The sequence below is a fragment of the Mesorhizobium argentiipisi (SeqCode) genome (assembly GCF_037179585.1).
In the GTDB taxonomy this organism is placed as follows: domain Bacteria; phylum Pseudomonadota; class Alphaproteobacteria; order Rhizobiales; family Rhizobiaceae; genus Mesorhizobium; species Mesorhizobium argentiipisi.
The window spans coordinates 170253-263925 of record NZ_JAPYKO010000006.1 but is presented as its reverse complement, the minus strand read 5'-3'; the positions used below and the strand labels follow the sequence as shown (position 1 = coordinate 263925).

General features: G+C 64.1%; 89 protein-coding genes, 1 tRNA gene and 1 pseudogene (1 of these 91 running past the window's edge). 51 read left to right on the top strand and 40 right to left on the bottom strand.

Going from position 1 to position 93673, the window contains the following annotated elements; genetic code table 11:
* The 10 genes from O7A05_RS12305 to O7A05_RS12260 all read left to right on the top strand — a co-directional run.
* Positions 1–1262, top strand: a 1262-nt coding sequence (locus tag O7A05_RS12305; RefSeq protein ID WP_337093367.1) for a VCBS domain-containing protein, incomplete at its 5' end; no start/stop codon positions are given.
* 35 nt (positions 1263–1297) lie between these two features.
* Positions 1298–3025: a type I secretion system permease/ATPase gene (locus O7A05_RS12300; protein ID WP_337093366.1), complete on the top strand. Its 1728-nt coding sequence runs from the start codon at positions 1298–1300 to the stop codon at positions 3023–3025.
* Positions 3022–4353, top strand: a complete 1332-nt coding sequence (locus O7A05_RS12295) for an HlyD family type I secretion periplasmic adaptor subunit (RefSeq protein ID WP_337093365.1) — start codon at positions 3022–3024, stop codon at positions 4351–4353. Before O7A05_RS12300 ends, O7A05_RS12295 begins: the two co-directional genes overlap by 4 nt.
* 130 nt (positions 4354–4483) lie before the next feature.
* A complete protein-coding gene (locus tag O7A05_RS12290) occupies positions 4484–5086 on the top strand; it encodes an ANTAR domain-containing response regulator (RefSeq protein WP_337093364.1) in 603 nt (200 codons plus the stop codon).
* Positions 5083–6309 carry a CmpA/NrtA family ABC transporter substrate-binding protein gene (locus O7A05_RS12285; protein ID WP_337093363.1) on the top strand — a complete coding sequence of 409 codons (1227 nt, stop codon included), beginning with the start codon at positions 5083–5085 and terminating at the stop codon, positions 6307–6309. The genes O7A05_RS12290 and O7A05_RS12285 overlap by 4 nt, the downstream gene beginning before the upstream one ends.
* A 319-nt stretch (positions 6310–6628) precedes the next feature.
* Positions 6629–6805 carry a twin-arginine translocation signal domain-containing protein gene (locus O7A05_RS12280; protein ID WP_224585511.1) on the top strand — a complete coding sequence of 59 codons (177 nt, stop codon included), beginning with the start codon at positions 6629–6631 and terminating at the stop codon, positions 6803–6805.
* A gap of 64 nt (positions 6806–6869) precedes the next feature.
* Positions 6870–8171: an MFS transporter gene (locus O7A05_RS12275; protein WP_337093362.1), complete on the top strand. Its 1302-nt coding sequence runs from the start codon at positions 6870–6872 to the stop codon at positions 8169–8171.
* Positions 8172–8188: 17 nt separating this feature from the next.
* On the top strand, positions 8189–10639 hold the full coding sequence (gene nirB, locus O7A05_RS12270; RefSeq protein WP_337093361.1) for a nitrite reductase large subunit NirB: 2451 nt from the start codon (positions 8189–8191) through the stop codon (positions 10637–10639).
* Between the two features lie 5 nt (positions 10640–10644).
* Complete coding sequence (gene nirD / locus O7A05_RS12265; RefSeq protein WP_337093372.1) at positions 10645–10974, top strand: nitrite reductase small subunit NirD; 330 nt, start codon at positions 10645–10647, stop codon at positions 10972–10974.
* A gap of 3 nt (positions 10975–10977) precedes the next feature.
* The gene (locus tag O7A05_RS12260; protein WP_337093360.1) at positions 10978–13647 is read left to right on the top strand and encodes a nitrate reductase; all 2670 of its coding nucleotides are present in this window, start codon (positions 10978–10980) and stop codon (positions 13645–13647) included.
* Between the two features lie 22 nt (positions 13648–13669).
* On the opposite strand, the gene O7A05_RS12255 is transcribed toward O7A05_RS12260, so the two are convergent.
* The 8 genes from O7A05_RS12255 to O7A05_RS12220 all read right to left on the bottom strand — a co-directional run bounded on the left by O7A05_RS12255 (position 13670) and on the right by O7A05_RS12220 (position 22810).
* On the bottom strand, positions 13670–14656 hold the full coding sequence (locus O7A05_RS12255; protein ID WP_337093359.1) for an ABC transporter permease: 987 nt from the start codon (positions 14654–14656) through the stop codon (positions 13670–13672).
* Entirely contained in the window at positions 14653–15639 is a 987-nt protein-coding gene (locus tag O7A05_RS12250) for an ABC transporter permease (protein WP_337093358.1), read from the bottom strand. The genes O7A05_RS12255 and O7A05_RS12250 overlap by 4 nt, the downstream gene beginning before the upstream one ends.
* The gene (locus tag O7A05_RS12245; RefSeq protein ID WP_337093371.1) at positions 15636–17180 is read right to left on the bottom strand and encodes a sugar ABC transporter ATP-binding protein; all 1545 of its coding nucleotides are present in this window, start codon (positions 17178–17180) and stop codon (positions 15636–15638) included. The genes O7A05_RS12250 and O7A05_RS12245 overlap by 4 nt, the downstream gene beginning before the upstream one ends.
* Positions 17181–17408: 228 nt before the next feature.
* On the bottom strand, positions 17409–18461 hold the full coding sequence (locus tag O7A05_RS12240) for an ABC transporter substrate-binding protein (RefSeq protein ID WP_415926995.1): 1053 nt from the start codon (positions 18459–18461) through the stop codon (positions 17409–17411).
* 53 nt (positions 18462–18514) lie between these two features.
* A complete protein-coding gene (locus O7A05_RS12235) occupies positions 18515–19426 on the bottom strand; it encodes a sugar phosphate isomerase/epimerase family protein (protein WP_337093355.1) in 912 nt (303 codons plus the stop codon).
* A 19-nt stretch (positions 19427–19445) separates the two neighbouring features.
* The gene (locus O7A05_RS12230) at positions 19446–20993 is read right to left on the bottom strand and encodes a mannitol dehydrogenase family protein (protein WP_337093354.1); all 1548 of its coding nucleotides are present in this window, start codon (positions 20991–20993) and stop codon (positions 19446–19448) included.
* Positions 20969–21751: an SDR family oxidoreductase gene (locus O7A05_RS12225; RefSeq protein ID WP_337093353.1), complete on the bottom strand. Its 783-nt coding sequence runs from the start codon at positions 21749–21751 to the stop codon at positions 20969–20971. The genes O7A05_RS12230 and O7A05_RS12225 overlap by 25 nt, the downstream gene beginning before the upstream one ends.
* A gap of 171 nt (positions 21752–21922) precedes the next feature.
* Positions 21923–22810: a MurR/RpiR family transcriptional regulator gene (locus O7A05_RS12220; protein WP_337093351.1), complete on the bottom strand. Its 888-nt coding sequence runs from the start codon at positions 22808–22810 to the stop codon at positions 21923–21925.
* Between the two features lie 422 nt (positions 22811–23232).
* Between O7A05_RS12220 and O7A05_RS12215 the strand changes: the two genes are divergently transcribed.
* The gene (locus O7A05_RS12215; RefSeq protein WP_337093350.1) at positions 23233–24420 is read left to right on the top strand and encodes a Gfo/Idh/MocA family protein; all 1188 of its coding nucleotides are present in this window, start codon (positions 23233–23235) and stop codon (positions 24418–24420) included.
* 87 nt (positions 24421–24507) lie between these two features.
* On the opposite strand, the gene O7A05_RS12210 is transcribed toward O7A05_RS12215, so the two are convergent.
* Complete coding sequence (locus tag O7A05_RS12210) at positions 24508–24690, bottom strand: hypothetical protein (RefSeq protein WP_337093349.1); 183 nt, start codon at positions 24688–24690, stop codon at positions 24508–24510.
* On the opposite strand from O7A05_RS12210, the gene O7A05_RS12205 reads away from it, so the two are divergent.
* Together O7A05_RS12205 and O7A05_RS12200 are read left to right on the top strand one after the other, a co-directional pair.
* A complete protein-coding gene (locus O7A05_RS12205) occupies positions 24683–24877 on the top strand; it encodes a hypothetical protein (RefSeq protein WP_337093348.1) in 195 nt (64 codons plus the stop codon). The genes O7A05_RS12210 and O7A05_RS12205 overlap by 8 nt on opposite strands.
* Positions 24878–24990: 113 nt before the next feature.
* Positions 24991–25425 carry a hypothetical protein gene (locus tag O7A05_RS12200; RefSeq protein ID WP_337093347.1) on the top strand — a complete coding sequence of 145 codons (435 nt, stop codon included), beginning with the start codon at positions 24991–24993 and terminating at the stop codon, positions 25423–25425.
* Positions 25426–25501: 76 nt separating this feature from the next.
* On the opposite strand, the gene O7A05_RS12195 is transcribed toward O7A05_RS12200, so the two are convergent.
* The 3 genes from O7A05_RS12195 to O7A05_RS12185 all read right to left on the bottom strand — a co-directional run bounded on the left by O7A05_RS12195 (position 25502) and on the right by O7A05_RS12185 (position 27851).
* On the bottom strand, positions 25502–26692 hold the full coding sequence (locus tag O7A05_RS12195; RefSeq protein WP_337093346.1) for an NADH-quinone oxidoreductase subunit D: 1191 nt from the start codon (positions 26690–26692) through the stop codon (positions 25502–25504).
* Between the two features lie 64 nt (positions 26693–26756).
* Positions 26757–27149, bottom strand: coding sequence for a hypothetical protein (locus O7A05_RS12190; protein ID WP_337093345.1), 393 nt, complete (start codon positions 27147–27149; stop codon positions 26757–26759).
* Positions 27150–27233: 84 nt separating this feature from the next.
* Complete coding sequence (locus O7A05_RS12185) at positions 27234–27851, bottom strand: alpha-ketoglutarate-dependent dioxygenase AlkB (protein WP_337093344.1); 618 nt, start codon at positions 27849–27851, stop codon at positions 27234–27236.
* A 102-nt stretch (positions 27852–27953) separates the two neighbouring features.
* Here O7A05_RS12185 and O7A05_RS12180 point away from each other — a divergent pair, with 102 nt between their 5' ends.
* Both O7A05_RS12180 and O7A05_RS12175 read left to right on the top strand, forming a co-directional pair.
* A complete protein-coding gene (locus O7A05_RS12180; protein ID WP_337093343.1) occupies positions 27954–28169 on the top strand; it encodes a KTSC domain-containing protein in 216 nt (71 codons plus the stop codon).
* Positions 28170–28926: 757 nt separating this feature from the next.
* Positions 28927–29574 carry a peroxiredoxin-like family protein gene (locus O7A05_RS12175; RefSeq protein ID WP_337093342.1) on the top strand — a complete coding sequence of 216 codons (648 nt, stop codon included), beginning with the start codon at positions 28927–28929 and terminating at the stop codon, positions 29572–29574.
* Positions 29575–30115: 541 nt separating this feature from the next.
* Here O7A05_RS12175 and O7A05_RS12170 read toward each other — a convergent pair.
* Positions 30116–30205, bottom strand: a tRNA-Ser gene (locus tag O7A05_RS12170).
* Between the two features lie 456 nt (positions 30206–30661).
* On the opposite strand from O7A05_RS12170, the gene O7A05_RS12165 reads away from it, so the two are divergent.
* The 4 genes from O7A05_RS12165 (at position 30662) to O7A05_RS12150 (ending at position 33522) form a co-directional block, all read left to right on the top strand.
* Positions 30662–31357, top strand: coding sequence for a hypothetical protein (locus O7A05_RS12165; protein WP_337093341.1), 696 nt, complete (start codon positions 30662–30664; stop codon positions 31355–31357).
* Between the two features lie 84 nt (positions 31358–31441).
* On the top strand, positions 31442–31768 hold the full coding sequence (locus O7A05_RS12160; RefSeq protein ID WP_337093340.1) for a hypothetical protein: 327 nt from the start codon (positions 31442–31444) through the stop codon (positions 31766–31768).
* A gap of 239 nt (positions 31769–32007) precedes the next feature.
* Positions 32008–32997, top strand: a complete 990-nt coding sequence (locus tag O7A05_RS12155; RefSeq protein ID WP_337093338.1) for a BMP family lipoprotein — start codon at positions 32008–32010, stop codon at positions 32995–32997.
* A 66-nt stretch (positions 32998–33063) separates the two neighbouring features.
* Positions 33064–33522: a GNAT family N-acetyltransferase gene (locus O7A05_RS12150; RefSeq protein ID WP_337093337.1), complete on the top strand. Its 459-nt coding sequence runs from the start codon at positions 33064–33066 to the stop codon at positions 33520–33522.
* Between the two features lie 70 nt (positions 33523–33592).
* On the opposite strand, the gene O7A05_RS12145 is transcribed toward O7A05_RS12150, so the two are convergent.
* Positions 33593–33997, bottom strand: a complete 405-nt coding sequence (locus O7A05_RS12145) for a hypothetical protein (protein WP_337093336.1) — start codon at positions 33995–33997, stop codon at positions 33593–33595.
* A 22-nt stretch (positions 33998–34019) separates the two neighbouring features.
* Positions 34020–34229 (bottom strand): SlyX family protein, encoded by a 210-nt coding sequence (locus O7A05_RS12140; protein ID WP_140901446.1) that lies wholly within the window; start codon positions 34227–34229, stop codon positions 34020–34022.
* Between the two features lie 265 nt (positions 34230–34494).
* Here O7A05_RS12140 and O7A05_RS12135 point away from each other — a divergent pair, with 265 nt between their 5' ends.
* The 6 genes from O7A05_RS12135 to deoA all read left to right on the top strand — a co-directional run bounded on the left by O7A05_RS12135 (position 34495) and on the right by deoA (position 40737).
* Positions 34495–36027 (top strand): ABC transporter ATP-binding protein, encoded by a 1533-nt coding sequence (locus O7A05_RS12135; RefSeq protein WP_224513930.1) that lies wholly within the window; start codon positions 34495–34497, stop codon positions 36025–36027.
* Positions 36024–37163 (top strand): ABC transporter permease, encoded by a 1140-nt coding sequence (locus tag O7A05_RS12130; RefSeq protein ID WP_337093333.1) that lies wholly within the window; start codon positions 36024–36026, stop codon positions 37161–37163. The genes O7A05_RS12135 and O7A05_RS12130 overlap by 4 nt, the downstream gene beginning before the upstream one ends.
* 1 nt (position 37164) lies before the next feature.
* Positions 37165–38136, top strand: a complete 972-nt coding sequence (locus O7A05_RS12125; protein WP_337093332.1) for an ABC transporter permease — start codon at positions 37165–37167, stop codon at positions 38134–38136.
* 75 nt (positions 38137–38211) lie between these two features.
* Entirely contained in the window at positions 38212–38604 is a 393-nt protein-coding gene (gene cdd, locus O7A05_RS12120) for a cytidine deaminase (RefSeq protein WP_337093331.1), read from the top strand.
* A 13-nt stretch (positions 38605–38617) separates the two neighbouring features.
* Positions 38618–39421, top strand: a complete 804-nt coding sequence (locus tag O7A05_RS12115; RefSeq protein WP_337093329.1) for a purine-nucleoside phosphorylase — start codon at positions 38618–38620, stop codon at positions 39419–39421.
* Positions 39421–40737, top strand: coding sequence for a thymidine phosphorylase (gene deoA / locus O7A05_RS12110; RefSeq protein ID WP_337093327.1), 1317 nt, complete (start codon positions 39421–39423; stop codon positions 40735–40737). The genes O7A05_RS12115 and deoA overlap by 1 nt, the downstream gene beginning before the upstream one ends.
* A gap of 6 nt (positions 40738–40743) precedes the next feature.
* On the opposite strand, the gene O7A05_RS12105 is transcribed toward deoA, so the two are convergent.
* The 3 genes from O7A05_RS12105 to O7A05_RS12095 all read right to left on the bottom strand — a co-directional run bounded on the left by O7A05_RS12105 (position 40744) and on the right by O7A05_RS12095 (position 43286).
* The gene (locus O7A05_RS12105; protein WP_337093326.1) at positions 40744–41310 is read right to left on the bottom strand and encodes a TIGR02281 family clan AA aspartic protease; all 567 of its coding nucleotides are present in this window, start codon (positions 41308–41310) and stop codon (positions 40744–40746) included.
* A 214-nt stretch (positions 41311–41524) separates the two neighbouring features.
* Positions 41525–42154: a uracil phosphoribosyltransferase gene (upp, locus tag O7A05_RS12100; protein ID WP_224513943.1), complete on the bottom strand. Its 630-nt coding sequence runs from the start codon at positions 42152–42154 to the stop codon at positions 41525–41527.
* Between the two features lie 157 nt (positions 42155–42311).
* Positions 42312–43286, bottom strand: a complete 975-nt coding sequence (locus O7A05_RS12095) for an adenosine deaminase (protein ID WP_337093325.1) — start codon at positions 43284–43286, stop codon at positions 42312–42314.
* 168 nt (positions 43287–43454) lie between these two features.
* Between O7A05_RS12095 and ubiE the strand changes: the two genes are divergently transcribed.
* From ubiE to coaBC, 3 genes are all read left to right on the top strand, one after another.
* Positions 43455–44231 (top strand): bifunctional demethylmenaquinone methyltransferase/2-methoxy-6-polyprenyl-1,4-benzoquinol methylase UbiE, encoded by a 777-nt coding sequence (ubiE, locus tag O7A05_RS12090; protein WP_337093324.1) that lies wholly within the window; start codon positions 43455–43457, stop codon positions 44229–44231.
* Positions 44232–44289: 58 nt separating this feature from the next.
* On the top strand, positions 44290–45864 hold the full coding sequence (gene ubiB / locus O7A05_RS12085; protein ID WP_337093322.1) for a 2-polyprenylphenol 6-hydroxylase: 1575 nt from the start codon (positions 44290–44292) through the stop codon (positions 45862–45864).
* Between the two features lie 72 nt (positions 45865–45936).
* Entirely contained in the window at positions 45937–47412 is a 1476-nt protein-coding gene (coaBC, locus tag O7A05_RS12080; protein ID WP_337093320.1) for a bifunctional phosphopantothenoylcysteine decarboxylase/phosphopantothenate--cysteine ligase CoaBC, read from the top strand.
* A gap of 48 nt (positions 47413–47460) precedes the next feature.
* Here coaBC and O7A05_RS12075 read toward each other — a convergent pair whose 3' ends face one another.
* The 6 genes from O7A05_RS12075 to O7A05_RS12050 form a co-directional block, all read right to left on the bottom strand.
* Positions 47461–48912, bottom strand: a complete 1452-nt coding sequence (locus O7A05_RS12075; RefSeq protein ID WP_337093319.1) for an MFS transporter — start codon at positions 48910–48912, stop codon at positions 47461–47463.
* A gap of 228 nt (positions 48913–49140) precedes the next feature.
* Positions 49141–49617: a DUF992 domain-containing protein gene (locus tag O7A05_RS12070; RefSeq protein ID WP_337093318.1), complete on the bottom strand. Its 477-nt coding sequence runs from the start codon at positions 49615–49617 to the stop codon at positions 49141–49143.
* A gap of 210 nt (positions 49618–49827) precedes the next feature.
* Positions 49828–50679 carry a tetratricopeptide repeat protein gene (locus O7A05_RS12065; protein WP_337093317.1) on the bottom strand — a complete coding sequence of 284 codons (852 nt, stop codon included), beginning with the start codon at positions 50677–50679 and terminating at the stop codon, positions 49828–49830.
* Between the two features lie 132 nt (positions 50680–50811).
* On the bottom strand, positions 50812–51078 hold the full coding sequence (gene rpsU, locus O7A05_RS12060; RefSeq protein ID WP_027165252.1) for a 30S ribosomal protein S21: 267 nt from the start codon (positions 51076–51078) through the stop codon (positions 50812–50814).
* Positions 51079–51257: 179 nt separating this feature from the next.
* Positions 51258–51644 (bottom strand): SET domain-containing protein, encoded by a 387-nt coding sequence (locus O7A05_RS12055; protein WP_337093316.1) that lies wholly within the window; start codon positions 51642–51644, stop codon positions 51258–51260.
* A gap of 109 nt (positions 51645–51753) precedes the next feature.
* On the bottom strand, positions 51754–52512 hold the full coding sequence (locus O7A05_RS12050) for an SDR family oxidoreductase (RefSeq protein ID WP_337093315.1): 759 nt from the start codon (positions 52510–52512) through the stop codon (positions 51754–51756).
* Between the two features lie 246 nt (positions 52513–52758).
* Here O7A05_RS12050 and O7A05_RS12045 point away from each other — a divergent pair, with 246 nt between their 5' ends.
* The 5 genes from O7A05_RS12045 (at position 52759) to O7A05_RS12025 (ending at position 58358) form a co-directional block, all read left to right on the top strand.
* Entirely contained in the window at positions 52759–54012 is a 1254-nt protein-coding gene (locus O7A05_RS12045) for a sarcosine oxidase subunit beta (protein ID WP_337093314.1), read from the top strand.
* A gap of 72 nt (positions 54013–54084) precedes the next feature.
* Positions 54085–54381, top strand: coding sequence for a sarcosine oxidase subunit delta (locus O7A05_RS12040; protein ID WP_337093313.1), 297 nt, complete (start codon positions 54085–54087; stop codon positions 54379–54381).
* On the top strand, positions 54378–57371 hold the full coding sequence (locus O7A05_RS12035; RefSeq protein ID WP_337093312.1) for a sarcosine oxidase subunit alpha: 2994 nt from the start codon (positions 54378–54380) through the stop codon (positions 57369–57371). The genes O7A05_RS12040 and O7A05_RS12035 overlap by 4 nt, the downstream gene beginning before the upstream one ends.
* Positions 57364–57948: a sarcosine oxidase subunit gamma gene (locus tag O7A05_RS12030; RefSeq protein ID WP_337093311.1), complete on the top strand. Its 585-nt coding sequence runs from the start codon at positions 57364–57366 to the stop codon at positions 57946–57948. The genes O7A05_RS12035 and O7A05_RS12030 overlap by 8 nt, the downstream gene beginning before the upstream one ends.
* A 185-nt stretch (positions 57949–58133) precedes the next feature.
* Positions 58134–58358 (top strand): hypothetical protein, encoded by a 225-nt coding sequence (locus O7A05_RS12025; RefSeq protein WP_337093310.1) that lies wholly within the window; start codon positions 58134–58136, stop codon positions 58356–58358.
* A 119-nt stretch (positions 58359–58477) separates the two neighbouring features.
* On the opposite strand, the gene O7A05_RS12020 is transcribed toward O7A05_RS12025, so the two are convergent.
* From O7A05_RS12020 to O7A05_RS11995, 6 genes are all read right to left on the bottom strand, one after another.
* The gene (locus O7A05_RS12020) at positions 58478–58717 is read right to left on the bottom strand and encodes a DUF680 domain-containing protein (RefSeq protein WP_337093309.1); all 240 of its coding nucleotides are present in this window, start codon (positions 58715–58717) and stop codon (positions 58478–58480) included.
* Between the two features lie 163 nt (positions 58718–58880).
* Entirely contained in the window at positions 58881–59525 is a 645-nt protein-coding gene (locus tag O7A05_RS12015; RefSeq protein ID WP_337093308.1) for a TetR/AcrR family transcriptional regulator, read from the bottom strand.
* Between the two features lie 155 nt (positions 59526–59680).
* Positions 59681–60457 (bottom strand): SDR family NAD(P)-dependent oxidoreductase, encoded by a 777-nt coding sequence (locus tag O7A05_RS12010; protein WP_337093307.1) that lies wholly within the window; start codon positions 60455–60457, stop codon positions 59681–59683.
* An 18-nt stretch (positions 60458–60475) separates the two neighbouring features.
* Positions 60476–61513, bottom strand: a complete 1038-nt coding sequence (locus O7A05_RS12005; RefSeq protein WP_337093306.1) for a phosphotransferase — start codon at positions 61511–61513, stop codon at positions 60476–60478.
* Positions 61510–61989 (bottom strand): MaoC family dehydratase, encoded by a 480-nt coding sequence (locus tag O7A05_RS12000; RefSeq protein WP_095766281.1) that lies wholly within the window; start codon positions 61987–61989, stop codon positions 61510–61512. The genes O7A05_RS12005 and O7A05_RS12000 overlap by 4 nt, the downstream gene beginning before the upstream one ends.
* A 52-nt stretch (positions 61990–62041) precedes the next feature.
* Entirely contained in the window at positions 62042–62857 is an 816-nt protein-coding gene (locus tag O7A05_RS11995) for an SDR family oxidoreductase (RefSeq protein ID WP_337093304.1), read from the bottom strand.
* Between the two features lie 121 nt (positions 62858–62978).
* On the opposite strand from O7A05_RS11995, the gene O7A05_RS11990 reads away from it, so the two are divergent.
* The 6 genes and pseudogenes from O7A05_RS11990 to O7A05_RS11965 all read left to right on the top strand — a co-directional run bounded on the left by O7A05_RS11990 (position 62979) and on the right by O7A05_RS11965 (position 68830).
* The gene (locus O7A05_RS11990; RefSeq protein WP_337093303.1) at positions 62979–64220 is read left to right on the top strand and encodes an acyl-CoA dehydrogenase family protein; all 1242 of its coding nucleotides are present in this window, start codon (positions 62979–62981) and stop codon (positions 64218–64220) included.
* A 5-nt stretch (positions 64221–64225) separates the two neighbouring features.
* Positions 64226–65262 (top strand): annotated as a pseudogene (locus O7A05_RS11985) (zinc-binding dehydrogenase).
* 224 nt (positions 65263–65486) lie between these two features.
* Positions 65487–66650, top strand: a complete 1164-nt coding sequence (locus O7A05_RS11980; RefSeq protein ID WP_337093302.1) for a glycosyltransferase 87 family protein — start codon at positions 65487–65489, stop codon at positions 66648–66650.
* Positions 66643–67611, top strand: coding sequence for a glycosyltransferase family 2 protein (locus tag O7A05_RS11975; RefSeq protein ID WP_337093301.1), 969 nt, complete (start codon positions 66643–66645; stop codon positions 67609–67611). Before O7A05_RS11980 ends, O7A05_RS11975 begins: the two co-directional genes overlap by 8 nt.
* The gene (locus tag O7A05_RS11970) at positions 67608–68426 is read left to right on the top strand and encodes a ChbG/HpnK family deacetylase (RefSeq protein WP_337093300.1); all 819 of its coding nucleotides are present in this window, start codon (positions 67608–67610) and stop codon (positions 68424–68426) included. The genes O7A05_RS11975 and O7A05_RS11970 overlap by 4 nt, the downstream gene beginning before the upstream one ends.
* A complete protein-coding gene (locus O7A05_RS11965; protein WP_337093299.1) occupies positions 68423–68830 on the top strand; it encodes a GtrA family protein in 408 nt (135 codons plus the stop codon). The genes O7A05_RS11970 and O7A05_RS11965 overlap by 4 nt, the downstream gene beginning before the upstream one ends.
* Before the next feature lie 84 nt (positions 68831–68914).
* On the opposite strand, the gene O7A05_RS11960 is transcribed toward O7A05_RS11965, so the two are convergent.
* Complete coding sequence (locus tag O7A05_RS11960; RefSeq protein ID WP_337093298.1) at positions 68915–69739, bottom strand: MurR/RpiR family transcriptional regulator; 825 nt, start codon at positions 69737–69739, stop codon at positions 68915–68917.
* 142 nt (positions 69740–69881) lie between these two features.
* Between O7A05_RS11960 and O7A05_RS11955 the strand changes: the two genes are divergently transcribed.
* The 12 genes from O7A05_RS11955 (at position 69882) to O7A05_RS11900 (ending at position 84247) form a co-directional block, all read left to right on the top strand.
* Positions 69882–70697, top strand: a complete 816-nt coding sequence (locus tag O7A05_RS11955; RefSeq protein ID WP_337093296.1) for an N-formylglutamate amidohydrolase — start codon at positions 69882–69884, stop codon at positions 70695–70697.
* Positions 70698–70718: 21 nt separating this feature from the next.
* The gene (locus O7A05_RS11950) at positions 70719–72275 is read left to right on the top strand and encodes an amino acid permease (RefSeq protein WP_337093294.1); all 1557 of its coding nucleotides are present in this window, start codon (positions 70719–70721) and stop codon (positions 72273–72275) included.
* An 87-nt stretch (positions 72276–72362) separates the two neighbouring features.
* Complete coding sequence (locus tag O7A05_RS11945) at positions 72363–73733, top strand: glutamine synthetase family protein (RefSeq protein ID WP_337093293.1); 1371 nt, start codon at positions 72363–72365, stop codon at positions 73731–73733.
* A 189-nt stretch (positions 73734–73922) separates the two neighbouring features.
* Entirely contained in the window at positions 73923–75311 is a 1389-nt protein-coding gene (locus tag O7A05_RS11940; RefSeq protein WP_337093292.1) for an aldehyde dehydrogenase family protein, read from the top strand.
* 17 nt (positions 75312–75328) lie between these two features.
* The gene (locus tag O7A05_RS11935; protein WP_337093291.1) at positions 75329–76501 is read left to right on the top strand and encodes an iron-containing alcohol dehydrogenase; all 1173 of its coding nucleotides are present in this window, start codon (positions 75329–75331) and stop codon (positions 76499–76501) included.
* Between the two features lie 244 nt (positions 76502–76745).
* The gene (locus O7A05_RS11930; RefSeq protein WP_337093290.1) at positions 76746–77852 is read left to right on the top strand and encodes an ABC transporter substrate-binding protein; all 1107 of its coding nucleotides are present in this window, start codon (positions 76746–76748) and stop codon (positions 77850–77852) included.
* Between the two features lie 62 nt (positions 77853–77914).
* Entirely contained in the window at positions 77915–78829 is a 915-nt protein-coding gene (locus O7A05_RS11925; protein WP_224589325.1) for an ABC transporter permease, read from the top strand.
* Positions 78826–79617, top strand: a complete 792-nt coding sequence (locus O7A05_RS11920; protein ID WP_224603595.1) for an ABC transporter permease — start codon at positions 78826–78828, stop codon at positions 79615–79617. Before O7A05_RS11925 ends, O7A05_RS11920 begins: the two co-directional genes overlap by 4 nt.
* Before the next feature lie 27 nt (positions 79618–79644).
* Entirely contained in the window at positions 79645–80709 is a 1065-nt protein-coding gene (locus tag O7A05_RS11915) for an ABC transporter ATP-binding protein (RefSeq protein WP_337093289.1), read from the top strand.
* 136 nt (positions 80710–80845) lie between these two features.
* Positions 80846–82399, top strand: a complete 1554-nt coding sequence (locus tag O7A05_RS11910; protein ID WP_337093288.1) for a cation:proton antiporter — start codon at positions 80846–80848, stop codon at positions 82397–82399.
* A gap of 77 nt (positions 82400–82476) precedes the next feature.
* Positions 82477–83394 (top strand): endonuclease/exonuclease/phosphatase family protein, encoded by a 918-nt coding sequence (locus O7A05_RS11905; RefSeq protein WP_337093287.1) that lies wholly within the window; start codon positions 82477–82479, stop codon positions 83392–83394.
* 7 nt (positions 83395–83401) lie between these two features.
* Positions 83402–84247 carry an EamA family transporter gene (locus tag O7A05_RS11900; RefSeq protein ID WP_337093286.1) on the top strand — a complete coding sequence of 282 codons (846 nt, stop codon included), beginning with the start codon at positions 83402–83404 and terminating at the stop codon, positions 84245–84247.
* A 110-nt stretch (positions 84248–84357) separates the two neighbouring features.
* Here O7A05_RS11900 and O7A05_RS11895 read toward each other — a convergent pair whose 3' ends face one another.
* From O7A05_RS11895 to O7A05_RS11855, 9 genes are all read right to left on the bottom strand, one after another.
* The gene (locus tag O7A05_RS11895; RefSeq protein ID WP_337093285.1) at positions 84358–85575 is read right to left on the bottom strand and encodes an MFS transporter; all 1218 of its coding nucleotides are present in this window, start codon (positions 85573–85575) and stop codon (positions 84358–84360) included.
* Positions 85576–85669: 94 nt separating this feature from the next.
* Positions 85670–85987: a Dabb family protein gene (locus O7A05_RS11890; protein ID WP_337093284.1), complete on the bottom strand. Its 318-nt coding sequence runs from the start codon at positions 85985–85987 to the stop codon at positions 85670–85672.
* 10 nt (positions 85988–85997) lie between these two features.
* The gene (locus O7A05_RS11885; protein ID WP_337093283.1) at positions 85998–87626 is read right to left on the bottom strand and encodes a GMC family oxidoreductase; all 1629 of its coding nucleotides are present in this window, start codon (positions 87624–87626) and stop codon (positions 85998–86000) included.
* A gap of 6 nt (positions 87627–87632) precedes the next feature.
* Positions 87633–88394 carry a 3-ketoacyl-ACP reductase gene (locus tag O7A05_RS11880; RefSeq protein WP_337093282.1) on the bottom strand — a complete coding sequence of 254 codons (762 nt, stop codon included), beginning with the start codon at positions 88392–88394 and terminating at the stop codon, positions 87633–87635.
* Entirely contained in the window at positions 88391–89893 is a 1503-nt protein-coding gene (locus tag O7A05_RS11875) for a GMC family oxidoreductase (RefSeq protein WP_337093281.1), read from the bottom strand. Before O7A05_RS11875 ends, O7A05_RS11880 begins: the two co-directional genes overlap by 4 nt.
* A gap of 6 nt (positions 89894–89899) precedes the next feature.
* Complete coding sequence (locus tag O7A05_RS11870) at positions 89900–91015, bottom strand: ABC transporter ATP-binding protein (RefSeq protein WP_224589314.1); 1116 nt, start codon at positions 91013–91015, stop codon at positions 89900–89902.
* A 20-nt stretch (positions 91016–91035) separates the two neighbouring features.
* A complete protein-coding gene (locus O7A05_RS11865; protein ID WP_337093280.1) occupies positions 91036–91980 on the bottom strand; it encodes a carbohydrate ABC transporter permease in 945 nt (314 codons plus the stop codon).
* The gene (locus tag O7A05_RS11860; protein ID WP_337093279.1) at positions 91977–92936 is read right to left on the bottom strand and encodes a carbohydrate ABC transporter permease; all 960 of its coding nucleotides are present in this window, start codon (positions 92934–92936) and stop codon (positions 91977–91979) included. Before O7A05_RS11860 ends, O7A05_RS11865 begins: the two co-directional genes overlap by 4 nt.
* A 125-nt stretch (positions 92937–93061) precedes the next feature.
* Positions 93062–93673 carry the end of an ABC transporter substrate-binding protein gene (locus O7A05_RS11855; protein ID WP_140632473.1) on the bottom strand. It continues 642 nt past the right edge of the window, so only the last 612 of its 1254 coding nucleotides appear in the window; the start codon falls outside the window, past its right edge — the gene reads right to left on this strand; it ends in the stop codon at positions 93062–93064.

The following is a 93673-nucleotide window of genomic DNA, read 5'->3' as shown; positions in this document are numbered from 1 at the left end:
ATCCGAACGCCTATGACGCGCTCAAGCAGGGCGAGAACGCGGTGCTCAACCTGAGCTACAACGTGGTCGACGAGCACGGCGCGTCGGTGGCGCAGACCGCCCAGGTCACCATCACCGGCGCCAACGACGCGGCGGTGATCACCGGCACGAGCAGCGGTTCGGTGACCGAGGACGCCGTGCTGACCGTAAACGGTGCTCTGACCGTCAACGACCCTGACGCAGGCCAGAGTTCGTTCCAGGTGCACAATGGCAGCAATCCGATCGCGGGCACATACGGGTCATTGACCATCGATGCCGCCGGCAACTGGGTTTATACGCTCAACAATGGCGCCGCCAACGTTCAGGCTCTGAACTCCGCGGACCATCCGCATGATCAGATCCATGTAACGTCGGCAGATGGCACGGACCACGTCATCGACATCACCGTGAACGGTGCCGACGAACCCGTGACCAACCATGCGCCGAGCGCCCCGGTTTTCGTCCCAAGCTCGGCGCCATCGGCGGATGGACAGGCTCCGAGCCTAGGCTCGTTTGTTTCGACCGATCCCGATGCCCAGGACACCGTCACATTCACGAGCACTTTCACGCCCGGCCTCAACAGCAACGGCTCGGTCTCCGTTGCCAGCAACGGCTCGCTGATTGTCAACGTGCCTACGGGGCAGACACTGACCGGGACGCTCACAGTCATCGCGACCGACAACCATGCCGCTTCCTCGTCGCCGCAAACCTTCAATGTCTGGATCGGCAACGGCAGCAGCGGCGGAAGCGGAGACGACGGAATCGTTCTCAGCAGCACGAATCCCAACATCGCGGACGGTCGTGCCGGCGCCGACGGGCTGACAGGCTCCAGCGGCGTCGACTACATCTTCGGCGGAAGCGGCAGCGATACGATCAAGGGCCTTGGCGGCGCCGACTGGTTGAGCGGCGGAGCCGGGGACGATCATTTCCGGTTCGAGGCGGTGGGCGATGCAACCCATGCGGCCTTCGACACCATTCTCGATTTCCAGCATGGGACGGGCGCGTCGGGTCACGACTTCATCGACTTTGCGAATGCCCTTGGCCTGACCACAACCGGCACGGTCTCAAGCGGAAGCCTAGCCGCTCATACCGTCGCATGGCAGAGCGATGGGAGCGGCAACATGATCGTCTATGCCAATACCGGAAGCTCAGCCGAGAGCGTGACGGGTGGAGCCCACATCATCGAAATCCATTTGATGGGGGTCCCCACGCTCAGTGCCAGCGATTTCAACCTGCACGCCTGACAGGCACGAAAAAATGACAGAGGGCGGCAGATAACATGATGCAGGGCCTCTCTCCCCTAAAGCTTGCACTCCAACGCTGCCGCGGCGGTTTCGCCGCGGTGGCGGGGTTCAGCTTCGTCATCAACCTGCTCGTGCTCTCGACCTCGATCTACATGCTGCAGGTTTATGATCGCGTGCTGACGGGACGCAGCGTCGAGACGCTCGTCTATCTGACGCTGATTACGACGGCGGCGCTCGCTGCGATGGGCGCGCTCGAATTCTTCCGCTCGCGGCTGCTGGTTCAGCTCGGCACCTGGATCGACCGCGTGCTGTCGCCGCAGGTACTGGGCCGCGGGCTTGAGAACGCGTTGCGCGGCTCCTCCTACCGCACCGAGGCGCTGCGCGACCTCGCCACGTTGCGCGGCTATCTTGGCGGCGGCGGCATCATGGCGTTGTTCGACGCGCCATGGATGCCGCTCTATCTCGGCTTCATCTTCTTGTTGCATCCTCTGCTCGGACTTCTGGCGCTGGGCGGCGCGATCGTTCTGATCGGCCTAGCCCTCGCCAACAACGCACTGACGGCCAACACGCTCAAACAGGCCAATGCTGCTTCTGCGCGCGCCTACCAGGCGGCGGATGCCGGTTTCCGCAACGCCGAAGTCATTGACGGGATGGGTATGGGCGGGGTGCTCGCCCGGCGTTGGGATGCGGCTAATGCGTCCGTGCTCGCGCTGCAGACGACCGCCAGCGACTGGGCAGGCCTGATCAATGCATTCACCAAGCCGTTCCGGATGTTCCTGCAGGTCGCGGTGCTGGGGCTCGGCGCCTGGCTGTCGCTGCGCCACGAAGTCTCGCCCGGCGCCATGATCGCGGCCTCGATCATCATGTCGCGCGCGCTCGCACCGGTCGAGCAGGCTATCGCCACCTGGAAGCAGACCACCGCCGCGCGCGAGGCCTGGCGCCGGCTAGACCGGCTGTTCGAGGCTCCGTCGCTCCGCCCGCCGGGGATGGAATTGCCGCGCCCGCAGGGGCGACTTTCGGTCGAGGCTGTCGCTTACACGCCAGCCGGCGCCAAGGAGCCCGTGCTCAGGAGCCTCTCCTTCGTCGTGCCGCCGGGCCAGGTGCTTGCTGTGATCGGGCCGTCTGCGGCCGGCAAGTCGACGCTTGCCCGCCTGATCGTCGGCATGCTTTCGCCGCAGCAAGGCCGGGTTCGGCTCGACGGTGTCGACGTGTTTTCGTGGAACCGAACCGACTTCGGCTCATATGTCGGCTACCTCCCCCAGGACGTCGAACTCTTTCCCGGCACCATCCGCGAGAACATCGCCCGCATGGAACAAGGCGATCCGGCCGAGATCGTGGCCGCCGCCCAGATGGCCGGCGTGCATGAGATGATCCTCAGGCTCCCGAACGGCTATGATACCGAGATCGGCGAACAGGGTTCCGTGCTCTCCGGTGGGCAGCGCCAGCGCATTGGCCTTGCCAGGGCGCTCTACCGCCGTCCGGCGCTGGTGGTGCTGGACGAGCCGAACTCCAATCTCGATGCCGTCGGCGAGGAAGCCCTGAACCAGGCGATTGCCGCGATGAAGGAGGCAGGTTCGACCGTGGTAATCGTCGCCCACCGCCCGTCACTGATGGTGAACGTCGATTGCGTCCTGGTGCTGAACGATGGCCAGCCGCAAATGTTCGGCCCGCGCGACGGCGTGCTTGCGCAATTGCGCCGTCCCGAGCAGCAGTCGGCGGCACCGCAGGTCCGGGTCGTCAGTTCCGAAAGGACCGGGTCGTGACCGAAGCCGCGCTGTCGTTGAAAATACCCCCGCAACCGCCCGCCCGGCCGGCAGTGAGCGCCCATGTCTTCGGCGGCCTGATCGTCATCGGCCTGCTGTTCGGCGGCTTCGGCCTCTGGGCAGCCACCGCGCCGTTGACGAGCGCGGCAGTCGCGCCCGGGGTGGTGAAGGTCGACAGCAATCGCAAGACCATACAGCACCTGGAGGGCGGCATCATCCGGGAAATCCTGGTTCGGGAGGGAGACCTGGTCAAGAAGGGCCAGATACTGGTCCGTCTCGACGGGCTAGACGCGGAATCCGATCGCGATGCCGTGCGTGGCGAACTCGATTCCGCGCTCGCCGGCGAAGCCCGCCTGCTCGCGCAGCGCGACGGCCTGAGCACGATTCCATTCCCGGCAGACCTGTCTGCCCGGCGCAGCGAACCGGCCGTCGTCGAGGCCATGGCCGGACAGGAGCGCATTTTCCGGGACCAGGCCAAGGTGCAGGCCTCGGAGGTCGAGGTCTGGCAGCAGCGGATCGCCCAGTACCAGGCCCAGATGTCGGCGCTCGCCGCGCGCGTCGCGGCGTTCGAGATCCAGTTGCCGTCTCTGCGGGAAGAGCTGGCGGACGCCCGCACACTGCTCAATAAAGGCTATGGGGTGAAGTCTCGCGTGCTCCAGCTGGAACGGCAGATCATTGCCGCGCAAGGAGAGGGTGACTCGAACCGCGGGAGTATAGAAAGCCTGCGACAGCAGATCGCCGAGGCGAATGCGCAGATCGACAATGGCCGGCTTTCGTACATCAAGAAGGCGGCTGAGGACCTTCGTGACGTCCAGACTAAACGCTCCGAGCTCGAAAAGGCGCTTCAGAAGACCGACGCGCGCGCGGCGCGCCGCGATGTCGTTGCGCCGGAAGATGGGGCGGTGATGAACCTTCGATACTTCACGCCGGGCGGAGTTGTGCCCCCCGGCGGCATTATTCTCGATCTCGTTCCCGACCAGGGCAAGATGGTGCTGGACGTCAAGCTTCAGCCGCTGGATATCGATGTCGTTCGCCCCGGTCTGACGGCGACGGTACGGCTCGTCGCCTACAAGCAGAGAACCACGCCCACGGTGGAGGGTGCTCTCACCCGTGTTTCGGCTGACGCAGAGGTTGACGAGCGCAGCGGCGCGACTTTCTTCCGGGGGACGGTCGAGGTGGGCGCCGATGAGCTTAAGAAGCTTCCGCAGGTGAAGCTGTATCCGGGAATGCCGGTGGACGTCTCCGTTGTCACCGGCAAGCGAACCATGCTCGAATATCTCTTCCAGCCGGTCGCCGACAGTTTCGCTCGCGCTTTCAAGGAGGAGTGAAAGGCCGCCAGCCTCCCGTAACGCAACGCAGGGTTGGGCGCGTCTTCGCAGCCCACGCCCTGAAGCGGCCGGGAACCATCCCTGTGGATTACTGCATTGCACAATTTCGATCCGGCTGCACAATAGACGCATGTCCGCCGGTTCGTTGACCATCCTTGTTATCGACGAGAACCGCATCCGCGCCTCGATCATCGAGGCCGGATTGCGGGACGCCGGCCATCGCGAAGTCACGGTGGTCCATGACGTGGCCGGCATTGCCAAGCGCATCGCCGAGATCGAACCGGACGTCATCGTCATCGATCTGGAAAATCCCAACCGCGACATGCTGGAGAACATGTTCCAGCTGTCGCGCGCCGTGAAACGTCCGATCGCCATGTTCGTCGATCGCTCCGACCAGGCTTCGATCGAGGCGGCCGTGGATGCCGGCGTGTCTGCCTATGTGGTCGACGGGCTGAAGAAGGAACGCATCAAGCCGATCCTCGACATGGCGATCAGCCGCTTCAACGCCTTCTCGCGCATGGCGCGCGAGTTGGAGGAGGCGCGCAGCGAGCTCGAGAACCGTAAGGTCATCGACCGGGCCAAGGGCATATTGATGAAGTCGCGCGGTTTGAGCGAAGAGGCGGCTTATGCGCTGCTGCGCAAGACCGCCATGAACCAGAACCGCAAGATCGCCGATATCGCTCAGAGCCTGGTGACGGCGGCGGGATTGCTGGGACCGCTGGAGGGCGAATGAGCATGGCGCACGAAATCACCGCCGGCTTCATGCCGCTCTTCGACAGCGCGGTCCTGGTCGCGGCCGGTGAGATGGGCTTTGCCGCGCGTGAGGGTATCGAGCTCAAGCTGCAGCGCGAGACCTCCTGGGCCAATATCCGCGACCGAATCGCCATCGGCCATTTTGACGTAGCGCATATGCTGGGCCCGATGCCGCTCGCCTGCAGCCTCGGCCTCACGCCGCTTGCCTCGGAGACCATCGTGCCCTTCTCGCTTGGCCTCGGCGGCAATTGCGTCACCGTCTCCAACGCCGTGTGGGACGGCATGGCGGCGCATGGCGCGTCGCCCGACCTCGATCCGGCGCGCGCCGGGGCGGCGCTCGGCGCTTTGATCCACGAGCGAGCGAGTGCTGGCCGCGAGCCTTTGCGCTTCGCCGTCGTGCATCCGCATTCCGGGCACAATTACGAGCTGCGCTATTGGCTTGCCGCCTGCGGCATCGATCCCGACCGCGACATCGAGATCGTCATCGTGCCGCCGCCCTTCATGGCCGACGCATTGGCCACCGGCCGCATCGACGGCTATTGCGTCGGCGAGCCCTGGAACAGCGCCGCCGTCGCGGCAGGCACCGGCCAGATCGTCACCGTCAAGGCGCTGTTGTGGCGCAACAGTCCGGAAAAGGTGATCGGCGTGCGCAAGACCTGGGCGGAAGAAAACCCGGACGCGCTAGCGGCGCTGCTGAGGGCACTGCATCACTCCGCCCGCTGGTGCCAGGATCCGGCAAACCGTGGCGACCTGGCGGCGCTGATGGCGAGGCCCGCTTTCCTTGGCCAGCCGGAGGCCATCCAGCTGCCGGCCCTGACCGGGCAGCTTCAACTTGGCGGGGGCGCAGCACGGCGTGTCGAGGATTTCTTCCTGCCCTTCGACAAGGCGGCCAACTTTCCCTGGAAGAGCCATGCGCTCTGGTTCTACACGCAGATGGTGCGCTGGGGGCAATTGCCGCATACGCCGCAAAACCTCGCCATCGCCCGCGACTGCTATCGGCCTGATCTCTACCGCGCGGCGTTGAGGCCGCTTGGCGTCGCCTTGCCCGGCGCCAATGCCAAGGTGGAGGGCGCGCTGAGGATGGCAACGCCAGTCGGCTCGGCCGGCGCGAGTCTTGTCCTTGGTCCTGACGGATTTTTCGACGGCCAGATCTTCGATCCGGACCGGATCGACGCCTACATCGCCGGCCAGAAACGCGCCTGATTATTTGCGCGCCAATCTTGTGCATTGCACAAAATTTATGCTGCATGTTTGTGCCATTGATCAATGTTTGACCGCGCCGCCGCTCGGCCCGGTCGAAGGGCAAACCTCCCATTGCGTTGATTTTCCTTGAAATTCGGCTTCCGAACGAAACTGGCACGCTTCCTGCTTTGAAATAATCGAGCCCGTTCGCGGGCAATGGAACAGGCGTCCAATGGCGGGCGCCACAGGCAAAGCTGCCGCTCAGGTCAATGCGCGATCCCGGATGTACGGACGCGAGAGCCTGGACGGCAGCTTTTTTCGTTTTGGACCGGAGACGACGATGACCAAGCGGATCGCAACAACATTGCTCAAGGATTTCTCCCGCCGCGATTTCCTGGCGAGCAGCGCGCTGACGGCGGCGCTGTTCATCGCAGCGCTCCTGCTGTTTCCAGCCAATCACGAAACCGAGGCCAAGGGGCCGCAAGTGACCGCGCAAGTCCCGGTCTCGCCGCGCTGACCGATGCCACGCCTCTGATCAACACAACACGCGGTGCCTCCCACGCCGCAAACCGGAGCCCAAGATGACCGCAAACCTCCCAGCCGCGCCCAGCCAGGATAATGCTTCCCGGCAGGCGCTCGTGATGTCCACCATCGCCTTCACCGTCTGTTTCGCTGTGTGGACGATCTTTTCCATCATCGGCGTGCGCATCAAGCAGGAGCTTGGGCTGAACGAGACCGAGTTCGGCCTGCTCGTCGGCACGCCGATCCTCACCGGCTCACTCGTGCGCATGGTGCTCGGTGTCTGGACAGACCGCTATGGCGGCCGCCTGGTTTATACCATGACGATGCTCGCGGCGGCGATCGCGACCTTCCTGCTCGCTTTCGCGCATACCTATGAGCAGATGCTGCTGGCCGCACTTGGCGTCGGGCTCGCGGGCGGCTCCTTTGCCGTCGGCGTCGCCTATGTCTCGCGCTTCTTCCCCGCCGGAAAGCAGGGCACGGCGCTCGGCATTTTCGGTGTCGGCAATGTCGGTGCCGCGGTCACCAAGTTCCTGGCGCCACTCGTGCTGCTTGCCTGGGGCTGGCAGTCGGTGGCGCTGGTCTGGGCCGCCGCGCTCGTCGTCATGGCAGTCATCTTCTGGTTCACCACCGGCGACGATCCGGTCATCCGCGAACGCCGCGCCGGCAAGGCGATGCCCGCAAGAAGCTTCTGGCAGGAATTCGCGCCGTTGAAGAACCTGCAGGTCTGGCGCTTCGCCTTCTACTATTTCTTCTCCTTCGGGGCGTTTGTGGCGCTGTCGCTCTGGCTGCCGCGCTACCTCATCGGCGTCTACGGCTTCGGTATCGCCACCGCCGGCATGATCGGGGCCGCCTATTCGATCCCCGCGAGCATCTTCCGCGCCTATGGCGGCGTGCTTTCCGACCGCATCGGCGCCCGCACCGTGCTCTACTGGACCTTCAGCGTCTGTGCCGTCGCGACACTCACTCTGTCTCTCCCCTCGGCAGACTATGTCGTGCGCGGCATCAGCGGGCCGATCCCGTTCCATGTCGAGATCGGCCCGCTCGCCTTCATCGCCGTCGCCTGCGTGCTCGGCTTCTTCATGAGCCTCGGCAAGGCCGCCGTCTACAAGCACATCCCCGTCTATTATCCGCAGAGCGTCGGCGCGGTCGGCGGCGTAGTCGGCATGATCGGCGGGCTCGGCGGCTTCATCCTGCCGATCGCCTTCGGCGCGCTGAACGACCTCACCGGCGTCTGGTCGAGCTGCTTCATGCTGCTCTTCCTCATTGTCGTCTCGTGCCTGGTCTGGATGCACGTCACCATCCGCCGGATGGAGCGCGCGGCCGAGGTCAAGAGCCCGTCCCTATCCTACGCCGCCGAATAGATCGGAGCCGACCGGACATGACCGAGAAACTTGTCATCATCGGCAACGGCATGGCGCCAGGCAGGATGCTGGAGCACCTGCTGGAAGCCGCGCCCGACCGCTACGCCGTGACCATCTTCAACGCCGAGCCGCGCGTGAACTACGACCGCATCATGCTGTCGCCGGTGCTTTCGGGCGAGAAGGAGTTCGAGGAAATCGTCATCCATGGCGACGGCTGGTACATCAAGCACGGCATCACCCTCTACAAGGGCCACCGGATCGTCGCCATCGACAGGGACGCCAAGACCGTCACCTCGGACCACGGCGTGACCGAGAGCTACGACAGGCTGGTCATCGCCACCGGCTCGGTGCCCTTCATTATTCCGGTGCCGGGCAAGGACTTGCCCGGCGTGCTCAGCTACCGCGACCTCGACGACGTCAACGCCATGCTGCTTGCCGCGCAGTCGCGCGCCAAGGCTATCGTCATCGGCGGCGGCCTGCTCGGACTCGAAGCCGCGGCCGGGCTGAAGGAGCGCGGAATGGACGTCACCGTGCTGCACGTCATGCCGACGCTGATGGAACGTCAACTCGATCCCGCCGCCGGCTACCTCTTGCAGAAGGCTGTCGAGGCGCGCGGAATCAGGGTCATGACCAAGGCCAACACCAAGGCCATTGTCGGCAACGGCAAGGTCGAGGGCGTCGAGCTGATGGACGGCACGATCATCCCGGCAACACTGGTGGTGATGGCGGTCGGCATCCGCCCGAACAGCGCCTTGGCCAAGGACGCAGGGCTCGAGGTCAATCGCGGCATCGTCGTCGACGACCGCATGCAGACGTCCGACCCCGCGATCATGGCGCTCGGCGAATGCGCCGAGGTCGGCGGCCATGTCTATGGGCTCGTCGCGCCTCTCTACGAGATGGCCCGCGTCGCGGCTGCCAGTCTGGCGGATGGCGAGGACAAGCGCTTCGTCCACTCCGACACGCCGACCAAGCTCAAGGTCACCGGCATCGACCTTTATTCGCTGGGCGACTTTGCCGACGGCGACGACCGCGAGGAGATCATCCTGCGCGACGCCTCCGCCGGCATCTACAAGCGCGTTGTGCTGCAGGACAACCGCATCATCGGCACGGTGCTGTTCGGCGAGACCGCAGACGGCGCCTGGTTCAACGACCTCAAGAAGAAGGCGACCGACATATCGGAGATGCGCGACACGCTGATCTTCGGCCAGGCGTTCCAGGGAGGCGTTTCTTCGGACCCTTTGGCGGCCGTTGCGGCACTGGCGGATGATGCGGAAATCTGCGGCTGCAACGGCGTCTGCAAGGGCAAGATCACCGGCGCGATCACGGCGAAGGGGCTGACCGGCCTCGATGATGTGCGCGCCCACACCAAGGCCTCGGCCTCCTGCGGCTCGTGCACGGGTCTCGTCGAGCAGCTGCTGAAGCTCACGCTGGGCGAGGCCTACAATCCGGCGGCGGTGCAGCCCATGTGCGGCTGCACGAGCCTTGGCCATGACGACGTGCGGCGACTGATCAAGGTGAAGGGCCTGAAGACGATCCCCGCCATCATGCAGGAACTCGAATGGAAGACCTCCTGCGGCTGCGCCAAATGCCGGCCGGCGCTCAACTACTATCTCGTCTGCGATTGGCCGGACCAATATGCCGACGACTACCAGTCGCGCTTCATCAACGAACGCGTGCACGCCAACATCCAGAAGGACGGCACCTATTCGGTGGTGCCGCGCATGTGGGGCGGGGTAACCAGCGCCGGCGAATTGCGCGCCATCGCCGACGTGGTCGACAAGTTCGATATCCCGATGGTCAAGGTGACGGGCGGCCAGCGCATCGACATGCTTGGCATCCGCAAGGAAGACCTGCCGGCGGTATGGGCCGATCTCGGCAAGGCGGGCTTCGTCTCCGGCCATGCCTATGCCAAGGGCCTGCGCACGGTGAAGACCTGTGTCGGCTCCGACTGGTGCCGTTTCGGCACGCAGGATTCGACGGGGCTCGGCATCCGCATCGAGAAGTTCATGTGGGGCTCATGGACGCCGGCCAAGGTGAAGATGGCGGTGTCGGGATGCCCGCGCAACTGTGCGGAGGCGACCTGCAAGGATGTCGGCGTGGTGTGCGTCGATTCTGGCTACGAAATTCACTTCGCTGGCGCCGCCGGCCTCGACATCAAGGGCACGGAAGTGCTGGGCCTGGTGAAGACCGAGGACGAGGCGCTGGAGGTGATCGTGGCGCTCGTCCAGATGTATCGCGAGCAGGCCCGCTATCTGGAGCGCATCTACAAATGGGCAAAGCGCGTCGGCACGGCCGAGATCAAGAAGCAGATCCTGGACGATGCCGAGAAGCGCAGAACCTATTTCGAGCGCTTCGTCTTCAGCCAGAAATTCGCGCAGGTCGATCCGTGGTCGGAGCGCGTCTCCGGCAAGGACAAGCACGAGTTCAGGCCGATGGCGTCGGTCGGGTTCGCGGAGGCGGCGGAATGACCAATATGAACTGGATCGCCATCGGCTCCATCGCCGACATCCCGCCGCGCGGCGCGCGCTGCGTCGCCACCCCGCAAGGCAAGATCGCCGTCTTCCGCACTGCGGACGACCAGGTCTTTGCCATCGACGACGACTGCCCACACAAGGGCGGACCGCTCAGCCAGGGGATCGTCCATGGCGCCGCAGTGACCTGCCCGTTGCACAATTGGGTGATCTCGCTGGAGACAGGCAAGGCGCTTGGCGCCGACGAAGGCTCGGTCCGGACGATCCCGGTCAAGGTCGAGGGCGAACGGTTGTTCATCGCGCTCGAAGCGCTGGCCTCGAAAGCGGCCTGAGGCATGCAAGAAGCACGCGAGGTGAGGACCGCCTGCCCCTATTGCGGGGTGGGCTGCGGCGTGCTCGCCGAGGTCGCCGCGGACGGTATGACGACCGTCCGCGGCGACCCCGATCATCCGGCCAATTTCGGCCGGCTCTGCTCGAAAGGTTCCGCCCTTGGCGAGACGCTCGGCCTCGAAGGCCGTTTGCTGCGGCCGGAAATTCTCGGCAAGCCGGCGAGCTGGGACGAAGCGCTCGACCTCGTGGCCGCGAAATTCTCGCAGGCTGCCGCCGAGCACGGCCCGGACTCTGTCGCCTTCTATGTCTCCGGCCAGTTGCTCACCGAGGACTATTACGTCGCCAATAAGCTGATGAAGGGCTTCATCGGCTCGGCCAATATCGACACCAATTCGCGGCTCTGCATGGCCTCGTCCGTCGCCGGCCATCGCCGCGCTTTCGGCGAGGACCTCGTTCCCGGTGTCTATGAGGATTTCGAGTGCGCCGATCTCATCGTGCTCACCGGCTCCAACACCGCATGGTGCCATCCCGTTCTCTATCAGCGCATGCTCGCGGCGCGAAAGGAACGCGGAACCAGGATCGTCGTCATCGACCCGCGCCGCACCGCAACCGCCGACGAATGCGACCTGCACCTGGCGCTCGAGCCGGGCACGGATGTGCTGCTGTTCAACGGGCTGCTTGCGCATCTCATGCAGGCCGGGAAGATCGATCCTGATTTTATCCGCGAGAGTACCTCGGGCTTTGATGCCGCAGCGTCCTTGGCCGGTGCCGATGCGCCGTCGGTCGCGCGCGTGGCAAAGGGCTGCGGGCTGGCGGCAGCGGATGTCCAGGCCTTCTACGATCTCTTCGCCGAGACCGAGCGGACGGTCACCGTCTACAGCCAGGGCGTCAACCAGTCGGCGCATGGAACCGACAAGGTCAACGCCATCATCAACTGCCATCTCGCCACCGGCCGCATCGGCAAGCCCGGCACGGGGCCGTTCTCGGTCACGGGGCAGCCGAATGCCATGGGCGGCCGCGAGGTCGGCGGTCTGGCCAACCAGCTTGCCGCGCATATGGATTTCGCGGACGAGGCCAGTGTCGACCGGGTCTCCCGCTTCTGGAATGCGCCGAACATCGCCCGGCGCGGCGGCCTAAAGGCTGTGGACATGTTCCAGGCGGTCGCCGACGGCCGCATCAAGGCCTTGTGGATCATGGGCACCAATCCCGCCGTCTCGATGCCCGACGCTTCGCGTGTGCGCACTGCATTGTCCAAATGCGATTTCCTCGCGGTCTCGGATGTGACCCGCACCGACACCACGCGCTATGCCGACGTGCTGCTGCCGGCGGCCGCCTGGGGCGAGAAGGATGGCACCGTCACCAATTCGGAACGGCGCCTCTCGCGCCAGCGGCCGTTCCTGCCGCCGCCCGGCGAAGCGAAAGCCGACTGGCGCATCATCTGCGAGGTCGCCGCGCGCATGGGCTTTGGCGACGCCTTCGCCTACCAGACGCCAGCCGCGATTTTCCGCGAGCATGCAGCGCTGTCCGCCTTCGAGAACGACGGCAAGCGCCTGTTCGACCTTGGCGGCGTGGCTGATCTCAGCGATGAAGATTATTCCGCCTTCGCGCCGCGCCATTGGCCCGCGTCGGAGCGATGCGAGCAGCAGACGAGACTTTTCTCCGACGGTCGTTTCCCAACACAAGACGGCCGCGCGCGTTTCGTGCCGGTGCGGCAGGAGGCGACGGCCTTCACGGTCGACGCGGACTATCCGCTTGCCTTGAACACCGGCCGGCTGCGCGACCAGTGGCACACGATGACGCGCACCGGAAACGTGCCGCGTTTGATGGCGAACGCGCCGGAGCCCGCAGTCGACCTTAATCCGGCGGACGCGGCGGCGCATCAGCTCAAGGATGGCGACCTCGCTCATCTTTCAACCCGCTTCGGCTTCGCTCGCGCGAGGGTGCGTGTGGCCGACGCACAGCGGCGCGGCCAAGCCTTCATGCCCATGCATTGGAGCGGCCAGTTCGCGGCCAGGGCAGCAGCCGGCCTGTTGTCCTCGCCGGTCACCGATCCGCATTCCGGCCAGCCGGAGCTCAAGCATGTCCCCGTCAGGATCGTGCGGGAAGACACCGGCTGGGCCGGCGTGCTCATCACACGGCGCGATCTCAGGCCAACGGGTTTCGTCCATTGGAGCCGGCATGCAGTCGAGGGCGGATGGGTCTACGAACTCACCGGGACCGAGCCGCCGGACCAAGGCATTCTGCTGGCGCGCAAGCTGCTCGGCGCCCAGCGACGGGATCAGCTCCTGGAATACACCGACCGTCGCGGGCTCGCCTATCGTGCCGCTGCGATCGACGAAGGCGGGGCCATGGCCGAAGCCTTGCTGGTCGCCGCCCCGGACCAGCTGCCCATGCGGGACTGGCTGGTGTCGTTGCTCGCCACGCGCCAGCCGCTGTCGGCTGCAGACCGGCACGCGCTGTTGTCAGGCCGCTCGTCGGTGCCGATGCCGGCCATCGGGCGCGTCGTGTGCGCCTGCTTCCACGTCGGCGCCAATCAGCTTGCGTCGGCCGTGGCCGCCGGATGCGACAGCCTCGAAGCGATCGGCTTGACACTGCGCGCGGGCACCAATTGCGGCTCATGCCGCTCGGAGATCAGGGCGATCATCGAAGCCCGCCAGGTGCAAGCGGCTGAGTGAGCTGTGCCCGTCGCGGCCCGTTTTATCGATCCTCGATGATCCTCAAATACGCCGCCGTCACGAACAGCACGATGAAGCCGAACAGGATGCGGCGGCCGCCTTCGGGCATCTGCAGGATGGTGAGCAGCGTCGTCAGCACGGTCAGGATCAGCGCGCCGATGATGGTGCCCGTATAGCCGCCGCGGCCGCCGAAGATCGAGGTGCCGCCGATGACGGCGGCAGCCACCGAAGGCAGCACCAGCGGTTCGGCGAGCGAGAGCGAGGGCGCCTTGATCAGGCCGATATAGAGCAAGCCGGTGATGCCGGCGAGCAGGCTGGAGAGGACGTAGAGCGCGGTGATCACCTGCCAGTAGCGGACGCCTGACAGGCGCGCGGCGCGTTCATTGTCGCCGACGGCATAGAGCAGACGGCCGAAGCCGGTGCGGTTCAGCATGAAGACGATCAGCACCGCCACCGGCACGAACAGGAGAAGCGCGTTGGGAACGCCGTAGGTGAGGCCGGTGCCCAGCCAGTTGAGGAAATCGGGAATCCTGGCGCCGGACGCGATCACGGTGCGCTGGTAGACCTGCAGGAAGCCGGTGCCGATCAGGCTGGTGCCGAGCGTCATGATCAGCGGATGCACCCGAAACACGCCGACGCCGATGCCGTTGACGAGGCCGATCAGCACGGCGGGCAGCATGGCCAGCAGGAAAGCCACCGTCGGATCCTGGTTGACGATCTGCGTCGCCATGATGAAGGCGCTCATCGTCGCCACCGTGCCGACGGAGAGATCGATGCCGCCGGTCAGCATCGTCATGGTCTGGCAGCCGGCGAGGATCGCCAGCGGGATGGCGAATTTCGCCGTGTTGGCGATCCAGCGCTCGTTGACGATGCCGGGGCGCAGGATCTGCAGGATCACCACGAGAACGATCAAAAGGATGATCAGCGGAATGAGCGGCCGGTCCGCCATAAAGCGCTTCAGGCGGCGGCCGAATGAAACAGGCCGAGGCATGGTCGCGATGTCGGTCATGGCGTTGCTCCTGCCGGGCGGCTCCGCATGGTGATGAAGGCGCCGAACATGACGACCGCGACCATGATCGCGCCTTCTATGATCGCGGTGACGTTCGGATCGATGGCCAGAAGCGTCAGGTCGGTGCGCACCAGCCTCAGCACGAAGACGGCGATGATCGGCCCGAGCAGGCCGCCCTTGCCGCCGCCGAGCGCAACGCCGCCCAGCACCACGGCGGCGACGCTGGCGAGCAGATAAGGCCCGGGGATGGGCGCGCCGATGCCGGTGCTGATGGTGAGCGAAAGGCCGCCGAGCGCGGCGAACAGGCCGGAGAGCGCATAGGCGACGATCCTGGTGCGCGCCACCGGCACGCCGCTGCGGAAGGCGGCGAGCTCGTCGCTGCCGATGGCGTAGATGGAGAGGCCAAGCCGCGAGCGCCTGAGCGGAATCCACACGATGCAGAGGCAGACGACGAGCAGCGCCAGCGCCTTTGGAACCCAGGCGTCGGCCCAATCCGGCAGGCCGGGGATCGGCGCGGTGCCGATGACGCTTGCCTTCAGCCACTCGGCGGCGGCGCCGCCGGGAGCACCAAGCACCAGCAGCGCCGCGCCTTGAAGCACGAACAGCATGGCCAAGGTGACGACGATGTCGGGCACCCGCGTGACGACGATGAGGACGCCGTTCAGAGCGCCGAGCACCAGCCCCATGGCCAGCACGAAGGGCACGACGAACAAGGCATATTCCTCGCTGGCGCCGTTCATCATCGAGGCGGCGGTCACGCTGGTCAGCGCCATCATGGCGGCGACCGACAGGTCTATGCCGCCGGCGATGACAACGACTGTCTGGGCCGCGACCGCGAAGCCGTAAGGCAGAACCGCCCGCGCCAACGAACCAAAGTCGCCGCTGCCATAGCCCGGCTGGATGAGCTTGGTGACGACGAAGAGGAAGATCAGCAGGGCGAAGAGGCCTGCGACCCAGCCCTGGTTGCGGAGAAAGCGGCTCATGACGCGGCCTCCGCGCTGGAACCGGGTTTGATCTCGGCAAGGATGCCGACATCCGCCTTGGCTCCGCGCGGCAGGCCGTAGGCGGCCCGCATCAACGCCGCTTCGTCGGCTTCTTCCACCGGGAAAGTGTCGACGACGCGGCCGCCGAAGATGACGATGACGCGGTCGCAGACACGCTGCACCTCTTCTATCTCGGATGTGTAGAACAGCACCGACTTGCCCTGGCCGGCAAGCTCGCGCAGCAGCTTGTAGATCTCCTGCTTGGTGCCGACATCGATGCCGCGCGTCGGGTCGAAGCAAAGGATGGTGCGGGCGTTGGCCGCGATCCAGCGGGCGATGGTCACCTTTTGCTGGTTGCCGCCGGACAGGCGCTGCACTTCGCCCTGCGCGCGGGTATCGATCTGCAACCTGCCGATGGCGCTGGAAACCACCACCTGCTCCCGGCGCATGCGGATCGGCCCCCATTTGCGCGGCGCCGCGCTGAAGGGCAGCGCGATGTTCTCACGCACCGAACGCTGCATGGCCAAAGCCTCGGCGCGGTCGCCCGGCACATAGGCGATGCCGGCCTGGATGGCGTCGCCCGGATGCGAGAATTTGACCGGCGCGCCATCGACGTCGATGGTGCCGCCTGTCGGACGGATCGACCCGGCAAGCGCGGCGAAGAGCTCGTCCTGCCCCTGTCCCTCGAGCGCAAAGACGCCGACGACCTCGCCATTGGCGAGATCGAAGGAGACGTCGTTGAGCTTGGTGCCAAGCTGCAGGTTACGGACCGACAATCGCGGACGACCGCCGCGGGCAACCGCCACCTCATTCGCCGCGCGCGCGGCGACGCGCGTCTTTTCGATGCGTGTGCCGAGCATCATTTCGACTATTCTTTCCTCAACGCCCGGTTCGATGTCGACGACACCGACGGTTGCGCCGTCGCGCAGCACGGTCGCGCGATCGCAGAGCGCGGAGATCTCGACGAAACGGTGCGAGATGAAGATGACGGAGCGGCCGGCGTCGCCCTGGCGGCGCACGACTTCCAGCACCTTCTCGGCAAGGTTCGCCGGCAGAGCCGCGGTCATCTCGTCGAGCAGAAGCACGTCGGGTTCGACGGCGAGCGCGCGGGCGAGATCGAGCACGCGCAGGGTGGCCAAAGGGATATGGCGGGCCGTCTCGCGGATATCGAGGTCGGGAATACCGAGCTCGCGCACCCAGGCGCGGAAGGGCTCGACCGGCGTGCCGGTGAGCCGCAGGTTGGACAGGACATCGAGATCGGGGATCAGCGCCGGTTCCTGGTAGACCGGCAGCATTCCGGCACGACGGGCGTCGGCGGGCGAGCGGACATCGAGCTGCTGGCGGCGGATCAGGATGCGTCCGGCATCCGCCTTGATCGCACCGGTCAGGATCTTCACCAGCGTGGACTTGCCGGCGCCGTTGGCGCCCATCAGCGCATGCACTTCACCCGGCAATACGGACAGCGAAGCGTTGCGCAGCGCGGCAACCGCGCCGTAGTTCTTCGTCACGCCTGTGGCGTCGAGGAGGGGGCTTTGCGGCAATGGGTTTGTTGTCAAATCGTGGGGTTCTCGTTCCAAAAACTGATGCAGGCCGCGGCTGACCTCATCTTCTCCCCTTGTGGGAGAAGGTGTCGCCGAAGGCGACGGATGAGGGGTGCTCCAGCGGAGGGAGACATTGGCGTTCCCTGGAACACCCCTCATCCGTCTCGGCGCTATCGCGCCGATCCACCTTCTCCCACGAGGGGAGAAGGCAGAAGGGCGTCTCGTCTCCTATTCGCCGGGGCCCTTGCAGGCGATGATCTGGTCCTTGGTGTAGGTCGTCCAGTCCGGGATCGAGATCGAGACCGGCCATTCGGGGCTGAGCGAGGGATCGACGACGCTCTTCAGCTTGGCCTTGCCTTCCTCCGTGGCGTTTTCCCAAAGCTGCGGTTCGACCCGAACGGTCTGCTGCGCCGGTTTCTTGCCGTCGAGGATCTGGAGCGCCAGCGTCACGCCGGCGCCGCCGATCGAGCCGGGATTGGTGACGGCCGCACCCACCAGGCCCTTGACCGAGCTCAACTGACCGACGAAGCCGGCATTGTCGGCGCCCACGACCGGCACCATCGGCGCTTGCTGCTCGACCAGCGCATCGACGATGACGTTGTCGATGCCGGAGGTCCAGATGCCGTTGATCGGCGTGCCGGTGGCGAGGAAGGACAGTATCTGCTGCTTGGCCTGGTCCTGCTGCCAGCCGGTGAAAACTTCCTGAGCGACCTTGACGTCGGGGAATTCGGCCAGCGCCTTCTTGAAGCCTTTGTCGCGGTCAGAGTCGGCCGAAGCGCCGGCGGCGCCGCGCATGTAGAGCACCTCGCCCTTGCCGCCCATCTGCTGGAACAGCCACTTGGCGCCGAGATAGGCGTACTGCTCCTGGTTGTTGGAGATGATGTAGGCGGACGGCTCGGTCACCGCCTGGTCGACGGCGACGACGACGATGCCGGCCTTGGTGGCTTCCTCGAGGCCGGCCTTGATGCCGGCAGGATCGGCCGGGTTGACGACGATGGCGTCGACCTTGGCGCTGATCAGGTTGCGGATGTCCTCGAGCTGGCCGGCGGCATCGGTGTTGCGATGGGCGATATTGAGCTTCCCCACCTCGCCGGATGCGAGCGCCTGCGCCTTCATCGCGCAGATCATTTCCTCGCGCCAGCCATTGCCCTGTACGGTGTTGGAAATGCCGATCGTGTACTTGCCGGCGGCGGCCGAGCCGCCCGCCGAGGCAAGCAGCGCGGCGCCGGCAAGGAGCGAGGCCACGGTCAGATGTCTTTTCATTTCAGTACTCCTCCACATTGATCTTTTCAGTTCGGTTCTAGGCTCTGATTCAGTCGGAGCCAAGCTTTTCGTCATTTGATGAAGGGACGCAGCACGTCGCGGGCCAGCAGGAAACCGCGCTTGACCTTTTCGTCCGTCCCCTCGAAGCGCCGGTCCTCATGCTCGATGATGACCGGCCCGTCATAGCCGGCCCGGTAGAGGCCCGAAAAAATCCTGCTCCAGTCGATGTCCCCAAGCCCCGGCATGCGCGGCACCTGCCAGCCTATGCCAGCCGAAAGGATTCCGCGCTCGTACAAACCATCATGATCAATCATCAGGTCCTTGGCATGCACATGCAGCATGTTCTTGCCGAACTCGCGGATGAAGCGCTCCTTGTCGATCATCTGCCAGACGAGATGCGAGGGATCGAAGTTCATGCCGACATCGCCGCCCCAGGCCTCGAGGATGCGGCGCCAGACATAGGGCGAGTAGGCGATGTTGTGTCCGCCCGGCCATTCGTCATAGCTGAAGATCATCGGGCAGTTCTCGAAAGCGAGCTTCACGCCATGCTCGCGGGCATGGGCGATGATCGCCGGCCAGATTTTCTGCGCATCCTCCCAGTTGGTGTCGACGTTCTTCGAAGCGTCGCCGCCGCAGAAAGTGTTGACGAGCGGCACGCCCATGCGGCTCGCCAGCACAATCACCTTCTTCAGATGGTCGATCACCGCTTCGCGATGCGCCCGGTCGGGATGGAGCGGATTGGGATAGAAGCCGAGACCCGAGATAGCCAGGCCCTTGCCGGCAAGCTCGGTGGCGATGTCCTTGGCCTCAGCGGCCGAGACGTCCACGTCGATATGGCTGGTGCCGGCATAGCGACGGCTGGCGCCGGAGGTCTTCGGCCAGCAGGCGATTTCCAGCGCCTCGAAGCCGGCCGAGCGCGCCCAATCGGCGACTTCGCCGAGCGGCGTATCCGGAAACGGTGCTGTCAGCAGTCCAAGCTTCATGATCCCTCCCGGTTGCTAACTATGCAGATCGCGCCGACTGCTTCAACCGCGCATCGGTTGGCCCAGCGCAGACCTGTCCGACAAAGCCCATAGGATCGTTCGAGAGCAAACCATCGAGCGCGGCGATGATATGCGCCCGGAACGTCGCGTTTGCGGCCAAGGACGGGTCGAAGATAGCGTCGACGGCGAGGATCGAATCGACGAGCGCTTTGCTGTCCGTACCGATGCGGTCGGCGATGGCGGCGATCTTGTCGGCAAACGGATCGGACACCTGCCAGGCGCGGCCGAAGCGGGCGGAAGCTTTGATCAGATAGGCCATCCAGCCGGCGACCGGCACTGACAGGAGCGCAATGCCCTCGCCCTTCGCCAGCCGATCGCGGATCGGGTTGAGCAGGCGCTGCACGATCTTCTGCGACCCGTCGGTGGCGATCTGGTGGTTGCGATGGCGGATCGCCGTGTTGGTGAGGCGCGACAGGCTCCGCTCGACATAGGCGGCCGGCGCTATGCCGGGCACGGGCATCAGCGTCGGCAGCGTTTCCTCCGTCAGCATGCGTCGAACGAAACGGGCCAGAAGCGGGTCGGCCATCGTCTCGAACGTGTGTTCGAAGCCGCCCAAAACCCCGAGATAACTGAGCGTCGTCTGGGCACCGTTCAGCACCCGCATCTTGAGGTGCTCGAATGGCGTGACATCGTCGACGAAGGTCGCGCCAACGAGATCCCAGCGCGGGACGCGGCCGGCGAAGCGGTTCTCGATCACCCATTGGCGGAAGCGCTCGCCGACGACGACGGCGCCGTCGCGATAGCCGAAGCGCCGCTCGACGGTGTCGATATCGACCTTGGTCGTCGCCGGCGCGATGCGGTCGACCATGGCCGAAGGGAAGGCGACATTGGCTTCGATCCAGTCCGCCAGCTTCCTGCCGCGCCGTTCGGCGAATGCGCGTACGACATTGCCGAGGATGATGCCGTTGGTCTGGATGTTGTCGCAGGACAACAGCGTCACCGGCCGGCTATGCGTGGCCATGCGCAGTTCCAGCGCGCGCGCCAGGACACCGGGCACACTGCGCGGCGTCTCGGGGTTGGCGAGATCGTAGACGATATCGGGATGGTCGAGGTCGAGCGCGCCGCTCGACGGAATGTGGCAATAGCCTTTCTCCGTCACCGTCATGGTGACCGTCTCGATGTCGGGCGAGGCGAGTACATCCAGCGCCGGCGCCGCGCTGTCCTGGCTGTCGACGACGCGAACGATACTGCCGATGACGCGCGCTTCGACTTCATCGTTCTGGCGGATCAGCCGTGTGTAGAGGCCGTCCTGGCGTCCCAACGTGTCGACCAGCAGGGGAGGGCGGATATTGATGCCGACCAGTCCCCAGCGGTCGAAATCCTTCGCCAGGAGGTCGTCGGTGTATTCAGCCTGGTGGCAGCGGTGGAAGGCGCCGAGGCCGATATGGGCGATCCCAGGCTTCAGCGCGGCGCGATCGTAAGCCGGCTTGCGGACCTCCGACGGCAATCGGCCGAGCAGGGCAGGACCGAGGTTCTCGGCGCTCACCGATTGGCTCCGATCACCCATTGCTCCTGGTCGATCAGCGCCCCCGTCATGGGGCCTGCCGCGTCGGAAAGCAGGAAGACGGCGAGATTGGCTATGTCGGTCACGGAGAAAAGCCGGCCGAAGGGCTGCGTCGCATTGGCCGCATCGAGCCAGCCCGGACCCTGGCCGAGCGTCTCGGCCTGCATGACGCGCTCGGCCGGCGTGTCGGTCCAGCCGACATTGATGCCGTTGACGCGGATACGGTCGAAGCGATGAGCATTGGCGGCGTTCCTGGTCAGCGTCGCCAGCGCACCCTTGGTGGCGGAATAGACTGCGAGTTCCGGCGAGCCGCAATGCGCGTTGATCGACAGGATGTTGACGATCGAGCCGCCCTGTCCGCGTTTCTTCATATCGGCGATTGCCGCCTGCATCAGGAAGAAGGGCGCGCGGGCGTTGACGGCAAACAGCGATGCCCAATCGTCGAGGCTGGCGTCCACGAAGGAAGCGCGATCGGTCAGGCCGGCGGCGTTGACCAGGCTGTCGATGCGACCAAAACGTTCGATGCAGGCTTGCGCCAGTCGCGCCGGGGTTTCCGGATCACCAAGGTCGGCGGAAGCGAAGGCAGCAGCGGTGCCCATGGCCGAGAGTTCTGCCGCGGCAGCGTTGCCGCGCTTCTGGTCCCGCCCGGTGATCAGCAGGCCGGCGGCGCCGGAACGCGCGGCTATCTCGGCGATCGCCCGGCCGATGCCTTGCGTTGCGCCGGTGACCAGCACCACCTTGCCGTCGAGACGAACCTCCATTCCTCCTCCGGAACAAAGTTTCCATTTTTTCAAATATGGAACGACGGTTCTCTTTAGTCAATCGTGCTAGAGCGGTTCACCGTTTTCATGGAACCGGTGAACCGCTCTATCTCCTTGTGTTTCGCGATTCCGGACGGAAAACCGCTCACACCTTTCCTGGAATTGCTCTTATCAGCCTGTCCGCTGCGCGACGACGCCGTGGACCAAGGCCATGCCCACCGCAAGCGAGGCGGCAAGCGAGCGGAAACCGCCAAAGTCCTGCTCGACCACTTCAAGCCAGGTGTCGGAGAGTTTTGCCAGCGGCGAAAAGGTGCTGTCGGTGATGGTGAGAATGCGCGCCTTGCGCTCATGCGCGACGGCGACGAGGTCGGGCGTGATCGAGTTGTAGGGGCTGAAGGAGACGGCAAGCACTGCGTCGCGCGGCGTGATGCAGCCGACCTGATCGAGCGCAGTCGAGCCGACGTTGTCGACCAGGACGTTGCGCACGCCCTGCTGCGACAGCGTGAGTGACAGATAGGTGGTGACGGGGAAGGCGCGCTTGCTGCCGATGACATAGATCAGTTCGGCCGCCGCCAGATGATCGACCATCGTCTCGAACGCGGCGATATCGAAATCATTGCCGATGCGGCCGAGCGAGGCCTGGCAGGCAGCGACCATGCCATTTAGAAAATGCAGGTTCGCGTTCGGCTCCGCGGCCTTGTCCTGGCTGCCTTGCGTATCCGGCCAGGAGCCCTTCATGCGGTCCTTGAACAGGAGCTGGAAATCGGAAAAGCCCGAATAGCCGAAGATCTGCGCGAAACGCACCAGTGTCGAGGGCTGCACGCCGGCCTGGTCCGCCACCTGCGCGATCGTGCCAAGCGCCACCTCGCTCGGATGCTGCCAGAGGAAGATCGCCACCTGGCGAAGCCGTTTCGGGAAATGCACGGTTCCCGACGCAAGCACCGCCCGCAATTCCTCGTAGGTTTGGGGCTTGGTGTAGCCAAGTGCTGCTAGCGACCGGCCTTGTTTGCGGGGAGCGCTGTCACCGGCCTGGCCGAGTGAGGTTCGCCGCCCGCTCATGGTATGGGCCGGGTTTGAAGTACCGCGCAGGAAGGTGAAGACCGCCAATTTTCTAAGTTGGCGCCGCCCCTCATCCGCCTATCGGCACCTTCTCCCCGTATAGTGACGGGGAGAAGGGGAGCGGCCGCAGCCTTGGCGCCCTTTCCGCAACGCTGGCGATTGGCGAAACCGGTGATGAGAGCGCCCCTCTCCCCGTCACTATACGGGGAGAGGATGCCGGCAGGCAGGTGAGGGGCGGCTCCAGCGCCCGGAAAAAGGGCAGCCATCCGACGCTTCATCACCCAGACCCTCCGTCTTTCCTACAAGCCTAGTGCGGCACGATCGTTTTACAAAACAAAATCTGGAAAAACTGTTCGAAATTGGTGGGAAGCCCCCGTATAGTCGCACGTTGCCAATGACAGTTATCCGCGAGGAATCGAAACATGGTCTATGCAACCGCTGACGGAACCTCGCGACAATGTCTTCGGGTCGGCATGGTCGGAGGCGGCCGCAACGCTTTCATTGGCGCCGTGCACCGGCTGGCCATGCGGCTCGACGACCAGATCGCGCTGGTCGCCGGCGCATTGTCCTCCGATCCAGAGAACGCTGCGGCCTCCGCCGCGGAGATCGGCATCGCGCCTGAGCGCAGCTACGCCGACTACCGCGCCATGGCGAAGGCCGAAGCGGCGCGGGCCGATGGCATCGAGGCGGTCGTCATCGTCACGCCCAACCATCTGCACGCCCCGATCGCCACCGCCTTCCTCGAAGCCGGCATCGATGTCATCTGCGACAAGCCGCTGTCGACGAAGCTCGCCGAGGCCGAGGCGCTGGTGGCGCTGACCAAAGCGAAGCAGCGCCGCTTCGTCGTCACGCTCAACAACACCGGCTACGCCATGGTGCGTCAGGCGCGCGAAATGGTGGCAGCGGGCGAGCTCGGCCGCATCGTGTCGGTGCATGGCGCCTATATCCAGGACTGGCTGACCAAGCCGATCGATGCCGAGGGCCAGAAGCAGGCGGAATGGCGCACCGATCCGGCGCGCGCCGGACAATCGGCCGTGCTCGCCGATATCGGCGTGCACGCCTTCAACCTGGCAAGCTTCGTCTCCGGCTTCGAGGCCGACGCGGTCTCGGCCGACCTCTTCACCGCCGTGCCGGGACGGCGGCTCGACGACAACGCGCATGTGCTCGTGCGCTGGACGGGCGGGGCGCGCGGCACGATCCTCGCCAGCCAGACCTCGCCCGGTCACTACAACGACCTTTCGGTGCGCATCTATGGCGAAAAGGCCGGACTCGAATGGTCGGGATCGCGGCCAGAGGAACTGCGCTTCTCGCCCTATGGCGAGGAAACCCGCACGCTGGTGCGTGGCGGCCACGGCTCGACGGCGGAAGCTCGGCGCGTCTCGCGCATGCCGGCTGCGCATCCCGAGGGCTATATCGAGGCCTTCGCCAATTTCTACCGCGACGCCGCCGACATTATTCGCGCGCATCGCGAAGGTGGCACGGCCGATCCGGCGCGCGTGGCGCAAGTGCCGGATGTCGTCGACGGCGCGCGCGGCGTGAAGTTTGTCGCCGCGGCGGTGGAGTCGAATGCGGCGGGAGGGGCTTGGACGGCGGCGCGGTTCGGCGGCTAACACTGTGGCGGCAGCACGGCGAGCGTCGCGATCACCAGGCCGGTGTTGACGGCGGAAGGCGCGTTCGGCGCGCCTCCCGCAAGGCTGTCAACGCCGGCGCCGCCTGGTTGCGGAATGCTTGGGCGGCGCGTCATTCTCGTCGGGATTTGGGATCGGCTCCTCGTCGGGCAGCCGGTCGGGATCCGGCTCGCGGACCGGCTTCGGCTCCGGGATCGGCGGCGGGGTGGGCACCGGCGTGGGGGATGGGTCCGGATTGGGGAGAATGGCCATCGCGTTTTCCTTCCGCTCTGTGCCCGACAAACTTCGCTGCGAACCAAAAACCGGGATCGCCTGCCCGACCTTAAACGACGGTGTGATCGCCGCCGCATTCAAACGCTTCGTCGGTGAGATCGGCAGCGCAAGCTGCCAGAACGGCCACGCCCGCGGATGGTTCCCACACGATCGCGCCGCGCGATGACGGCAAGTGGCGATCAAATGATTCTGCGCGCCTGTTCCGGCTCTTGCCGGCGACTGGCCGTGCCTTAGTTCCATTGCCAGCGGGTGGCCAATTTGCCGATACAGGAGACGGCCGTGAAGCACCAAACCCTTGAACAAATCAACGCCGTTGCCGACGTTCATGCCGAAGCACCGGCTCTCATCGCCAATCGTGGCCAGCGCCTTGAGCGCTGGGCGCAACTTCTCGAACAAGACCCCGGCCGCCGCCTGACGGCGCTGACCGGCACCGAATACGCTTCGCCTGATGTGCGTCAAAGAATGCGCACCGACGGATCGGCGATCACCGTCGCTTTCGAGGATCCGATCTTTCGAGCGCAAGGCTTGCGGGACGACACCTATGGTGAAGCCAGGCGCTTCTTCGAAATGAGCGACTGGCAGCTGCATGAGGTCGTCTGCCATTGCCACGTCGGCGCCAACATGCCGGCCCGCTGGGCGGCATCGCGCGTGCGCGCAGCGATCTCTCCGGGCGCGGGCATTTTTGCCTGGCTGAGAGCGGTGTTCATGCATTAGAGCGGTTGCGTCGGCGGGATCGCGCGCGCTCGACGGTTGACGGAAACGAAGGAGAGGCGCCGGGCTCTCCTCCGCGTCAGCGGTCGATCTCGCCGAAGACGATGTCGAGCGAACCGATGATCGCCGCGACATCCGCCACCATATGCCCGCGCGACAGGAAATCCATCGCCTGGAGATGGGCGAAGGAGGGCGCGCGTATCTTGCAGCGATAGGGAACGTTGCTGCCGTCCGAGACCAGATAGACGCCGAACTCGCCCTTCGGCGCCTCGACGGCCGCATAGACTTCGCCAGGCGGCACGCGGTGGCCTTCGGTATAGAGCTTGAAGTGATGGATGGTCGCCTCCATCGAGCGCTTCATGATGGCGCGCGGCGGCGGCGTGATCTTCTGGTTGGGCACCGCGACCGGGCCCCGGCCTTCGGCCGAGCGGAGCTTTTCCAGGCACTGCCGCATGATCCGCACCGACTGGCGCATCTCTTCCATGCGTACCAGATAGCGATCGTAGCAGTCGCCGTGCTTGCCGATGGGGATGTCGAAATCCATTTCGGGATAGCATTCATAGGGCTGCGCCTTGCGCAGGTCCCAGGCGGCGCCCGAGCCGCGCACCATGGGGCCGGAGAAGCCCATCCCCCAGGCGTCGTCGAGCGACATCACGCCGACGTCGACATTGCGCTGCTTGAAGATGCGGTTGTCGGTGAGCAGGCCCTCGAGATTGTCGCAGGTCTTCAGGAACGGATCGCAGAAATTCCAGATGTCGTCGAGCAGCTTTTCCGGCAGATCCTGATGCACGCCGCCGACGCGGAAATAATTCGCGTGCATACGGGCGCCGGAGGCTCGTTCATAAAACACCATCAGCTTCTCGCGTTCAGCGAAACCCCATAGCGGCGGCGTCAGCGCGCCGATATCCATGGCCTGCGTGGTGACGTTGAGAAGATGCGACAAGAGCCGGCCGATCTCGCAAAACAGCACGCGGATCAACTGGCCGCGCCGGGGGACGGACAGTTCGAGCAGCTTTTCGGCGGCGAGGCAGAAGGCATGCTCCTGGTTCATCGGCGCGACGTAATCGAGCCGGTCGAAATAGGGCAGGGCCTGGAGGTAGGTCTTGTATTCGATGAGCTTCTCGGTGCCGCGATGCAGGAGCCCGATATGCGGATCGGCGCGGTCGACGATCTCGCCGTCCAGTTCCAGCACCAGCCTGAGCACGCCATGCGCCGAAGGGTGTTGCGGCCCGAAGTTGAGCGTGAAGTTGCGGACCGCGGCTTCGCTCATGACAGCCTCCGCAAGAATGGGGGATCGAATGCGGACCGCGGCCCGTCAGCCGCCGTCCGCCACATCATGCCGTCGTCTGGATGATCAGCGTCAGCGTACCGTCACCGTCGATGTTGGCGGCGACGACCTGCGAGGAGTTCAGCCCGTTCGCATGCAGAACCGACGTCGCCTCGGGTGAGGCGTCGACCGAGCTCTGCAACTTGGCCAACTCCTTGGCCGTCGTCCTGGTGACTACGGCTTCGGCCTGCGCCTTCACTTCCGACGGCAAGTCCTCCATCGCCACCACGACGATATTGGTGACATTCTGGGCGGCAGCGTCCTGGCCGGGCTGCGGCTGGCCAGGGACGGCCTGGGCAGGGGGCGGCGCTTGCGGCGGCTGCGGATCGGCGCGTTGAGCGGAAGCGGGCTGCGCCAATGCCATTGCCGACAGCGTCAGGACCATCGTCAACATACGCATCGTCTTTCCTTTCGATCTCGAAATTCTGACGACACAACCCCGGGGGTCCGGCGATGGTTCCCGGATAGTCGCCGGCGCGGCTGCTTAAAGAGCCCGCATAGTCCGCAAGGTCACCGAGTAGCGATGGTGTTCGACCGGCGGGATGGAGTGTTCCCACTCGTTCCGCGCCGGGCCGGCCATGAGATAGATGGATCTGGGCTCGACCTCGATCGTTTCACGGTCCCATGCCGCGCCGTTCTTGCGGCGCAGCCGCAAGCTGCAGGGCGCGAGCAGGGAAACGCCGGCGACGAGCTCGAAATGCGGTTTGTCTCGGTGCCAGCCTATGCCGGCGCCGGGGCGATACTCGTTGATCAGCACCTGCGCGAATTCGGCTGCCGGGACGCCCGCGAAGGCGGCGACCTTGGCGCGAAGCGGCAGCAGGAAGTCCGGAATCGGCGGCGCTTCGAGCACCTGGCGGCGCTCATAATCATAGCGCAGGCCGAAGCCGACGACCTGTCTGTTGGCAAGATGGCCGTGAAAATCGAACGGCTTGAGAGGCAGGTGCTGGATGTGACCAACGAGTTCATCTTCCTCGTCGGGGGCAATCAGGTCCGGCTGGTAGGAGAAGCCTTCAGGCACGCTTGCGGGCGGCAGGCCGGCGGGCGCACCGAAGAGATCGCTCTGGAAAGCGCCCCCGCCGGTTCGGTTCCTGATTGATGACATGGGGCTCAGATAGGCAATGAGAGCGCTTCTGCAAGGCCGGTCCAGACATGGTGGAACCGAGGGGCCTACGAAGGATTAAGGGGTGGAAGTAGGAGGCGGCACATGCCCTCCACCGCGATCCGGAATATCCATTACGATCGGTCGAGGCGGGTCCTCTCCGTATGGTTCGTCCCGACCGGCAAGCGCTATGACTATGAGGATGTCGGACCCGAGGTCTACACGGCTTTCAAGACGGCTTTCTCGAAAGGGCAATTCTTCAACGAATTCGTGCGCGATCGTTTCAGATATCACCTGGTCGAGCATGAAGATCGTCATTGAGCACTATGGCCGGCGCGAGCAGAGGACGTTGGCCGACGGCTGCAGCGGCTGGCCTGCTAAATGTCTGAAAATATTGCATATTGTGAAAATTACTGGCGGAGAGAGCGTCTTTCGGTTTCGTGCCTATTGTACGAAACATTGAGTTTTTCATGCCATTTGTTACACAGTTTTTTACGCAACCTAGGATGGCCGCTTTGCGCCCCCTGTCTGCCGTAGAGCTCAGATTTGAAGATCGTTGAAAGCGGACATCGCCGGCGACCGCGTTGGAAGTCGTCGTTGCGCCAATCTTCTGACAATTGTACTCAGCTTCGCGAGTGTGGCGATCCGACCCCGTTGACGACCTTGGTCGTTGCAGACTGAACGTCCGGGGTCGGGAACCTGACCTTCAGCGCAAGAGCATTCGGGAGTGCTCTCGTCTGGGTCATTCACCACCGGTCATATCGAGGCCGCCCAAGTCTCAAGCCGTTGAACCCCGCAACGACGTGCATATGTGGAAGCTACAAAATCGGTCTCGCCTCTGTATCGGCCGATGGTACGGATGAGACGACCCACAGTTTACCACGGCGCTCGAGACGGCTAGCGGGCGACCCGCAGATGCCTTTTTCGTGTTATGATGGGCTTACAGCGCATAATCTCGACCTCGGCAATATGGCAGAGGCCGAACGCTATTTTTGCTCTGGCGCACCCCAGCATAGGCTCAACCCCGACGCTGGGTGTGCTGCCTTTTCCTGACTGATCCAGGGCAAGGAGGTAGTCCATGTCCACGAGTAGTGTCGACCGCCCGCTGCAGCCGGGCGACAAGGCCCCGAATATAGTGCTCGATGCGATATCGCGCGACGGCAAGATCGCGCTCGATGATTTTCGAGACCGTAACCCGTTATTGATCGGTATGTTTCGAGGCCTACACTGCCCGTTCTGCCGGCGCCATGTCGCGGCGATGGCGCGACTCAAGCCAGCCCTGCGTGAGAAAGGCGTCGAATGCCTGGCGGTGGTCATTACGCCGGTCGAGCGGGCGCGGCTCTATTTCCGTTACCACCCGGCCCCCGATCTTCTGGCAGCGTCCGACCCGGAGCGGGCCTCGCACCGTGCTTTCGGCTTGCGCGAGGTCGGGATGGACACGGTCATGGCGATACGGGTCGATCTCCCGGGCGAGTTGCCCGAGCCTATGCATGTCATGGCAATGAACGATTTTCTCAACAAGAAGGAAGGATATGAGATTACGGAAGCCGATCAGCAGGCGATGGCTTCCAGCCTGAGGGGGCAGGTTGTCGGTCAGTTCCTGATCGACCGAGGGGGCATCGTACGCTGGAACTTCACTGAAGCTCTGGAGGATGGCCTCAACACGTTCAGGGCACCGAATCCTGAGGAATTGATGTCGGCAGCTTCCCAAGTTGCACATTACTAGGCGGCGGAAATAGGCTGCTGAAAACTCGCTCGACGACCACCGTCCTGTGGTGATTCTGTGAATTTAACCATCATCGATGATGCGATGATGCTCAGGCGCGGAGGGCTAAGTCTGCCCGTGGGCTTCGTAGCGATTTCCATTCAAGGCCCGCGGAGCGACCCGACGCTAGAGTGAGCAGGCCTCGCGCATAGGCGGGGCGACGTCCCCTTCTTGCCGCAATCACACCGTTCCGACACAGGCGCGCCATATGGCAAGTTTCCACACCCTTTCCTGATTTTCTCTGGCGAAGTTGGAAGGTCCGGATCGGGTCACGGCGATGTTCGCACCGACCCGAACGTCCGCTATGTGAAGTTCCGAGGCCCGAAGCTGCCAATCCGCTTTCGGCCCAAACAGGACGCTGACCACCTCCACGTTGAGCGACGTCATGGCGGACTAAGCGGATTGCTGACAGTTTGTTACACAGATTAAGGACGCTTCGACCTTGAAGCGTTCCTATGAGTTAACTAAGTTCTTGAAATAATTCGTTTATCAGGAAAATTACTGGCGGAGAGAGCGGGATTCGAACCCGCGTTACGGTTTCCCGTAAACACACTTTCCAGGCGTGCGCCTTCAACCACTCGGCCACCTCTCCGTCCTTGACATCTCGCGCCGGCCGGTTTCGCCGCGCGGGTTGGGGAGATGCTCCCATGGGAAGTCCTCAACGGATATGTGGTGCCTTCAACCGGCAGGCAACCCTTCCCTGCGCCGATAGCCGTCTAGGCAAACGGGCGCGGGGCTCATCTAGTCGATCCGAAAGCGAATGCCAAGCCATAATGGCATTGCCGCGGCTTTTGCTGCGGAGAGAGCCGAGGCATGGGTCAAGAGGGGCGATCCGTTCGAATGATGTGCACAGGCCCATCGTGCCGCGCCGGTGATGCTTGACTTCACCTCCGCCCGGCTGTCGACTGCGCCAAATCTCTGTTTTCATGCAATCCCGGCGAACGGTTGCGAGCTTTCCTGGAATTGCCAGTTCGGTTTTTGCAATTTCCGACGAAAAGCCGCCAGGCGGCCTTCCCGGAATTGCTTGGGCGAGGGGCATCGTCCTGGCATGGCGTCGATCGACCAGCAACCCGCGGGGCGGCCGGACAGCGGGCTTTCCTTCATCCCGGTGGCGTGGCTCGTCATCGTCATGGGCTTGTCGGCCTACGGCCTGATTGCGAACTGGCGGCTGATCGGCGACTTCAGCCTGCCGGAAAATGCATTCCTGCTCGTCTACGGCGGCTTGACCGGCGGCGTGATCACCATCCTGTGGGGATTGTACCTGCTTGGCCTTGCCTTCAACCGCTCGGCCCGCTTCCCGCGCCATTACACGATCTGGCAGATCGCCATCATCGTCTGGCTGGTCCTGCGCCAGGCCTATGTGTCCTACGCCTTCGTGTTCTCGGTCGAGGCGCTGGGCTTCACCGTGGCCGAGATCGCCATCGGCCTGCTCTGCATCTATCTCCTGCGCAACGGCTCGGGCTCCGAGACCGTCTATGCCAATCCGGAGACCGAGCGGCCGCCGGTCTTGGTCTCGATTCTTGCCGCGCTGCTCGGCATCCTCGTTGGCGGCGCGATCGGCGCCTGCGGCGGGTTCTTCGCCGGCTCGCTGATCGCGGACCTGACGCATATGAGCTGTTTCGAGGGCGCCTGCGGATTTTTCGCGGCTTTTGTCGGACTGGGCGGCCTGATCGTCGGCGCGATCGCCGGCGGCATTTTCGCCATCTGGCGGGTGAACCGGCGCAAGCCTGCGCGGGCTCGCTAATTTCACGGCCCGCGATTGCGCGGAAACCAGGCACGCTCTATGTCGATTGCGGGGCAGACGGGAGCGTTCCCGGGGAGAGCGTCGATGTTGCGTTTCATCTTTCGGCTGGCAGCCATGATTGCGCTGTCGATCTCCGTCATCATGGCGGTGATCGATACGACACGCTCTGTCGCGGCATCGGCGCTGGTGATGACGCCGCTCAACACAAGCTGGCTGGCGGCCTCGCCGGATACCCGCGCGGCCTTCGAGACTTTCGTGCGCGCCAAGACAAGCCCGCTGGTCTGGGACGGCGCCGTCGCCTGGGTCATCGCGCAGCCCGGTTTTGCGGTGTTCGCGGTGCTTGCCTTCCTGCTCTACGCCATCGGCCACCGGCGCAAGCGCCGCGGCGCGGAATTCGCGCCAAGTCCCTGAAGGCCCTTGTTTTGACGCTGTTGCGGACGGGTCGGCTACGGCGAAACCGCTGAGCCCAACCGCCGGTAACCGCTTTTTCCAACAGGTCAAAATTCCACGTGAATTTTGTTTCGCGCCGTGCCAGATTGACCGCGAGCGGGAGGGGAAAAACACTTCCTGCCTGGCGCCGCAAGCCCGCCAGAGAACCGGGCGGGCAGGCGATGCAAAAACGGAAAAATAACCGACAGGGTGTGGATCACATGAAACGTATCGTTCTCGGCCTTCTGGCCGCAACCGCAATGGTTCTTCCGGCTTTCGCCGCGGATGTCCAGCCGGCCATCCTTTATGATCTGGGCGGCAAGTTCGACAAATCCTTCAACGAGGCAGCCTATCATGGCGCGGAGAAGTTCAAGGCCGAGACCGGCATCGCCTATGTCGAATTCGAGGTCTCCAACGCCTCGCAGCGCGAGCAGGCGCTGCGCCGCTTCGCCGAGGACGGCCGCAACCCGATCGTCATGGCCGGCTTTGCCTGGGAGGACGCGCTGAAGAAGGTCGCGGCGGAATATACCGATCTCAACTTCGCCATCATCGACGATGCCGTCGACCTGCCCAATGTCCGCTCGCTGGTGTTCAAGGAGAATGAAGGCTCCTACCTGGTCGGCATCCTGGCGGCGATGGCGTCGAAGTCGAAGAAGGTCGGCTTCGTCGGCGGCATGGACATCCCGCTGATCCGCAAGTTCGAATGCGGCTATGTCGGCGGCGCCAAGTCGGCCGGCGCGACGGACGTCATCCAGAACATGACCGGCGACACGCCGGCCGCCTGGAACGACCCGGCCAAGGGCGGCGAGATCGCCAAGACGCAGATCGACCAGGGCGCCGACGTGGTCTACGCGGCCGCCGGCGGCACCGGCGTCGGCGTGCTCCAGGCGGCGGCGGATGCGGGCAAGCTCGGCATCGGCGTCGATTCCAACCAGAACGGCCTGCAGCCCGGCAAGGTGCTGACCTCGATGCTGAAGCGCGTCGACGTTGCCGTCTACAACGCCTTCATGGACGGCAAGAACGGCACCTTCAAAGGCGGCCTCGAAAATCTCGGCCTCAAGGAAGGCGGCGTCGATTACGCTATGGACGACAACAACAAGGCGCTGGTGACCGATGAGATGAAGGCCGCCGTCGAAAAGGCCAAGGCCGACATCATCTCGGGCAAGGTCCAGGTGCACGACTACACCACCGACAACGCCTGCCCCTATTGATCTGTAGCTGAACCAAGCTTCGAACCGCCGGGCCAACGCCCGGCGGTTTCGTTTGGAGACGGTATGATGTGGCCGACAATCGAAGCGATGGCCGAGGACGACGTCGAACCAATGGCGCGGCTTCGGCTCAAAGCTTTCTTCGAGAGCGCGGATCGGACACTCGACGAGGACATGGCCGGCCTGCGCGGGCTGATCGCCGGCGATGGCTTCGAGGCCGCCTTTGTCGCCCGCGACCGTGGCCGGCCGGTCGGGAGCTGCCTGCTCGTCCGCGACGAGATCAGTTCGCCACACGATCTGACGCCATGGCTGGCCGGACTGGTCGTTGAGGAAGCCTATCGAAGCGGCGGTGTCGGCACGGCGCTGGTCGGAACCGTCGAGGCCCATGCAGCGACGGCCGGTGTCGGAACGCTCTATCTCTACACCTGGCAGGCGCGCGGCTTTTACGAAGCGCTCGGATGGTCGGCAGTCGAGACTTTCGATCAGGACGGCGCGCCGATGCTTCTGATGTCGAAGTCTCTGCTTTGATGCAATTCCGGACCGAAGGCTACGACGAAGGCGCCGAGCCCAACCGCCCGCACTTTTCCTGGAATTGCCTTTATAGCGTGCCGGCGAGATAGCCGAGCGCAAAGGCCGCCACCAGGGCAAGCGCGATGACAAAGCCCAGCCTGCCGCCGAGCGAATGCAGGCCGACGCCGTAGGGCTTGCGCTCGAGCCGGTGGATCATCGGTGGCGGTTCCGTGTCGCGGGCGGCGACGCCGGCCGGCCGCGGCTGCATCTGCGGCAGTTCGGCAAGGCGTTGCGTGACCAGCTCCCAGCGGTTGCCGCGCTCGTCAAGCTCGGCGGGATCGAAGGCGCGCAAGCGCTCGGCCAGCCGCAGCACCATGTCGCGAAAGGCGGGATCGATCTCGAGGTCGCGCTCGGCGCGGGCGCGTTCCCTGTCGTTCATCAGGCCAAAGACATAATCGCCGGCTCTTGCGACACGGTCGCTTTCACTCGACATGGCCGTCTTTCTCCATGGCTTCTCACCAATGCGGCGGCTTGGTCACCGGCACGTCGGAGGCGGTCTGCTCCTCCAATTCCAGGAAACGGTCGGCGAGGGCTGCGAGCTTGCGCTCCATGCGCTCGATCACCTTCCATTGTTCGGCGATCTGGCCGGACAATTCCTCGATGGTCTTTTCCTGCTCGGCGGCGCGGATTTCCAGCGTCGTCAACCGATCGTCAGGCATGGCCATGCAAAACCGACCCTTCGAATGTGAAGCCTCCACCCAAGCAGATATTCATGGGATGCCCACGAAATATCTGCTTGTGCTCTGTTGGTTCTCGCAGATTCTGATCGCAAACCGTGGGACACTTTTGCGGAACCTGCTCAGGTTCGAAATTGACAAGGGCGCGGGGATTTGTCGAGAGTGAATGGCGTTCCGGCCAATTGGCACGGGCGGGGCATCATGCTAGGCATTTTGACCAAGCGATAAAAAAATAACGAGTGGGACAGGCTGCATGGCGCAAGCCGCAATTGAGCTCATAGGCATCAACAAGAGTTTTGGCGCCGTACGCGCCAACCGCGACATCAACCTGGAGGTCGCGCGCGGCACGATCCACGGCATTGTCGGGGAGAACGGCGCCGGCAAGTCGACGCTGATGTCGATCCTCTACGGTTTCTACCAGGCCGACAGCGGCGAGATCCGCGTCGGCGGCAAGCCGGTGTCGATCAACACCTCGAACGACGCCATCGCGCTCGGCATCGGCATGGTGCACCAGCATTTCATGCTGGTCGACAATTTCACGGTGCTGGAGAACGTCATCCTTGGCGCCGAAAACGATGTGCTGCTGAAGAGCAGCATCGCCAAAGCGCGCTCGGAACTCGACCGGCTGGAGCGCGAATACGGGCTCGAGGTCGATCCCGACGCCATCATCGAAGAGCTGCCGGTTGGCCTGCAGCAGCGTGTCGAAATCCTCAAGGCGCTCTATCGCGGCGCCGAGATCCTGATCCTCGACGAGCCGACGGGCGTGTTGACGCCGGCCGAGGCCGACCACCTCTTCCGCATCCTCAAACAATTGAAGGATCAAGGAAAAACCATCGTGCTCATCACGCACAAGCTGCGCGAGATCATGGCGATCACCGACACGGTTTCGGTGATGCGCCAGGGCACGATGGTGGCGACCCGGGTGACGAAGGAGACCACGGTCGGCGAACTGGCCGAGCTGATGGTCGGCCGGCGCGTGCTTCTGCGGGTCGAGAAGGGCCAGTCGGAAGCTGGTGCCGTAAAACTCTCGGTCAAGAACCTGACGGTCAAGGATTCGCGCGGCGTCACCATGGTCGACAATGTCTCCTTCGACGTGCGCGGCGGCGAGATCGTCGGCATCGCCGGCGTTGCCGGCAACGGCCAGTCTGAGCTGCTGGAGGCAATCTCCGGCATCCGGCATGCGGTTTCCGGCGAGGTGATGCTGGAAGGCAAGCCGATCGATCTCACCGGCAAGGCCGATCCCGGCGAATTGCGCGACCGGGGGCTCGCCCATGTACCGGAGGACCGCCACCATGTCGGACTGGTGCTCGCCTTCGAGGAGAACGAGAATTCTATCCTCGGCTATCATGACGACGAGCGCTATCTGAAGGGGCCGTTCCTCGACGTCGATGCCATCATGGCCGACGCGAAGGACAAGATCGAGAAATACGACATCCGCCCCGGCAATCCGCGGCTGAAGACGGCCAATTTCTCCGGCGGCAATCAGCAGAAGATCGTGCTGGCCAGGGAGATGGAGCAGGATCCGGGCGTGCTGATCGTGGGCCAGCCGACGCGCGGCGTCGATGTCGGCGCCATCGAATTCATCCACAAGCGGCTGATCGCCATGCGCGACCAGGGCAAGGCGGTGCTGGTGGTCTCGGTCGAGCTCGACGAGATCCGCTCGCTGTCCGACCGCATCCTGGTGATGTTCGCCGGCCGTGTCGTCGGCGAGCGCGGCCCTGATGCGACCGAAGGCGAGCTCGGCCTGCTCATGGCCGGCGTCGAGCACCAGGAGGCCGCCGAATGAGCACGCCTTACGCCAAGCTGCCTGCCTGGGCCGATTATGGGTTGATTCCGGTGATCAACCTGGCGGTTGCTTTCATCCTTGCCGGCTTCGTCGTCATGCTGGTCGGCGAAAATCCGTTCCGTGCCGCCGTCATCCTGGTCGAAGGCGCCTTCGGCAAGGGCACAGGCATCGCCTTCACGCTCTTCTACGCCACGACCTTTATCTTCACCGGGCTGTCGGTGGCGGTGGCGGCGCATTGCAGCCTATTCAATATCGGCACCGAGGGCCAGGCCTATATAGGCGGCCTGGGCATCGCGCTGGTTTGCCTGAGCTTCGACAGCGTGCTGCCCTGGTGGGTGATCTTTCCCATAGCGATCGTGGCCGCGGCGGCGTTCGGCGCGCTGTGGGGCCTGATCCCGGCCTATCTGCAGGCCAAGCGCGGCTCGCACATCGTCATCACCACCATCATGTTCAACTTCATCGCCGCCTCGGTGATGGTCTATCTGCTGGTCGGCCCGCTGAAGCCGGCCGGCTCGCAGGCGCCGCAGACGCGCAATTTCCTCGCCGGTGCCGAACTGCCGAAGCTCAACTGGATCATCGAATTGTTCGGCGCCAAGATCCGTTCCGCACCGCTCAACATCTGCTTCCTCCTGGCGCTGGTCATGGCCTTCCTGGTCTGGCTTTTGATCTGGCGCACCCGGCTGGGCTATGAGATGCGCACCTATGGCCACAGCCCGAAGGCGGCGCGCTATGCCGGCATATCGGAAACCCGCATCATCATCACCGCGATGATGATCTCTGGCGCTTTGGCCGGCATGATGGCACTCAACCCGGTGATGGGCGATCAGCATAATGTCGCGATCGATTTCGTGTCCGGCGCCGGCTATGTCGGCATCGCGGTGGCATTGATGGGCCGGCTGCATCCGGTCGGCATCGTGCTGGCGGCTATCCTGTTCGGCATGCTCTACCAGGGCGGCGCCGAGCTTGCCTTCGAGATGCCGGCGATCAGCCGCGACATGATCGTCATCATCCAGGGCTTGGTCATCCTCTTTGCCGGCGCGCTGGAACACATGTTCAGGCCTTACATCCAGGCGCTGTTCGCCTCGGTCAGTCCGAAGTCGGTCGGCATGCAGGCAGTGAACGGGAAGGGGGCCTGAGATGGACATGTTCAACGCCATCATCCAGGTGCTTGATTCGACGATCCGCCTTTCGGTGCCGCTGCTGCTCGCCTGCCTGGCGGGCCTCTATTCGGAACGGGCCGGCATCTTCGACATCGGGCTCGAAGGCAAGATGCTGGTCGGCGCCTTTGCCGGGGCTTCGGCCGCCGCGGTCTTCCACTCGGCGCTGATCGGCCTCGGCACGGCGGTGCTGATCTCGGTCGCCTTCGCGCTGGTGCACGGCTTCGCCTCGATCACGCATCGCGGTAACCAGATTGTCTCCGGCGTGGCGATCAATTTCATCGCCGCCGGATCGACCATCATCCTCGGCCAGGCCTGGTTCCAACAGGGCGGGCGCACGCCGGCGCTGCAGCCGGGCGAGCGCTTCGAAGCGATCACCTGGCCCGGCGCCGACGCGGTCAGGGATGTGCCGGTCATCGGCCCGATCTATGCCGAGTTGATCTCCGGCCATTCGATCCTGGTCTATTTCGCCTTCGCCATGGTGCCGTTCACCTGGTGGGTGCTGTTTCGCACCCGCTTTGGGCTGAGGATGCGTGCCGTCGGCGAAAATCCCGCCGCCGTCGATACCGCCGGCATCTCGGTCGCTTGGCTGCGCTATCGCGCGCTGATCTGCACCGGCATTCTCACCGGCGTCGCCGGCGCCTATCTCTCGATGGTGCAGAATGGCGGCTTCGTGAAGGACATGACGGCGGGCAAGGGCTATATCGCGCTGGCGGCGCTCATCTTCGCCAAATGGAAGCCGGTCAACGCCATGTTCGCCTGCCTTTTGTTCGGCTTTCTAGACGCCGCCGCCATTCGCCTGCAGGGCTCGCCGCTGCCGATCATCGGCAAGGTGCCGGTGCAGTTCATGCAGGCGCTGCCCTATGTGCTCACCGTCATCCTGCTCGCCGGCTTCATCGGCAAGGCCATTCCGCCGCGCGCCGGCGGCGTACCTTACGTGAAGGAACGCTAAGGTCGGGAACGCCGGGGCGAAATTTTCGTCCGCGGCGACCGGCATTTGAACAAGATCGTGGGAGAGAAGAACCGGATGTCGCATGATCTGTTCGAGGCGGCGAAGACGGCGATGGCCAAGGCCTATGCGCCTTATTCGAAGTTCCCGGTGGGCGCAGCGCTGCGCACCGAGGACGGGCGCATCTTCACCGGCGCCAATATCGAGGTGGCATCCTATCCGGAAGGCTGGTGCGCGGAGACGACGGCGCTCGGCCACTACATCATGGGCGGCGGCGGCAGGATCGTCGAGATCGCGGTGATCGCCGAACGCATGGCCAAATGCTCGCCCTGCGGCGGCTGCCGGCAGCGGCTGGCGGAATTCTGCCGGCCGGAGACGAAGCTATATCTCTGCGACAACAGCGGCGTGGCCGAGACGGTAACCATGGGCGACATGCTGCCCTACGGCTTCAGGGGCGACATATTGAAATGAAGGGCGGGTTGAAATGAAGGAAGCGCTGGATCATCTGGTCGAGAAGCTGGACGGATTGGCGCCGACCACGGCGCTCGTGCTGGGCTCGGGCCTCGGCGGGCTGGTCGACCAGGTCAAGGATGCCAGGCGCATTTCCTATGCCGAATTGCCGGGCTTCCCGCGCAGCGGCGTTTCCGGCCATGCCGGCGAGGTGGTGGCCGGGCATTTCGCCGGCACGCCGGTGCTGATGTTGTCCGGCCGGGCGCATTATTACGAGCATGGCAACGCCGCCGCGATGCGTCCGGCGCTCGAGGTGCTTGCCGGCATCGGCATCTCGCATTTGATCCTCACCAATGCCGCCGGCTCGGTCGATCCTGAAATGGGACCGGGCTCGGTGATGTTGATCACCGACCACATCAATTTCTCCGGCTCCAACCCGCTGATCGGCGAGCCGAGCGACCGCCGCTTCGTCGGCCTCACGGAGGCCTATGATGCTGGCCTGCGCAAGGCGATCGAGAAGGCGGCGAAGGCGACGGGAACCGCACTGCATCAAGGCGTCTATATGTGGTTCTCGGGACCATGCTTCGAAACGCCGGCCGAGATCCGCATGGCGCGCGTCATGGGGGCCAACGCCGTCGGCATGTCGACCGTGCCGGAGGTCATCCTCGCCCGCTTCCTCGGGCTCAAGGTCGCCGCCTGCTCGGTCGTCACCAACCTGGCGGCCGGCATGACGGGTGCGGAACTCTCGCACCAGGAAACCAAGGACATGGCGCCGGTCGGCGGCGCGCGGCTGGCGACAATCCTGCGGCGCGTCTTCCAGGACGGCTTGCCCGACTGATGCTGCCGCAGGAGATCATCCGCCGCAAACGCGACGGCCACAAACTCTCGGGCGACGAGATCGCGGCCTTCATCGCCGGGCTGACGGCCGGCACCATCTCCGAGGGCCAGGTCAGCGCTTTTGCGATGGCGGTTTTCCTCAACGGCATGAGCCGCGAGGAAGCCGTGGCGCTGACGATCGCCATGCGCGATTCCGGCGACGTGCTCGACTGGTCCGACTTGCCGGGCCCGGTCACCGACAAGCATTCGACCGGTGGCGTCGGCGACAATGTCTCGCTGATGCTGGCGCCGATCGTCGCCGCCTGCGGCGCTTATGTGCCGATGATCTCGGGTCGCGGCCTCGGCCACACCGGCGGCACGCTGGACAAGATGGATGCCATTCCCGGCTATGCCAGCCAGCCGGACGTGGCGCTTTTTCGCAAGACGGTGATCGAGACCGGTTGCGCCATCATCGGCCAGACTGCCAATCTCGCGCCGGCCGACCGCCGGCTCTACGCGATCCGCGACATCACCGGCACGGTCGAATCGATCCCGCTGATCACGGCTTCGATCCTGTCGAAGAAGCTCGCCGCGGGCTTGGGCTCGCTGGTGCTCGACGTCAAGGTCGGCAACGGCGCCTTCATGGAAAAGTCGCGCGACGCGGCCGCCTTGGCGAACAGCCTGGTCGAGGTGGCCAATGGCACCGGCCTGAGCGCCTCGGCGCTGGTAACCGGCATGAACGAGCCGCTGGCCTCGGCCGCAGGCAATGCCGTCGAGGTGAAGAATGCCGTCGATTTCCTCACCGGCCGCTATCGCGACCGCCGGCTGGAGGACGTGACGCTGGCGCTGGCGGCCGAGATGCTGCAGTCGGCGGGGCTCGTCTCGTCCAACCAGGACGGTATCAGGCGCGCCACCGAAGCGCTCGCCGGCGGCCGGGCGGCAGCCGTCTTCGCGCGGATGGTGTCCGCGCTTGGCGGCCCCGGCGATTTCATCGAGAAGCCGGAGAATTATCTGCCGACGGCGCCGGTCGAACTTGCCGTCAAAGCGGAACAGGACGGGTTCGTGACCGGCATCGCCACGCGCGACATCGGGCTTGCCGTCGTCACGCTCGGCGGCGGGCGCTCCCATCCGGACGACAAAATCGATCATGCCGTCGGCTTAACCAGACTGTCGCCGGTCGGCGCCGAGCTGCGCCCGGGCGAGGCGCTGGCGCTGGTGCATGCCCGTACCAATGCGGAAGCCGAGGCGGCGGCGGCGGCCGTGCGAGCGGCTTATACGATCGGCGGTTCCAAACCGCCCGCCGAAAAGACCGTGCTCAGGCGGATATTGCCGCGCTGATCGGACTTACTGGACGAGCAGCAGCGCGCCGTTCTGGACCTGGTATTTTTGCAGCCGCTGCAGGAAGCTCATACCGATCAGGTTGGTTTGTAGGGCTTTGTCGTCGAGCACCATTGCCTGGACGTTATCGACGGAGATTTTGCCGATCTGCAGGCGCTCGACCGTCACCACGGCGGCTTTGATCGCCCCGTTGGCGGTGTTCACCTGGCGATTGAAGTCGGATGGGTTGAGCGAGATGCCGATCCTGCGCGCGGTCGAGGCGTTGATGGCGACCAGCGTCGCGCCGGTGTCGATCAAGCCGTCGATCTGGCGGCCGTTGAGCTTGAACTGCGATGTGAAGTGGCCGCGCGCATCGGCGCTGACCAGCACCTGGCGGCCGAGCGGCATCGGCGTCGCCGGTTTGTCCGGGACCGAAGCGAGATTGACCTGCGACTGAGCCTCCGGTGCTGCCGGCCGCGAAGCGACGGTCGATTTCAGCAGGCCGTCCACCAGATGCGGGTTAGCCTCATAGACGATCGGAATCGAAGCAGAGGTTCCGGCAAAGATGCCGAGGATGAGAAGCTTGCGCAGCATGGATGCCCCTGGAGCGTTTCACCGTTTCAAGGAAACGTTGAACCGCTGTTTGTTTTTGGAGCAGTTCCGAACGGAAAACCGCCTCGCACCTTTCCTGGAATTGCTCCCGAAGCAGCATCCCTAAGCCCGGCATGGTATGTATGACTTTAACGCGTATGACTTTAACGCGTGCCGGAACCGCAAGCTTGCGTAAACGGCCAGTTAAGAAGAGCGCTCACTTTGTCCCGTACATGCGGTCGCCGGCATCGCCGAGGCCGGGCATGATGTAGCCCTTGTCGTTCAACTGCCGGTCGATCGAGGCGGTGAAGATCGGCACGTCCGGATGCGCCTTGGTGAAGCGCTCGATGCCTTCCGGGGCTGCCAGAAGGCAGAGGAAGCGGATGTTGGTGGCGCCGCGTCCCTTCAGCTTGTCGATCGCCGCGATCGCCGAATTGGCGGTCGCCAGCATCGGATCGACGACGATCACCAGACGGTCGGCAAGGTCGCTCGGCGCCTTGAAGAAATATTCGACCGCTTCCAGCGTCTCATGGTCACGGTAGAGGCCGATATGGGCGACGCGCGCGGCCGGCACCAGGTCGAGCAGGCCCTCGAGCAGGCCGTTGCCGGCGCGCAGCACCGAGGCGAAGACCAGCTTCTTGCCTTCCAGCGTCGGCGCCTCCATCTCCTCGATCGGCGTCTCGATCATGGTCGTGGTCAGCTCGAGATTGCGGGTCACCTCATAGCCGAGCAGAAGTGAAATCTCACGCAGCAGCCGCCGGAAACCGGCCGTCGAGGTCTCCTTCTTGCGCATGATGCTCAGCTTGTGCTGGACAAGGGGGTGGTCGACGACGGTGACGCCCTGCATGATGTGCTCCGACTGGTTCGGGGTAGTAGTCAGTAGTGAGTAGTGAATAGTGAGCCGATTTGCGAGTCCTCGCCTCGGGGAAAGCTCTGGCCTTCAACCGATCTATGCGCGCTCGGCCAAATCCATAACTACTGACTACCGACTACTCCCTACTCACTCACCGCACCTTCCCGTCCAACCGGCCTAGCAGCATCGCCTTGGTCTTCTTGTCCACGAAGGCCGCCTCGATGGCCGTCCTGGTGATGCCGGCGAGCGCCTTGTCGTCCATGCGGAAATGCTCGGCGGCGATATCGTATTCGCGCTTCAGCGAGGTCCAGAAATAGGGCGGGTCGTCGGAGTTGAGCGTCACCTTGCAGCCGGCGGCGCGCAGCGCCGAAAAGGGATGGTCGGCGAAGCTGTCGAAGACTTTCAGCGCGATGTTGGAGCCTGGGCAGCATTCCAGCACCACGCCTTGGTCGGCCATGCGGCGGACCAGGTCAGGGTTCTCGATGGCGCGAACGCCATGGCCGATGCGGGAGGGGCGGATGTGGTCGAGAGCCGCGGCCACACTTTCCCAGCCCATCAGCTCGCCGGCATGGACGGTGATGCCGAGGCCCGCTTCGCGCGCAATCTCGAAGGCGCGCACATAGTCTTCGAAATCGCCGATGCGCTCGTCGCCGGCGACGCCGAAACCGGTCACCAGCGGATGACCGCAGCGCGCCGCGAAGCGCGCCGCCTGCTCGATCGCCTCGACGCCGACATGGCGCACGCCGGTGACGATCATGCGGCCCTCGATGCCGGTTTTGGCCCTGGCGCGGGCCATGCCTTCGCCCAGCGCATCCGTATAGGCTTTTGGCGACAGCCCGGCTTTTTTGGCATGGTCCGGCGAGGTGAAAACCTCGGAATAGATGGCGCCGTCGCGGGCGAGGCTGGTCAGATAATAGTCGGCGAGGCGCGCATAATCCTCTTCACTGCGGAACAGGTCGGAAGCGAAATCGTAAGCCGCGAGAAATGAGGTGAAATCGTGCCAGACGAAGGAGCCGTCCTGGATATAGGGCGAAGGGTCCTTGCCGTATTTGCGGGCCTGGCTGACGACGAGCTCGGGCGCTGCCGCCCCTTCGATGTGGCAGTGCAGTTCGGCCTTCAAAATCATGCGGTCATCCCGTCCGGTGTGCTGCTCTCGCACAGGTGCTGGCCGGAAAATCATGCAAGACCTTTCCCGCCAGAGTTTTGAAAGCGCGGCCGAAAACCGCGCCCTGGACAATAGCGTCGGCACCATCGATCGGCTATGGTCCCGCCGGTTTTATGACGGATCAAAATAATGTCAGTTGAGAGAACCACGGCCGCGGGCGGCATGGAAACCTCCTATGGTTTCAAGAAGGTCGGGGCAGGCGAGAAGCAGCCCCTGGTCAACGACGTCTTCCATAAGGTGGCCAATCGATACGACCTGATGAACGATCTGATGTCGGCCGGGTTGCATCGGCTGTGGAAGGACGCGATGGTCGCCTGGCTGAACCCGCCGAAGCGTCCGGGCTGGAAGGTGCTCGATGTCGCCGGCGGCACCGGCGATATCGCCTTCCGGATCGTCGAGGCCAGCCAGCGCCAGGCCCATGCCACGGTGCTCGACATCAATGGCTCGATGCTGGCCGTCGGCCGCGACCGCGCCGAGAAACTGGGGCTTGCCGCAAACACCGATTTCGTCGAGGCCAATGCCGAGGCGCTGCCGTTCGAGGATGATAGCTTCGATGCCTATACGATCGCGTTCGGCATCCGCAACGTGCCGCGCATCGAGGTCGCGCTTGCCGAAGCCTATCGCGTGGTGAAGCGCGGCGGACGGTTTCTGTGCCTGGAGTTCTCCGAGGTCGACATGCCGCTGCTCGATAAGGCCTATGAGGTCTGGTCGTTCAACGCGATCCCCAGAATCGGCAAGGCGGTGACCGGCGCCGACGAGCCCTACTCTTATCTGGTCGAATCCATCCGTAAGTTCCCCAACCAACAGAATTTCGCAGCGATGATCACCCGCGCCGGCTTCGACCGCGTCACCTTCCGCAACTATTCGGGCGGCATTGCCGCCCTTCATTCCGGCTGGAAGCTTTGAGGCGCAGCCCTTTGCAGCAGGCCGCTTTGAAACAGGCCCCTTTGAGGCAGGCAGGGCTATGAGCAGCGTCGCCGCCGCCTTCAGGCTCGCCCGGGCCGGCTGGGTGCTTGTCCGCGAGGGCGTCGTCGCGGCGTTGCCGGGCGAAGAGCTCTCCGGCATGCCGAAATTCGGCTGGCGCGTGGCGCGGCTTTTCACCCGCCGCCGGGCGTTGAGCTATCAGCGCGGCGACAGGCTGGCGCGGGCGGTGGTGCGGCTCGGGCCCTCCTACGTCAAGCTCGGCCAGTTCCTGGCGACGCGGCCCGATGTCGTCGGCAACGACATGGCGCTGGATCTCGCATTGCTGCAGGACAAGATGCACACCTTTCCGAAGGCGGCGGCGATCCATGCGATCGAAGCCTCGCTCGGGCGCAGGATAGACGATCTATATGCCGGCTTCGGCGAGCCGGTGGCGGCCGCTTCGATCGCGCAGGTGCACTGCGCCGAAGTCGTGCGCGAGGGTAGCCCTTCGCGCGTGGCGGTGAAGGTCATCCGGCCTGGCGTGCGGCGCCGCTTCTTCCAGGATCTCGAAAGCTACTTCCTTGCCGCCCGCCTGCAGGAGAAATACATCCCCGCGTCGCGTCGCCTGCGGCCGGTCGAGGTGACAGAGACGCTGGCGCAGACCACCAGAATCGAGATGGATCTGAGGCTCGAGGCGGCCGCCCTTTCCGAACTCGGCGAGAACACCAAGGACGATCCGGGCTTCCGCGTGCCGACGGTCGACTGGGAGCGGACCGGCCGCGATGTCCTCACCATGGAGTGGATCGACGGCATCAAGATGAACGATCTGGCCGGCCTCGCCGCTGCCGGCCACGACCTCAAGGCGATCGCGGCCAATGTGGTCCAGTCGTTCCTCAGGCACACGTTGCGCGACGGCTTCTTCCATGCCGACATGCATCCGGGCAACCTGTTTGTCGAATCAAACGGCACCATCGTCGCCGTCGATCTCGGCATTGCAGGCCGGCTCGGCAAGAAGGAGCGGCGCTTCCTCGCCGAAATCCTCTACGGCTTCATCGTGCGCGACTATCAGCGCGTCGCCGAGGTGCATTTCGAGGCGGGCTATGTGCCGCGTCAGCACAATGTCTCGGCCTTCGCGCAGGCGATCCGCGCCATCGGCGAGCCGATCCACGGCCAATCGGCCGAGACCATTTCGATGGCGAAGTTGCTGACGCTGCTGTTCGAAGTCACCGAGCTGTTCGATATGGCGACGCGGACCGAGCTGGTGCTTTTGCAGAAGACCATGGTGGTGGTCGAAGGTGTCGCCCGCACGCTCGATCCGGCCTTCAACATGTGGAAGACGTCCGAGCCCGTGGTCAGCGACTGGATCGCGGGCAATCTCGGCCCGCGCGGCATGCTCACCGATGTGCGCGACGCGGGCAGAGCCCTTGTGTCGCTGGCAAGGCAGGCGCCGGATCTTGTGGCCCGCACCGAGCGGCTGTCACGCGAGATCGATTTGATGGCGGAAAACGGCCTGCGCTTCGACGAAGCGACGGCGCATGCGATAGGGAGAGCAGAAGCGCGCCACACCCGCTCCGGCCGCGTGGCGCTGTGGGTGATTGCGCTGACGCTGATCTACATAGCGTGGAAATTGCTCTGACCGCCACACGGCTTGTTACCGATTGATTGCATTGCTATCATTGCAAGCGTTAGCTGAAGCGAGTGCAATCACATGGCCAGCATCACGATCCGCAATCTGGATGACGAGGTCAAGGACCTGCTCCGGCAACTCGCAGCCGAAAATGGCTGCTCGATGGAGGAGCAGGCGCGGGCGATGATCCGCGCCGCCGTCGAAGGCCGGGCAGGGCAGGCCGACCGTATCGGCCAGATCGAAGAAAAGCTGCGGGCGCTGACAGCCTCAAGGGAGCAGCCGGCGCCGATTGTTGTCGCATCCGCCAAATCAGTTTCGCGAGGTTCTCTCTCCGGCAAGCGCATCCTGCTCATTATCGGCGGCGGCATTGCCGCCTACAAGACGCTCGACCTGATCCGGCGATTGCGCGAGCGGGGCGCTTCGGTGCGGGTGGTGATGACGTCGGCAGCGCAGGAATTCGTCACCGCGCTGTCGGTCGGCGCGCTTTCGGCCGACCATGTCTTCACCGAGTTGTTTGACCGCAAGGACGAGCACGATGTCGGCCATATCAGGCTGTCGCGCGAGGCCGATCTGCTGGTTGTCGCGCCGGCCACCGCCGACCTGATGGCGAAGCTCGCCAACGGCCATGCCAACGACCTCGCCTCGACGGTGCTTCTGGCCACCGACAAGAAGGTGCTGATGGCGCCGGCGATGAACCCGAAAATGTGGGCGCATCCGGCAACGCGGCGCAATCGGGCGACCTTGCTCAAGGACGGCATCATCTTTGTCGGTCCCGGCAAGGGCGAGATGGCCGAGAGCAACGAAGCGGGCGAGGGCCGCATGGCCGAACCGCTGGAGATCGTCGCTGCGATCGAGGCCATGCTCGATGAGAAGCCGAAGCCGCTTGCCGGCCGCAGGATCATCGTCACCTCCGGGCCGACCCATGAGCCGATCGACCCGGTGCGCTACATCGCCAACCGGTCTTCCGGCAAGCAGGGCCATGCCCTCGCGGCTGCGCTTGCGAAGGTCGGCGCCGATGTCAGGCTTGTCTCCGGCCCGGTCACCATTGCCGATCCGGCCGGTGTTGCGACCATTCACGTCGAAACGGCCGCGCAGATGAAGCAAGCGGTCGAACGCCTGCTGCCGGCGGATGCCGCCGTGTTCGTCGCGGCGGTTGCCGACTGGCGCACGGAAAACGCCGCCGGCGAGAAGATCAAGAAAGTGGCGGGCAAAGGCCCGCCTTCGCTGCAGATGGTCGAGAACCCGGACATCCTGGCCGGCATCGGCCACCACGCGCAGCGGCCGGGCCTCGTCGTTGGCTTCGCCGCCGAGACGCAGGATCTGATCGCCAATGCCGAGGCCAAGCTGAAGAAGAAGGGCGCCGACTTCATCGTCGCTAATGACGTCTCGCATGAAAGCGGCATCGGTCCGTCCGGCGTGATGGGCGGCGACCGCAACAAGGTGCGCATCGTCTCCAGGACCGGCGTCGAGGAATGGCCGGAAATGGGCAAGGATGAAGTGGCGGCGCGGCTCGCCGCGTTGATTGCGGAGCGGCTGCAGCAGACTGTCGTGGTCTGAGCCCGAGCGGCAGGCCGGCGCTTCGGCCGCGGCCGCCTTGGCATCCCGTCAACCCGCTGCCAATCGAGGTCGGTTTGCCGCTGAAAAAATCCTCAGCGCCGCCAGGCAGCCGAACACACCGAGGGGCACGAAGGCCAGAAACAGCCAGCCGGCGACGCTTGCGGCCGCTTCACGGTTCAGGCCTCCCGAGAAGCCGCTGGCGTTTGCGACGATGCCGGCAAGCGCCGCGCCCACGGCATAGCCGATGCGCTGCATGGTCGGCACGGCAGCCGACGCGATCGTCTGCTCGCCATCGCGGGCCGAGGCGACGATGACGCGCGTGAGGAAGGGCCAGCAAACGCCGAAGCCGCCGCCTTGCAAAAGGGCGCAGAGCAGGATCAGCGGGATCGAGCCTGCCGGGATTGTGTAGGCGAAGCCGGCGAGGCCGGAGGCGATCATTAGGGCGCCGGCGACGATGATCAGTCTCTCGCGCTCCAGCGGCGCATTGGCGATGAGGATCGACAGGACCGACCAGGCGATCGATTCTGCGGCGATGATGTAGCCGGTGGTCAGGATCGGAATGCCGTGCAGCGTGGTCAGAAGCAGCGGCCCGTAAATGGTGAAGGTGCAGGTCGCTACGGAGAAAGCCGCAACCATGGTCATGCCGCTGCCGAGTGGCGAGCGCCATGAAAACAGAGGCGACGGGAAGAGCCGGGATTGCGGCCTAAGCGCATCCACGCGGAAGAAAAGCGCCAGGCCGATCAGGCCGAGGAAGAGGAGCAGCGACGAGCGCACCAGGGCGATATCGATGCCGGCGGCGGCGATCAGCACGACGCTGAGGGCGAGACAGGCAAGCGCGGGATAGGGGAAGGGCGGTGCCTTGCCGCCGCTCGCCTGCGGCTTCCTCGCCTCGGGCGTATCGAGCACGATGAAGCTTGCCAGCGCCATCGCCGCGCCGCCCAAGGTGAAGACGCCGAAAGCCCAGCGCCACGACAGGAACTCGGTCATGAGAGCGCCCAGCATGGGGCCGCTGAAGGCTGCGACGCCCCAGACCGCGGACATGATGCCGAAGAGCTGCGGCCAGATGTTGCGTGGAAACAGGCGCTCGACGGAGACGAAGGCCAGCGATACGAGCGCGCCGCCGCCAAGCCCTTCGACCAGACGTCCGATGAGGAACCACTGCATGGAAGGCGCCGTGGCGCAGATCAGCGCGCCGATCCCATAGAGCAGTGCGGCGACCATCATGTTGGAGCGGAGGGCGACATAAGTGACCAGCCGGCCGGCCGCGGCGCCGGCAACGATCGCGCCGAGCTCATAGATCGCCAGCGACCAGCCGACCAGCTGCACGCCCGCCAGTTCGCCGACCATGGCCGGCATCACCGTTGCCACCATTGTTTCGTTGGTGGCATGCAGCAGGATGCCGAGGCTGACGAAGCAGAAGCGCGCCAGGTCGCCGCTTGCCCACAGCGCCCGCCAATCGACCCTGTTGCTGGCCAGCTTGTTGCCGCTCGCTGCCGTCACGCCGATCTCCTGCTTGTTTTGCGCACCTCATCCGCGTTGCAAACGAGGGGCAAGATCCAGTTCGGCAGGGCTTGTAGAACCTCGAGCGCAGTTGAGCTCAAGAGGTTTTTTCGCGGATTTCGAGGCAAGCCACCATTGGCTCCGAAGGGATCCCGCTTTCCAAAGCACTCGGCCCGGAACAGATGTTCCGGGCCGAGTGCTGCGCAATGAATTTGAAAAGCCGAAGGCTCACTTATAGGAGTGGACGAGATCCAGCGACGCCACGGTGACGGCCAGGTTGAGGCCGGTCTGCGCCTGCACGCTGAGCGGCTCCAGCATGAAGGCGCTATCCAAGCCGCCGACCAGGACGTTGGCGCCGCCGCCGGTCACCACGCTCGCCTCGGCGTTGACGCCGTAGTAGCTGCCGGCGAGATCGCCCGCATCATGGCTGCGGGTGGCGGCAAGCACCGCCCAGACGAGCTGGCCCTGATGCGTCTTGCCGACGTCGACGCCGAGCTTGGAAATCATCCCGGTATAAATCTCGGCCGGGCCGTGATGGGAGGGGCGGAAGACGCAGGAAACGCCCTTGTTCGATGTGATGACATAGCCGACGCCGCCGTCGATGGTGCAATCAAGCGTGCCGAGCCGGAGGGTGCCGGCGCTTACCGGGGAAGCGAGGACCGTGGCGGCAAGCGCGGCAGCGGTACAGGCAAGTGTTTTGATCATTGGAAAGGTCCTTTCGCGAAAATTTGGCCCCGGCTTAAACGATCGAGGTGCGTCGAGCGTTCCGCCGAAAACTTGGCGCGAAAATGACGTAGGTTAACGCTTTGCCTTGTGCGGTTAACGGCTCGCTAGCAGCATTCCCGCGGCGCAACACTACGCTCGCGGGCAGACCCGTGTGTCATGCAAGGGTACCTTTACGGTACCAGCTTCCGATCAGCTGGCGTTGCCACCGGTGCGCGAAAGGCCATCCTTGGCTGGCTGGTAGTTCGGGTCGAGGTGGACAGCCTCGCGATAGGACTTGGCCGCCCTTCCCTTGTCGCCGCGCCGCTCGTAGATCAGCGCCTGGTTGGCCCATGCCTCAGCGTTCTTGCCGTCGAGCTTGATGGCCATGTTGAAGTCGGCGAAGGCGTTGTCCTCGTCGCCTGTCGCCAGGTAGGAGAGGCCGCGGCCGTTGTAGGGCTCGGCGGCGTCCGGCGCCAGCGAGATCGCGGTCGAGAAATCCTCGATGGCGAATTTGTGCTGACCCTGGCTTTGATAGATCAGGCCCCGATTGTGATATGCGCGGGCATCGGTGGTGTCGAGCTGGATCGCCTTCTGGAAGTCGTTGAAGGCATCCTGGGTGCGGCCCGCCTTGCGGTAGAGATTGCCGCGGCCGATATAGGCGGCGTCGTAATTGGCGTTGATCTGGATCGCACGGTTGTAGTCGGCCAAAGCTGCTTGCTGATTGCCGAGGAAGCGCTGGATCAGCGCGCGGTTCGAATAGGCCTGGTAGAAGTTCGGATTGAGCTGGATGGCCTGGTTGAAGTCCTTGAGCGCCGCCTGGTACTGGCCGCCGCGGCCATAGGCCGAGCCGCGCACGTTATAGCCCTCGGGATCCTGCGGATTGCGCTGGATGACTGCCGACAGCGAGGAGATGTTCTCGCTCGACGCTTGCGCCTTGTCGATCGAGTTGAACTCACCTGTCGGGGTCGTCTGGCATGCTGCAAGCACCAGACCCGAAAGCAGGGCCGCCGTCAGGGCGAAGCCGCGAAAAGCGGTTCCGCGCTCTACGGCAATAGCGTTCATCTTTGTCCTCACTGCCGCGGCGCCGTCAGTCCGTTCCCTCTCCGAACCGGCTCGAATCTATAAACAAAAGGGTGGCGGCGATTCCGCATCACGCCACCCTCGGTATCCTTCGAAAAGGACGAAAAATTGGCGTTATGAACGCGGCGAGCGCGATGCGCCGGCAGCACCAGCCGGAGCCGGGCGTGGGGTCATCGGCAGCAGGCCTTCGCGCTGGGCGCGCTTGCGGGCCAGCTTGCGGGCGCGGCGCACGGCTTCCGCCTTCTCGCGGGCACGCTTCTCGGACGGCTTCTCGTAATGACCGCGCATCTTCATTTCGCGGAAAATACCTTCGCGCTGCATCTTCTTCTTCAGCGCGCGAAGCGCCTGATCAACGTTGTTGTCGCGGACGAGTACCTGCACGGGCAATCCTGTCTTCGGGTTTGAAATCGTTAGGCAAACAGCCATAGCTGACATGCCTCCGCGGCGAGCTGCACCGCGAATTGTGGCGGCTGATAGCAGAATCAGGCTGGGATGTCCACCTTTGATTGCGGGAAACAGCGATCAAAAACCTGAGCGCTGCGCGCGGACATTTGTTCGCCCTACGCGGTCGTCAGATGGAGGCGCGCAAAGTCCTCGAAAAACTCGCCATAATCGCAGGTGATTTCCTCGCCGGGGGCGATGTCGCGAATGGCGGTGGCGCCGCCATATTGCGAGAAATCCGTGTTCGGCCGTTCCGAATGATTCATGAAGCGGCCATTGTCGACCTCATAGACCATGAAGCCGGGCCTGTCCGGGCTCGGATAGGCATAGCGGTCGAGCAACTCGCGTAGATGCGGCGGCGCGGCCTCATATTTCTCCAGCGGGATCAGCCGGTCGAAATCCGGGTCGAGGCGCCAGATCGAAGCGCCCTTGCGAATCGGCTCGGCGGCGAAGACGCCGACGCCTTCGATGGCGCTCTGGGCAACATAGGTTCTGATCAGCAGCATCGTTCCCTGTCCGTTTTCGACGGGAAACGAAATCGTCAATTTGTGCCGAAATGCAAGGCCGCATCGCCACATTTCAGCGGATGAGCGTGTTTGCAGCCTGACGGCCGGATCAGGTCCGGTTGATCGAGACGCCGCCATCGGCAAACAAGGCCGTGCCGGTGGTGAAGCTCGACGCATCCGAGGCGAGATAGAGCGCAGAGCGTGCGATCTCCTCCGGCTGCGCCATGCGCTTCAAGGCGTGAATGCCTTCGACGAAAGCGCGCGCCTCGGGCGTGGTCGTGGTTGCGCCGGGCGTGTCGGTGCCGCCGGGCAGCAGCGCGTTGACGCGCAGTCCTTGCGGCCCGTATTCGGCAGCGAGCACCTGCGTCAGGCCGATCAGTCCGGCCTTGGCCGCGGCATAGGCCGCCATGCCCGGCATGCCGGCGGTGTAGCCGACGAAGCTCGAGGTGAAGATCAGGGAGCCGCCGCCGCGCTCCAGCATGGCCGGAATCTGGTGTCTCGCGGCGAGGTAGGCGCTGGTCAGATTGGTGTCCATTGTATCGTGCCAGGTGGCCGGCGCCATGTCGGTCACGGGTCCCATCACTCCGACGGCGCCGGCATTGTTGAATGCGACGTCGAGGCCGCCAAATCTCGCGACGGCGAATTCGACGAGCGACTTCGCATAAGCCTCGTCCCTTACATCGCCGGCAAGTGCGGCTGCCGTGCCGCCGGCCGCTTCGATCTCGTCGACAAGCACGTCGAGCTCAGCCTGACGTCGGGCCGCGACGACCAGGCTTGCGCCTTGCTCAGCAAACAGTTTGGCGGTGGCGCGGCCGATGCCGGAACTTGCGCCGGTGACGATCGCGATCTTGTTTGCGAGGGTGAACATGTCTTTGCATCCTTCCTTTGTGCAGGGCTTGCCCGCGCTTGGATGCCTAGGTCGCAAATCGACATAGATGCAGCCACCCGAAAGTTGCCTTGCCGCCATCGCAGGGGGGCATTGCGCGGCACTGGCGCAAAACGGCAAGCGCCGTCGCAAACAGTGCAAGGATGACATCGCGGTTTCGCTAGTGATACACCTCGCGTGACGGGAGAGGCCCGAACGACATCCGGGATTTTTGGCGCGAGGCTTAACGTGAAGAAATACTCGGTATTCGCCATTGCCCGCGAGGCGATGCGCGGCCACAGGGGCTGGGAAGAGCAGTGGACGTCGCCCGAGCCGAAGAAGGAATACGACGTCATCATCGTCGGCGCCGGCGGACACGGCCTGGCGACGGCCTATTATCTGGCGAGCGAGCACGGCATCACCGATATCGCGGTGCTGGAGAAGGGCTGGCTCGGCGGCGGCAATACCGGCCGCAACACCACCATCATCCGTTCCAACTACCTCTATGACGAGAGCGCCGGCATCTACGACCATGCGCTAAAGCTGTGGGACGGGCTCAGCCAGGAGCTCAACTACAACGTCATGTATTCGCCGCGCGGCGTCATGATGCTGGCGCACAATGTGCATGACGTTCAGGTGTTCAAGCGCCACATCCATGCCAACCGCCTCAACGGCATTGACAATGAATGGCTGACGCCCGAACAGGCGAAGGAATTCTGCCCGCCGCTCAACATCTCTAAGGATGCGCGCTATCCGGTGATGGGCGCCGCGCTGCAACGCCGCGGCGGCACGGCGCGCCACGATGCGGTCGCCTGGGGCTATGCGCGCGGCGCTTCGGCGCGCGGCGTGCACATCATCCAGAACTGCGAGGTCACCGGCATCAAGCGCGCGGCCAATGGCGCGGTCAGCGGCGTGGAGACGACGCGCGGTTTCATCGGCGCCAAGAAGGTCGGCGTGGTCGCGGCCGGCCACTCGTCGGTCATCATGAACATGGCCGGCGTGCGCATGCCGCTCGAAAGCTATCCGCTGCAGGCGCTGGTGTCGGAACCCATCAAGCCGGTGGTGCCCTGCGTGGTGATGTCGAACACGGTGCACGCCTATATCTCGCAGTCCGACAAGGGCGAGCTGGTCATTGGCGCCGGCACCGACCAGTATGTCTCCTACTCGCAGACCGGCGGCCTGCACATATTGCAGCACACGCTCGACGCCATTTGCGAGATGTTCCCGATCTTCACCCGCATGAAGATGCTGCGCTCCTGGGGCGGCATCGTCGACGTGACCCCTGACCGCTCGCCGATCCTGGCAAAGACGCCGGTCAAGGGGCTTTACGTCAATTGCGGCTGGGGCACGGGCGGCTTCAAGGCGACGCCTGGCTCGGGCAACGTCTTCGCACACACGATCGCGAAGGACGAGCCGCACCCGATCAACGCGCCCTTCACGCTGGAGCGCTTCCGCACGGGGCGCCTCATCGACGAGGCCGCCGCGGCGGCGGTGGCGCACTGATGATGGCTCAGCCGCTTTGCTTTCACCCGGCTGGCGCACGCGCCGGTCACGGCAAGTTTTAGGATCATCCAGATGCTTCTCATCCGCTGCCCCTATTGCGAGGAAGAGCGACCGGAACTCGAGTTCCGCAATGCCGGCGAGGCGCATATCGCACGCCCGACCAACATTGCCGCCGAGAGCGACGACGATTTCGAGAAATTCTTCTTCATCCGCGCGAACCCGAAGGGCGTCATCTATGAGCGCTGGCGGCACATCCATGGCTGCGCGCGCTTCTTCAACGCGGTTCGTGATACCGTCACCGACAAGTTCGTCATGACCTACAAGGCCGGCGAGCCGAAGCCCGCGAAGCTGCCTGGAGCCGCGGAATGAGCGCCTCATTCCGTATCTCCGGCGCCGGTCGCCTCAGCCAGGCGAAGACCGCCTCCTTCAGCTTCGATGACAAGCCCTACATCGGCATCGAGGGCGACACGCTGGCCTCGGCGCTGCTCGCCAATGGCGTGCATCTCGTCGGGCGCTCGTTCAAATATCACCGTCCGCGTGGCTTCCTGTCAGCCGGCGCGGAAGAGCCCAACGCGCTGGTGCAGATCGTCCGCGACGATGCGCGCAAGACGCCGAATGTGCGCGCCACTGTGCAGGAGCTCTATGACGGGCTGACGGCCAATTCGCAGAACCGCTGGCCGTCGCTTGCCTTCGATGTCGGCGCCGTCAACGACATTGCCTCGCCGATGTTTTCGGCCGGCTTCTACTACAAGACCTTCATGTGGCCGAAATGGGCCTGGAAGGATCTTTACGAGCCGAAGATCCGCGCTGCCGCGGGCCTCGGCGTTTCGCCCGAGAAGCCGGATCCGGACCACTATGCCGCGCGCTACGCGCATTGCGAGGTGCTGGTGCTGGGCGGCGGCGCCGCCGGCATCGCGGCCGCGCTCGCCGCGGCCGAAACCGGCGTGCGGGTGATCCTTGCCGACGAGCAGGCCGAATTCGGCGGCAGCCTGCGCTTCGAGAGCGGCGCCAGGATCGACGGCCAGGACGGCTATACCTGGGCGCAAGCGGCGATCGCGAAGCTCAGGGCGATGGACAATGTGCGCGTGCTCTCCCGCACCACGGCCTTCGGGTATTACGCGCAGAATTTCGTCGGCCTGGTCGAGCGCGTCAGCGACCACCTCAAGAACCTCGGCCGCGAGCTGGCGCGCGAGCGCCTGTGGCAGGTTCGCGCCAGGCGCGTCGTCATCGCCACCGGCGCCATCGAGCGCCACATGGTGTTCGCCAACAATGACCGTCCCGGCGTCATGCTGGCCTCGGCGGCGCGCAGCTACCTCAATCACTATGGCGTGGCGGTCGGCAGGAATGTCGGCGTCTATACGGCCAATGATTCCGCCTACGCGGCCGCGATCGATCTCAAGAAGGCCGGCGTCAATGTCGCGGCGATCGTCGACCTGCGCGACAATCCGGCCGGACCGGTGATCGACGAGGCGAGGGCGCTCGGCATCGAGATCAATTTCGGCCGCGCCGTGGTCAGCGCCGGCGGCAAATTGCGTGTGTCGTCGATGACCGTGCAGCCGAAGAATGGCGGCGGTGAGCGTACCATCCCTGTTGACGCAATCCTGATGTCGGCCGGCTGGACGCCGTCGGTGCATCTCTTCTCGCAGTCGCGCGGCAAGGTCGCCTTCAATGACGAGACCAAGCGCTTCGTGCCCGGCACCTATGCGCAGGACTGCGTCTCGGTAGGCGCCTGCAACGGCACGGACGGGCTGGTCGCCTCGGTCGACGACGCCTATGCGGCGGGCGCCAAGGCAGCGAAGGAGGCCGGCGGCAAGGTTGGCAAGGGCGCCAAGCCCAAGGTCGACGCCGGCGAGAGCTGGTCGCGTGGCATGCTGGGCGCAGCGCCCGGAGCCGGGCCGGGCACCACGGTCAAGGCCTTCGTCGATTTCCAGAACGATGTCACCGCCAAGGATATCCGCCAGGCGGTGCATGAAGGCATGCACTCGATCGAGCATGTCAAGCGCTTCACCACCAACGGCATGGCGACCGACCAGGGCAAGACGTCGAACATGCATGGCCTGGCGATCGCCGCGGAGGAACTCGGCAAGCCGATCCCGCAGGTCGGTCTCACCACGTTCCGCGCGCCCTACACGCCGGTCACCTTCGGGTCGATCGTCGGCCACGCGCGCGGCGCCTTGTTCGACCCGACCCGGCGCACGGCAACGCATGGCTGGGCGGCGTCGCATGGTGCTGTGTTCGAGGATGTCGGCCACTGGAAGCGCGCCTGGTATTTCCCCAAGGCGGGCGAAGACATGCCTGCCGCCGTCAACCGCGAATGCGTGACGGTGCGCAAGGTCGGCGGGCTGTTCGACGCCTCCACGCTCGGCAAGATCGAGGTGGTCGGGCCGGATGCGGCAAAGTTCATGGAGCTGCTCTACACCAATCCGTGGGAGAAGCTCGAAACCGGCCGCTGCCGCTATGGCATCATGCTGCGCGAGGACGGCTTCATCTATGATGACGGCGTCGTCGGCAGGCTGGCGCCGGACCGCTTCCACGTGACGACCACGACCGGCGGCGCCCCGCGCGTCATGAACCACATGGAGGATTATCTCCAGACCGAATTCCCGCATCTCAATGTCTGGCTGACCTCGATCACCGAACAATGGGCGGTGATCGCGGTGCAGGGACCGAAGTCGCGGGATATCATCGCGCCGCTGGTCGAGGGCATCGACATGTCGGACGAGGCGATGCCGCATATGTCGGTGCGCGAGGGCAGGATCTGCGGCGTGCCGACAAGGCTGTTCCGCATGTCCTTCACCGGCGAGCGCGGCTTCGAGGTCAACGTGCCGGCCGACTACGGCGAGGCTGTGTGGGAAGCGCTGTGGGCCGAAGGCCAGAAGCATGGCGCGACCGCTTACGGCACCGAGACGATGCACGTGCTGCGCGCCGAGAAGGGCTACATCATTGTCGGCCAGGATACCGACGGCACGGTCACGCCGAACGATGCCGGGCTCGACTGGGCGGTCGGCAAGAAGAAGACCGACTTCGTTGGCATCCGCGGCCTGACCCGGCCGGATCTGGTGGCCAAAGGCCGTAAGCAACTTGTCGGCCTGAAGACCAAGGACCCGAAGGTCGTGCTGGAAGAGGGCGCGCAGATCGTCGCGGACCCGAAGCAGGCGATCCCGATGAAGATGATCGGCCACGTCACCTCCAGCTACTGGTCGGAAAATTGCGGCCGCTCGATCGCGCTGGCGCTGGTCGCCGGCGGCCGCGACCGTATGGGTGAGACGCTTTATGTGCCGATGCCGAACGGCACGATCGAGGTGGAGGTCACCGGCATGGTATTCGTCGACGAGAAGGGAGAACGCCTCAATGGCTAGAGCCGCCGCCAGGACAAAAGCCGCTGCTGCTTCCGCCTCCGTCGAGCGGCGTCCGGCGCTTGCCGGCCGGGTGCTGTCGGCGCCGGGTGTCAAAGTCGAGATGCTGCCGCCGGCCGAACGCATCTCGCTGCGCGCGCCGCAGGCTTCGCTTGCCGCGCTCTCGAAGGCGCTCGGTCTGACGCTGCCGACAAAGCCCAAGACTTCGGCGACGAAGGACGGGCGCACGGCGCTGTGGCTCGGGCCGGACGAATGGATGATCATCGACGAGGCGGGAAACGATCCGCTCGCCGATTGCGCCAAGGTGACGGCGCTGCATTCGGCGGTCGGCATCTCGCACCGCAATGTCGGGATTTCGGTTGTCGGACCTGCTGCCGCGGCGACGGTCAATGCGGGCTGCCCGCAGGACCTGTCGCTTGAGGCTTTCCCGGTGGGAGCAGCCTCGCGCACCATTCTCGGCAAATCCGAGATCGTGTTGTTGCGCAGCGCGGCCGACGCTTTCCGCGTGGAATGCTGGCGTTCCTTCTCGGACTATGTCTTTACTCTGTTGTCGGAAGCGGCAGGCGACGCGGCGAACTGATCTGCGGTCACCCGGCCGAACGATCAGCCCGAGGGAACCTTCACCGATCCCGCGTCGTTTCTCCGATCAGAGCGGTCGGGCGTTTCATGAAACGCGCAACCGCTCTAAATGTTTGCTCTGACGCAGTTCCGGACGGAAAACCGCTGCGCACTTTTCCTGGAACTGCTTAGCGAGGGAGATTGCCGATGCCGTCCAAATCCGCGCCGAAGTCATCCAAGAAGACAGCTGCAGTCCGTTCGCTGGAGCACGAAAGGCGTCGCGAGGTTGAGGAAGAGGAACTCGAGGAAGGCCTCGAGGACACTTTTCCGGCCAGTGATCCGGTATCGGTGACCAGCACTTCCATCCCCGGCAGGCCGGCAAAGCCCGGCAAGGCCAAGACCGTTCCTGGAATGAAGTCGCGCAAGAAGTAGCGCCGTCACAGCAGGCAATCGGACTTCAGGCGAAACGAAGCGGGCGGCCAAGTGTCGCCCGTTTTCGTTTTTCGATTTTGCAGTGCTTCGAAGCCGCTGAGCTTTAACCTGAAATTGCTTCAGAGGCCGGGCACGAACCAGGGGTTCACGTCGATACCGAGTCGCGGCCCCTTGGTGGTCTGGGTCTTGGCTGTGTCCGCCTTTTCGACCGAACCGGTCGCGGTGCAATCGAGAACCACATTGGCATTGGCCTGAGCGCAGGCCGTCGCGGAGGCGTGCTTGGCCGGATGGCCCGCGCCGGCGAAGGCGGCGCCCGAGAAGGCCAGCACTGTGGCAAGGGCGGGGATCGTCTTCTTCATCTTCCATCTTCGGTTCGTACATGTACGATAGGACGTACAAATACGGTTAACGGAAGCTGAATTCAAGAGGGAATTTGTACGCGTACGACAACTTTTCTTGAACATAGGAATTCGTCGCGCAAGTCCAGTGATCAGCATAACGGAAAGCCGGCGCGAACGCCGGTCAGCAATTGAGAGGTGTTTCGGTGAGCGGGGAGATATCCTGCGCTGACAATGAGGCCAGCATGAAGTCGCACATGCGCTTCACAAAGGCCTGGGGGTCACCGAACGGATAGAAGGGGAAGGTGATCAACAGCGAAATCGTACCGTGGCCGACGGTCCACAGCATGGTGGCGATGGCGCGCGGGTCGCCCTTGAGCTTGCCGGCGGCCACGCACGCCTCGACCCGGCTTATCAGCACCTTCATCGCCGGATTGCCCTCTTCCATGTCCTCGTAGCTGCGGCCTTCGGGCAGCCTGGTTTTCTCGGTCATGAAGACGGTACGGTATTCATTGGGGTTGCCGAGCCCGAAGGCGGCATATTCGGTCATCACCGCCCGCAGCGCCTCGACCGGATCGTCCGCGGGGTGCTCTTCGATGCGACGGGCAAGCGTTTCGAAGGCATCTTCGGCCAGTGCGAACAGAATGTCCTGCTTGTCGGCGAAATAGGAATAGACCGACATCGGCGCGTAGCCGACGCGCTTGGCCAGCTTGCGGATGGTCAAGCCCTCGTAGCCCTCTTCCTGGACCAGCTTGTGCGCCGCCGCGACCAGTTCCGAGCGAAGCTCTGCCTTCTGTTTCTCGCGGCGTTTCTGAACGCTCAGCGTCAATGTCCGCTGCCTTTTGTCGTTGGTTGCCTGACGAAGTTATATACGGTGTACGGAAACGGACAAGAGAGCGTTCCGGTTCCCTTGCGTGCACACTAACTCTTTGTTTTAACGCAGTTCCGGACGCAAAACCGCTAGGCTACTTTTCCTGGAATTGCTCAGATAGCGCCAACGCCGCCATCGAGCGCCAGCGCGTGGCCGGTCATGAAGGAGTTGGCCGGGTCGGCGAGGAACAGGATGCCGGTGATGATCTCGTCGACCTCGCCGACACGCTTCATCGGCACGCCGCGCGTGAGCTCGGCGAGCGCTTCGGCTTCGGGCGCTCCTGTGAAACGCACGAAGCCGTCGACCATCGCCGTGCGGGTGTGTGCCGGGCAGACCGCGTTGATGCGTATTCCCTTGCTGGCATATTCCACGGCGGCCGAGCGCGTCAGGCCGACGACGCCGTGCTTGGCGGCGGCATAGACCGACAGCTTCGGCGCGCCAGAGAGGCCGGCGACGGAGGCGATGTTGACGATGACACCGCCCTTGCCGCTTTCCTTGAACTGCCGCTCCAACTGAGGAATCTGGTGCTTCATGGCGTAGAAGACGCCGAGCAGATCGACCTCGACCACGCGGCGCGCCTCTTCCGAGGACACCTGCGGCAGGCGCACGAAGGAGTGGACGATGCCGGCATTGTTGACAGCGATGTCGAGCCGGCCGAACTTTTGCACGGCAAGCTTCACCAGATCCTCCGAGAGTTTTTCGTCGGCGATATTGCCGGCAAGGCGAGCCGTCTCGGCATCGAGCGTTGCGGCGAAACTGCCGAGCGCCGCCTCGTCGAGATCGGAGAGCACCAGCCGCGCCCCTTCGGCGGCGAAGGCCTTTGCCGCGCCGCTGCCGAGACCGCCGGTCGCGCCGGTGATCAGCACCGTCATCCCATCGAAACGGCCCATCGCTCAGCTCTCCCGCTTTCAGCTGTTCTCGTCGATCAGTTGCACCGCAAGCGCGGCAAGCAGCTTCACTGCCTCGCCATAGGTCTTTGCCTTTTCCGGATTGGACGCATTGCCGTCCAGCGCGCGGCGGTAGACGCCCTGGCAGATCGCCGCCAGCCGGAAGAAGGAGAAGGCGAGGAAGAAGGTCCAGTTGTCGATCCCCTGAATCCCGCGCCTGCGGCAATAAGCGGTGACATAGGCTTCCTCGGAAGGCAGGCCGGCAGCCGCGCGATCGACGCCGTCAAGGCCGCGAAAACCCGAGGCATGCGGCAGACGCCACTGCATGCATGGATAGGCGAGGTCGGCGAAGGGGTGGCCGAGCGTCGACAGTTCCCAGTCGAGCACCGCGATGACTTTTGACGCGTCAGGCGCGAAAATCATGTTGTCCAGCCGGTAGTCGCCATGGACAAGCGAAACCCGGCCGTCATCGGCCGGCATATGCGTTTCGAGCCACGCAATCAGCCTGTCGATATCGGTTATGGTTTCGGTTTCGGAGGCCCGGTACTGGCCGGTCCAGCGCGCGAGCTGGCGTTCGAAATAGCTGCCGGGCTTGCCGAAATCGCCGAGGCCGACGGCATCGACATCGACGTCGTGCATGGCGGCAAGGGTCGCGTTCATCGCATCGTAGATCGCGGCGCGCTCTTCATTGCCGGAAACGTCCGGCAGCGACGGATCCCAGAAAATGCGGCCGTCGAGATATTCCATGACATAGAACATGCGGCCGATCGGGGATTCTTCCCCTGACAGATGCAGCATGCGCGGCACCGGCACCGCCGTGCCGGCAAGCGCCCGCATCACCCGGAACTCGCGGTCGACCTGATGCGCGGATTTCAGCAATTGCCCCGGCGGCTTGGCGCGCAGCACATAGCGGCCGCTGGCGGCGGTCAAAAGATATGTCGGATTGGACTGGCCGGACTTGAATTTTTCAATCGCGGAAAGGCCGGCAAAGCCCGGAATATGCGCCTCGAGATAGGCCGCAAGCGCCGCCTGGTCTATGGCACCGGCCTCGCCGCTCATGCGTTCTCGGGCTGACGCTCGATCAGCGTCAAGGTCAGCCAGCGCGCCGTCAGCGCCGGCTTCTTCGAACCTTCGATCTCGATGGTCACGTCATGCGCCGTCTGTACCCAGCCGGACGGCCGAACCTTGACGTCCGCCAGCACGAAGCGGGTGCGGATGCGCGAACCCGTCTTCACCGGCGCCAGGAAACGCAGCGTGTCGAAGCCGTGGTTGACGCCCATCTTGCTGTTTTCCAGCGGCGGCATGGTCTCGAAGGTCATTGCCGACAAAAGCGACAGCGACAGGAAGCCATGCGCAATGGTGCCGCCAAACGGCGTCTCGCGCGCGGCGCGCTCCGGATCGCAATGGATGAACTGGTGGTCGTCGGTCGCATCGGCGAACTGGTCGATCATGCGCTGCGTCACCGTTCGCCAAGGCGAGACGCCGACCTCCTTGCCGACGCTTGCCAGAAGCGTATCGAGACTGATCGGTTCCACGCTGATGTCCTCCGCACCCCCGCCCGGATAGCGATTCCTCGAACCGGGCAGCTTATTCCTTGAACAAAGTCATTCCATGCTGCACCGACTGGCCGCCGTCGATAGGCAGGATGGCGCCGGTGACATAGCTTCCGGCACGGCTGCACAAATAAAGCGTTGCGCCGGCAATGTCATCCGCCGCGCCGATGCGGCCGAGCGGAACATGGTTACCGACATGTTTCGCCTGCTCCTCGGTCGCGGTGGCAAAGGCCGTCATGCGGCTCTGGAAAGGGCCGGGCGCAAAGGCGTTGACGGTGATGCGGCGGGCGGCGAACTCGATCGCCAGCGTGCGCGTCAAATGATGCACCGCCGCTTTCGAAGCCGCGTAGGAATAGGCGTCGTCGGCCAGCGGCTGGGTGCCCATCACCGAGCCGAGATTGATGACGCGGGCAGGATCTTCGTCGCTCGCCGCGGCATCGAGCAGCGGCAAGAGCTCCCGTGTCAGGTGGAAGACGGCGGTGACATTGACGCCGAACACCTTGGCCCAGGCATGGTAGGGGAAACCCTGCAGCGGCGCGCCCCAGGAAATGCCGGCATTGTTGACCAGGATGTGCAGGCGTTCCGTGCGTGCCTTGACCTCGGCGACGAGTGCCACGATGCCTGCTTCGCTGGACACGTCCCCGGCAAAGCCCTCGGCATGGCCGGAGCCGCCGAGCGCGTTCAATTCGTTGGCGACTTTTGCGCAATCCTCGCCCTTGCGCGAGGCGATCATCACCTGAGCGCCGGCGCGCACCAGCGCGGTCCCCACCATGCGCCCGATGCCGGTCGCCGCGCCTGTCACCAGCGCGGTCTTGCCGGCGACCGAGAACAGCTTGTCCAGATAGCTCATCGTGTTTCTCCGCTCCCTGCCCGGCAGGGGAACTCGCCCAAGAACTCGCGTTGACAAGGCTAGCCGAAGTACGGTCATCCTTGCCACGGGTAAAGATTTATCTTCGGGAAAGGCGGAAGCGATGGCGGACATGAATCTCGGCATGACCGAGCGGCTGAAGCCGATCCACCAGCGCGTGGCGGCGATGGTGCGTGACGAGATCGCACCGCTCGGCGAAGAGTTTCTCGCCGAGGTCGGCAAGGGGGGCGACCGCTGGGCGTACACGGCCAGGCAGGCGGAAATCCTGGAAGGCTTGAAGGAGACGGCGCGCGAGCGCGGCCTGTGGAACTTCTGGCTCACCGATTCCAAGCGCGGCTACGGCCTTTCCACCGTCGAATACGCCTATCTGGCGGAGGAGATGGGCAAGGCGCATCTCGGCGCCGAAACCTTCAACTGCTCGGCGCCCGACACCGGCAACATGGAGGTGCTGGAGCGTTATGGATCGGAAGCGCACAAGCGCGACTGGCTGGAGCCGCTGCTCGAGGGGAAAATTCGTTCGGCCTATCTGATGACCGAGCCGGACGTGGCGTCCTCGGATGCCACCAACATTTCGATGCGCTGCGAGCGGCAAGGCGATGACTATGTTCTGAACGGCGAGAAATGGTGGGCTTCCGGAGCCGGCGATCCTCGCTGCGCCATCTATATCGTCATGGTCAGGACGGGATCGGACGAGGAGCCGCAGCATCGCCGGCATTCGATGATCCTGGTGCCCTCGGACAGCAAGGGCATCACCAAGCTGCGGCCGATGCAGGTCTATGGCGACGATGACGCGCCGCACGGCCATATGCATTTGAGATTCGACAACGTCCGGGTGCCGGCGACGAATTTGATCCTCGGCGAGGGCAGGGGTTTCGAGATCGCGCAGGGGCGGCTCGGGCCTGGCCGCATCCATCACTGCATGCGCGCCATCGGCCAGGCAGAGATGGCGCTGGAGATGCTGTGCCAGCGCTCGTTGCGGCGCGAGGCCTTCGGCCAGTCGCTGGCAAAGCTCGGCGCCAATGTCGACATCATCGCAGAATGCCGCATGGAGATCGAGATGGCGCGGCTCTTGTGCCTCAAGGCTGCATGGATGATCGACCAGGGAGACGCTCGCGCGGCCGCCCCCTGGATCAGCCAGATCAAGGTGGTGGCGCCCCGCGTCGCGCTGAAGGTCACCGACGAGGCGGTGCAGATGTTCGGCGCGCAAGGCATCAGCCAGGACACGCCGCTCGCCCGCTCCTGGACGCATTTGAGGACATTGCGGCTGGCCGACGGGCCGGACGCCGTGCACCGGCGCCAGGTGGCGCGCGCGGAACTGAAGAAATACACGCAGGAAAAGGTCTGACGACCATGACGCTTCCATCGCAAATGCAGGGTCTGCTGCTTGTCGGCGACGGTTACACCAGGACGCCTTCGGCGGCTGCGCTCGAAGCGATGGAGCCTTACCTCCAGCCCGGCCGCATAGCCGTGCCGGTGCCAGGGCCGACACAGGCGCTGATCAAGGTCAGCCTCGCCTCGATCAACCCCTCCGACATCGCCTTCATCAAGGGCCAGTACGGCCAGCCGCGGGTCAAGGGCCGACCGGCGGGTTTCGAAGGCGTCGGCATTGTCGTCGCCACGGGCGACGATCCCTATGCAAGGAGCCTTGCAGGGAAACGCGTTGCTTTCGCCACCGGCGTGTCGAACTGGGGCGCCTGGGCGGATTATGCCGTCGCCGAGGCCGCTTCCTGCATCCCGCTCATCGATACGGTGCGCGACGAGGACGGCGCGGCGATGATCGTCAATCCGCTGACCGCCTTGGCCATGTTCGACATCGTCAAAGAGGAGAGCGAAAAATCCTTCATCATGACGGCGGGCGCAGCCAGCTCTGCAAGCTGATCATCGGGCTGGCGAAGGAGGAAGGTTTCCGGCCGATCGTCACGGTGCGCCGCGACGAGCAGATCCCGCTTTTGAAGGAGCTCGGCGCTGCCCATGTGCTTAACGAGAAGGGGGCGGATTTCGAGGTGGCGTTGCGCGAGGCGATGAAGGCCGAGCAGCCGCGCATCTTCCTCGACGCCGTCACCGGCCCTCTGGCTTCCGCCATCTTCAATGCCATGCCGAAACGCGCGCGCTGGATCGTCTATGGCCGGCTCGACGCCGGGCCGACGGTGATCCGCGAGCCCGGCCAACTGATCTTCCAGCACAAGCGCGTCGAGGGCTTCTGGCTGGCCGAATGGATGCGGCAATTCCGCGACAGGCTGGGCCCGGCGGTGCTGGAAGCGCAGAAGCGCTTTTCCGATGGACGCTGGTCGACCGACGTCACGGCGGTCGTGCCGCTGGACGAGGCGATGGCGCGGCTGCCGGCCGAGCTCGCCAAGTCCAACGGAAAGGTGTTCATCAAGCCGTAAGCACCCGAGGGTCGATCGCAGCCGTTCAGACCCGTGGCCAATCCTCAAACACAAAGCTGTGATCGACAAGACAGCGGCGGAAAAATGCCGCTGTTGCGCCTTCCCTTGCGCCGCGCCGGTAACAGTCACGCTCGGATGTTTTATTCCATTCGTTGTGATATCTCGCCGGCGGTGAAGCCAGGCGGCGATGGGAAAGCCGTCCTGGTCGGAATACGGGGTGCGCTATGATGGTAACCAAGCCGGTTTTCGACCGTTTGGGGTTTTGGTGGGTCGGGTCGTTTCTGGTCGTGCTTGGCCTAGCGCTGTGGTCGCCCAATGCGCGTTCGGTGGTCCATATCTATAGACATGGCAGTGAAGCGTTTCTGAGCGGCCGGCCGCTGTATCAGGTCGAAGTCGCCATGGGATATCTATACGCTCCCGCCTTCGCCGTCCTCTATGTTCCCCTGCTGAAGCTCGGGCCGTATCTGGGCGATACTCTGTGGCACATACTGGGCTTCGGCTTGCTGACTTTTGCCGCAATGCGTCAGGTGCGCAAGCTTAGCGGCCAGGAACAGACATGGCTGCTGTCCTTCGGTCTTTTCCTTGCCTTGCCGGTGGCGCTCGCAGCGCTTCGCAACGGCCAGGCGACGATCCTGCTCACCGGGGCATGCTGGTTTCTCACGTTGTCGACGCTTGAGGGGCGCCGGGCCGAAAGCTTCTTCTGGGCCATGCTTGCGATCATCGCCAAGCCGACCGCGATCATCATGCTGCTTCTGGCGGGAGCGCTGCGCCCCAGGCTGATACCGGCGCTGGTGCTGGCGGTGCTCGTCGCGCTCGCCATCCCCTATGGCTTTGCGTCGACCGACTACGTCAACGCGCAATATCACGATTTCGTCCGGTTGCTGACTTCGATGACGGTCGACCCAACCGGCCCCTTCGTCCCGGCCGACTTCACGGCGCCTTTCACGCGGTTTGGAATGCCGGTTTCCGAGTTAGACGCGACGATCGTGCGTATGTTCGCCGGTCTGCTGACGCTTTGGCTGGTGCTCCAGTTCGACCGCAGATTGGACTCCAACATCGGCGGACTCGCCATCTTCCTCGCCGCGGCATTCTACATGTGCGTCTTCAATCCGCGGGTCGAGCAGAACACTTACGCCATGGTGGCGGTGCCTGCCGGTCTCTCCATCGCCCTGCTTTGGCGGGAGAAGGGAGCCGAGGCCATGTGCTGGTTCTTGGCGACATTCCTCTTCGTCACCGGACTGACCAGTGTCGACCTGCGACTGCACGATCTTTTCCACCCGTGGTTCCGGCCGATCAGCATTAGCATAATTGCCTGCGTGCTCGTCGCTTGGTTCTGGACGCAAGACAGACAGAAGGTGCCTGTCGCCGGAGCCGTCGCGCATGGCTGAGATGCTCGATATCATCGCGCCGTTCTTCAACGAGGCCGAATCCGCCATTGCGTTTGTCGGGCTGCTCGCCAGGCTGGAAGTGGCCGTAGCGGAGCGCTTCGGCATGACGGTCCGCAAGATACTCGTCGACGACGGCAGCCGCGACGGCAGCGCCGAGACGTTTGCGACTGCGCTCTCCGGCTCCTGGGAGATCGTGCGGCTGAGCCGCAATTTCGGCAAGGAAGCGGCGGTGCTCGCCGGCCTCGATCATTCCCGCGGCGACATGGTCCTGATCATGGACTCCGACCTCCAGCATTCCCTGGATATCAGCCTGAAGATGATTGCAGAACTGGTCGAGAATCCGCAGATCGATGTCGTCTACGCGCAGAACGACCGGCGCGAGGGGAGCTGGCGGCGCAGCCAGTTGGCGCGGCTCTTCTACAGGCTGATCAACAGCAGTCAGCGCTTCGACATCCCCGAAAATGCCGGAGACTTCCGCGTCATGCGCGGCGCCGTTGCGCGTGCCCTGACCAGCGTGCGCGACAAGCGTCGTTTCAACAAGGGGCTGTTCGCTTGGGCCGGCTTCCGCCAGAAGGCGGTGCTTTATTCGCCGGAAAACCGCGCCAGCGGCACGTCCAAATGGACAAGGTTCAACCTGATCGCGTTCTCGCTTGAAGGGTTCACCTCGTTTTCCGTGATCCCGCTGCGCGTCATCAGCCTTATCGGATTGCTGGCGGCATTCGCAGGTCTCGCCTATGGCGTGAAGGTGCTCTTCGAGGTGCTGTTCTACGGCATAGCCGTGCCTGGCTACCCCAGCATCATGGTTGCCGTCGTGCTTTTTGGAGGCCTCAACCTGGCGCTGCTCGGCCTGATCGGCGAGTATGTCTGGGTCACGCTCAGCGAAAGCAAGGACCGGCCCGTCTACATCGTGCGCGACGTGCTGCATGGCAATGCCATCAAGCAGGTTGCTCCGGACAGATGACCAGGTCGATCCGCCTGATCGCCGACGATTACGGCCTTGCACCGGGGGTATCGAGCGCGATCCTCGACCTCATCGAGCGCGGCCGCCTGACCGGGACCAGTTGCATGACCGGCTTTCCGGAATGGGAAGAGGCGGCGGCGCGCATCAGGCCGTTCCGTCGACGGGCGGCCGTCGGGCTACACCTGACCCTCACCGATCAGATCGCCGCGACCGGTTCGTCCAGCCTGGCGCCGGAAGGCAAGCTGCCCGGGCTTGCCTCCCTTGCGCTGCCGGTGCGGCGCGGGCGCATCGAGGAGCGGGACATTCATGCCGAGCTCGACGCCCAGTACGACCGCTTCACCGAAGCGCTGGCTGGCCCGCCCGATCACATCGACGGGCACCAGCATGTGCATTTTCTTCCCGCGGTACGGAATTGGCTGCTCGTCCGGTTTGGAGGGAGCGCACACAAGCCGGCGCTGCGCGGCGCGCCCGGGCTTGCCGGCCTGGACGCGGCGACCAAGGTCGCGGCGATCGCCACGCTGGCCGCGGGCTTCAACAGGTCGATGCAGCGGGCCGGCTTTAACGTGATGACGCCGCTCTGCGGTATCTATGACTGGCGGCAGCCGCAAAAATTCACTTCGACGTTGCGCGCCGCGGTCGACACCTTGCCCGAACAAGGTTTGTTCATGTGCCATCCGGGCCAAGTCGATGACGTGTTGCGCGCTCGCGACCCGATGCAGGGCGCGCGTGAGGTCGAGTTCGCGGTTCTGAGTTCCGAGGATTTCGGCGCCAGCCTCGAACGGGCCGAAATGCGCGTCATGGACGGCAAAGTATGAGCGCCGGCCAGCCGCAGCGTTCGACCGGCAGCAAGATCGTCCGCTTCGCCTTGGTCGGGCTGGTCAACACCGGCATCGACCTCACCGCATTCTTCCTGCTGCTCAAGCTCGCGGTGCCGGCTTTGGCCGCCAATGTCGGCGCCTGGTTCGTCGCGGTCCTTTTCTCGTTCGTAGCGAACCGCTTCTGGTCGTTCGAGCGGGACCGGGACATCCGGCTGCACCATTCCTTCCTGCGCTTCGTCTCGCTGGGGGCGCTGATTTCGCTTGGCGTTTCGAGCCTCTCGATCGCGGCACTGGCCGAGACCGCAGGCGTGTGGCCGGCCAAGATACTCGGCGTCGTGGTGGCCGCCGTGCTGAACTTCCTGGCGGCGCGTTGGTCGATCGAGGGCCGGCTCGTAAAGTAGTTACTCGGCCGGCTCCGCCTCGACATACGCAGCTTAGAGACGGATTCAGATTTCAGGTCGATTTCGACCTGAAATCATCCGGCTCTAGCGCAGGCTTTCGAGGTCGCGGATGCGTTTGGCGCCGGCCGCTTCCAACTGCCTGGTCACGGCGGCGATCAGCGTTTCGGCGACCACGAACAGAGCGGCGGACGAATCCCAGGCCGAGGGCACGGCGGTGCGCCCGGCGATTACGTGGCGGGCGAACCGGGCGATCGGCGAAAGCCACTGGTCGGTGAAGAGAATGATCTGCACGCCGCGCTGGTGAGCCTTCTCGGCAAAGCGCACTAGACTTTCCTGGTAGCGGCGGATGTCGAAGATCACCAGGACGTCGCGCTTGCCCATGTCGATCAGCCGGTCGCGCCAGATGCTCTCCTGGCCGGCGAGGTGATAGACATCCGGCTGGATGATGGCCAGGTGAGCGGCCATGTAGCGCGCCAGCGGATCGGTGAAACGGCCGCCGATGAGGAAGGTCTTGCCGCGCCGCTCGGCAAGTCTCGTGGCAATGTCTGCCAGCTGTCTTTCCGTGAGGTGCCGGAAGGTCTCGCGCATATTGTCGAGCGTCGCCTCGAGCATCGGCGAAACGGCGCCGCCGGCCGAGCTTGGATTGAGCGTGCGCGAAGCCGGCGACTGCAATTGCGCTGCCAGCTCATCCTGCAGCGCCGATTGGAATTCGGGGTAATTCTGGAAGCCGAGCCTGGCGACGAAGCGTAGGATCGTCGGCGAAGATACGCCGGCCGCAGCCGAGAATTCGGCGACCGTCTTCAGCCCGGTCAAAGGATAGTTGGCAATCAGCGTCTGGGCGGCGCGTCGCTCGCCGGCCGGCATCGTGCCGATGCGGTCCGAGATCAGTTCGGCAATGCTGGAAATCATGTTTTCCCCCGCCCGTTGACCCGCCGCCGCCATTTTCCCGAATTCGCGTTTGACAAAGCCGGCCAAACTGTATGAAACCATTCACAGGGACGCAATGAGACAAAATACGTAACATAAGATACAGCGCCCCGCAGGGGACGATATGGAGAAAGCTCGGCTCGCTAGCCTTGCACCTGAGACCGTAAGGGTGACCAACCCCGGCGGATCCAGCCCCTTCGTCTTCACCTGCGACCACGCTTCGAATTTCCTGCCCGCCGAGTTCGGAACGCTTGGCCTCCCGGCTGCGGATCTTTCGCGCCATATCGCCTGGGACCCGGGTGCGCTTCCCGTCGCCAGCCGCATGGCGCAGGCGCTCGACGCGACCTTGATCGAGACCCGCGTGTCGCGGCTCGTCATCGATTGCAACCGGCCGCTCGACGCGCCGGACCTCGTTCCGCCGGTCAGCGAGACGACAGTCATTCCCGGCAATTCGAGCCTGTCCGACAAGCAGCGCGCCGCCCGTATCGACCTTGCCTGGCACCCGTTCCACGACACGATCGCCGAGATCGTGGAGCAGCGGCTGGCGCGGGGTCAGGAGACGCGTCTGGTGTCGGTGCACTCCTTCACGCCGGTCTACAAGGGCAAGAGCCGGCCATGGCATATCGGCATCATCCATGATGACGACCGCCGCCTGGCGACGCCCCTGGTCGCGGCGCTGCAGCGGCTTGCCGGCGTCACCGTTGGCGTCAACGAACCCTATTCGCCGGCCGACCGCGTCTATTTCACGCTGGAGCGGCACGCGCGTTCGCGCGGCCTTGCCTGCGCGATGATCGAAATCCGCAACGACGAAATCGCCGGCGAGACCGGGCAGCGGAAATGGGCGGATCTGCTCACAGGCATATTTTCGAATCTCGAGCCCGAGGAGGCCAGGGGCTCCCGACAAAGCGCAATGGGAAAGTCAGTACAATCGGCCAGCTAAAAACCAATAGGGGACTTCCAAATGGCAGCAGACGACTATACCGAAGTCGATAAGGCGGACGACATTCAGGTCCTTCACAGCATGGGCTATGCCCAAGAACTGGAGCGGCGCCTCAGCCGCTTTTCGAATTTCGCGGTTTCCTTCTCCATCATCTGCATTCTGTCCGGCGGCATCAATTCGCTGGCTCAGGCGACCTCGGGCGCAGGCGGCATCGGCATCGGTATCGGGTGGCTCGTCGGCTGCTTTGTCTCGCTTACCTTTGCCGTGGCCATGTCGCAGATCAGCTCGGCCTATCCGACGGCCGGCGGGCTCTATCACTGGGGCTCGATCCTCGGCAATCGCGGCACCGGCTGGGTGACGGCCTGGCTCAACCTGCTCGGCCTGATCACCGTGCTCGGCGCCATCAATGTGGGCACATGGACCTTCTTCGTCGGCGCCTTCGGTCCGGCGCTCGGCATCGAGGGCACGCTGACCAACCAGATGATTTTCCTGGTCATTATCACCGGTGCCCAGGCGCTGATCAACCATCTCGGCATCAAGCTGACGGCGAAACTGACCGACTTCTCCGGCTATCTGATCTTCTTCGGCTCGATCCTGATCGCGGTGGTCTGCCTGCTTTCGGCCGAGACCTGGGATTTCAGCCGCCTCTTCACCTTCCACAACTACTCCGGCGATGCCGGCAACGGTGTGTGGCCGTCGGTGTCGAACGCCTGGGTGTTCGCGCTCGGCCTCCTGCTGCCGATCTACACGATCACCGGCTACGACGCCTCGGCGCATACGTCGGAAGAGACCATCAAGGCGGCTTCTTCCGTGCCGCGCGCGATGGTCATGTCGGTCGTCTGGTCGGCGCTGTTCGGCTATCTGTTCCTGGCCGCCTTCGTGCTGATGATCCCGAACATGGACGACGCGGCCAAGCAGGGCTGGAACGTGTTCTTCTGGGCTTTCGACCAGCGCGTCAGCCCCGGCCTCAAGGAGTTCGTGTACCTCGTGGTTTTCCTTGCGCAGCTCTTGTGCGGTCTTGCCACCGTCACCTCGGCCTCGCGCATGATCTTCGCCTTCTCGCGTGACGGCGGCCTGCCGGGCTCGGCGGCGCTCGCCAAGGTGAGCCCGACTTACCGCACGCCGGTGGCGGCGATCTGGACGGCCTCGATCCTGTCGGTGCTGTTCGTGTGGGGTTCGTCGGTGGTCTCGGTCGCCGGCACCTCAGCCTACACGATCGTGGTGTCCTGCACCGTCATCTTCCTGTTCCTCTCCTTCACCGTGCCGATCGTGCTCGGCATGATGGCCTGGGGAACGCCGAAGTGGGACAAAATGGGTCCTTGGAACATGGGACGCGCCATCTTCATGCTGTTCGGCGTTCTCTCGATCCTGTCGATGATCCTGATCTTCGTCATCGGCATCCAGCCGCCGAACGACTGGGCGCTCTACATCACCGTCGGTTTCTTCATCCTGACGGCGATCGTCTGGTTCGCCTTCGAGCGCAACCGCTTCCAGGGCCCGCCGCTCGGCGACATCATCGCGGCGCGCCAGGCGGCGATCAAGGCGGCCGAACAGGCGGTCGGCGAGACCGGCCACTGAACCTTCGACCTCTGACCATGGCCGGCGCAATGCCGGCCATGGTCTTGTTTCTCCCTTCAAATCGACAAGCACTGGAGCGCCAAAGGAATGGCCGGGAATTTCTCGTTCGATCAGTTGAAGAAAGCGGTCTCGAACGGCGAGATCGACACGGTGCTGGCCTGCATCGTCGATATGCAGGGCCGGCTCGCGGGAAAGCGCTTCCTGGCTCAGTATTTCGTCGATTCCGCGCATGGCGAGACGCATGGCTGCAACTATCTCTTGGCCTGCGACATCGATATGGAGCCGGTGCCGGGCTACAAGGCGGCGAGTTGGTCGAAGGGCTATGGCGATTTCGTCATGAAGCCGGACCTGTCGACGCTGCGGCGCATTCCATGGCTGGAGAAGACGGCGCTGGTCATTTGCGACGTGCTCGATCATCACACGCATGAGGATGTGGCCCACTCACCCCGCGCGATCCTGAAGAAGCAGGTCAAGCGCCTGCAGGAGCGCGGCTATATCGGCTATTTCGCCTCCGAGCTCGAATTCTATCTGTTCAGCGAAACCTACGAGTCCGCGCGCAAGAAGCACTGGCAGGGGCTCGATAGCGCCTCGCCCTATATCGGCGACTACCAGATCGGCATCACCAGCAAGGAAGAAGGCGTCATGCGCCGGCTTCGCAACGAGATGGAGGCCGCCGGCATTCCGATCGAGAACTCCAAGGGCGAGTGGGGGCCCGGCCAGGAAGAGATCAATGTGCGCTATGCCGAGGCGCTCGAGATGGCCGACCGCCACGTCATCCTGAAGAACGGCGCCAAGGAGATCGCCGATTCCGAAGGCAAGGCCATCTCCTTCATGGCCAAGTACAATTATGGACTCGCCGGCAATTCCAGCCATATCCACAATTCGCTTTGGAGCGCCGACGGAAAGACGCCGCTGTTCTTCGACAAGAAGGCCGACTGGACGCTGTCGAGCCTCGGCCAGCAATGGGCGGCCGGCCAGCTCAAATACGCCAAGGAGTTCACCTGGTTCCTGGCGCCCTACATCAACTCCTACAAGCGCTTCCAGGCCGGCACCTTCGCGCCGACAAAGATCATGTGGAGCGAGGACAACCGCACCGCCGGCTTCCGGCTCTGCGGCGAAGGCACCAAGGGCATTCGCATGGAGTGCCGCATCGGCGGCGCCGACCTCAATCCTTATCTCGCCTTCGCGGCGCTGATCGCGTCGGGTCTCGCCGGCATCGATGAGAGGTTGGAGCTGCAGAAGCCTTTCGTCGGCGATGCCTATCAGGCCTCGCGCCTGCCCGAGATCCCCAAGACCTTGCGCGACGCCGCCGAAACGCTGGCCAAGTCGAAGATGCTGAAGCAGGCCTTCGGCGAGGAGGTGATCGAGCACTATGTGCACACCGCCCGCTGGGAGCAGTTCGAATACGACCGCCGCATCACGGATTGGGAGCTGCACCGGGGCTTTGAGCGGTACTAGGGGGCCAGGTTACGTCGGCGCTGCCCCTCACCCTTACCCGCTCCCCGTGAAGAACGGGGAGAGGAGGGTCGCCGGCGCAGGAGCTTCTCCCTTCTCCCTGTCACAATACGGGGAGAAGGTGCCGGCAGGCGGATGAGGGGCGGCGCCAAGCCAAGTGATTTTCGATTGTTGTAAAACTGCGAGGAAGAAATGACCGAAACGGTCAAACTCAAATCCCCCATCGACGGCTCGATCTATGCCGAACGGCCCGTCGCCAGCGACCAGGCGATCAACGCCGCGGTCGAGCGCGCCAGGGCGGCGCAGGAGAAGTGGGCCGAGACGCCGGTCGTTGAGCGCGGCAAATACATGCTGGCGATGCTCGAGGCGCTGGTCGCCATGAGCGACGAGATCGTGCCCGAGATCGCCTGGCAGATGGGCCGGCCGGTGCGCTATGGCGGCGAGTTCGGCGGCGTCAAGGAACGCACCAACTATATGGTCGAGATCGCCGAAGCCGCGCTGAAGCCGGTGCTCGCCTCCAATCCGAAGGACGGCTTCCGCCGCTATGTGAAGAAGGTGCCGCTCGGCGTCGTCCTGGTGATCGCGCCTTGGAACTATCCGTATCTCACCGCGGTCAACACGATTGTGCCGGCGTTGATGGCGGGCAGTGCCGTTGTCCTCAAGCATGCCGCGCAGACGTTGCTGGTCGGCGAGCGCTTCCAGCAGGCTTTCGATAAGGCCGGCCTGCCAAAGGGGCTGTTCCAGAACCTGGTCATGAACCACGCCCAGACCGAGAAGCTGCTCGGCTCCGGCAAGATCGACCATGTCAATTTCACCGGCTCGGTCGGCGGCGGCCGCGCCATCGAGAAGGCGGCGGCCGGCACCTTCATGACGCTCGGCCTCGAGCTCGGCGGCAAGGACCCGGCCTATGTGCTGCCCGACGCCAAGATGGATCATGCGGTCGCCAATCTGGTCGACGGCGCCTTCTACAATTCCGGCCAGTGCTGCTGCGGCATCGAGCGCGTCTATGTGCATGAGAATGTCTATGACGAGTTCGTCGAGGGTTTTGTCGCCGAGACCAGGAACTATGTCGTCGGCAATCCGCTGGAGCAGGCGACCACTCTCGGCCCGATGGCGCAGGCGCGCTTCGCCGACCTGATCCGCGAGCAGAAGGCCGAGGCGCTGCGCAAGGGCGCGACCGCGCATATCAACATGAAGGTCGAGAACGACAAGCCGGGCTCGCCCTATCTGGCGCCGGAGGTGCTGACCGGGGTCGATCACCAGATTAGCGTCATGCGCGAGGAAAGTTTTGGGCCGATCGTCGGCATCATGAAGGTGCGGAACGACGAGGAGGCGATCGCGCTGATGAACGACAGCCCCTATGGGCTGACGGCCTCGATCTGGACGCGCGACACGGAGCGCGCAATCGCCATCGGCGACCGCGTCGAGACCGGCACGGTGTTCATGAACCGCTGCGACTATCTCGACCCGGCGCTGGTCTGGACTGGCGTCAAGGACACCGGCAAGGGCGCAGCCCTTTCGGCGATCGGCTACGACAATCTGACCCGGCCGAAATCCTATCACCTGCGTGAAACGATCTGACCTTCGAAAGACAAGACATGTCAAAGCTCATCTCCAAATGGAACTATCCCACCACCGTCCGTTTCGGCGCCGGCCGCATCAAGGAATTGCCGGATGCGCTGGCGGCGGCCGGCATCAAGCGCCCGCTCTTCGTCACCGATCCGGGTCTGGCGAAGCTGCCGGTCGTCGCCTCGACGCTGAAGATCCTCGACGACGCCGAGGTTCCCTATGGCGTGTTTTCGGAGGTGAAGCCGAACCCGGTCGAGTCCAATCTCACCGCCGGCATCGCGGTGTTCAAGAAGGGCAAGCATGACGGCGTCATCGCCTTCGGCGGCGGCTCGGCGCTCGATCTCGGCAAGCTGATCGCCTTCCAGGCCGGACAGACGCGACCCGTGTGGGATTTCGAGGACATCGGCGACTGGTGGACCAGGGCCAATTCCGATGCGATCGCGCCGATCATCGCGGTGCCGACCACGGCAGGAACCGGCTCCGAGGTCGGCCGCGCCGGCGTCATCACCAATGAGGAGACCCACACCAAGAAGGTCATCTTCCATCCGAAGCTTCTGCCGGCGATCGTCATTGCCGATCCGGAGCTGTCGGTCGGCATGCCGGCCTTCATCACCGCCGGCACCGGCATGGACGCGCTTGCGCATTGCCTGGAGGCCTATTGCGCGCCGGGCTACCATCCGATGGCCGACGGCATCGCGGTGGAGGGCATCCGGCTGGTGTTCGAGAACCTGCCCAAGGCCTTCGCCAACGGCAAGGACCTGGTCGCCCGCGCCCATATGATGAGCGCCGCCGCCATGGGCGCCGCCGCCTTCCAGAAGGGGCTGGGCGCCATCCATTCCCTGTCGCATCCGATCGGCGCGCTCTACGACACCCATCACGGCATGACCAATGCCGTGTTCATGCCCTACGTGCTGGCCTTCAATCGCGAGGCGATCGAGGGCCGTATCACCCGGCTCGCCGCCTATTGCGGCATCAAGGGCGGCTTCGATGGTTTCGCCAAGGCAGTCATCAAGCTGCGCAAGGAGCTCAAGGTGCCGCACGCGCTGCCCGGCCTGATCAAGGGGCTCGACATGGACAAGAAGCGCAAGGCGCTGATCGCCGACATGGCGGTGGTCGATCCGACGGCGGGCGGCAATCCGGTGAAGCTCACCAAAAAAGCGGCGCTGACGCTGCTCGAAAATGCGATCGCCGGCTCCATCTGAGAGCCGGCTTTCAACACCAAAAAGTCAAATAAGGGAACACTCTAGGAAAGGGAGAAGGGGCAAAATCAAGGCAGCTAACCATTAGCCGGAAAATTAAGCGCGGGCTAATTGCTACGGTCCGTTAAAAAGAGTTAACTTTTTTGGCCGCGGGGCTCCGGTTTCAAAAAGCCTTCATCCGGCTGTCACACGAAAACGATACCCGCATCGCAGGCGCTTAAACGCGCCAGTTCAACGGAGAGAACACATGTTCAAGTTCACGGGGAAAGTGCTTTCCCTCTCGGCCGCGGCGCTCTTTGCGTCGACGGTGATTTCGTCCGCGGATTCGCTGGACGATCTCGTCAAGGCCGCGAAGGCTGAAGGCCAGCTCACCACCATCGCGCTTCCGCATGACTGGTGTGGCTACGGGGCAGTGATCGAAGGTTTCAAGGCTAAGTATCCCGGAATCACCATCAACGAACTCAACCCGGACGCCGGTTCGGGCGACGAGGTCGAGGCGATCAAGGCCAACAAGGATAACAAGGGCCCGCAGGCGCCCGACGTTATCGACGTCGGCCTGTCCTTCGGCCCGACCGCCAAGAAAGACGGCCTGCTGATGCCCTACAAGGTGTCGACCTGGGACTCGATCCCGGACAGCGCCAAGGATGCCGACGGCGCCTGGTACGGCGACTATTACGGCGTGCTCGCCTTCGAGGTGAACAAGGATCTGGTCAAGGAATCGCCGACCGACTGGGCTGACCTGCAGAAGCCGGAATTCGCCAACTCGGTCGCGCTTGCCGGCGATCCGCGTGCTTCGAACCAGGCCATTCAGGCCGTTTATGCTGCCGGCCTTTCCGGTGGCGCCGCCGCTGGTGAAGCCGCGGGCACCGCCGGTCTCGAATACTTCAAGAAGCTCAATGCGGCCGGCAATTTCGTGCCGGTCATCGGCAAGACGGCGACGCTCGCCCAGGGCCAGACGCCGATCCTCGTCACTTGGGACTACAACGCGCTTTCGGGCCGCGACACGCTGAAGGGCAACCCGCCCGTCGACGTTATCGTGCCGAAGACCGGTGTCGTCGCCGGCGTCTATGTGCAGGCTATCAGCGCCTTCGCGCCGCATCCGAATGCCGCCAAGCTGTGGATGGAGTATCTCTATTCGGACGAAGGCCAGATCGGCTGGCTGAAGGGCTATTGCCACCCGATCCGCTTCAACGATCTCGCCAAGAACGGCAAGATCCCGGCGGATGTGCTGGCCAAGCTGCCGCCGGCGGAGTCCTACGCTTCCGCCGTGTTCCCGACGCTCGACGAGCAGGGCAAGGCCAAGGAAACCATCACCAAGAATTGGGACGCCACTGTCGGCGCCAATGTGAAGTAACAGGGTGATATCGGCCGGGCGGCCCTGGCTGCCCGGCCTCGTTTCAGAACGGTAACCGGCGCATGACCGATCTCTCGCTCTCCAACAAGGCCATTGCGGGAAAGACCGCGCCGCCGGCCGAGGCCCGAAGCCTGAGGCTGCCGACGCAGTGGCTTGGCGTCACGCCTTTCTTCATCTTCGCCGTGATGTTCCTGATCCTGCCCACGCTCTATCTGATGCTGGGCGCTTTCCAGAACGAGGCAGGCGAATTCACCTTCGCAAACATCGTCGCGCTCTTTTCGGCCAACATCGTTGCGGCTTATTGGATCTCGATAAAGGTCAGCCTGGCGTCATCACTGATCGGCGCCTTCGCCGGCCTTGCCATCGCCATCGCCATCGTGCGCGGCGGGCTGCCCGATTGGATACGTTCAGCGACACTGACCTTCTCGGGCGTCGCATCCAATTTCGCCGGCGTGCCGCTCGCGTTTGCTTTCATCGCGACGCTTGGGCGACTCGGTCTCGTCACTGTCTTGCTCAACACGCTGGTCGGCCTGAACCTCTACGCGCATGGCTTCAACCTGCTATCGTTCTGGGGTCTGACGATCACCTATGTCTATTTCCAGATTCCGCTGATGGTGGTCATCATCGTGCCGGCGATCGATGGGCTGAAACGGGAATGGGGCGAGGCCGCCGCCACGCTCGGCGCCACCCAGGCGCAATATTGGCGCATGGTGGTCATTCCGGTGCTTTGGCCGAGCTTTCTGGGCACCGTCATCCTGCTCTTCGCCAATGCGTTCGGAGCAATCGCAACCGCCTATGCGCTGACCGGCTCGTCACTCAACATCGTTCCGATCCTGCTCTATGCGCAGATCCGCGGCGATGTGCTGCATAATGCCCATCTCGGCTATGCGATCGCCTTCGGCATGATCTTCATCACCGGGCTTGCCAACATCTTCTACATCTGGTTCCGGACCCGCTCGGAGAGGTGGCTCAAATGAAGGCTGGCAAGTTCTGGGCCTGGGCCGTCTTCATCCTCGGCGCGGCCTATTTCTTCATACCGCTGATCGCGACAGTCGAGTTCTCGCTGCGCATGCGGCGCGGTGTCTATTCCTTCGATGCGTACAAGGTCGTGCTGGGCGACAGCCAGTTCCAGGCGACGTTCATATTTTCCGTGGTCGTCGCCATCTTCACGATTCTCCTGGGTGTGCTGATCGTGGTGCCAACCGCCTATTGGATCCGCCTGCGCCTGCCCCAACTGCGCCCGGTGGTCGAGTTCATCACCTTGTTGCCGTTGGTTATCCCAGCCATCGTCATCGTTTTCGGCTATATCAGAATGTATGGCTCGAATTCGCCGCTGCCGTTTCTCGGGTCGAATTTGGGAGCGAACGCGCTGCTGGTCATCGGCTACGCGGCGCTCGCGCTGCCCTATATGTACCGGGCCGTGGACACCGGTCTTCGCACCATCGACGTTCGCACGCTGACGGAGGCCGCGCAGATTCTGGGGGCAGGGTGGGGTACGATCATCACTCGGGTTATTCTGCCGAATGTGCTGATCGCGGTGCTGTCGGGCGCGTTCCTCACCTTCGCCATCGTCATTGGCGAATTCACCATGGCCAGTCTGCTCAATCGCCCTGCCTTCGGTCCGTATCTGCAGAACCTTGTGGCCAATCGCGCCTACGAACCGGCCGCGCTGTCCATCATCGCCTTCGTGATAACCTGGGGCTGCATGTCCCTGATCCAGATTCTGTCGCGTTTCGCGCCAAGATCGGCGAACCGCCCCAACTGAGCGAAAAGCACCGAAAGAAAAAAAGCCATGGCCGAGCCGTTCCTCTCCATCCAGCATGTGCGAAAATCCTTCGGCGCCACAACAGTGGTCGAGGACTTCAATCTCGATGTCGCGCCGGGTGAGTTCGTCTCCTTCCTTGGCCCGTCCGGCTGCGGCAAGACGACGGTGCTGCGCATGGTCGCCGGTTTCGAGGAGCCTTCGGCCGGCAAGATCGTGGTCGGCGGCAAGGACATCACCAGGCTGAAACCCAATCAGCGCAATGTCGGCATGGTGTTCCAGGCCTACGCGCTGTTTCCGAACCTGACGGTGGCGCAGAATATCGGCTTCGGACTGAAGGTGGCGGGCATGCAGAAGGCCGCAATCGATTCCCGGGTCGCCGAGATGCTCGACATGATCAAGCTGCCGCAGATGGCCGACCGCTATCCCTATCAGCTTTCCGGCGGCCAGCAGCAGCGCATCGCGCTGGCGCGGGCGATTGCGCCCAAACCCAAACTGCTTTTGCTCGACGAGCCGCTGTCGGCGCTCGACGCCAAGGTGCGCGTGTCGCTGCGCGAGGAAATCCGATCGATCCAGAAGAAGCTCGGCATCACCACCATCTTCGTCACGCATGACCAGGAAGAGGCGCTGTCGATCTCCGACCGGATCGCGGTGATGTATGGCGGCAAGGCCGAGCAGGTCGGCACGCCGTTCGAGATCTACAACCGGCCGGCCACCAAATTCGTCGCCAATTTCGTCGGCACGCTCAACGTGCTGGAAGGCAAGGTCACCGACGCCGCGTCCGGCAAGGTGCAAGTCAACGCCCAGGAAGTGTCGCTCAAGGGCAAGCTCAACGGCTCGAAGTCCGGCGACACGCTTTCGCTGGCGCTGCGGCCCGAAGCCATCTCGCTGGGGCGCCAGCCCGGCCACGACACCAGCCTGTCGGGCGAGATCGCCGAAGTGCATTTCCTCGGCTCCGTCATCCGCGTGCGCGTCGGCATCGGCGGCAACACGGTATCGCTCGACACCTTCAACAACTCGGCGACACCGCCCCCTGCCGTAGGCGACAAGGCGGACATCTCCTTCTCATCGGGCGACATGCTGGTTCTGCATTAGTGAAAGAGTGAGTGAATAGTGAATGGCACCCGGCGAAGCGAGCACTTCAAGTGCTCAATTCTTCCGGCAACACCCATTCACCAATCACCATCACTTTTGCAGTGCCAAACGCCTGGTTCCATCGCTACGATGAGCCATGGCCCTGTTCGAACTTACCCTGATCCTGCTTCTCATCGCCGTCGCGCTGACGGCGGTATCGCGATGGCTGGAGGTACCTTACCCGTCATTGCTGGCGCTTGCGGGCGTTGGGCTTGCCTTCGTGCCGGGCGCGCCGGTGATCGAGATCGATCCGGAACTGGCGCTTGCGCTGTTCATCGCGCCGGTGCTGCTCGATTCCGCCTACGACACGTCGCTGCGCGATCTGAAGCGGTACCGGCTGTCGCTCGCCCTGCTGGCGCTTGGCGCGGTCGTCTTCACCACCGTGGTGGTTGCCTTCGTCGGCTGGAAGATGGCCGGCCTGCCGATCGCGGCGGCGATCGCGCTCGGCGCCATCGTCGCGCCGCCGGACGCGGTGGCGGCAAGCGCCGTGCTCAGCCAGTTCAAGGTACCACACCGCATTACAGCCATCCTGCAGGGCGAGAGCCTTCTCAACGATGCCACGGCGTTGTTGATCTACCGGATATCGGTTTCGACAGCGGTCGGCACGCTCATGCTCAAAGACGCAGTGCCCCTCATCCTGCTTGCAACGGTCGGCAGCGTCGTGGCGGGCTACCTGTTCGGCCGGGCGTCGCTGCTGACGCTGACGCGCATCGAGGATGCGGCAAGCAGCACCGTGGTGCAGTTCGCCGGAACCTTCGCTGTCTGGATCATTGCCGACAAGCTCGGCCTTTCCGCCATCATCACCATCGTCGTCTATGCCATCACCATCGCGCGCACCGGGCCGCGCCGGATGTCGGCGAGACGCCGCGTCAGCGCCTATTCGGTCTGGGAATCGGCCGTATTCGTGCTCAACGTCTTGGCGTTCGTCCTGATGGGCCTGCAAGCACGGTCGATCGTCGGCCGACTGGCCGGCGACGGGCAAGGCGAGGCATTCGTCTTCGCCGCGACGGTTCTTGCCGTCGTCGTCGTGGCACGTCTCGTCTGGGTGGCGGGGTATGTCGCGGTCATCCGATGGTTTGCCCGCAACGACAGCGAGGAAGAAAAGCAGGATGCGCCGACGTTTGCCGGCGCCGCGCTTGTCGGCTGGTGCGGCATGCGCGGGCTGGTGACGCTGGTCGCCGCCATTGCCTTGCCGGCCGGCTTTCCTGGGCGCGACCCGATCGTGCTTGCCGCGTTCGCTGTCGTGCTCGGCACGCTGGTGCTGCAAGGGATGAGCCTGAAGGCTCTGCTGCGCTGGCTCAATTTTCCGCGCGATACGACGATCGACCGCGAGGTGGCCGAGGCGCGCGTCGCCATCATGCAGGCGGCGCTCGATGTGCTGAGCCGCAAGACCTCGTCCGCCGCCGCGGTCGTGCGTGAACAATATGAGGCGCAACGCCGGATCGCCGAAAATCCCGACGACGCGCAGGCTGCGACGGAATACGACCGGTTGCGCCTCTACGCCATCAAGCGGCAGCGCGACACGCTGGAGGAACTGCGCAGCAACGATACGATCGGCGACGAGGCCTATCACCGGCTGGAAGAGGAGATCGACTGGTCGGAACTGGCGGCGTCGCCTGCCGGAAGCTTCCAGCCGCTGACGACCTATTAGCAATTCCCGGCGGAAAACCGCTCACACTTTTCCTGGAATTGCTCTATTGCGATCATCGGAAGTAAGCCGGTTAATCAATGAAGCTGATCAGCTACAACATTCAGTACGGCTACGGCAGCGACGGGCGCTACGATCTCAGCCGCTGCGCCAGGCTGGTGGAGGGCGCCGACATCATCGCGCTGCAGGAGGTGGAGCGGCATTGGCGTCGCACCAATGAGGATGACCAGCCCGAGATCCTGTCCAGCTTGCTGCCTGACTATTACTGGGCCTACGGCCCGGCCTTCGACACGGATGCCAGCGAGAAACGCGCCGGCCGCATCGTCAACCGCAGGCGGCAGTTCGGCACGATGGTGCTGTCGAAGCTGCCGATCGTCTGGTCCCGGCTGCACACATTGCCGCTGCGGCGAACGCTGAGGCCGCTCAACACCCGCAATGCGTCACTGGAATGCATGGTCCGCACGCCGGCGGGACCGGTGCGGGTGCTTTCCTTGCATCTGGCGCATATCGCGGCCGAAGAGCGGCTGGAGCAGATCGACTATCTGCTTGCCGAGCATCGCCGCGCGCCGTCCGAGGGCGGCCCCTGGAGCGGCGCCGACGACGAGCCGCAGCGCGACTGGGCAAACGGCCAGCCGGAACCGGAAAACCCGCTGGCGGCGATCTGGCTGGGCGACTTCAACATGGAGCCGGGCAGCACCGAATACCGGCGCATCGTCGGCAATACGCCCTACCATCGCGGGGCTGCCTATATCGACGGCTTCGTCGATGCCGCGGCCGTCGTCAGCGAGTCCGGGCCGGACTTCCATACGCACGAAAAGGTCATCGACGGCAGGCTGGCGAAACGACGCCTCGATCATTGCTTCGTCGGCGGCATGCTGGCCGGGCGCGTGCGTTCGGTTAGCGCCGATGTGGGCGAGGTGGCTTCCGACCATTTCCCGCTCCGGGTGGATATCGATCTGGAAACGCCGGGCGTCGCGTCAGGCCTGGCGGGCAGGTGAGGCAGGCATGACGCTGTTCGTCTTCCTGGTGGTGCTTTCGGCGGCGGCCATGCATGCGATCTGGAACGCGCTGGTCAAGGTCCATCTCGACCGCTTCCTGTCGATCACGCTGATGACACTCGGCATGGGCTTTGCGGCGCTGTTCGTGCTGCCCTTCGTCGAGGTGCCAAAGGCCGAAGTCTGGCCCTACATCACCGCCTCTGTGATCTTCCACATGGGATACCGGACCTTCCTGATCGGCGCCTACAAGGCGGGCGATTTCGCCCAGACCTATCCGCTGGCGCGCGGTACCGCGCCGCTGCTCTCCGCACTCGGCGGCATCGTCTTGGTCGGCGAGGTTCCGGCGCCGTTCGCCATACTCGGCATCGTGCTTTTGTCGGCGGGCACGCTGGTCATGTCGTTCCGCGGCGGGGCGCATCTGGAGAAGCTCAACCTGCGCGCGGTCGGCTTCGCGCTCGGCACCTCGATCTTCATCGCCAGCTACACGCTCTCCGACGGCAGCGGTGCGCGGCTCGCGGCAACCGCGCAGAGCTACGCCGCCTGGCTGTTCGTCTGCGATGCGACGTGGGCGCTCGTGCTGTGCATCTTCTTTCGCGGGCCGCAGTCGCTTCCTGTGCTGGCGCGCGACTGGAAAGCCGGGTTGTTCACCGGCGTGCTCAGCGGCGCGGCCTATTGGATCGTGATGTGGGCGATGACCAAGGCGCCGATCGCCTCGGTCGCCTCGCTGCGCGAAACCTCGATCCTGTTCGCCATGCTGATCTCCGTGCTGGCGCTGGGCGAGAAGATGACCGTCTGGCGCGCTGCCGCGGCGCTCGGCATCGTTGCCGGCGTCGCGGCGCTCAGAATGGGATAGAGCGGTTCGCCGTTTCACGGAAACGGCGAACCGCTCTATCTCTTGTCTGACGCAATTCCGGACGGAAAACCGTGTGACACTTTTCCTGGAATTGCTTCGGCAACTGATCGTCAGCCGAGCACGGTCATCACCTGGCCACGCTTTTCCGGACTGAAGCGGATGACGACGATGATGCAGACGGCGACCACGCCGGCAAACAGGGCCAGCGCATAACCATAGCTGCCTCCCGGCGCTTCGGCGATGCCGGCCTGGTAGGGGCCGCCATAGTATGCCGCCAGATTACCAGCCTGGTAGATGAACCCGGGCAGTGTCGCCCGCACCGAGCCCGGCGACAATTCGTTGAGATGCACCGGAATGACGCCCCAGGCGCCCTGCACCGCCACCTGCATGATGAAAGCGCCGATCGCCAGCATGAAGGGCGTGGTCGTGTAAGCCCATAGCGGAATTGCCGGCAGGGCGATCACGCAAGCGAGCGTGATGGCGTTGATGCGGCCGATCCTTTCCGACAGCGCGCCGAAGACCAGGCCGCCGACGATGGCGCCGATATTGGCGACGATGGTGATCCAGCTCACGGTGTGCGGATCAAAGCCGTGCTGCTTCTTCAGGAAGGTCGGATAGAGGTCCTGCGTACCATGGCTGAAGAAGTTGAAGAACATCATCAGCACCACGGCATAAAGCGCGATGCGCCAGTGCTTCCGCAGCGTTTCGAGGAGGCCGGGCCGTGTCTGGGCGCGGCCCTCGACGAAGGCCGGCGATTCCGGCACATGCGAGCGGATGAAGAGCACGATCAGCGCCGGCAGGAAGCTCAGGAGGAACATCGCGCGCCAGCCGAAGGTGAAGTCGCCGATCTTCTGCCCGTAGAGCAGGCCGTAGACCACCGCTGCCAGCAGATAGCCGGCCGGATAGCCGCATTGCAGAATGCCCGAGACCGTGCCGCGCGCGCTTGGTGGAATGGATTCCATGGCAAGCGAGCTGCCCAGACCCCATTCGCCTCCCATGGCGATGCCGAACAGGGCACGCAGCGCCAGGAATATGCCGAGATTGGGCGAGAAGGCGGCTAAAGCGCCGATCACCGAATAGCTCACGATGTTGAGCATCAGGATGGGCTTGCGGCCGTATCTGTCGGCAAGCATGCCGAAGAAGAACGCGCCGATGAACCGCGTCGCCAGCGTCAGGAACAGCGCTTTGGAGACGGCCGGAACGTCGGTCTGGAACTCAGCGGCAATATCGGTGAGCAGGAATGTCAGAAGGAAGAAATCAAAAGCGTCGAGCGTCCAACCGAGGAAGGATGCGATTACGGTTTTCTTCTGCTCAGTGGTGAGGTTCAAGGCAGTCCTCCTTTTGCATCCCGCAAACTGAACGATATGTTCCGGGGCAGGCAAAAGAGAACGGGACAGCTGCCGGATTTGAGCCGGCGAGCGGTCACATTTGCGTCACCTCCAGATCGATCACCATCAGCCCATCGGTGCCGCCTTGGAGGGCGGCGACCAGACGGGCGCCGGCGCGCTGATGCGCTTCGTGTACCAGATAGGCGTCACGGGCGGCGGCATCGCGGAAATCGATGGTGAAGCCATGGCTGAAGCCGCGCGCAAACGGCCCGAGACTGACATTGGCGCTGAACTCGACCTTGCCCATGCCGTCGATGACCGTGCGCAACGCTTCGAGATCGACATGGATTGCCACGCGCTCGGTTTCAGGAACGTCGTCGCGAAAGCGGACAAAGACGCAATGCCGTATCATCGTTGATGCCTCATGCCGCCTGGTTGCCCTCGAACACGGCCGGCGGCAGCGGCTCGCGGCCGAGGATGAGGTCGGCACCCTTTTCGCCGACCATGATCGTCGGCGCGTTGGTGTTGGAAGAGGGGACGCGCGGCATCACCGACGCGTCGCAGACGCGCAGGCCTTCGATGCCGCGCAGCCTCAAATCCGGCGTAACCACAGCCATGGCGTCATGGCCCATTCGGCAGGTGCCGACGGGGTGATGATCGGTCTTGGAAGAGCGGCAGGCGTAGTCGAAGAGGTCCGCGTCGCTTTGAAGATTTGGCCCGGGCAGCACCTCGCGCAGCACATAGGGCTGCAGCGCCTTCTGCCGCATGATCTCGCGCGCGAGCCTCAGCCCTTTGATCGACATGTCGCGATCATAAGGGTCCGACCAGTAGTTCGGATCGATCAGCGGATGGTCGGCCGGGTCGGCGCTCTTCAGCCGCACCGTGCCGCGCGAGCGCGGGCGCAGGAAGGCGGAGTTGAGCGTCACGCCCGGATTCTTCAGCTTCTCGACGCCGGCTTCGATGCCGGAGCCGAGGCCGAGATGGAACTGGATGTCGGGCGAGGCGGCCGTCGGGTCGGCGTACCAGAAGCCGCCGGTCTCGAACAGACTCGAGGCGACCGGCCCCTTCTTGAGCAAGAGGTATTGCAGCCCTGCCCATAGCGTGCGGTGCAGCTTGGCGTAATTGTCATAGGTGTGATCGCCAGTGCATTCGGCGATGACGAACAGGTCGAGATGATCCTGCATGTTGGAACCAACGCCGGGCAGGTCATGTACCGGCGTGACGCCGACCGATTTCAGATGGTCGGCCGGGCCGATGCCCGATTGCATGAGGAGCTTGGGCGACCCGATCGCGCCCGATGAGACGATCACCTCGCGTTCGGCGCGCAGGATGGTCTTTTCGCCGCCCGGTTTGTCGACGATCTCGACGCCGACGGCGCGGCCCTTCTCGACGACGACGCGGGTGACGAGCACGTCGGTCCTGACCGTCAGATTCTTGCGGGCGCCGATCGGCTTCAGATAGGCGACGGAGGCCGATGAGCGCCGCGCGTTCTTCTGGGTGAGCTGGTAATAGCCGACGCCTTCCTGGCTCGCGCCATTGAAGTCGGGGTTGAAGGGTATGCCCATCTCCTGGCCTGCGCGGAAATAGGCCTCGCAGATCGGCAGCGGCGAGATCGGGTTCGACACGCCGAGCGGACCTTGGTCGCCGTGATAGTCGTTGGCGAAACGCTGGTTGTTTTCGGCACGCTTGAAATAAGGCAGCACATCGCGATAGCCCCAGCCGGTCAGTCCCTCTTCCTTCTCCCAGGCGTCGTAGTCGCGGGCGTTGCCGCGCGTGTAGATCTGCGCGTTGATCGACGAGCCGCCGCCGACCACCTTGGCCTGCGTGTACCAGAAGGCGCGGTCCTTCATGTGCTTCTGCGGCACGGTCGACCAGCCCCAGGAGGCGATGCCCTTGGTCATCTTGGCAAAGCCCGCCGGCATATGGATCAGCGGATGCCAGTCCTTGCCGCCGGCTTCCAGAAGCAGGACCGAATTGCCCGGATCCTCGCTCAGCCGATTGGCGAGAACGCAGCCGGCCGGGCCGGCGCCAACAATGATGTAATCAGCCATTGTTCCTCACAAGCGTGGCACGGAGAGCGCGCCGTCGACATCGATGACCGATCCTGTCGAAAAGCCGAATTTTCCGGAGGCAAGCGCGGCCACGACGGCGCTGACGTCGCCGGCCTCACCCCAGCGTTTTGCCGGCACCAGGCCGTCCTCGATCAGCGCGTCATATCTGGCGGAAACGCCGGCTGTCATGTCGGTGCGGATGATGCCCGGCCGCACCTCGAACACGCCGATATTTTCGGGTGCGAGCCGCAGCGCCAGGTTCTTCACCCACATCGAAAGCCCGGCCTTGGAGATGCAGTAGTCGGCGCGTTCCGGCGAAGCCATGGCGGCGCTCACCGAAGTGATGGTGATGATCGACTTGGCGGCGTTTGCGGGTGCCGCAAGCATGGCCTTGGCGACGGCCTGGCTGAGGAACACCGTGCCGCGCAGGTTGATGTTCAAGGCGCGGTCGAAATTCTCCGGCTTCAGCTCCAACAGATCGCCGCGCACCATGGCGCCGACGCCGGCATTGTTGACCAGGCAGTCGATGCGGCCGAAGGCGTTGATTGCGGCTTCGACCAGCCTCGAATGACCAGCGATGTCGGCAATGTCACATTGGGCATAGGCAAATTTCGCGCCGCGCGTATTGATGTTTTCGGCAAGTCTAGCCGCAGGCTTCTCAGCGAGATCAGCGATCAGAATGTCGAAACCGGCATCCGCCAGCGCTTCGACGCAGGCGAGCCCGATGCCGCGCGCGCCGCCGGTGACGATGGCTGCCGGGCGGGTCATGCGGCAAGTTCCGTCTTGAGGATGTGGTCAGCAACGCGCAGCGCCTGCGCCGCGATCGACAGCGCCGGGTTGACCGCGGCCGAGGTCGGCAGGAAGCCGGCGTCGACGACGAACAGGTTTTGATGGTCCCAGGCGCGGCAGTAGGGATCGAGCGGCGATGTTGCCGGGTCGTTGCCCATCTTCACCGTGCCGCATTGGTGCGAGGGCGTGCGCTTGTCGAAGGGCCGCGACAGCACGATCGGATAACCGCAGGCGCGAAGGTTCTCGCGCATGACCTTGGTCAGGCCGTCCAGCGACTGCATGTTGGAGCGCCGCCACTGCATGACGATCTCCTTGCCGTCGACCATGATGCGGCTTTCAGGATCGGGCAAGTCCTCGCACATCAGGTACCAGTCGACGGCATGCCGGGCCATGAAGTCGAGCACGAATTTCGGCATCGTCTTCACATTGGCCTTGAGCATGTTGCCGTCGATCTTGCCGAGCAGCTGCACATTGCCGAGCGGCTTGCCGCCTTTGCCGTCCGACAGATAGTAGTCGTTGAGCATCAGCGTCTTCTGGTAGACGCTATCGTTGCGGCGGCGCGGATCGATGGCCAGCATCGCGCTCGAATTGTGGTTCATGAAATTGCGTCCGACCTGGTCGGAGCTGTTGGCGAGGCCCTTGCCCGTCGCCGACGGCGAGCGCAGCAGGATGGCGGCCGAATTGATCGCGCCGGCCGACAGGATGACGAGCTTCGGCGACAGCGTCTTCTGTGCGCCGTTTTGTGTGTAGTGAATAGCGGCGATCGATCTGCCGTCTGGCGTGGTTTCGAGCCAGTCGACATGCGCGCCGGTCTCGAGGCGGATGTTCTTGTCGGTAAGCGCGGCCGCCAGCGGTCCGGTCTGGGCGTCAATCTTGCCCTGGCCGGTGTTGGGGAAGGCATCCCAGCCCGTCTTGCCTTCCTTCAGCCAGGTCTCGATGTCGACGCCGAGCGGCAGCGAAGCGGGGTGCAGTCCAAGGCTCTTCAGCTCGGCGCGGGCGCGCGCGATCGGTGGCTCGTCCGGCACCGGCTTGAAGGCATATGGGATCGAATGGAACGGCTCGGTCGGGTCTTCGCCCAGCGTGCCGCGCACGCGAAAAAGCTGCTCGGCCTTCGAATACCATGGCTCCAATTCGTCATAGGAAAACGGCCAGGCCGGCGAGACGCCGCCGAAATGCTCGAGCTCGGAAAAATCCTCCTTGCGATAACGGATCAGGACCGCGCCGAAGAACTTCGAATTGCCGCCGACATAGTAGTAGTTGCCGGGGTTGAAGGCAGCGCCGCTAGCCTCGCGCCACATCTCCTTCGGCCGGTAGTGCTCGTCGATGAAGATGGAGCGCGTCGAGCGCGCATGCGGCGTCGCGGGCAGCGGTTCGCCGCGCTCCAGGATCAGGATCGAGGCGCCGCTGCCGGCCAAGCCGGAGGCGATCGTGGCGCCGCCGATGCCGGAGCCGATGATGACGATATTCGGGTTTGCCATAGCTTTTTAAAGAATGCGCTTCTCGGTCGCCGGGTCGAAGAACACCGCCTTACTGAGGTTGAAGGCCAAGGGCGTGCTGGTGCCGGGCTGGATATTTGCATCGGCCCTCAGCCGCGCCACCACGCCCTTGCCGCCCAGATTGGTGACGGCGAAAGTGTCGGATCCCGCCGGCTCCACCACTTCGATATGGCAGTCGGCTGTGGCGATATTCGAAGCGTTGCGTTCCGCACCTTCCGGGTCGGTCAGGGCTTCGGGGCGCACGCCGAAGATCACCGGCTTGTCCTTGAAGGCGGCAAGACCTGAGGGCGCGCCGGACATCGGCAGCACGATCGGCTGGCGCGCCTCGCGGTCCAGCACCACCGACAGCCCGCTGCCATTGGCGTCGATCTTGGCCGGGATCAGGTTCATCGCCGGCGAGCCCATGAAGTCGGCGACGAAGATGTTGGTGGGGTTGTTGTAGATCTCGGCCGGCGTGCCGAATTGCTGCACCTCGCCGTCGCGCATCACGGCGATCTTGGTCGCCAGCGTCATCGCCTCGATCTGGTCGTGCGTGACATAGACGATGGTCGTGCCGGTGGTGGCATGCAGGCGCTTGATCTCGATGCGCATGTCGACGCGCAGCTTGGCGTCGAGGTTCGAGAGTGGCTCATCGAACAGGAAGAGTTTCGGGTCGCGCACCAGCGCCCGCCCCATGGCGACGCGCTGGCGCTGGCCGCCGGAAAGCTGACTGGGCTTGCGGTTGAGCAGATGGCCGATCTGCAGGATCTTCGCCACCTTGTCGATCGCCGCCTGGCGCTCTGCCGCCGGCACGCCGCGCATCTCCATGCCGAAGGCGATGTTGCCGGCAACCGTCATGTTCGGGTAAAGCGCGTAGCTCTGGAACACCATGGCGATGTCGCGCTTAGAAGGATGCAGGTCGTTGATCGCGCGACCGTCGACGCGGATCTGGCCCTCGGTGATCTGCTCCAGTCCGGCAATGGTGTTGAGCAGCGTGGACTTGCCGCAGCCGGACGGGCCGACCAGCACCAGGAAGCCGCCCTTTTCGAGCTCGACATTGATGCCCTTCAGGATCTCGACATTCCCGAAGCGCTTCTTCAGCCCATCAATTTCCAGAAAAGCCATGGTCGTTCCTTCCGAATTGGTCAGCCCTTGACCGCGCCGGCCATCAGCCCGCGCACGAAATAGCGGCCGGCGACGACATAGACGATCAGGGTGGGGAGCGCGGCGATCATCGCCGCCGCCATGTTGACGTTGTATTCGACCACGCCGGTCGAGGTGTTGACGACATTGTTCAGCGCCACCGTCATCGGCATCACGTCGCCGGAGCCGGCATAGGCGGAGGCGAACAGGAAGTCGTTCCATATGTTGGTGAACTGGTAGATCACCGTCACAACGATGATCGGCAGCGAATTGGGCAGCATGATGCGCCGAAATATCTGGAAGAAGGACGCGCCGTCGACCTGTGCCGCCTTCACCAACTCGGTCGGGAAGGCTTCGTAATAATTGCGGAAGAACAGCGTTGTGAAGCCGAGGCCGTAGACCACATGGACGAAGACCAGGTTCACGGTCGAATTGCCGAGACCGAAGTTGAACCCGGTCGCGTTCTGCAGGGTGACACCAAAGCGGCCGAGGCTGCCGAGGATCGTCGCCATTGGCAACAGCACCGACTGGAACGGGATGAAGCAGGCGAACAGCATCATGGCGAAAACCAGCGTGTGGCCGCGGAAGCGCCATTTGGTCAGCACATACCCGTTGAGGGCGCCGAGCAGCGTCGAGATCAGCACCGCCGGCACGACCATCTTGATGGAGTTCCAGAAATAACCCTTCATGCCGACGCAGGTCAGGCCTGAGCAGACTTCGCTCCACGCCTTTATCCATGGCGCGAAAGTCGGCGCATGCGGCAGCGACAGCATGTTGCCGTTCTGGATCTCGTCCATGGTCTTGAACGAGGTGACCAGCATGACAAAGAGCGGCATCAAATAGAAGATCGCGAACAGCACGAGCAGGCCGTAGATGACGATGCGGTTGAGTGTCCTGGCGCGCGCGCCGCTTGCGGCCTGGCTGGCGGGTGAAGCGACGGCGCTCATCGCGACTTCTCCCTGAGCTCGGAATAGAGATACGGAACGATGATGGCTGTGATGGTCATCAGCATGATCACCGCGCTTGCCGAGCCGACCGCCATTTCGTTGCGCTTGAAGGTGAACTCATACATGAAGTTGGACGGCAGCCAGGCCGAGCCGCCGGGGCCGCCGCTGGTCAGCGCCACGACCAAGTCATAGGACTTGATGGCGAGGTGCGCGAGCACGATGAAGGCCGACAGGAAGACGGGCCGCAGCAGCGGAATGACGATGCGGCGATAGAGCTGGAAGCTGGACGCGCCATCGATCTGCGCGGCCTTCATGATCTCGCCGTCGATGCCGCGAAGGCCGGCCAGGAACATCGCCATGACGAAGCCGGACGCCTGCCAGACGCCGGCGATCACCACCGTGTAGATGACGAAATCCTTGTTCTTGATCCAGTCGAAATGGAAGCTCGTCCAGCCCCATTGGTGCAGCGTCTGCTCCAGCCCGAGGCCGGGATCGAGAAACCATTTCCAGGCGACGCCGGTGACGATGAAGGAGAGCGCCATTGGGTATAGATAGATCGGCCGCAGCACGCCTTCGCCGCGGATCTTCTGGTCGAGCAGGATGGCCAGGAACAGGCCGAGCGCCAGACAGATCAGGATATAGAGGAAGCCGAAAATGCCCATATTGGTGATCGAGGTGTACCAGCTCGAAGGCGGGTCGCTCTCGAAGGTCCAGCGCCACAGCCGCTGATAGGCCCGGGCGCCGGTTATGTCGTAGGACGGGAAGGTTTTGGAATTGGTGAAGGACAGGTAGATCGTCCACAGGATGAAGCCATAGACGAAGACGATCGTCGCCGCGAAGCTTGGCGCCAACACGATCTTCGGCAACAGATCCTGCAGCCACGAACGGACCGTCGCGCCGGGACGAGCGTCGTGCTCCGGTGTCAGCTTGATCTGGGTTTCGGCAACTGTGCTCATCGGCTCATCCAGTACCGGTTGGTAGGAACCCGCACGGCGCGAAAAAGCGCCAGGGTCTGTCCCGCACCTTTTGTCGACGGGAGACCTCCCCCGCCGAAGCGGGGGAGGGTTGCTTCAAGCCAAACCTACTTGGCGTCGTCGATCGCCTTGACCAGCTCGGTCACGGCCTCGTCGGAGGTCTTGATCTGACCATGGACGAACTTCGACACGACATCCTTGTAGGCGTTGGCGACGGCTGGCGGGGCGCCGTAGCCCTGGGCCAGCGAGCCGAACAGCGTGCCGCCTTCATTGGCCTTCTTGAGGTCGGCGATGCCCTTCTTGCCGCAAGCGTCGAAGTCGGTGTCCGGCACGTCGGTGCGGGCCGGGACCGAACCCTTCACCACGTTGAAGGCCGACTGGAAGCTCTTCGACAAAGTGGCGGTGGCCAGAGCGACCTGGGCGGCCTTGCGGTCTTCCGGAACATTGAACATGCCGAACATGTCGGAGTTGTAGATCACCGAGCCGTCGGTGCCCGGGAAGCGATAGCACAGGAAGTCGGTGCCCGGGGTCTTGTTGGCGGCGTGGAACTCGCCCTTGGCCCAGTCGCCCATGACCTGAACCAGCGCATCGCCTTTGATGACCATGGCGGTGGCGAGGTTCCAGTCGCGGCCCGAGAAGTTCGGGTCGACATATTTGACGAGCTTGGCAAGGTTGTCGAACGACTTCTTCATCGTGTCGGACTTGAGCGACTCCTCATC

Bases quoted from the DNA above. Each gene is read 5' to 3' on its own strand.
- O7A05_RS12105 (WP_337093326.1), bottom strand. From the start codon at position 41,310: ATGCTGCGCAAGCTTCTCATCCTCGGCATCTTTGCCGGAACCTCTGCT.
- O7A05_RS12215 (WP_337093350.1), top strand. From the start codon at position 23,233: ATGGTCTATGCAACCGCTGACGGAACCTCGCGACAATGTCTTCGGGTC.
- O7A05_RS11890 (WP_337093284.1), bottom strand. From the start codon at position 85,987: ATGATACGGCATTGCGTCTTTGTCCGCTTTCGCGACGACGTTCCTGAA.
- O7A05_RS12175 (WP_337093342.1), top strand. From the start codon at position 28,927: ATGTCCACGAGTAGTGTCGACCGCCCGCTGCAGCCGGGCGACAAGGCC.
- O7A05_RS11910 (WP_337093288.1), top strand. From the start codon at position 80,846: ATGGCCCTGTTCGAACTTACCCTGATCCTGCTTCTCATCGCCGTCGCG.
- O7A05_RS12220 (WP_337093351.1), bottom strand. From the start codon at position 22,810: ATGAGCGGGCGGCGAACCTCACTCGGCCAGGCCGGTGACAGCGCTCCC.
- ubiE (WP_337093324.1), top strand. From the start codon at position 43,455: ATGTCAGTTGAGAGAACCACGGCCGCGGGCGGCATGGAAACCTCCTAT.
- O7A05_RS12250 (WP_337093358.1), bottom strand. From the start codon at position 15,639: ATGAGCCGCTTTCTCCGCAACCAGGGCTGGGTCGCAGGCCTCTTCGCC.
- O7A05_RS12070 (WP_337093318.1), bottom strand. From the start codon at position 49,617: ATGATCAAAACACTTGCCTGTACCGCTGCCGCGCTTGCCGCCACGGTC.
- ubiB (WP_337093322.1), top strand. From the start codon at position 44,290: ATGAGCAGCGTCGCCGCCGCCTTCAGGCTCGCCCGGGCCGGCTGGGTG.
- O7A05_RS12260 (WP_337093360.1), top strand. From the start codon at position 10,978: ATGCAAGAAGCACGCGAGGTGAGGACCGCCTGCCCCTATTGCGGGGTG.
- O7A05_RS12280 (WP_224585511.1), top strand. From the start codon at position 6,629: ATGACCAAGCGGATCGCAACAACATTGCTCAAGGATTTCTCCCGCCGC.
- O7A05_RS12025 (WP_337093310.1), top strand. From the start codon at position 58,134: ATGCCGTCCAAATCCGCGCCGAAGTCATCCAAGAAGACAGCTGCAGTC.
- O7A05_RS12240 (WP_415926995.1), bottom strand. From the start codon at position 18,461: ATGTGGAGGAGTACTGAAATGAAAAGACATCTGACCGTGGCCTCGCTC.
- O7A05_RS12205 (WP_337093348.1), top strand. From the start codon at position 24,683: ATGGCCATCGCGTTTTCCTTCCGCTCTGTGCCCGACAAACTTCGCTGC.
- O7A05_RS12165 (WP_337093341.1), top strand. From the start codon at position 30,662: ATGGCGTCGATCGACCAGCAACCCGCGGGGCGGCCGGACAGCGGGCTT.
- O7A05_RS12050 (WP_337093315.1), bottom strand. From the start codon at position 52,512: ATGTTCACCCTCGCAAACAAGATCGCGATCGTCACCGGCGCAAGTTCC.
- O7A05_RS12145 (WP_337093336.1), bottom strand. From the start codon at position 33,997: ATGTCGAGTGAAAGCGACCGTGTCGCAAGAGCCGGCGATTATGTCTTT.
- nirB (WP_337093361.1), top strand. From the start codon at position 8,189: ATGACCGAGAAACTTGTCATCATCGGCAACGGCATGGCGCCAGGCAGG.
- O7A05_RS12150 (WP_337093337.1), top strand. From the start codon at position 33,064: ATGTGGCCGACAATCGAAGCGATGGCCGAGGACGACGTCGAACCAATG.
- O7A05_RS12225 (WP_337093353.1), bottom strand. From the start codon at position 21,751: ATGGAGGTTCGTCTCGACGGCAAGGTGGTGCTGGTCACCGGCGCAACG.
- O7A05_RS11940 (WP_337093292.1), top strand. From the start codon at position 73,923: ATGACCGAAACGGTCAAACTCAAATCCCCCATCGACGGCTCGATCTAT.
- O7A05_RS11930 (WP_337093290.1), top strand. From the start codon at position 76,746: ATGTTCAAGTTCACGGGGAAAGTGCTTTCCCTCTCGGCCGCGGCGCTC.
- O7A05_RS11915 (WP_337093289.1), top strand. From the start codon at position 79,645: ATGGCCGAGCCGTTCCTCTCCATCCAGCATGTGCGAAAATCCTTCGGC.
- O7A05_RS12255 (WP_337093359.1), bottom strand. From the start codon at position 14,656: ATGACCGACATCGCGACCATGCCTCGGCCTGTTTCATTCGGCCGCCGC.
- O7A05_RS12235 (WP_337093355.1), bottom strand. From the start codon at position 19,426: ATGAAGCTTGGACTGCTGACAGCACCGTTTCCGGATACGCCGCTCGGC.
- O7A05_RS12125 (WP_337093332.1), top strand. From the start codon at position 37,165: ATGGACATGTTCAACGCCATCATCCAGGTGCTTGATTCGACGATCCGC.
- cdd (WP_337093331.1), top strand. From the start codon at position 38,212: ATGTCGCATGATCTGTTCGAGGCGGCGAAGACGGCGATGGCCAAGGCC.
- upp (WP_224513943.1), bottom strand. From the start codon at position 42,154: ATGCAGGGCGTCACCGTCGTCGACCACCCCCTTGTCCAGCACAAGCTG.
- O7A05_RS12155 (WP_337093338.1), top strand. From the start codon at position 32,008: ATGAAACGTATCGTTCTCGGCCTTCTGGCCGCAACCGCAATGGTTCTT.
- O7A05_RS12030 (WP_337093311.1), top strand. From the start codon at position 57,364: ATGGCTAGAGCCGCCGCCAGGACAAAAGCCGCTGCTGCTTCCGCCTCC.
- O7A05_RS12210 (WP_337093349.1), bottom strand. From the start codon at position 24,690: ATGGCCATTCTCCCCAATCCGGACCCATCCCCCACGCCGGTGCCCACC.
- O7A05_RS11920 (WP_224603595.1), top strand. From the start codon at position 78,826: ATGAAGGCTGGCAAGTTCTGGGCCTGGGCCGTCTTCATCCTCGGCGCG.
- O7A05_RS12010 (WP_337093307.1), bottom strand. From the start codon at position 60,457: ATGGGCCGTTTCGATGGGATGACGGTGCTGATCACCGGCGCGACCGGC.
- O7A05_RS12135 (WP_224513930.1), top strand. From the start codon at position 34,495: ATGGCGCAAGCCGCAATTGAGCTCATAGGCATCAACAAGAGTTTTGGC.
- O7A05_RS12290 (WP_337093364.1), top strand. From the start codon at position 4,484: ATGTCCGCCGGTTCGTTGACCATCCTTGTTATCGACGAGAACCGCATC.
- O7A05_RS11945 (WP_337093293.1), top strand. From the start codon at position 72,363: ATGGCCGGGAATTTCTCGTTCGATCAGTTGAAGAAAGCGGTCTCGAAC.
- O7A05_RS11955 (WP_337093296.1), top strand. From the start codon at position 69,882: ATGGAGAAAGCTCGGCTCGCTAGCCTTGCACCTGAGACCGTAAGGGTG.
- O7A05_RS11905 (WP_337093287.1), top strand. From the start codon at position 82,477: ATGAAGCTGATCAGCTACAACATTCAGTACGGCTACGGCAGCGACGGG.
- O7A05_RS12275 (WP_337093362.1), top strand. From the start codon at position 6,870: ATGACCGCAAACCTCCCAGCCGCGCCCAGCCAGGATAATGCTTCCCGG.
- O7A05_RS11865 (WP_337093280.1), bottom strand. From the start codon at position 91,980: ATGAGCGCCGTCGCTTCACCCGCCAGCCAGGCCGCAAGCGGCGCGCGC.
- O7A05_RS11950 (WP_337093294.1), top strand. From the start codon at position 70,719: ATGGCAGCAGACGACTATACCGAAGTCGATAAGGCGGACGACATTCAG.
- O7A05_RS11870 (WP_224589314.1), bottom strand. From the start codon at position 91,015: ATGGCTTTTCTGGAAATTGATGGGCTGAAGAAGCGCTTCGGGAATGTC.
- O7A05_RS12190 (WP_337093345.1), bottom strand. From the start codon at position 27,149: ATGCGTATGTTGACGATGGTCCTGACGCTGTCGGCAATGGCATTGGCG.
- O7A05_RS11970 (WP_337093300.1), top strand. From the start codon at position 67,608: ATGACCAGGTCGATCCGCCTGATCGCCGACGATTACGGCCTTGCACCG.
- O7A05_RS12040 (WP_337093313.1), top strand. From the start codon at position 54,085: ATGCTTCTCATCCGCTGCCCCTATTGCGAGGAAGAGCGACCGGAACTC.
- O7A05_RS12285 (WP_337093363.1), top strand. From the start codon at position 5,083: ATGAGCATGGCGCACGAAATCACCGCCGGCTTCATGCCGCTCTTCGAC.
- O7A05_RS12160 (WP_337093340.1), top strand. From the start codon at position 31,442: ATGTTGCGTTTCATCTTTCGGCTGGCAGCCATGATTGCGCTGTCGATC.
- O7A05_RS12055 (WP_337093316.1), bottom strand. From the start codon at position 51,644: ATGCTGCTGATCAGAACCTATGTTGCCCAGAGCGCCATCGAAGGCGTC.
- O7A05_RS11995 (WP_337093304.1), bottom strand. From the start codon at position 62,857: ATGAGCTATCTGGACAAGCTGTTCTCGGTCGCCGGCAAGACCGCGCTG.
- O7A05_RS11990 (WP_337093303.1), top strand. From the start codon at position 62,979: ATGGCGGACATGAATCTCGGCATGACCGAGCGGCTGAAGCCGATCCAC.
- O7A05_RS12300 (WP_337093366.1), top strand. From the start codon at position 1,298: ATGATGCAGGGCCTCTCTCCCCTAAAGCTTGCACTCCAACGCTGCCGC.
- O7A05_RS12115 (WP_337093329.1), top strand. From the start codon at position 38,618: ATGAAGGAAGCGCTGGATCATCTGGTCGAGAAGCTGGACGGATTGGCG.
- O7A05_RS12035 (WP_337093312.1), top strand. From the start codon at position 54,378: ATGAGCGCCTCATTCCGTATCTCCGGCGCCGGTCGCCTCAGCCAGGCG.
- O7A05_RS11980 (WP_337093302.1), top strand. From the start codon at position 65,487: ATGATGGTAACCAAGCCGGTTTTCGACCGTTTGGGGTTTTGGTGGGTC.
- coaBC (WP_337093320.1), top strand. From the start codon at position 45,937: ATGGCCAGCATCACGATCCGCAATCTGGATGACGAGGTCAAGGACCTG.
- O7A05_RS11935 (WP_337093291.1), top strand. From the start codon at position 75,329: ATGTCAAAGCTCATCTCCAAATGGAACTATCCCACCACCGTCCGTTTC.
- O7A05_RS11880 (WP_337093282.1), bottom strand. From the start codon at position 88,394: ATGACCCGCCCGGCAGCCATCGTCACCGGCGGCGCGCGCGGCATCGGG.
- O7A05_RS12095 (WP_337093325.1), bottom strand. From the start codon at position 43,286: ATGATTTTGAAGGCCGAACTGCACTGCCACATCGAAGGGGCGGCAGCG.
- O7A05_RS11965 (WP_337093299.1), top strand. From the start codon at position 68,423: ATGAGCGCCGGCCAGCCGCAGCGTTCGACCGGCAGCAAGATCGTCCGC.
- O7A05_RS11860 (WP_337093279.1), bottom strand. From the start codon at position 92,936: ATGAGCACAGTTGCCGAAACCCAGATCAAGCTGACACCGGAGCACGAC.
- O7A05_RS11960 (WP_337093298.1), bottom strand. From the start codon at position 69,739: ATGATTTCCAGCATTGCCGAACTGATCTCGGACCGCATCGGCACGATG.
- O7A05_RS12195 (WP_337093346.1), bottom strand. From the start codon at position 26,692: ATGAGCGAAGCCGCGGTCCGCAACTTCACGCTCAACTTCGGGCCGCAA.
- O7A05_RS12180 (WP_337093343.1), top strand. From the start codon at position 27,954: ATGCCCTCCACCGCGATCCGGAATATCCATTACGATCGGTCGAGGCGG.
- O7A05_RS12130 (WP_337093333.1), top strand. From the start codon at position 36,024: ATGAGCACGCCTTACGCCAAGCTGCCTGCCTGGGCCGATTATGGGTTG.
- O7A05_RS11875 (WP_337093281.1), bottom strand. From the start codon at position 89,893: ATGGCAAACCCGAATATCGTCATCATCGGCTCCGGCATCGGCGGCGCC.
- nirD (WP_337093372.1), top strand. From the start codon at position 10,645: ATGAACTGGATCGCCATCGGCTCCATCGCCGACATCCCGCCGCGCGGC.
- O7A05_RS12065 (WP_337093317.1), bottom strand. From the start codon at position 50,679: ATGAACGCTATTGCCGTAGAGCGCGGAACCGCTTTTCGCGGCTTCGCC.
- O7A05_RS12020 (WP_337093309.1), bottom strand. From the start codon at position 58,717: ATGAAGAAGACGATCCCCGCCCTTGCCACAGTGCTGGCCTTCTCGGGC.
- O7A05_RS11975 (WP_337093301.1), top strand. From the start codon at position 66,643: ATGGCTGAGATGCTCGATATCATCGCGCCGTTCTTCAACGAGGCCGAA.
- O7A05_RS12230 (WP_337093354.1), bottom strand. From the start codon at position 20,993: ATGGGTGATCGGAGCCAATCGGTGAGCGCCGAGAACCTCGGTCCTGCC.
- O7A05_RS11900 (WP_337093286.1), top strand. From the start codon at position 83,402: ATGACGCTGTTCGTCTTCCTGGTGGTGCTTTCGGCGGCGGCCATGCAT.
- O7A05_RS12140 (WP_140901446.1), bottom strand. From the start codon at position 34,229: ATGGCCATGCCTGACGATCGGTTGACGACGCTGGAAATCCGCGCCGCC.
- deoA (WP_337093327.1), top strand. From the start codon at position 39,421: ATGCTGCCGCAGGAGATCATCCGCCGCAAACGCGACGGCCACAAACTC.
- O7A05_RS12185 (WP_337093344.1), bottom strand. From the start codon at position 27,851: ATGTCATCAATCAGGAACCGAACCGGCGGGGGCGCTTTCCAGAGCGAT.
- O7A05_RS12005 (WP_337093306.1), bottom strand. From the start codon at position 61,513: ATGAGCGGCGAGGCCGGTGCCATAGACCAGGCGGCGCTTGCGGCCTAT.
- O7A05_RS11925 (WP_224589325.1), top strand. From the start codon at position 77,915: ATGACCGATCTCTCGCTCTCCAACAAGGCCATTGCGGGAAAGACCGCG.
- O7A05_RS11885 (WP_337093283.1), bottom strand. From the start codon at position 87,626: ATGGCTGATTACATCATTGTTGGCGCCGGCCCGGCCGGCTGCGTTCTC.